This window comes from Trueperaceae bacterium, from assembly GCA_002707365.1.
Lineage (GTDB): Bacteria > Deinococcota > Deinococci > Deinococcales > Trueperaceae > UBA6957.
The window spans coordinates 1-101,542 of record PAMQ01000018.1 but is presented as its reverse complement, the minus strand read 5'-3'; the positions used below and the strand labels follow the sequence as shown (position 1 = coordinate 101,542).

At 48.5% G+C, this 101,542-nt stretch carries 81 protein-coding genes and 1 tRNA gene; 37 read left to right on the top strand and 45 right to left on the bottom strand.

The window, feature by feature from the left end; genetic code table 11:
* Window positions 1-924: fatty acid desaturase (locus tag CMO31_09200; GenBank protein ID MAZ54169.1), on the bottom strand; the 924-nt coding region annotated here is incomplete at its 3' end.
* A gap of 128 nt (window positions 925-1,052) precedes the next feature.
* On the opposite strand from CMO31_09200, the gene CMO31_09195 reads away from it, so the two are divergent.
* Complete coding sequence (locus tag CMO31_09195) at window positions 1,053-1,616, top strand: hypothetical protein (GenBank protein MAZ54168.1); 564 nt, start codon at window positions 1,053-1,055, stop codon at window positions 1,614-1,616.
* Between the two features lie 402 nt (window positions 1,617-2,018).
* Here the strand turns inward: CMO31_09195 and CMO31_09190 are convergent, their stop codons facing one another.
* From CMO31_09190 to CMO31_09155, 8 genes are all read right to left on the bottom strand, one after another.
* Entirely contained in the window at window positions 2,019-2,861 is an 843-nt protein-coding gene (locus CMO31_09190) for a Tagatose-bisphosphate aldolase (protein MAZ54167.1), read from the bottom strand.
* Between the two features lie 6 nt (window positions 2,862-2,867).
* Window positions 2,868-4,337: a hypothetical protein gene (locus CMO31_09185; GenBank protein ID MAZ54166.1), complete on the bottom strand. Its 1,470-nt coding sequence runs from the start codon at window positions 4,335-4,337 to the stop codon at window positions 2,868-2,870.
* A gap of 147 nt (window positions 4,338-4,484) precedes the next feature.
* Window positions 4,485-5,270: a 3-oxoacyl-ACP reductase gene (locus tag CMO31_09180; protein MAZ54165.1), complete on the bottom strand. Its 786-nt coding sequence runs from the start codon at window positions 5,268-5,270 to the stop codon at window positions 4,485-4,487.
* Entirely contained in the window at window positions 5,267-6,178 is a 912-nt protein-coding gene (locus CMO31_09175) for a dihydrodipicolinate synthase family protein (protein ID MAZ54164.1), read from the bottom strand. The genes CMO31_09180 and CMO31_09175 overlap by 4 nt, the downstream gene beginning before the upstream one ends.
* Before the next feature lie 61 nt (window positions 6,179-6,239).
* Window positions 6,240-7,625: a dihydroorotase gene (locus CMO31_09170; GenBank protein ID MAZ54163.1), complete on the bottom strand. Its 1,386-nt coding sequence runs from the start codon at window positions 7,623-7,625 to the stop codon at window positions 6,240-6,242.
* Window positions 7,626-7,635: 10 nt separating this feature from the next.
* The gene (locus tag CMO31_09165; protein ID MAZ54162.1) at window positions 7,636-8,640 is read right to left on the bottom strand and encodes a succinylglutamate desuccinylase; all 1,005 of its coding nucleotides are present in this window, start codon (window positions 8,638-8,640) and stop codon (window positions 7,636-7,638) included.
* Window positions 8,641-8,708: 68 nt separating this feature from the next.
* Window positions 8,709-9,917 carry a hypothetical protein gene (locus CMO31_09160; protein ID MAZ54161.1) on the bottom strand — a complete coding sequence of 403 codons (1,209 nt, stop codon included), beginning with the start codon at window positions 9,915-9,917 and terminating at the stop codon, window positions 8,709-8,711.
* On the bottom strand, window positions 9,874-10,413 hold the full coding sequence (locus tag CMO31_09155) for a hypothetical protein (protein MAZ54160.1): 540 nt from the start codon (window positions 10,411-10,413) through the stop codon (window positions 9,874-9,876). Before CMO31_09155 ends, CMO31_09160 begins: the two co-directional genes overlap by 44 nt.
* 523 nt (window positions 10,414-10,936) lie before the next feature.
* Here CMO31_09155 and CMO31_09150 point away from each other — a divergent pair.
* Both CMO31_09150 and CMO31_09145 read left to right on the top strand, forming a co-directional pair.
* Window positions 10,937-11,824: a 5-carboxymethyl-2-hydroxymuconate isomerase gene (locus CMO31_09150; GenBank protein MAZ54159.1), complete on the top strand. Its 888-nt coding sequence runs from the start codon at window positions 10,937-10,939 to the stop codon at window positions 11,822-11,824.
* Between the two features lie 2 nt (window positions 11,825-11,826).
* On the top strand, window positions 11,827-12,798 hold the full coding sequence (locus CMO31_09145) for an epimerase (GenBank protein MAZ54158.1): 972 nt from the start codon (window positions 11,827-11,829) through the stop codon (window positions 12,796-12,798).
* Between the two features lie 126 nt (window positions 12,799-12,924).
* Here CMO31_09145 and CMO31_09140 read toward each other — a convergent pair whose 3' ends face one another.
* A complete protein-coding gene (locus CMO31_09140) occupies window positions 12,925-14,193 on the bottom strand; it encodes a hypothetical protein (protein ID MAZ54157.1) in 1,269 nt (422 codons plus the stop codon).
* 186 nt (window positions 14,194-14,379) lie between these two features.
* On the opposite strand from CMO31_09140, the gene CMO31_09135 reads away from it, so the two are divergent.
* The 5 genes from CMO31_09135 to CMO31_09115 all read left to right on the top strand — a co-directional run bounded on the left by CMO31_09135 (window position 14,380) and on the right by CMO31_09115 (window position 20,621).
* Window positions 14,380-15,345, top strand: coding sequence for an aldo/keto reductase (locus CMO31_09135; GenBank protein ID MAZ54156.1), 966 nt, complete (start codon window positions 14,380-14,382; stop codon window positions 15,343-15,345).
* On the top strand, window positions 15,342-16,769 hold the full coding sequence (locus CMO31_09130) for a hypothetical protein (GenBank protein ID MAZ54155.1): 1,428 nt from the start codon (window positions 15,342-15,344) through the stop codon (window positions 16,767-16,769). Before CMO31_09135 ends, CMO31_09130 begins: the two co-directional genes overlap by 4 nt.
* 152 nt (window positions 16,770-16,921) lie before the next feature.
* Entirely contained in the window at window positions 16,922-18,334 is a 1,413-nt protein-coding gene (locus tag CMO31_09125; protein ID MAZ54154.1) for a glucuronate isomerase, read from the top strand.
* A gap of 204 nt (window positions 18,335-18,538) precedes the next feature.
* Complete coding sequence (locus CMO31_09120) at window positions 18,539-19,579, top strand: dipeptide/oligopeptide/nickel ABC transporter ATP-binding protein (protein MAZ54153.1); 1,041 nt, start codon at window positions 18,539-18,541, stop codon at window positions 19,577-19,579.
* The gene (locus CMO31_09115) at window positions 19,572-20,621 is read left to right on the top strand and encodes a peptide ABC transporter ATP-binding protein (GenBank protein MAZ54152.1); all 1,050 of its coding nucleotides are present in this window, start codon (window positions 19,572-19,574) and stop codon (window positions 20,619-20,621) included. The genes CMO31_09120 and CMO31_09115 overlap by 8 nt, the downstream gene beginning before the upstream one ends.
* 17 nt (window positions 20,622-20,638) lie before the next feature.
* Here CMO31_09115 and CMO31_09110 read toward each other — a convergent pair whose 3' ends face one another.
* The 6 genes from CMO31_09110 to CMO31_09085 all read right to left on the bottom strand — a co-directional run bounded on the left by CMO31_09110 (window position 20,639) and on the right by CMO31_09085 (window position 27,883).
* Window positions 20,639-21,430: a citryl-CoA lyase gene (locus CMO31_09110; GenBank protein ID MAZ54151.1), complete on the bottom strand. Its 792-nt coding sequence runs from the start codon at window positions 21,428-21,430 to the stop codon at window positions 20,639-20,641.
* A gap of 31 nt (window positions 21,431-21,461) precedes the next feature.
* Window positions 21,462-22,367 carry a succinate--CoA ligase subunit alpha gene (locus CMO31_09105; GenBank protein MAZ54150.1) on the bottom strand — a complete coding sequence of 302 codons (906 nt, stop codon included), beginning with the start codon at window positions 22,365-22,367 and terminating at the stop codon, window positions 21,462-21,464.
* A gap of 10 nt (window positions 22,368-22,377) precedes the next feature.
* The gene (locus CMO31_09100) at window positions 22,378-23,901 is read right to left on the bottom strand and encodes a succinyl-CoA synthetase subunit beta (GenBank protein ID MAZ54149.1); all 1,524 of its coding nucleotides are present in this window, start codon (window positions 23,899-23,901) and stop codon (window positions 22,378-22,380) included.
* Window positions 23,902-24,136: 235 nt separating this feature from the next.
* The gene (locus CMO31_09095; protein ID MAZ54148.1) at window positions 24,137-25,114 is read right to left on the bottom strand and encodes a D-glycerate dehydrogenase; all 978 of its coding nucleotides are present in this window, start codon (window positions 25,112-25,114) and stop codon (window positions 24,137-24,139) included.
* A 3-nt stretch (window positions 25,115-25,117) separates the two neighbouring features.
* Window positions 25,118-26,209 carry a malate dehydrogenase gene (locus CMO31_09090; GenBank protein MAZ54147.1) on the bottom strand — a complete coding sequence of 364 codons (1,092 nt, stop codon included), beginning with the start codon at window positions 26,207-26,209 and terminating at the stop codon, window positions 25,118-25,120.
* A 42-nt stretch (window positions 26,210-26,251) separates the two neighbouring features.
* Window positions 26,252-27,883: a hypothetical protein gene (locus CMO31_09085; protein MAZ54146.1), complete on the bottom strand. Its 1,632-nt coding sequence runs from the start codon at window positions 27,881-27,883 to the stop codon at window positions 26,252-26,254.
* A gap of 359 nt (window positions 27,884-28,242) precedes the next feature.
* Here CMO31_09085 and CMO31_09080 point away from each other — a divergent pair, with 359 nt between their 5' ends.
* The gene (locus CMO31_09080) at window positions 28,243-29,835 is read left to right on the top strand and encodes a hypothetical protein (protein ID MAZ54145.1); all 1,593 of its coding nucleotides are present in this window, start codon (window positions 28,243-28,245) and stop codon (window positions 29,833-29,835) included.
* 180 nt (window positions 29,836-30,015) lie between these two features.
* Here CMO31_09080 and CMO31_09075 read toward each other — a convergent pair whose 3' ends face one another.
* From CMO31_09075 to CMO31_09060, 4 genes are all read right to left on the bottom strand, one after another.
* Window positions 30,016-31,260: a hypothetical protein gene (locus CMO31_09075; protein ID MAZ54144.1), complete on the bottom strand. Its 1,245-nt coding sequence runs from the start codon at window positions 31,258-31,260 to the stop codon at window positions 30,016-30,018.
* A 164-nt stretch (window positions 31,261-31,424) separates the two neighbouring features.
* On the bottom strand, window positions 31,425-32,279 hold the full coding sequence (locus CMO31_09070) for a sugar phosphate isomerase (protein MAZ54143.1): 855 nt from the start codon (window positions 32,277-32,279) through the stop codon (window positions 31,425-31,427).
* 32 nt (window positions 32,280-32,311) lie between these two features.
* Complete coding sequence (locus tag CMO31_09065; GenBank protein MAZ54142.1) at window positions 32,312-33,325, bottom strand: hypothetical protein; 1,014 nt, start codon at window positions 33,323-33,325, stop codon at window positions 32,312-32,314.
* Window positions 33,326-33,327: 2 nt separating this feature from the next.
* Complete coding sequence (locus tag CMO31_09060) at window positions 33,328-34,083, bottom strand: isochorismatase (protein ID MAZ54141.1); 756 nt, start codon at window positions 34,081-34,083, stop codon at window positions 33,328-33,330.
* Window positions 34,084-34,450: 367 nt separating this feature from the next.
* Between CMO31_09060 and CMO31_09055 the strand changes: the two genes are divergently transcribed.
* The 9 genes from CMO31_09055 (at window position 34,451) to CMO31_09015 (ending at window position 46,171) form a co-directional block, all read left to right on the top strand.
* The gene (locus CMO31_09055) at window positions 34,451-36,058 is read left to right on the top strand and encodes an arylsulfatase (protein MAZ54140.1); all 1,608 of its coding nucleotides are present in this window, start codon (window positions 34,451-34,453) and stop codon (window positions 36,056-36,058) included.
* Between the two features lie 4 nt (window positions 36,059-36,062).
* Window positions 36,063-37,481 carry a sulfatase gene (locus CMO31_09050; GenBank protein ID MAZ54139.1) on the top strand — a complete coding sequence of 473 codons (1,419 nt, stop codon included), beginning with the start codon at window positions 36,063-36,065 and terminating at the stop codon, window positions 37,479-37,481.
* 200 nt (window positions 37,482-37,681) lie between these two features.
* Complete coding sequence (locus CMO31_09045) at window positions 37,682-38,428, top strand: ABC transporter (GenBank protein MAZ54138.1); 747 nt, start codon at window positions 37,682-37,684, stop codon at window positions 38,426-38,428.
* On the top strand, window positions 38,425-39,879 hold the full coding sequence (locus CMO31_09040; protein ID MAZ54137.1) for a hypothetical protein: 1,455 nt from the start codon (window positions 38,425-38,427) through the stop codon (window positions 39,877-39,879). The genes CMO31_09045 and CMO31_09040 overlap by 4 nt, the downstream gene beginning before the upstream one ends.
* A gap of 11 nt (window positions 39,880-39,890) precedes the next feature.
* On the top strand, window positions 39,891-41,216 hold the full coding sequence (locus CMO31_09035; GenBank protein ID MAZ54136.1) for a hypothetical protein: 1,326 nt from the start codon (window positions 39,891-39,893) through the stop codon (window positions 41,214-41,216).
* Window positions 41,203-42,075, top strand: a complete 873-nt coding sequence (locus CMO31_09030) for an outer membrane lipoprotein-sorting protein (protein MAZ54135.1) — start codon at window positions 41,203-41,205, stop codon at window positions 42,073-42,075. Before CMO31_09035 ends, CMO31_09030 begins: the two co-directional genes overlap by 14 nt.
* Window positions 42,076-42,082: 7 nt before the next feature.
* A complete protein-coding gene (locus CMO31_09025; GenBank protein ID MAZ54134.1) occupies window positions 42,083-43,363 on the top strand; it encodes a hypothetical protein in 1,281 nt (426 codons plus the stop codon).
* 303 nt (window positions 43,364-43,666) lie between these two features.
* The gene (locus CMO31_09020; protein ID MAZ54133.1) at window positions 43,667-44,689 is read left to right on the top strand and encodes a hypothetical protein; all 1,023 of its coding nucleotides are present in this window, start codon (window positions 43,667-43,669) and stop codon (window positions 44,687-44,689) included.
* A 57-nt stretch (window positions 44,690-44,746) separates the two neighbouring features.
* Window positions 44,747-46,171 (top strand): amidase, encoded by a 1,425-nt coding sequence (locus tag CMO31_09015; protein ID MAZ54132.1) that lies wholly within the window; start codon window positions 44,747-44,749, stop codon window positions 46,169-46,171.
* Window positions 46,172-46,215: 44 nt separating this feature from the next.
* On the opposite strand, the gene CMO31_09010 is transcribed toward CMO31_09015, so the two are convergent.
* Window positions 46,216-47,004, bottom strand: coding sequence for a short-chain dehydrogenase (locus tag CMO31_09010; GenBank protein MAZ54131.1), 789 nt, complete (start codon window positions 47,002-47,004; stop codon window positions 46,216-46,218).
* A 234-nt stretch (window positions 47,005-47,238) separates the two neighbouring features.
* Between CMO31_09010 and CMO31_09005 the strand changes: the two genes are divergently transcribed.
* Window positions 47,239-48,207 (top strand): hypothetical protein, encoded by a 969-nt coding sequence (locus tag CMO31_09005; protein MAZ54130.1) that lies wholly within the window; start codon window positions 47,239-47,241, stop codon window positions 48,205-48,207.
* Between the two features lie 147 nt (window positions 48,208-48,354).
* Here the strand turns inward: CMO31_09005 and CMO31_09000 are convergent, their stop codons facing one another.
* Window positions 48,355-49,293: a hypothetical protein gene (locus tag CMO31_09000; protein MAZ54129.1), complete on the bottom strand. Its 939-nt coding sequence runs from the start codon at window positions 49,291-49,293 to the stop codon at window positions 48,355-48,357.
* 278 nt (window positions 49,294-49,571) lie between these two features.
* Here CMO31_09000 and CMO31_08995 point away from each other — a divergent pair, with 278 nt between their 5' ends.
* Together CMO31_08995 and CMO31_08990 are read left to right on the top strand one after the other, a co-directional pair.
* Window positions 49,572-50,783, top strand: coding sequence for a hypothetical protein (locus CMO31_08995; GenBank protein ID MAZ54128.1), 1,212 nt, complete (start codon window positions 49,572-49,574; stop codon window positions 50,781-50,783).
* Window positions 50,784-50,934: 151 nt separating this feature from the next.
* The gene (locus tag CMO31_08990) at window positions 50,935-52,293 is read left to right on the top strand and encodes a hypothetical protein (GenBank protein ID MAZ54127.1); all 1,359 of its coding nucleotides are present in this window, start codon (window positions 50,935-50,937) and stop codon (window positions 52,291-52,293) included.
* 72 nt (window positions 52,294-52,365) lie between these two features.
* On the opposite strand, the gene gltD is transcribed toward CMO31_08990, so the two are convergent.
* Both gltD and CMO31_08980 read right to left on the bottom strand, forming a co-directional pair.
* A complete protein-coding gene (gltD, locus tag CMO31_08985) occupies window positions 52,366-53,829 on the bottom strand; it encodes a glutamate synthase (protein ID MAZ54126.1) in 1,464 nt (487 codons plus the stop codon).
* A gap of 1 nt (window position 53,830) precedes the next feature.
* Entirely contained in the window at window positions 53,831-58,405 is a 4,575-nt protein-coding gene (locus CMO31_08980) for a glutamate synthase large subunit (GenBank protein MAZ54125.1), read from the bottom strand.
* Between the two features lie 175 nt (window positions 58,406-58,580).
* Here CMO31_08980 and CMO31_08975 point away from each other — a divergent pair, with 175 nt between their 5' ends.
* From CMO31_08975 to CMO31_08935, 9 genes are all read left to right on the top strand, one after another.
* Window positions 58,581-59,522, top strand: coding sequence for a transcriptional regulator (locus CMO31_08975; protein ID MAZ54124.1), 942 nt, complete (start codon window positions 58,581-58,583; stop codon window positions 59,520-59,522).
* Window positions 59,523-59,697: 175 nt separating this feature from the next.
* Entirely contained in the window at window positions 59,698-60,993 is a 1,296-nt protein-coding gene (locus CMO31_08970) for a hypothetical protein (GenBank protein ID MAZ54123.1), read from the top strand.
* Window positions 60,994-61,086: 93 nt separating this feature from the next.
* Window positions 61,087-62,064 (top strand): sugar ABC transporter permease, encoded by a 978-nt coding sequence (locus CMO31_08965; protein MAZ54122.1) that lies wholly within the window; start codon window positions 61,087-61,089, stop codon window positions 62,062-62,064.
* A complete protein-coding gene (locus CMO31_08960; GenBank protein ID MAZ54121.1) occupies window positions 62,057-62,899 on the top strand; it encodes a hypothetical protein in 843 nt (280 codons plus the stop codon). The genes CMO31_08965 and CMO31_08960 overlap by 8 nt, the downstream gene beginning before the upstream one ends.
* A 12-nt stretch (window positions 62,900-62,911) precedes the next feature.
* The gene (locus CMO31_08955) at window positions 62,912-64,516 is read left to right on the top strand and encodes a hypothetical protein (GenBank protein ID MAZ54120.1); all 1,605 of its coding nucleotides are present in this window, start codon (window positions 62,912-62,914) and stop codon (window positions 64,514-64,516) included.
* 212 nt (window positions 64,517-64,728) lie between these two features.
* Window positions 64,729-66,543 carry a multidrug ABC transporter ATP-binding protein gene (locus tag CMO31_08950; GenBank protein ID MAZ54119.1) on the top strand — a complete coding sequence of 605 codons (1,815 nt, stop codon included), beginning with the start codon at window positions 64,729-64,731 and terminating at the stop codon, window positions 66,541-66,543.
* Window positions 66,540-68,378 carry a hypothetical protein gene (locus CMO31_08945; GenBank protein ID MAZ54118.1) on the top strand — a complete coding sequence of 613 codons (1,839 nt, stop codon included), beginning with the start codon at window positions 66,540-66,542 and terminating at the stop codon, window positions 68,376-68,378. The genes CMO31_08950 and CMO31_08945 overlap by 4 nt, the downstream gene beginning before the upstream one ends.
* Before the next feature lie 130 nt (window positions 68,379-68,508).
* Window positions 68,509-69,423 carry a hypothetical protein gene (locus CMO31_08940; GenBank protein MAZ54117.1) on the top strand — a complete coding sequence of 305 codons (915 nt, stop codon included), beginning with the start codon at window positions 68,509-68,511 and terminating at the stop codon, window positions 69,421-69,423.
* Window positions 69,420-70,415 (top strand): phytanoyl-CoA dioxygenase, encoded by a 996-nt coding sequence (locus CMO31_08935; GenBank protein ID MAZ54116.1) that lies wholly within the window; start codon window positions 69,420-69,422, stop codon window positions 70,413-70,415. Before CMO31_08940 ends, CMO31_08935 begins: the two co-directional genes overlap by 4 nt.
* Before the next feature lie 82 nt (window positions 70,416-70,497).
* On the opposite strand, the gene CMO31_08930 is transcribed toward CMO31_08935, so the two are convergent.
* Window positions 70,498-70,719, bottom strand: coding sequence for a DNA-binding protein (locus CMO31_08930; protein MAZ54115.1), 222 nt, complete (start codon window positions 70,717-70,719; stop codon window positions 70,498-70,500).
* 331 nt (window positions 70,720-71,050) lie between these two features.
* On the opposite strand from CMO31_08930, the gene CMO31_08925 reads away from it, so the two are divergent.
* The gene (locus CMO31_08925) at window positions 71,051-71,560 is read left to right on the top strand and encodes a fasciclin (GenBank protein ID MAZ54114.1); all 510 of its coding nucleotides are present in this window, start codon (window positions 71,051-71,053) and stop codon (window positions 71,558-71,560) included.
* A gap of 124 nt (window positions 71,561-71,684) precedes the next feature.
* Here CMO31_08925 and CMO31_08920 read toward each other — a convergent pair whose 3' ends face one another.
* On the bottom strand, window positions 71,685-72,563 hold the full coding sequence (locus tag CMO31_08920; GenBank protein ID MAZ54113.1) for a hypothetical protein: 879 nt from the start codon (window positions 72,561-72,563) through the stop codon (window positions 71,685-71,687).
* Between the two features lie 9 nt (window positions 72,564-72,572).
* On the bottom strand, window positions 72,573-75,233 hold the full coding sequence (locus CMO31_08915; protein MAZ54112.1) for a hypothetical protein: 2,661 nt from the start codon (window positions 75,231-75,233) through the stop codon (window positions 72,573-72,575).
* Between the two features lie 268 nt (window positions 75,234-75,501).
* Between CMO31_08915 and CMO31_08910 the strand changes: the two genes are divergently transcribed.
* Together CMO31_08910 and CMO31_08905 are read left to right on the top strand one after the other, a co-directional pair.
* Window positions 75,502-76,110, top strand: a complete 609-nt coding sequence (locus CMO31_08910) for a serine/threonine protein phosphatase (GenBank protein MAZ54111.1) — start codon at window positions 75,502-75,504, stop codon at window positions 76,108-76,110.
* Between the two features lie 36 nt (window positions 76,111-76,146).
* Entirely contained in the window at window positions 76,147-77,304 is a 1,158-nt protein-coding gene (locus CMO31_08905) for a hypothetical protein (protein ID MAZ54110.1), read from the top strand.
* A 94-nt stretch (window positions 77,305-77,398) separates the two neighbouring features.
* On the opposite strand, the gene CMO31_08900 is transcribed toward CMO31_08905, so the two are convergent.
* Together CMO31_08900 and CMO31_08895 are read right to left on the bottom strand one after the other, a co-directional pair.
* Window positions 77,399-77,869 (bottom strand): hypothetical protein, encoded by a 471-nt coding sequence (locus CMO31_08900; GenBank protein MAZ54109.1) that lies wholly within the window; start codon window positions 77,867-77,869, stop codon window positions 77,399-77,401.
* Between the two features lie 72 nt (window positions 77,870-77,941).
* Window positions 77,942-78,130, bottom strand: coding sequence for a hypothetical protein (locus CMO31_08895; protein MAZ54108.1), 189 nt, complete (start codon window positions 78,128-78,130; stop codon window positions 77,942-77,944).
* Between the two features lie 225 nt (window positions 78,131-78,355).
* Between CMO31_08895 and CMO31_08890 the strand changes: the two genes are divergently transcribed.
* Entirely contained in the window at window positions 78,356-80,380 is a 2,025-nt protein-coding gene (locus CMO31_08890) for a hypothetical protein (protein ID MAZ54107.1), read from the top strand.
* A 31-nt stretch (window positions 80,381-80,411) separates the two neighbouring features.
* Here the strand turns inward: CMO31_08890 and CMO31_08885 are convergent, their stop codons facing one another.
* The 7 genes from CMO31_08885 to CMO31_08855 form a co-directional block, all read right to left on the bottom strand.
* Window positions 80,412-81,404: a D-glycerate dehydrogenase gene (locus tag CMO31_08885; GenBank protein ID MAZ54106.1), complete on the bottom strand. Its 993-nt coding sequence runs from the start codon at window positions 81,402-81,404 to the stop codon at window positions 80,412-80,414.
* A gap of 183 nt (window positions 81,405-81,587) precedes the next feature.
* The gene (locus tag CMO31_08880) at window positions 81,588-83,012 is read right to left on the bottom strand and encodes a hypothetical protein (protein MAZ54105.1); all 1,425 of its coding nucleotides are present in this window, start codon (window positions 83,010-83,012) and stop codon (window positions 81,588-81,590) included.
* 159 nt (window positions 83,013-83,171) lie between these two features.
* Window positions 83,172-83,246 (bottom strand) — tRNA-Val (locus CMO31_08875).
* 126 nt (window positions 83,247-83,372) lie between these two features.
* The gene (locus CMO31_08870) at window positions 83,373-84,881 is read right to left on the bottom strand and encodes an L-arabinose isomerase (protein MAZ54104.1); all 1,509 of its coding nucleotides are present in this window, start codon (window positions 84,879-84,881) and stop codon (window positions 83,373-83,375) included.
* 80 nt (window positions 84,882-84,961) lie between these two features.
* On the bottom strand, window positions 84,962-85,150 hold the full coding sequence (locus CMO31_08865) for a hypothetical protein (GenBank protein MAZ54103.1): 189 nt from the start codon (window positions 85,148-85,150) through the stop codon (window positions 84,962-84,964).
* 1 nt (window position 85,151) lies between these two features.
* Complete coding sequence (locus tag CMO31_08860) at window positions 85,152-88,283, bottom strand: isoleucine--tRNA ligase (GenBank protein ID MAZ54102.1); 3,132 nt, start codon at window positions 88,281-88,283, stop codon at window positions 85,152-85,154.
* A gap of 192 nt (window positions 88,284-88,475) precedes the next feature.
* A complete protein-coding gene (locus tag CMO31_08855) occupies window positions 88,476-88,955 on the bottom strand; it encodes a hypothetical protein (GenBank protein MAZ54101.1) in 480 nt (159 codons plus the stop codon).
* Between the two features lie 113 nt (window positions 88,956-89,068).
* Here CMO31_08855 and CMO31_08850 point away from each other — a divergent pair, with 113 nt between their 5' ends.
* Complete coding sequence (locus CMO31_08850) at window positions 89,069-89,341, top strand: hypothetical protein (GenBank protein ID MAZ54100.1); 273 nt, start codon at window positions 89,069-89,071, stop codon at window positions 89,339-89,341.
* On the top strand, window positions 89,338-90,768 hold the full coding sequence (locus CMO31_08845) for a hypothetical protein (protein ID MAZ54099.1): 1,431 nt from the start codon (window positions 89,338-89,340) through the stop codon (window positions 90,766-90,768). Before CMO31_08850 ends, CMO31_08845 begins: the two co-directional genes overlap by 4 nt.
* A gap of 28 nt (window positions 90,769-90,796) precedes the next feature.
* Here the strand turns inward: CMO31_08845 and CMO31_08840 are convergent, their stop codons facing one another.
* The 9 genes from CMO31_08840 to CMO31_08800 all read right to left on the bottom strand — a co-directional run bounded on the left by CMO31_08840 (window position 90,797) and on the right by CMO31_08800 (window position 100,780).
* Window positions 90,797-91,063, bottom strand: a complete 267-nt coding sequence (locus tag CMO31_08840; protein MAZ54098.1) for a hypothetical protein — start codon at window positions 91,061-91,063, stop codon at window positions 90,797-90,799.
* Between the two features lie 18 nt (window positions 91,064-91,081).
* On the bottom strand, window positions 91,082-93,334 hold the full coding sequence (locus CMO31_08835; protein MAZ54097.1) for an oxidoreductase: 2,253 nt from the start codon (window positions 93,332-93,334) through the stop codon (window positions 91,082-91,084).
* A 31-nt stretch (window positions 93,335-93,365) separates the two neighbouring features.
* On the bottom strand, window positions 93,366-93,851 hold the full coding sequence (locus CMO31_08830) for a ferredoxin (protein ID MAZ54096.1): 486 nt from the start codon (window positions 93,849-93,851) through the stop codon (window positions 93,366-93,368).
* 8 nt (window positions 93,852-93,859) lie between these two features.
* A complete protein-coding gene (locus tag CMO31_08825) occupies window positions 93,860-94,732 on the bottom strand; it encodes a carbon monoxide dehydrogenase (protein MAZ54095.1) in 873 nt (290 codons plus the stop codon).
* A gap of 561 nt (window positions 94,733-95,293) precedes the next feature.
* A complete protein-coding gene (locus CMO31_08820) occupies window positions 95,294-96,088 on the bottom strand; it encodes a hypothetical protein (protein ID MAZ54094.1) in 795 nt (264 codons plus the stop codon).
* A 58-nt stretch (window positions 96,089-96,146) separates the two neighbouring features.
* Window positions 96,147-97,361 (bottom strand): hypothetical protein, encoded by a 1,215-nt coding sequence (locus CMO31_08815; GenBank protein ID MAZ54093.1) that lies wholly within the window; start codon window positions 97,359-97,361, stop codon window positions 96,147-96,149.
* Window positions 97,362-97,437: 76 nt separating this feature from the next.
* Complete coding sequence (locus CMO31_08810; protein ID MAZ54092.1) at window positions 97,438-98,247, bottom strand: oxidoreductase; 810 nt, start codon at window positions 98,245-98,247, stop codon at window positions 97,438-97,440.
* A gap of 49 nt (window positions 98,248-98,296) precedes the next feature.
* Window positions 98,297-99,763 carry a sulfatase gene (locus tag CMO31_08805; GenBank protein ID MAZ54091.1) on the bottom strand — a complete coding sequence of 489 codons (1,467 nt, stop codon included), beginning with the start codon at window positions 99,761-99,763 and terminating at the stop codon, window positions 98,297-98,299.
* Between the two features lie 129 nt (window positions 99,764-99,892).
* Window positions 99,893-100,780, bottom strand: coding sequence for a phytanoyl-CoA dioxygenase (locus CMO31_08800; protein MAZ54090.1), 888 nt, complete (start codon window positions 100,778-100,780; stop codon window positions 99,893-99,895).
* A 207-nt stretch (window positions 100,781-100,987) separates the two neighbouring features.
* Here CMO31_08800 and CMO31_08795 point away from each other — a divergent pair.
* On the top strand, window positions 100,988-101,542 hold a 555-nt coding region (locus tag CMO31_08795; GenBank protein ID MAZ54089.1), incomplete at its 3' end, for a hypothetical protein.

Below are 101,542 nucleotides of genomic sequence, written 5' to 3'. Positions count from 1 at the left end.
ATAACAAGGAACCCCCGCATACATATGATGCTCCGTATGCCAATTCATCCGCCAATACAAGAACTCCGAAAAAGGATCCAAACGAATAGAACGGACGGACTTACGAAAATCATTAGTGTTCTCCTTGAGACCACAATGCTGAGTCATGCCAAAAAAGTAAGCTAGCCAGTTTGCCGTAAATGCAGCAGACGTAACTAATAAAGGCAAGACCCACCAGCCAGTTAAGATAGCTACGACTACCACTAATCCGTGAAAAAGTAATAGAGCTCTCGACCACCACATTGAACTACGTGCCTGGTCAGGTTGATCGGTATGTAACGCTTTTATCCATTCGTTTTGGGGAACTTTTGAGGAACCCACTATGCCGAAAGCAGACAAGAAAGTAATGGTAATTGTTGACAACAAACCACCCTTACTAAATACACGGCCCCGTTTAGTGAACAGATTAATAGTAAAAAGCTGCCACATGAAAGGTGAAACTAGCGTCGGTTCGAGAGGCAAAAGATTCTCGCGATCGCCTTCCGGATGCAACGTGTAACGATGATGATAAGTGTGACTACTCGCGTAATCATACGGATCCCACCAACTAATCAAACTAAATAAATGAAGATAAAACTTGTTCAACCACTTAGTACGAAATACCGTGCCGTGCCCAAGCTCGTGTGGGGCTATACCGTTTATAGAGCTTGCGACCGTCCCATGTGCGAACAAAGACAACGCAAACAACACCCACATCTGCTCAGACCAAAACACCCAAGTTACAACGCCCGTTAGAAGGAGCAAACCAAAATGACCACCCGCCTGAAACCAACCCTGAGCATCACTAGGCTTCGAAAGCTCAAGAAGCTTCTCACGAGCAACCGGAACCCGATACCACTTAACCTTGAGTGACTTCCGAACCTCATCCAAAGGCGCGTAACCCATAACCAATTCCCCCCCCAAACACCAGTACTCTACCAACACCCGCCAACCTATTTTCAAACTAAAACCTAGATCCCAGGTTTTTGCTTATTGACAATTCTACGGTAGTACTTAAATGATGTTATGAGATTGTGCGTGTCTTTGTTTTAGCAACCGTATTGTTTTGGGGAATTGCAAGCACTTACGCCCAAGTCTTGGACTTTGACAAGCTTAGCGACTTTGAAGAAAAAGATGGCCTCTTTGTCTGGTCAGTGTATAATGAAACTAATCCGGTTGAGGGTTGGGTCAATTGTTTTCAAATGGTAGTTTGGCTTGACCTGGAATCACCTGGAACTTTTTCCGGGGTCGCTTTTTTCTATAGCACCTATCCAGCACTATCCAGGTTCGGGGATAATTTGCTAACGGGTATTTGGCGTGACAGCCGGGCTTGGGAGGAAGGACCAATCGACTTTCCTGATGGCACAATTACATTCCAGTTTCCTGATGGCGCAATACAAAGATTCCATCCAGATTCAGCAGATGGAACTTCGGGTTTCATGTTAATTGCTGATAGTGGGCTCGTTTACGATTTACTAGGAATATCTGGTGATTTGCTAGTCAGTATCGATGGCCCGAAAGATCAAGAAGCCTTCAATATTCCTCATAGGGCTTTTAGGGAACTCGCAACTGGATTCGGGACAACTTGCTTAGGTTAACCCTTCATACATAGTGGTTGAAAGTAAGTGACAGCCATTTCACGATCCCTAAACCCGGCGTCCTTTACGACTTCTTTAGGTTATCGCCCGGAAATGCTTGTGCAATTCGAAATCATAAAGAAACACATGGTGTAGTGCATCAACAACATTGTACAAGTCGTGCCCACTATGGTCAGACCTAGCTGGTGATAACCCAATCTCTGATAGAAACAAACTCATCAAACTTTCTGAGTTCCAGTATGTTGACCTGTGTTGATTCTGTAAATACGTGGTGATGAAAGCATTGCCTTTGAACGTAATTTTGTTATCAGGGCCTTGTGATCCGCAATCTCAGTAAAGAAGGAAGCGCGAGTCCACTACCCTGTTTGGTTTAGCTAAAATATTGCTTCACCGGTGGTTTCTTTAGGCTTGCCCTGACCCATTCATAATCCGGATCTTATCCCTAGCAACCTCTATTAGGTCGGCCAATACCCTATCAGTAGTCCCAAAAACGCCTTTGTGGGGGGACGCAACATTTTCCGTTGCATCTTGCCAGCGCTTAACGATCGGCCGTGCCAACCCAGCCCCTATATTGACTTTCACAACCCCTAAGGTGGTGGCTACGGCGAGATCTGAAGCAGGTATGCCGGTTCCACCATGCAGCACTAATGGTCCTTCTGCAAGCTTGGCAATGGCCTCTAAGCGCCCCAGGTCAAGCTTACTAGTCTGACCATGAACTGAACCGACGGAGCAAGCAACCATATCAGCACAACCGTCTTTAAGCAGTCGACGAGCAACATCGGGATTTGTAAGGTTCACACCACTATCAGTACCTTCTTCTCCACCGCCAAAACTCCCAGCTGCTGCCTCTAGCGAAACACCTAAGGCATGGGCCCATTCGGCATAGTTCTGAGTCGCCGTTACGTTCTCTTCGAGGGTGAGGCTATCTCCATCAAACATCACTGAGCTATAACCCGCGTTAATGCAAGCGGCTATACGATCTAAACCGTCACCGTGGTCTAAGTGGAGCATTATTGGTACGTCAGCCTTATTAGCTAGAGCCCGAATCATTGCGGAAAAGACGTCCGGCGTAGTCTGCGTTAACTCACCTGGGCTAGTTTGCAGAATTATTGGTGCTTGCTCAGCCTCTGCAGCTTCAATGCAGGCTCGAGCCATAACCAGGCTTCCGATATTGAAGGCCGGCATAGCATAATTTCCTTCAAAAGCACGGTGGATCATTTTACGACCATCAGAAACAAACGGCATGAGTTGTTATGCTCCTTTTCTGCTTTCCCTAAGTGCAGATACTAGTGTACGTTGACGCTCATACATATCCCGGTATTGGACATGTAGATTCTCCTCGGGCTCAAATACGCAACGAACCTGGTACGTTTTATCAACAGCGTCCAACGCATCCTTATACACGCCTAGACCAATACCAGCGATCAACGCATTACCCATCGTAACCATATCTGAATAACGGGCAACTTCAACCGGTCGATCAAGAACTGAAGCTCGTACTCTAGGCGATAGATCATCATCGTCGGCAGCTCCAACGAGCCTGGTTACCGTAATTGGCAATCCAGTAACTTGCTCCATTTTCTCTATCCCGGCAGATATTTCAAAAGCTAGACCATCAACTACTGCCCTAGCCAAATGTTCGGGGCCGTGATCGGGCTCTAAATTAACGAAAGCACCACTAGAAGCAGGATCGTTAAACGGGGGGCCCGAACCTAAAAAGTGGGCGACGAACAAAGGTGCTTGGGTCGGTTCAACGCTTTGCGCAAGATGTCGCAGCTCTTCGAAACTGGATAGCCCAAGAAGTTGCTTAAGCCATTGGATAGTACCCCCTGAGCTGTAGAGACCGCCTAGCAAATAACTGTGGTTCTCAATCACGTGTATACCAACACTGAATCCATTTGCAGTCGCTGGATCTGGGGGAGCTTTCCATCCCAACGTCAAAGCTTCAGAGGTTCCTAGGGAATCAAAAGCTACCTCGGGTGTTACAACCCCACAAGCCAACGCGGCACAAAAGTGGTCATGGCCACCCGCAAAAACAGGGGTACCTACAACTAGTCCCGTCTCGGAAGAAGCCTTAGATGTTACCTCCCCAACCTTGTGGGTAGCGCTCACAACTGGTGGTAGAAATGTGGATTCCAACTCTGCAAAGGAAAGCAAATCCTCGGCCCAGGTCCGAGCTCGTATGTCGAAAGCCATAGTTCGGCATGCTTGAGAGGATTCCATAACGGCCTCTCCGGTTAATCGATAACTCAAGTAGTTACAGACGCTCAGCCACAAACTGGTCTTATCCCAAGCTTCTGGCTCTGTTTCACGGATCCACATCCACTTAGCGATACTAAATATTGGGCTGGGGAACAATCCTGTCACAGCGCTCCAACGATCTGGTGGCAATCGTTCTATAAGCCTTTCCATTTGTGATACGGCTCGGGTATCATTCCATGGGATAATCGGAAACGTGGCCTCGCCCTTACTGTCTAAGGGAACGCCCGCCTCTCCCATACTGCTTACCGCTAGACCAGCTACTGGCTCTTCCAAGTTTTGAACAACCCGTTTGATCAGTGCAGCACTATCCTGCCACAAGATATCGGGAGAACGGTAGGCAAGCGCCTTGGACTTGTTAACCCGATTTGTTGGAATCCGTTCATGAACAACCAATCTTCCTTCACAGTCATAAATACCTGCTTTGGTATGTGTGGTTCCAACATCAACACCTAGTAGCATCGAGATCAATGGTATATCACGCACCCGATTACTTGTGCACCTTTATCGTAATAAAACACAAACTAGCGGTACTAGCAGCACTGATCTAGCGAAGTGCGAGTAACTGGTACGGCATCCCTAATCCATCAAAAGATTAGTGAAAAAAACTTACAGACTCCTTACCGACCCGCCGTCGACAATAATAGTGCTACCAGTAATGTAAATTGCGGCCTCTGAACATAGGAAAGCTGCCACCCGGCCAAATTCTTCAGGCTGCCCTAGGCGACCCATTGGTATGGCCTGAAGTGACTTCTCACGAACTTCATCAAAAGTACTGCCAAGTCGGTCAGCTAAAGCTTGGTCCAATTGGTTAACGCGACCTGTTTCAATTCTCCCTGGCGCTAGACAGTTTACCTGGACATTGTCCTCGGCTAATTCGATTGAAAGTGTCTTAGAGAGGCCCTGCACCGCAGGCCGAAAAACGTTAGACAGCAGCAGGTTAGGTAGCGGCTGGCGAACACTTGAACTAACAATTGTTAAGACACGTCCCCCACCTGCATTACGAAAATGCGGTAGCGCGTAACGCACACTTCTAACTACACTCTGAAGAGTAAGGGCATAAGCTGTGTCCCAGTGATCCTCAGATACCGCTTCAAAAGTACCGGGTGGTGGGCCACCGGCGTTACTTACGAGGATATCGAGGCCACCTAAGTCACTACTGGCCTGTTCAAAAAGCGTCTTGAGGTCATCATCCTTGCTCACGTCTGCCTGGTAAGCTCGCGCTTCCCCTCCTACTGCAGAAATACGTTCAACTGCTTCGTCTGCTCTCTCAATATCCCGACTGCATATGGCGACTTGAGCTCCTTCTTTAGCGAGCTCAGCAGCGGTTGCAAAACCAAGCCCTCCACTCGCCGCCGTAACGATAGCTCTTTTACCTTCTAGTCCAAGTTTCATGACGTCACCATACCAAGGTCAGAAGCTTCGAGCGCAGAATTAAGCTCACTTATGAGCTGCTCATCGATCTGCGGACCAGGATGTCGAACGAAAGCCGAAGTTATAGCTCCACGCTGTCTGTAAACCTCCTTGCGAAGAGCAAGTCCAACGCCTGGCTGGAACTCGTATCTAAGGATAGGGCAAGCCTGGTAAAAAATCCTGGCAGCCTCGCTACGGTCACCGCGTTTAAATGCGCGTTGGATCGAAACTAATACCTCAGGGTAGGAAAACCCAGTCATCATCCCATCTGCACCACGGAGTAACTCTTCGAGGTAAAACATCCCACCTAAACCGCCTACTATTCCGATGTCGCTACCGAGCTTCCGGATAGCACTTATTTTAGGACCAGTGGGCGGCTCTTCTAACTTGATAACCTCGACGTGTTCTAGATCCCGGTGCAGTTCTACAACAAGTTCTGCACTTAGTTTAATACCGGTTGTAGCAGGATAATCATGGAGAATGATTGGGACATCGACAGCCTCATCAAGTCTACGATATGCCTCAGCTATAACTGCATCACTTTGAACTCCTGGTGGCGCCACGAGCAATCCTGCAGCACCCAACTCAAGCGCAGTGTGACTCTTAGCTATGGTGAGGTCCGTTCCACCAGAACTAGTCCCAGCGAAGACAGGTATACGCCCTGCCGCTGCTTTGACAGTAGTCCGTATCACAGCCTGTTCTTCGTCGGTTGAAAGTTTAGGCGCCTCTCCCATAACACCGAGTACTACTACCCCATCAACCTCAAGGTCTATTAGAAAGCGGGTTAATCGGTCAAGGCTGTCGGTATCTAGGGATCCGTCATCAGAAAACGGTGTTGGCATAATGGTGAAAACACCCTTGAACCAATTAGGTTGAAAATTGTGGGGCATGCGGAAAATCCTCCTCCTATTTGTGTTCCAGTCGTATGTCTCGTGATCCTAAGCTTTATTTTTACGATGGTGGCAGGAATTTGCCCTGACCTGGCTGTCCGACGATCTTGCCATCGAAGATGGTACGGCCAGCTAGGATAGTCCGATCGATTTTACCTTGGAAGGTCATTCCATCATATAGATGGTCACCGAGGCGAGCCTGTGTGTATAACTCTTCCTTCCGTATGACTGTTTCTGAGTTGAGGTCTACAACAGCAAAATCGGCGTCGGCTCCGACTGCTATGACACCTTTGCGCGGGTAGAGACCAAATCTCTTAGCCCCGTTAGTGCTCATTAAAGCTACGGCCTGCTGGATACTTAAGCGACCATTTGCGACTGCGTTGAGCATGCCAGGCACTAACTCTTCTATGCCAGGGGCCCCTGGGGGAGCAGCCCAAATGTCGGTCCGGGCCTTTTCTTTCTCTTCAACGGTGAAGGGTGAGTGGTCAGTAGCAACTGAACTCAACGTTCCATCCTTCAGGGCGTCCCATAAGGCCTCTTGGTCATCCATTGTGCGAAGGGGAGGGTTGATCTTGGCGTAAGAACCAAATTTTGCGAGTTCTGCCTCCGTGAATAGAAGATATTGAGGGCAGGTTTCAGCGGTTACGTTCATGCCTTGCTCTTGAAACATTCGGATGGTATCAACTGCCATTCTGGATGTCACATGAGCTACGTGTAACGATGCACCAGCTTGCTGATTGAGAGTTAACAGCTTGGCTATCGCGAGAGCCTCGACCACCGGTGGTCGGGATTCGCCGTGAGTCGAGGGGTCATTACGACCAGTCTTTAGGAGTTTATCAGTGAAATACTGAAGTAGGGGGCTACTTTCGGCGTGTACTGAGGTAACGAGTCCAGAATCCGCAACAAGGTGTAGCGCTTCAAGAAGAGGGCCCTCCTGGGGTAGGCAGAGTCCAATGAATTCATCATCTCGACCCTTTGGTGCTTCTGTCATAAAGATCTTGAAACCTATAGCACCCTCTTCCACCATACCGGCAACGTTAATTGGATCGAGAGTGCCAGGAGCACCGTAAAGAGCAAAATCAACGTAAGCTTGGTCAGCGAACAGGTCACGACGATTGCGAAACACTTCAGGTGTTGCGCAACATGGTTTCGAAATAGGCATTTCGAATAGGGTTGTGACTCCTCCTGCTGCTGCGGCCTTGGTTTCGGAACTGACCGTTCCTCGTTCTGGGTAAGCTGGTGCCCGAACGTGAAAGTGAATATCCACGGCACCAGGGAGCACGTGTAATCCGCTGGCCTCAATTACTTCAGATGCTGCTGTTTCGGTACCGGGTGTGAGCAAAGCTGCAATCCGGCCAGATGTAACAGCAACATCTGCAAGTTGTACGCCGTCTTCAGTTACAACCGTCCCTCCGCGAATCACTACGTCGTAAACGTCATTAGTCATTTGTGAAGTCTCAACGACCTGGAATCAGATCTTCCGAAGTATTCTCTACAATCCCGAAGAAGCAACACCAGTGACCCTCGATTACGGAAGCACGAGAACGGAGACCAAAAATTACGCCTTCCTGGGGCGCCTTAACTTCACCAGCGACATCACCATAAAGATCGAAAATCTGGCCTATAACCGTTCCTGCTGGAATCGGAGTCTCAAACTCAATATCAGGGTTACCTACAAACATACCCGTTGCCGGCGCTAGGAGTGGGATTTGGTAACCTTGCCGCCAGCTGGCTGCATAATCAGCTTCCCCCTCAATCATTCCGTAATGTCGCATAGCGTTCAGATAGCTTCCAGCGAGATCTTGAGCAATTTCGTGAAAGTCGTTGGTTAGAAGGCGACAGTTTCCTCCCAACTCAACTGTAACTCCTCCTTTATCAAGTCCGCCTATCATTGAACTGGGATTACCACTTCCGGTGCCACTACGAAACACAAGTGTCCATTGCGGACCTAATGCAGCAGCAAGCTCCCAGCTAGCCGGATTGTCAGCTGCAAAAATCATGTGCGCAAGATACGAATGCTCCCCACCAGAGTGAATTGCGATCTGCAGATCGCAATTATCCTTCATTGCTTGCCAATGAGCCCAAGCGATTCGCTCCGTCGGGAAGCCATCAGCGCTACCCGGGTAAGCACGATTCATATCGTATGCGAATGAATCTAGAGGATCACCTCGTGTCCCAGCAGCAAAAGCACCAACATTCAACACTGGAACAGAAACAACCGTACCCTTCAAAGTAGCTACGTCCAAAGTTTTTGTTGCAAGGAAGATGGAGAACGGACCTTCAGGTTCATCACCATGCGTTGCGCCATTAAGCCACATGATGGGCCCCTCTTGTGCACCGCGAAACACGGTAATGGGGATGATACGTTCGTTACCGTACATATCCCGACCAATGGGAATGCCTCCTCGACCAATTTCTCCGGGATTTACGGTGACATTTCCTATCGTAAGTGGTTTAGTCATTATTTTCTCCTTAAAAAATATTTTAGTGTGCCACGATGATTCATTTATCGATATCCTACTTTCTAAGACTAACCAAGCATATTCTCAGCAAGAAAAGCCGAAAGAATGGTCTCGCAATTGTGCAAGGCAGAAAGCTCAACATGCTCATCAAAAGCATGAGCCACCTCGTAACTCCCGGGACCAAAGATAATCATATCGCCCCGGACTCGATCCATTAGGTGTTTAGCGTCACTTCCTGGCAGGTAACCGATTGGCCCAGGATCCCCGAACATCCTCGCAGCATTTAAGAACCTTTGACCCAAGTGTGTTGTCAGATCTGATTCGAACCAGCTGGAAAATAAGAAGTCGCTTACGGTGACTTCGGCTGGGGCAATATGGATCGCGTTAATAACTTCTTCTATCTCTTGTTGAACTACTTCGGGATCTTCTCGCGGAATCATCCGCCGGTCTAGTTTTATTATGCATTGATCGGGAACAGCATTTGCGGTGCTGCCTCCCTGGATAGTGCCAACATTACAGGTTGGTGAACCAACCAAGGTGTGGCTACGCTTAGCGAGTTGCTCATGGTACGCCTTTAGGGCAAGCACGATTTGGGCCATAGCTGTGACAGCGTTTACACCGCGATCTGGGTTAGTTGCATGGACAGAACGACCCCTGACCGTAACTGTGGCACGCATCACCCCCTTATGTGCTAGGGCAACTTGATTGTTCGTTTGTTCACCAACAACAATGAAATCGGAGTCTGGTAAGTGTCCAGAATCGGAAAGCCAACGGGTTCCTAACTGCCCCCCGGTCTCCTCCTCAGCAGCAGCAACCAGAACCAGTGTCCCATGGTAATCATTAGATGCTGCGATCTTTTCAAAAGCTAGTAACATCGCTGCGAGTGGTGCCTTGTCGTCGATGCTGCCCTTTCCGTATAGTCGCCCCTCGGCTACGCGTGGCTCAAAAGGGTCGCTTGCCCAACGCTGTTCTTCATCACTTGCGACAGGGACCGTATCAATGTGTGCATGGAGCATTATTACGGGGGCTTCACCAGTACCGAGGGTAGCTACAACGCTCGGGGCTTCAGGCTTTTCTGGTGACGCTAAGATTTTAATGTTAGCTCCTGTATTTGCAAGCCGTTCAGCGATGTATTTTGCAATGGCAACACAATCTCCCGGCGGATTCGGGGATGGAATTTGAATTAACTCAGATAAGAGACGCTCAAGATCATTCACAAATGGCTCACCATTTTTAGAGGTCAAGTGGTCCTTCTCGATATTCCTCAGGTATTTCATCTGGTTTATAAACTTGCATAAATTCTACGCCTGGACCGGGGACCCCATCATCTTCGAGGAAAGCGACCCAACCCTCCGGGTGCTCGTAACGACCAACAATCCCACAATTGAGACAAACGGTGTCTTCGCAAGTCTCTGTATCCCATCTCTTGTAATCCTCAGGATCGTTAGAAATTCTGCAGCTCTGCTCGCGCATCCGACCACCTTCGCTGAGAGCTTGCTGCATGGTTTCCTTAAGATTGTCAACCGTATAACAAATGTGATGGATACTCTCACCAAATTCGGCAACATGCCGGGCATAACGACCGTCAGCATCCAAGGACTGTACAAGTTGATATTGTATGTCACCAATGTCGAATACAGCGGTACGTTGGCGAGTGACCTCTGAGTCTTTCACTACTGCATCTGCACCTGCCCCTAGCCGCCTACGGTAACGCTCCAAAGCCTCGTTAGCATCAGCAACCGCAACGGCAATATGCTTGATCCCTGTAACCATATCTTGTCTCCTCTTCTATCCGCCAAGCGTCCAAATTTTACCGAAACCTTTACTAGGGAGGTACACCAGTTTCCGTTAGGTACAAGCCCAGAGCTTTCCGCATCCCTAAAAGCCTGATGTCTCAGGTAAAACGACGGAGCGAACTGCACAAAGATAAGGAAGTAACAAGCTAACTGTCAAGGCCCAAGAGTAATAGAAATTTATTTCGTCCATCGTGCGGATTGTATTTTGGGTTCTCAATCCTCCCTCTTGTAAAAGTTTTTAGGAAGGAGGAATTCATATCTGGGACTACCCGAATCATTAAATGCCTAAGGTTGGCAGTCATGACTTGACAACCAGTCCCCTAGATTTCCCAGGTATGAATTGAAGTATTTATTAATCACTCTGCCACGTCAGCTTAATTTAAAAACACGCAACCTAAAATAGGGCCACGTCCCTTTGCTATGGCGTCCTGGCTAGTAGAGTGAATTTTCTAGTATTCAAATATGCAAGCTTTGACTACCGAGCAGGCTAGTCTATGGACATGATCCTGCTAACATTCAAAACCCCTAATGGCTTACAGTTAGGAATTAAGACCGACCAAGGCATCCTCGATGTTGCTGTCGCAGCGTCTGCCCTTGATCTTAGCAATATTGCACTAACGCCCGATGATTTATATTCGGGTGGTAATTTAGGGATATCTCCCCTGAAGTCCTTATTGGAGTCAGCTCAAAATCAGGGTGATGCAACTTGGTTTCGTGACGAGTCCTCGCTGGAACTTGGCCCGTGCGTACCGTCACCTGGAAAGATTCTTTGTGTCGGTCTCAATTATCTCCGTCATGCCGAAGAATCGGGTATGGCGAAACCGTCAACTCCGGTTCTATTTTCAAAGTTTAGCAATTCCATCGCTGGACCAGGTGAGGCCATTCCGTTACCAAATCACGCAAAGGAATTTGATTATGAGGCGGAACTGGTAGTGGTAATCGGAAAGCGAGCAAAAAACGTCTCAGAGAACGCAGCACTGGATCATGTCCTTGGGTACTGCAATGGGAACGACATTAGTGAGCGTAATCTGCAAATGCTTACTGGCCAGTGGCTTCTTGGAAAAACCCTCGATAAGTTTATGCCTCTTGGCCCCTACGCTGTAACGGCAGACGAAGCAGGAGATCCGAACGATATGTCGGTCCGTTTGTGGTTCAACGGTGACCTTAGGCAAGACTCCAACACTTCAGATTTGATTTTCTCAGTACCTGAGGTGATTAGTTATGCAAGTCGGTATATGACCCTAGAACCAGGAGATGTCATTTCGACCGGAACTCCAGAGGGTGTCATTTTAGGGATGGATGAGAAGGTGTGGATGAAGCCGGGTGATGAGACAATAGTTGAAGTTGGAAGGCTCGGTAGGCTTTTTAACCGGATGACAGTTGGTTAGGGATGACAGATGAACCTATTTATCTAGTAACTGGGGCGTTGGGGTGCATAGGCGCTTGGACGCTCCATCACCTAGTCAAAGACGGAAAGAGAGTAGTTAGTTTTGACTTGAGTGAAAACCGATCCCGGTTGGATCTGCTCCTCAATTCAACGGAACAAGCGAGAATCACGTTTCTAAAAGGAAACCTAACGGATTTTGGTGATGTTCTTCGGGCGATAGAGGGCCACAAGATCAATCGTATTGTGCATTTAGCTGCCCTGCAAGTACCGTTCTGCCGCAGTGATCCAGTACTCGGTGCGCAGGTGAATGTTGTTGGTACCGTTAATCTTTTTGAAGCAGCTCGCCAAGCGAACCTGAAGCATATTACCTACGCTTCTTCGATTGCAGTTTATGGACCAACCGATACTTACTCGTGTGGACAAATAGCAGCAGATTCGTCGTTCGATCCACGAACTCTGTATGGGGTTTACAAGCAAGCGAATGAAGGCACCGCACAGATTTTCTGGCAGGACCATGGGGTGAGTAGTATTGCGCTTCGTCCGTACACTGTTTATGGGGTAACTCGTGATCAAGGCATTACTAGCGAGCCAACTAAGGCGATGCTTTACGCTGCTGCTGGTCGAGATTCAACAATTGGCTTTGGGGGTACCATGCAATTCGATTATGCCTCTGATGTTGCAAGGCGATTCATCGAGGCGGCCGACACGCCAATAGATGGTGCTTATGGTTTCGCACTAGGTGCTGCCCCAGTTAGCGTTGCAGAATTGGGAAGACTTATCGAAAAGGAGCGACCTGGCGTAACTGTTCATATTGACAATACCCCGTTGCCCTTCCCCCATGGGGTTAGTTCTGGCAACCTCAGTGAGGTCTTACCCCTCACAAAAGATACCCCTTTGGAAGAGGGTGTCCGGCAGACTATCGATCATTTCGATACTCTCTTGGCACGGGGGCGTCTAGATATTGATCTAATCTAAACTTTAGGCAAGGTCTCACAAACAAATTATTAACTAGAGGAACCACGCTAAGACCGATGAGATCCAAATATCTAGTCCTTATCACTCACTAATAACTGAACTCTTTGGTCTTAATCCTAAGTTATTTTAAGGATTCTCAGGTAGTTTTGGGAGACGTACGAGTGGAGCTGCTACCAACACAGCCAGTGGAAAGAAAGCAGTAATTATTAGTACTGGCACATAACTACCCATCAAATCGTATCCTAGAGAGAACACCAGGGGACCTAATGCTGAGGCAGCTACACCAATTGTTGAAGTCGTGCCTTTTATCGTACCCAAGTGCTTTCGCCCAAAAAATTTCGCGTAAACACTTGCTGATACCGGCATGAAAGAACCCAGCATGACTCCAGTGACAATGCCATATAGAATCACACCACTAATTTCGGTCACAGTCCCCATAAGGAACATTGACACTATCATCATTACCATTTGGATACCGAGGAACAAACGATACGGTAGGCGGTCCAGTAGAGCACCTGTAATAAGATTGGCACTTGCAGCTACAATCCCTAGGGCCCCGAAGGCGGTAGTAGCGACAGAACGAGTAACACCATTTTGGGTGAGAATATCGTAGTGATGAAAACCCATTGCAGTGCCAATCATCGCCAAACAGAAACCAGCCGCTACGTAGAGCCAAAAAATGCCAGTACGACTAGCTTGGTTCAATGTGAAATTTTGTTCGGATGCGGAAGCAGATGTTTGCCCAGGACGGTGACCGCCATCTGGTTCCAATCCGAAACGTTCAGGTCTAGTTCGGAAGAAAATAGCGCCAAGTGGCAGGATAGTAATGGCTACTAGCCCACCAAGCACTACGTAAGCATTTCGCCAGCCAAGATTCTGAATAAGGTAATCGATTACAGGTGGCAACACGGTGAAAGACAACATGAAACCCACACCTGCTAATCCGACTGCTAACCCACGACGACGAATGAACCATAAATTAACGCCGTGCATGCTCACCATAGGCAGCGAACCCTGACCTAACCACCTGAGAAGGACGAAGCCGACAAAAAGTAATACAGGGCCGACAACAAGACCCATAAATCCACACGCTAGGGCAAAAAGCCCGGAAATAACGACCACAGCGATTCGTGGCCCCCAGGAATCAATAGCGCGGCCCACAAACGGAAGTCCTAACGACGCAACTAGGGTGGCTAACGTGTAGAGAAGCGAGGCTGTAGTTCGAGTTATACCGAGGTCAGCAATGATGCTGTCAAGAAAGACGGAGATGCCAACTGTTTGACCCGGTACAGTCATAAACGTACCGAGTGCGCCGACTAAGAGGATTACCCAGCCATAAAAGAAAGGGAAACGTTGCACAATAGAACTGCGAATTACTTCTGGAGGAGATGACACTTCGATACTCTATTCTAAATACCTATGGCAGAAACGCTTAATAATCTACATATTTTTTCGAAAGAGCTCCTCATTTTGTTAAAAGCGATTTAGATAAACATGTGTTTAGTGTTGTCTAGGACTTGATTAAGACCCCATCAGCGTCAGTTACGCTCCACTCGACGATAGAATACGGGGATGTCCACAATTACGAAAGTCCGCATCCCCCATACAGAACTAGATGTTTCACGCCTTTCTTACGGAACTGCTTCGCTTGCCTCCTGGGACCTGTCACCGGTGACGCCTGAAGAAATTCGCAAAGGAATACAGATCGTTGAAGCAGCCCTGGAAAACGGGATTACCTTCTTCGATCACGCAGATATTTACGCTTACGGCAAATGCGAAGAGGTCTTCTCGGCTGTTTGGGAAGCCATTCCCGATGCTCGGGAGCGAATGGTACTGCAAAGCAAATGTGGCATACGATTTTTAGAGGGAGGCGAGGAAACTCGCTACGATTTCAGCTACGAACGAATTGTAAGTTCAGTCGAAGGCAGCCTCAGGCGACTCAAGGTCGAACAGCTAGATCTGTTACTCCTGCACCGGCCGGATCCACTTGTGGAGCCAGACGAAGTAGCCCGGGCCTTCGCACTACTGAAGTCAAGAGGTATGGTCCGCCACTTTGGGGTTAGTAATCAGAGTGCAAGTCAAATAGCTCTTCTACAAGGATCCCTTGATGAGCCCTTAGTTGCTAACCAACTCAAACTAAGCCTCTTGCACCACGGCCTCATTTCTGATGGTCTATCTGTAAATCAAACCGGCATTGCGGAGGCCACTGGAGTCTCAGGTCTACTAGACTATTGTCGTCTCCATGGTCTTCAGATCCAAGCTTGGTCACCCGCAGCCCAGGGCCACATCGTTAACCCCCCTGATGACGCACCCGATACAACTCTTGAAACTAACCGACTCGTTAAAGACATAGCTGCAAAGAAAGGCTGTCCAGAAGAGGCCATTGTTTTGGCCTGGCTCCTTCATCACCCTGCAGAAATAATGCCAATCATTGGGACTTCCCGTCCTACTCGATTAGAATCCTCGGTAGCTGCCGATGAAGTCGTACTTACCAACGATGAATGGTCTCGTATGCTTAGTGCAGCCCGGGGGCAAAAGTTTTTGTGAAGAGTGATGTTCTAATCCGGAAGGTAGAAACCTTACTTGTTAGTACCCAATGCCGCACTCCACTTAAGTTCGGTGCTGTGGTTGTCGAAAAACTCCCAATTGCTTACGCTAAGGTCACAGTCGAGAACCAGGCAGGCAGAGTGGCATCTGGGTGGGGCGCAATGTTCCTTATGGACTTGTGGGCTTGGCCAACATCGAGGGTTAATCACGAAGTTAAAAACCGGGTTATGTGTGACCTTTTTGAAGACTACGGGAAGCTCCTTGCAAATTTCAATCGCTTCGCCCATCCGATTGAGATCTTCATGGAAACCAAAAGTGATTTAAGTCGGCTTGCTTTAGAGATCAGTGAACTTCACGCGCCTGGTGAGGAAGTACCATTCCTTGGTGCCCTAGTTTCGGCTAGCCCTCTTGATCATGCCATTCACGATGCTTTTGGTCGAGTTAATGAAATTGATAGTTTCCACGGTTACGGTCCAGAACATCTGGACTTTGATTTGTCACGGTATCTTGGGCCAAACTATAAGGGCAAATACCCTTCTCAATTTATCCGAGACAAATACGTTCCAGAAATTCCAGTCGTTCATTTAGTGGGTGGACTCGATCTCCTGCACCGTGGAGAAGTGGGAGAAGATCTCCCGCGCGATGGCATCCCTAATTCTCTTGATGATTGGGTAAAACGAGACGGGGTTTATTGCCTTAAAATTAAGCTTCGTGGCGATGACCTCGCCTGGGATGTAGAACGTACCATAGCTGTCTCACACATTTATCGTGAGGTACAAGCCGTTAGTAGATCAGATCTTCCCTCCCATCCGTATCTCACGGTGGACACCAACGAACAATGTGAATCTCCGGAATACATCATGAATTACCTCGATGCGATTAACGTTCGTGAACCTCGAATTTTCAACGAGATAACTTACGTTGAGCAACCTACAGATCGTGACCTTGATCTAAACCGATGGGACATGAAGGAAATCTCGAAACTAAAACCTGTATTGATTGACGAGAGTCTGACATCGCTTTCTGACTTCGATCTGGCCCAAGAACTGGGATGGTCAGGAATAGCCATTAAAAGCTGCAAGTGCCTTTCGTCTAATCTCCTGTTTGTCCCGCTAGCTATTAATTCTGGCTTGCCTTACTCAGTGCAGGATCTAACCAACCCATCAATAGCCTTGCTCCAGTCGGTAGGTCTAGCGGCCCGCACGTACCCCATCCTTGGCGTAGAGGCCAACTCACGACAGTTCTTCCCTGCCGCCAATGATGACGTGGCTACAATCCACCCGGATCTGTGCCAAATCCGTAACGGCGTGGCAAAGACTAAATCGTTAAGTGGAACAGGCTTTGGACTGCGGGTAGAAGATATAGCTGACTTCACAGAGGCAATTCAACGCAAGGATGTCTTCTTTCGACAAAATGTCAGATGACTTGCTCCGTGGAAATTCTCTTGTAGAACCTTTTCGTCAAAATCAACCTCGTCACGTTAAACATATGAAACGATAAGCTAGGCACTATTTGGCCTCTCGGCTTCTGCTAGGCCCTTGTAACTCTTGGAGGTGCACGCGTGGGTAGTTCAAACATATCTACTTGGGATCTTGATCCCGAACGTTGCTTTGCACCCGATCCCACACAACGTCAACTCGCTGGTGATGTGTTCACCCACGTGAGAAACTTACCGTTGATTTGCCCTCACGGTCACGTCATACCTAGCTGCATTGCTAATGATTCAGGATTGGGGTCGCCAAGTGATTTATTCGTAATTTCAGACCATTACGTTTTTCGCATGTTGCACAGCCAAGGTATTGCTCTTGAAGATTTGGGTATCCCTTCTAACGATGGACGTCTTGTCGAGGTAGACCATCGTCAGATTTGGAAAAAATTTTCTGAGAATTTCCATCTGTTCAGAGGAACGCCCACAGCTCTTTGGCTTAAGGACGAACTAATAAACGTTTTCGGTATTAGCAGCCAACTGAATGGGGATTCTGGTCAAGACATCTACGATGAGCTCGAGGATAAGCTTAGGCAACCTGCTTTCAGGCCTCGAGCCCTCTTTGACCGCTTCGACATCGAAGTTTTGTGCACTACCGATGCTGCTACTGATTCGCTTGAGCACCACAGTTCGCTTCATGAGGAGGGGTGGGGCCGGTTACGACCAACCTTCAGGCCTGATGGCTTACTTAATCTCGATACCCCTGACTGGCACAATAATATTCAGTTGTTGAGTAGTCGGGCTGGAATCGATATCTGTGACTATAGGAGTTTTGTCGAGGCCTTAAAAGAACGCCGAGTTTTCTTCAAAAACTTGGGTGCAACCGCGACAGATCATGGTGCTCACCATGCTCACACTAACTTCCTTAGCGAAAACGAGGTGCAGCAAATCTTCGATCGTGCTCTTAGGCTTCAGGATAATGGTCACGACGATACCTCTCGTTTCACTGCCCACATGCTGCTTGAGATGGCTCGCATGAGTTGTGATGATGGTTTAGTCATGCAGCTCCATGTAGGTAGTTTCCGCAATCACAGCGCTAGAGTTTTCGATGATTTCGGTCCCGATATGGGTGCTGACATTCCTGTTAGTACAGAGTGGACCCAGTCACTCCAAACCCTGTTAAACACTTTCGGTACTGATCCCAACTTTAGGGTTATTATTTTTACGCTTGATGAAACAACATATTCTCGCGAATTAGCTCCTCTTGCGGGTTTTTACCCGAGCTTAAGGCTGGGTCCACCATGGTGGTTTTTTGATAGCGTTCTTGGCATTGAGCGTTACCTTGATTCTGTCATTGAAACTGCTGGCATTTACAACACAGTGGGCTTTAACGACGACACAAGAGCTTTCGCTTCAATCCCCGCTAGGCATGACGTGTGGCGAAGAGTTACTTCTAACTGGATCGCTGGTAGGGTAGTTCGAGGACTAATCGATGAAGACCAAGCCGCTGACATTGCATGGGAATTAGCATATGGTCTAGCGAAGAGAGCATATCGATTATAGAAAGATTTCTTGTTCTGAACAGTTAAACTGTGGCATCATCCAGTGTCATTCCAGCCCGCTAGGCGTACTAACATTAAAGCATCTAAAAAACCTAAAACAGGAATCCTTATCGGTTTTAGGGGTTCACAAGACGAACATAATTCGATAACCTTAACGCCGGATACCACCTTGACTAAGCAAAATAGGCTATTCTGATTGGATATTATGGTGCAAACGAGTATCAAAAATAACGAATCGGCCACTACTCTTCTCGACGTTCAGGATGTCAGAACATACTTTCATCTTGACGAGGGGGTCCTTAAGGCAGTCGACGGCGTTAGTTTCGATATAGGTCGAAAAGAAACGTTGGGTGTAATTGGTGAGTCAGGTAGCGGGAAAAGTGTCACCGCTCAATCAATTATGAGAATTGTTCCAAAGCCAGGACAAATTCACTCAGGCGAAATTCTATTTCATGGAGAAACCGGCACCACGAATATAACAGAGCTGAAAGCAGCTGGACCCGAAATTCGTGGTATCAGGGGCAAGGACATGGCTATGATCTTCCAAGAGCCGATGACTAGCCTTTCACCGGTCCACACCGTAGGTAATCAGATCCGCGAAGCAATATATCTCCATCGGACTACTAACCAAAAAGAAGCTAATGAAATTACACTCGACATGTTAAACCGTGTTGGGATCTCGAACCCTAAACAGAGAATTGACGAATACCCCCACCAACTATCTGGCGGTATGCGCCAGCGCGCAATGATCGCCATGGCACTGTCTTGTAACCCCTCTCTGTTAATTGCTGACGAACCCACTACGGCCCTAGATGTCACCGTTCAAGCACAAATATTGGAACTCATTAAGGAGCTACAGGAGCAGTTTGAAATGTCTGTGCTCTACATCACTCACGATCTTGGGGTAATAGCTGAAGTATGCGACAAGGTCGCAGTCATGTACCTCGGCAAGGTCGTAGAATATGGATCTGCACGAGATATTTTCTACAACCCGCAACACCCTTATACTCGGCGTTTGTTAAATTCGATGCCGAAAATGGGACACAAGCGTGATCGTCTTGATGCTATTGAGGGCACAGTACCTATCCCACTTGATCCCCCTGCACGTTGCGGATTCACAGATCGGTGTCCGGAAGCTATTAGTGGTAAGTGTGAGATTAGTATTCCTGCCCTAGTTGAAGTCAGCGACTCTCATTGGGTACGCTGTTTCCTCCACAACGAAGATACGGAGCCCGCCTATGAGTGACCTGCCCAAACCAACCAGCGGAACAAGCGAAAGCTTGCCCCTTCTTAACGTTGAACGATTAAAGAAGTGGTTCCCGATCGAAAAGGGCTTCCTCAGAAGGGTTGCTGGTCACGTAAAAGCCGTTGATGACGTTAGTTTTTACATTGGCGAAGGTGAAACCCTTGGTCTTGTAGGTGAATCAGGTAGTGGAAAGACTACGGTAGGACGTTGCGTATTGCGTGCTATCGAACCAACTGCAGGGAAGATAGAGGTGACCCTGGAGGACAACCGTGTTGACATAATGGAACTCAGCAAAAAAGAATTACGACCATTGCGACGCGATGCCCAAATGATTTTCCAGGATCCGTACTCAAGTCTCGATCCTCGAATGAGCGTACTCGATATAATCAGCGAGCCTATCAAAGTGCATAATTTGGCTTCAGGCAAAGAGCTAGAGGAACGAGTCAAGTACCTCATGTCTGTTGTAGGTCTTGAGGTCAAGTACCTCCGGCGTTACCCCCATGCTTTCTCTGGAGGCCAGAGGCAACGCATTGGTATTGCACGTGCGCTCGCTACTAATCCGAAGTTAATTGTTGCTGATGAAGCTGTATCGGCGTTGGATGTCTCCATCCAAGCACAAATATTGAATTTGCTGCAAGATCTTCAAAATGAGTTCGCCTTGACCTACCTGTTCATTGCTCATGACCTCGGCGTGGTCGAACATATTGCTGACCGAGTGTGCGTCATGTACGTCGGTAAGGTAGTTGAAATGGCTACTACGGAAGAACTGTACGCCAACCCACAACACCCTTATACCGAGGCATTGCTTTCGTCAGTTCCGAAAAGCGAACCTGACGAGGTAAGAGAACGAATTGTCTTGAAGGGTGAGATCGCTAATCCTGCTAATCCTCCCTCAGGCTGCTACTTCCATCCTCGTTGTAATTATGCTCAGGATCGTTGCCGAGAAGAAACCCCTGCATGGCGAGAGGTTGCTCCGGGTCACTACACTGCCTGCCACTTCAGCGAGGAGCTTTCTTTGCGGGGTGTAGTACAGTCCAGCTAATCCCCGTATCTCGGTAACTAACTGGCGTCAGAAGATAAGCTCCGAGCTTCTGGACCGTCATAAAGGTGCTTATCTGGATCTATTTTTCTTACAGGTTTGTTCCGTCTAGATTCCTCTGAAACATGTGCTACCAGACCCCCTACCCTTGCGATTATGAACAGGCCATTAGCTAAATCCGAAGGCAAATCCATGTCAACGAGGAGAGCTGCAATTGCTCCGTCAACATTAATGGGTATATCGCGCCCAAACCGGGCCCCCAGGTTAGATTCAATAGCCTGTAACATTGTCACCCCGTTTCCGGAAACACCTAGATCTTGAGCCAAGTCGAACAGTTGTATCACTCGGGGATCAGCCGTATGAATACGGTGCCCAAGCCCAGGTAAACGCCTTTTCGCAAGCCGCCACCGATCAATAATGGTACAAGCAACTCCTTCCAAATCTTCTGGTAACTCGGAATAATCCCGTAAGGCTTCCCTTAGAAGCTCCATACAGCCTTCAATGGCTCCACCATGAGACTGATTGATACTTAATATTCCTGCAGAAACCGCCCCATTTAGTGGTGCTCCTGTGCTTGCTGCTGTACGTGCAGCTAAGGTCGACGGGGGTGTCACGCCGTGGTCGATCGAGGCAACTAGAATCGCATCTAAAATCTTGCCCACCTCTGGCGAGGGTAATTCTCCAATTAAGGTTAAATAGATTGCATCAGTAAATGAAACTTGGCCCATGAGCTCTTCAAGAGGGTAGCCCCTTAGCCTGAGTCGATTTGGTTTTACCTCGGTAATGGCAGTTGACCAACTATTCATGATCATGGCCTAGCTCACCTCGAAATTGGGTCTCGTGTCAAGGGGAAAGGTCTTGAAGTACCTCTCGAGTCACGTCCGAGATATCGGCTAAAACATCTACAACATGTGCTCCTACTTCCTTCAAACGAGCTACCTTCTTCCCATATGTCCCTCGCCCACGTTCAATGATTGCCCCTGCATGGCTGAATCGAATACCTCGCCTAGCCGCTCTACCCCCTATGTAGGCAATAAGAGGCTTGGTAAAGGTCCCTGCCTCAATGTAATCAGCCACTCGCTCTTCTTGAGAAGACCCGATCTCGCCATAGAGCACCACGGCCTTAGTAGTTGAATCTTGCTCGAAATGGGAAAGCACTTCAGGATGAGGCAACCCAACAATGGCATCGCCACCAACATTAACCATAGTACTGATACCGATTCCGGCTTGAGTGAGATAGTAAGCGATACTAGTAGTGATACCCCCACTACGGCTAGTCACCCCTACGGGACCAGGTTTAAACCACTCCTTAGCACTAGCTACCCGACCCCCAATCATTCCTAACAAGTCTTGGCCTGGACTAAGCACACCGAGGGTATTCGGCCCAACTACTGTGGTGCCTGTTTCATCTGCGATTGATAGGATCTCGATCACGTCGTAGACCGGTACTCGATCAGGAATTAGGATTAGCAACCTGACACCAGATTCAATAGCCTCTAATGCAGCAGTCCGAACTCTCGGCGCCGGAACAAACAGGACAGAAATGTCCATAGCACCAACTTCCAATACTGCCTCTTGGACGGTGTTAAAAACCGGAATTTCGTCAACCAATTGACCGCCCCTGCCAGGCGTAACGCCAGCGACGATGTTGGTCCCATAACCCCGCATTAGATGGGCTCTAGTTCTACCTTCACGCCCGGTAATACCTTGGACGAGAACTCTTTCGCTTCCGGTGGTCAGAATAGACATGCCGAACCGCTCAAATCATTGTCTCCTCAAAACCCTGGATAGGCAAATTAACGTATCCACCTTGATTTCCCTCTAAGTAACAAGTCACATCACAGGCTAAACACTCGGTACATCCGCCGCTTTTAGCCTCCTCGAAAGTAATGTTGAGAATTGGTACTCCCTCTTCAAGCTGAAGAATCTTTGGTGAGCACGTTTCGATGCAAATCTTGGTCTCACACTCAACACATGCAGAGTGATCTAGTGTTACAGTCCCACCACTTACAGTTTCGAAACTGTAAGGCTGGCCTGCTGGCTTCATCTCCCTCTGGGGCAGAGGATCCGATGGAGTTTCCCAGGTGTCTATAAGGAATCGCATTCTCTCCGCGCAGAACTCTGCCGAGTCCTCTTTTCCATAACTTTCTAAAGGAGCACGCAGTAATTGCGACGCCTTGTTTAGGATCTCTCTGGCATATTCTTCTTGGTTCCCACCCAATCGTAGTACAGCAGGCACCAAGAGCGGCTCCTCGAGGAAGGCTTTGACGACTCCGCGAGCTGAGTGGAATTGTTCTTGACTAGCAACCCCGCCACCACTCATGAAATACCCTGATATCCCATCTTGACTTAAGATGATTCGGGCGGCTCTGTAGACCTTGCTAGCGGGTGGATTTCCGCTTGTATCCGTAAAATTGGCAACGTGAAGGTCCTGCCCAAGAAGGGCATCCATGCTTAACATGCTACCGCCTCCACCCGATCCATGAAATCCAATTACACGGCTCCCCTGAATAAGACGTGGAATTTCCACAAAGTAAAACGTACCGCGATAGTCATCCTTCTCTACTCCCCAAGCGATTGTTTCTAAACGAGTAGGCGGGTGGTCGAATTCGCGGGCTACTTGAATACCCAGATCTGGGTGACGAAAGATGGCATTGTCATCTACGGTGATACGGCAATCCGCTGCGATGAGTTCGCTGGTGGAAGTAACGACCAGGGGATTTATCTCGAGGGTAAGAGCATCATAACGGCGAGCTAACTGAAACAAACTTATTAGCGTCTTAGAAAGATCCTTGTGTATTATCCCCGGTACGTTGGCCTTCTGGGCTAGAGCAATGGCTTGGGAACATCGCAAGCCATCACGGATATCAATAATTTCTCGTGTAACACCACCCTCTACCTCCTCCACCCCAGTTCCACCTTTAGTGCTTAGCAAAACAGTTGGTGCCTGAGCTTCGTCATCAACGAGAATGGCAACATATAACTCCTGGGCTACTTCTAGCTTCTCTTCAACTAACACTTTGTCGACTGTGAAGTGACCGATTGTGGTACCGAGCATCTCAGCGGCGACATCTCGGGTTTCTGCTGGTCCTTTAGCAAACCGTATGCCTCCTACCTCAGCTCGACCTGTCATCCAAATTTGGGCCTTCACTACGACTTGACAATCGATCCCTTCGGCAATATTTTGAGCTTCATCTGGAGTAGAAGCTGGTTCGCCAACTGGAGTCCGTATTCCGACCTCTCGCAGAAGCGCCTTCCCTTGATATTCATGGAGACGACTCATCTTAAGGGGTTACTCGAAGCCTCGTTAAATGGGTATTTGTACTTCATTATCCCCATGGTAACCCCCCTAGACCAGTGAGGCGTCTATGTACCGATAGTTCCAAATCGTCCTGTAATACCCTAATTTAATGTTCAGTTTTTCGGTAGGGGGGTCTAGATGCTTATCTAAACCCATCTTTATTGAGTATAGTACCCACATAAATAGTAAAGCTAATTAACCAGCCGAAACCTTAGCCTTAGGGCTTTTGGTTGATTACATCTTGGTTCACTGCCGCTGGCAGTAGCTCTCCCGACAAACCGGCAAGTAAATTGTCCACTGCCAGCTCCCGCATCGCCCTTCGTGTTTCGTTAGTAGCTGAGCCAATATGCGGAAAACAAATCACATTTGGGAGAGATGTAATCGTCTCATTCTCATCAGGAGGTTCTTCCTTAAGAACATCGAGAGCGGCGCCGGCAATGCTGCCAGATTGTAATGCTTTGGTAAGAGCCGACTGATCAACTAGACCCCCCCGAGCAGTATTAACTAGGTAAGCAGTAGGTTTCATCCTACCTAGTTCTGCTGCACCAATTAGATGGCGAGATTTGTCGTCTAAATTCGTGTGTAGGCTAACGAAATCCGACTCAGACAGAAGTTCATTTAAGGTTCGACGCTCACTAGGGGGGCTGTCCGGATGCGGCGAGTCAAACAGGTCATACCAGAGGGTGCGCATACCCAAGCTCTGCATACGATGCGTTACTTGTTGGCCAATACGCCCGTAACCTATTACCCCAAGGATCTTGCCACGAATGTCTGAACCAAGTGGGGGGCCTTGTTCCCCTCGCGCCCAACCACCATGACGCACATACTTCTCGGCTGTGAATAGGTTTAGAGCAAGCGCAAAAATCATTGACATTGTGAGGTCAGTTACCGCGTTGGTTAGAACACCAGGCGTGTGGCCAACTACTACTTTGCGGCGAGTAGCCTCATCAATATCAAACGGGTCGTAACCAACACTCGCAGTCGATAGTACTCTGAGTTTTGGAGCAGCGTCGAAGAACTCCACATCAGCTCTCACTCGCGGGCTTAGTAAGATGCCCTCGACATCTTGCATAGCGACTAGGAGTTCTTCACGGGAAGCCCGAATATCTAGTTCAATGATGTCACAGAAGCTACTAATACGTGCTTCAAGATCATCTTCAATGGCTACGTAGATGCAAACTTTCGGCTTAGCCATTGTCTAGTCCTTTAGGGGGTGTTCGACCCCGAGTTCTGAGGAAATCGTACTAAACCATTCGATTACCTCAGGGTGATACGGTATGCCCTTATTACGACGTTGAATTTCAGTCTCGTGTTCAGGAAGTCCAGCGTAATAAACCTGCTCGTACCCTTCAGCTGGCGGTGTTTCTCTTAGACTCTTCATGTAAAAGTCCATGTCTACCTTGAATGCCTCGAGGTCCGTAAAAGCATCTATGCGATAAGCAATGAAGTGATGGCTGACGTCTATACGGTTACTACTCTGACGCTGAAATGAGGCTGGTTCCCCGCCAAGCAAACCACTCAAGATATATACCATTACTCCTAGGCCATACCCTTTGTGAGACCCACCCTCGCGAGTTCCTCCTGTTGGAAGGACTAGGAATTTGTCCGGGACAAGCCCAGATTCCATAATGGGTGTTCCATCTGGACGAGCTATCCATCCCCCAGGTATTTCGGTTCCGAGACGTCGGTTGATCACAATCCGGTTAGCAGCTACGGAGGTGGTCGCCGCATCGAACACGAACGGTGGCTCGGTTTTGGTGGGAGCTGCACACGCTATAGGGTTGCTGCCAATCATGGCTTTCGCGCCGAAGGTAGGCGGCATCATGACTCCACCGACAGTCATTGCTATACCAATCATGTCCCTCTCAAGGGCCATGTGGGCGTAGTAAGCAGTAGCCCCACAGTGGCGACTGTTGTTAACTACCACCGATCCGATGCCAGTATCTTCTGCCTTGTCAAGAGCCATTTCCATAGCCATTTTTCCAGCAGAAAACCCTAGTCCCTCGTCACCATCTATGGTGGCGGTAGCGGCTGCCTGACGCACCACCTTTAGGTTCGGCTGTGAGTTTAGGGAGCCGTTTTTTATCCACTTAACGTAGTGAGGCAACATGTTGCTCACACCGTGAGAATCTATTCCTCGGATATCTGCATAAAGAAGAGCATCAGCACTAATCTGGGCGTCTCCATTGGGTAACCCGAGAGCAGCCAAAATGCTCACCACTAAACTATGAATGTCCTCGTAAGGCACCCGGATAGCGATATCTTCTGGGATTTGATTATGGTGAATCATGGTAGTCGATTCATAATCACGAATAAGTAGTGGCGCTCTAAATTAGAAGGTAGAATAACGAATCTCCTTTGCTGTTATGAACTCGAGGAGGGCTGGGGTACCCTCACGAGTTTTCTCAATACCTCGCTTAATAGCTGGAATGATTTCGTTTGGATCAGTTATTCGCTCACCATAGCCGCCAAAAGACCGAGCCATAGCAGCATAATCACCTGAAATATCTGTACTTCGGTACTTCTCGGTTGCTACTTCCATGATGGGCAACTCGATTGCCATGGAGAAGTTGTTGAGGAGGATAGATAGGATCGGGATGCGCTCTCGGACCGCCGTCTCGAAATCCATGCCAGTAAAGCCGATAGCTGCATCACCCCATACGTTTATCGCAAGCTTGTCAGGCCGAGCCAGTTTTGCGCCCATAGCCAATCCCAAACCGTATCCTAGTTGGGTAGTTTTACCCCATCCGATGAAACTGAGAGGCTCTCGGCTTTTCCAGAATGGCGCTAGTTGATCACGCGGGCTACCTGCATCGTGGGTGATAATGGTTTCATCCGGATCGACAGTATGAAGAAGATCCCAAATTACCCTGTAGGGCGATAAGGGTGTCTCGTCTGAAGTTAATTGTGGCATCCAGCTTTCTAACCAAGGTTCGTTAATCTCCGCAATTCTTTTTGGAACATCCCTCCTCTGTTCAGCGAAGGACAGGCTTTTACCCTGAAGAGCATCAAGTAGGGCCTGAAGGGTAAGTTTCGCGTCGCCAACTAAGCCTAGGTGAGCTGGTAGATCTTTGTTAAGATCACTCGGGTCGAGAGTGGCATGAATGACCTTTTTATTTAAGGGCATTTTTGTCCCAAAAGTAGTTGTGGTGAAGCTACAACCAATACCGAAAATAACGTCAGATTCATCCAAGAAATTGCGTACTGCCTTGGAGTGGGAACGGTTGCCGGAGCCTAAGTATAGGGGATGATCCTCGGGGAAAGAACTCTTTCCAGCAATGCTAGTGGTAACTGGTGAATTTAGTAGCTCAGCTAATTTTCTCAACTCGTCCCAAGCCCTGGCATAGTGAACACCTTGGCCGGCATAAATAACAGGTCGTTCCGCTGAAGATAGGACGTCTGCTACCTCTGCGACCGTGACCGGATCTGGCCCGCTTCGTGTCGAAAAGCTAGGAAGGTAATCGATCGGTTCAGAAACCTCTTCTTTGAAAACATCTACGGGTATTTCTACTAGGACGGGTCCTGGGCGACCAGTGCGAAGCTGTGAGAAGGCTCGCCTCATTACTTCCGGAACTGCCTCAGCTACAGAGATTTGTTCCGACCACTTTGTGACATGACGGAAGTTAGTTACCGAACTGAAGTTAGGAGGTACCTGCGCAAGGCGCCGGGGATAACCTGCAGGGATAACTAGTATAGGGACGGATTCGCCGTAGGCTTGAGCGACACCACCAAAAGCATTTTCAGCACCCGGACCATGCTGCATAGCAAATACACCAATACGATCCCCTGAATTCAATCTACTGTAGGCGTCCGCCATGTGTAACCCGGTTCGCTCTTGACGAACCACAATGGTGCGAATGTCAACCTCAGCACAAGCCTCGATTATCGCATTAACGGGATAGCAGACGAGGAACTCGACTCCTTCACGCTTTAAGATTTCCGCAACTGCTCGAGCAACTTTCATAAGCACGACCTCTCCGAAATTTTAAGATTGAACCACCCTATTCATTATGACATCGTAAACCAAGTACAAGAACCCATTAAAGACCTGATTGAGAGGGATCAAGCCTTATAGGAGAAGTATTACAGTGAGCCCAGTAATGCTATGGTTGTCGACGATGGTGTATATAATCCCGCCAATCTGGCTTGGGTAAATTGTTGGGTAGTAAAATTTGTTTAACCCTCCCCCAAACACCAAGAGCTAACAGTTGGATTTGAGATGGTGCCTGTCCTTGAGAGAAGATGTCCATTATGTGGCACGAGAAAGGTAATCATATGGGCTTTGAGCCTAAATTATCCTTGAGAGTTTCATTCCATTAACTAATGACCGTAACTAATCTCGTAAGCCGCTATCTTCCCACTTTCCGCCAGGTCTGGCGGCTAGCACTTCCAATCATATTTACCAACCTGCTCATGACGCTTTTGCACGTTGTGGACATATTCATGGTCGGCCGACTTGGACCACTTGAGATCGCTGCTGTGGGCATGAGCGTGGCAATCCGGATGTTGGTCAACACATTCATTCTGGCTGTAGTCACTGGCGCGATGGCTTTAGCTGCTCAGGCAAAAGGAGCTCGTAATCCACAGCGACTGAGTGACGTGTTTCGCCAATCAATGTCGTTAGCAGTGATCGTTTCAGTGATCTTGAGTAGCGTGGGTTACTTAGTTGCTGAACCCCTACTCAGCTTTCTCAACGGCGGCGGTGATCCTCTGGCTGTGGCTATAGGAAGAGAGTATCTCGAGCTATTGTTCTTAGGGACATTTTTTCTTGTTGGTAGCTTTTTGGTTAACAGTATTATGCAGGGAGCGGGCGATACCTTAACCCCTCTTTACGTGACAGGGGTAGTTAATGTCATAAACATTGTCCTAAATTACCTTTTTATTTTCGGACCAGGTCCCTTCCCAGCCATGGGGGTAACGGGAGCAGCTGTTTCTACTTTAGCCTCCCGAGTAATAGGGATGACCATATGCCTGACGCTTATTTACTCTGGAAGAAATGTCGTTCGCCTCCTGCCGGGTACTTACCTCCCGAACTGGCAAACTTTCTGGGACATCTTGTCGATAGGCCTGCCAGCTGGCATTCAGTCAGTACTACGTCAATCAAATCAACTCATGGTCATGAGAATTGTTACAGCTACCGCAGCTGGTACCTACGGAGCGGCTGCACTAGCAATTGGACTGCAGGTCATGTCACTCTCTTGGATGCCAGGCTTCGCTATTCACATTGCAGCCACTAGTCTAGTAGGACAGGCTTTAGGGGCTTGGCAGCTCGAGGACGCCCGTCGACGAGGCAACGCTGCTATTGCTCTAGGGGTCTTGGTTATGTCTGTAATTACTTTGCCACTATTTTTCCTTGCACCCGCTCTAATAAGACTATTCGATCCTAGTGCACATCCAACTGTAATAGAGGCGGGATCGTCATTCCTAAGGATTAATGCCTTAGGTCAACCTCTAATCGCAGTTGGAATGGTAGCGGACGGAGCTCTACGTGGCGCAGGGGATACTAAACCGTCACTATTCGCCACCATCATTGGCGGTTGGATCCTTGCTATTCCCCTGGCCTACCTTCTAGCCATACCCTTTGACCTGGGAATCTGGAGTATTTGGTTTGCATTGGTAATGGGCACTGGTGTGAGCGCCTTTTATCTGTTTATTCGTTGGCGTAACCATCGATGGATTGATGTAGCCCTGCATCGGACTGCTCTTTACAGAATACACTTGCGTCGCCTCCCTCAAAACCTTCAATCCCGCTTTTTATCGAATATCAGGACTCCGCTCATGGCAGGTCCAGAGACCATAGAAGAAATTGATGAGCATGGTGTCCAGTACAGTAACAGCGAAGGCCTGCTACGTGTTGTCTTCGAAAATGATAACTACTGGGTAGAAGAGAACCAAGGGCTCCTTAAAACCAAGTAAGGTAAACGATAGATTTTTTCAGACAAAGAAACACCAGAATTAACCTAGCCTAGGTAAGCTCTCGACACAAGGTCCGTTGGAATGCACCTGGAAATTATCAATGCTTAATACCGGACCGCGATCTCCGATTGGTATTAAGCATTAGCGCCCGAGCTTTTGAACTTTTTGTCTTTCGGGAGGTCATTGTATGCCAGTTAGAGCATCCGTAATGGCATCCACAAATTCAGGCACATCATCAGGGACGCGAGCTGTGACCATGTTTCCGTCAATCACTGCGGGCCAGGAAGGGTCATAGTTAGCACCCATTGTTTTGAGATCATCCGAACATGCAGCGTAAGCAGCAACGTTCTTACCACGAACCAAATCTGCCGCAGCAAATACTAACGGTCCGTGACAGATTGCCGCTACAACCTTCCCTGCATGATAAGACCGTTTAACGAGATCAACAGGGTACTCGTCTTCGATGCAATGCCAGGGGCAAAACGCGCCAGGGATCATGATGGCATCGAACTCGGTAAGGGAAAGTTCTCGAAGTGGCCTGACAACATAGCTTTCATCCTTTAACTCTTGAAAAGGAACGGACATTCCGAAATTACCCATTACTACATCAAGACCTAGCATAGGGGGTCGAGATACTACCGGTGCGGGGAAGGTTCCGAGAATAACCTCTGCCCCGCGCCAGCTGAACTCCATAGCTGGAACACAAAGTTCGACGTCTTCAAAGTCCTGACCAGCGATAATCACAATTCTTTTACCTTTTAGGACGTCCTGGTTATAAAGTGGAAAATGGGGATCGAATGCTCGGCATAGCTCTCTAGTGAATTCAGCCGTAGCATCACTATCACGGGCTGTAATAAGATTTCCGTCACGAACCACTGGGACATCATGGTAGGTTCCTAGTTCTCCTAGAAACGTTTTGATTACCTTGTACCCTGTAACGTTCTGTCCATGCACTATCCCGGCACTCATCAAGACCATAGGTCCGCATTCAAGACCTGCAACGACAGCACCATTATCAAAAGCTTCCTTAACAAATTGAGTCACCGGCGTCTCAGTTCGTATTACGTCAGCAGAATGCCCACCCAATACCACGACGGCATCATACTCACGAGCTTTGGATGGCTGTAGTTCATCTCTCGAAGTGAACGTCTTATAGTTGTAGCGCTCCCCAGGGGCCATAGTCGGAACAGGATTCAAAGGAAGTCCGAAGGTCCCGCGGGTACCATCGTTCATATGTGGCCTAGACCATTTCCATGAAGCTTCAGGCCAAGAGATCACGAGGCATTCTGGTTCGCCACCAAATTCGCTGAGATACTCAAGTAGGTAATAAGCCTGGAAATCACTAAACTCACTTCCAGCTATCAGGGCAATCTTTTTCCCATTAAGGGGGCCACTCTTAGCTCTAGCGATGGAAGGGTTCATCATCGATTCCTCCAATAAAGTAGTCAGCCTTCTTCGGCGCTCGATCCCACTCTATCTTGTCCGCCAACGGGAGATTACAGAAAACAAAAACAGGTAACACTTAGGCGCTTAGTTAATGGGGCACCAATTAGCTTGCGAATTACCGCTCCTTGGCAGTACGTCGCCTTTCATTGCTGAGTTAATTTTTCGACCCCAGCCTCTGAAGCCCACCGCAAGTATTCTAAGTCCTGATGCGTCTGCGCAAGTAGATCTGTAAGGGTCAAGTCGCGCCAAGAGTGACCGCCCTGATATTCACTGTGAACTGAAAACCAGCCATTAAAGCCTGCCTGATTCAAACAACTAAACACCTCTGGCCAGGGCACTACCCCCCGGTTTAAAGGAACTAATTTGGTAACCCAACGAGACTTGCCTAACGTCTGATCCTCTATCTGTTCCCAAGCCATGTCCTTTACGGCGACCATTGTCGTGCGATGGGATAGTAGGTCAAGACCCATGCGCCAACCTTCGACGCCACCCTCTACGGCCATGTGGCCTGGATCCACGTAAGCACCCACGGCCGCAGGATCTCGGTCCCTAATTAATTCCCAAACGAAAGGGGCAAGTGCCGAGATAACGGTGTTAGAGTGGATGTGAACGTTAGCCCGGACCCCCGTAGTAGTTGCCAGAGCCTCGATACCATCCAGCTTCTTCGAAACTTCCTTGAGTGTTGCATGAATAGTACCAAATCCAGGGTATGGCCAATATCCTAGTTTTAACTCGTTTATACCTAGAGTGGCCGCCGTATCAAACACGTCAGTTGCGTACTGTTCATCAGCTGCGGTCACGTTGGTCGTAATTAAGGGTACCTCTAGACCCAGTTCTTTTAGTGAGTCGACCGCTAGTGGAAGCTCTGAGATTACTTTTTCTGGGTTGACATGACCACCCGGTCGGACGGTGAGGTCAACACCTTCGAATCCTAAATTCTTAATTTCTAATCCAGCATCGGCGACCGAGAGTGATCCCAAGTGCTTTGAAAACATCATCAACTTCACTGTTTCACGCTCCCCCTTAAAGATTACGCCATGGTTACTAGGTTTTCTTGTTTCACCTCGTATAGAAGGGATTCTCCTGCCAAATATCGTTGAATCTCAGCAATCATGTGGGCGCCCTGGCGACGCCGCGCCTCAACTGTATGGGCCGCCATATGAGGTGTCAAAAGAACATTTTCTTTAGAAAGATCTCGAAAGGGATTATCTCCAGGCAAGGGCTCGTTGTCGAATACGTCGAGAGCAGCATTGATGCGCCCTGATTGGAGTTCAGCAATTAATGCTAGTTCATCTACAAGCCAGGATCGAGCTGTGTTTACGAACAGCGCGCCATCCTCCAGTAGCGCGAGTTCTCGCTTCCCAATCATCTTGTGGGTTTCAGGTGTTATCGGCGCATGTAGAGATACTATTCGACACTCAGAAAACAATTGATCTAATCCGACTTTCTGCACACCGAGATCTAAAGCCTCAGTGTTTTCAAGGTACGGGTCAGCAATCCAAACCTCGGTACCGATACCGCGAAGCAACTTCGCTAAGGAACGCCCTGTGTAACTGGCGGCCACCAAGCCAACGCGTTGGCCCACCAATTCTCGCCTTACAGGTGGAGCACCTTTATCCCAGACCCCGTCCCGAATGTTGCGATCGTGAAGATGAGGTCGTTGGAGCATTGTGAGAATAAGTAATAATGCCCATTCGGCTACGGCACCTGCAATCGCTGGGGCGGCGTGAGTAATCTTAATGCCACGCTCGAACAAAACTGGCGGAAACATGTATTTGATGGACCCAGCAGTATGGGTGAGTAACTTCAGATCGGTTGCAGCTTTCACAACTTCGTCTGTGAATATCGGACTGCCCCAACCTGTCACCACGATGTCAAAACCACCAATATTGGCAGCTAATTCTTCGGCGGATGGACCAGACTCAGACTCGTGGAGAACTACCTCGCCAAGGGAACGAAGAAGGCGATCATCGTCAGGCCCGAATAGCTCCTGGTAAAGCTTAGGGCGCGGTAGAACCAAGATTCTTGACTGCGACTGGCTCATTATCAACCACCTAACTTAAGCACTTCGGCACTGGAAATAGAAGGGCACCAAAATGCCTCGATATATTCCACTACCAACCTAGTGCCTTCTTCATGACTGACGTAGGGAGGCATGGAGGGATTGTACAGGGAATCTGTTAGGTCGCGTATAAGTGCCACCTCGAATCCCCAGCGCACTAGCTGTTTGATGGCAAAGGAGCGGTTAAGGACACACATATTAGTGTGAACACCCATCACAATCACACGCTCGATACTACGAGGACGTAGAAAGGAAAAGATTTCGCGGCCGTCGTCAGATATACCGTCGCGTTCTTGATCTATCTTTATGCCTGCGTGCTGGCGATTCCAGGGACTTACCAGACGACCATCTGCGCTCCTCTTTCTCTCAGGATCATCTGTATCAGAACCATGATCAGAATCGTCTATGGGAAGAGGAGGGTCAGCGCGCTCTATATCAGGTGGCACTTCGATTGTCGGTGTATCAAGTACCCGCTGGCGGGCAGGCATACCCGCATAAAACGACATGGTATCGGATGGAGCATGGATGATCTGGACACCAGCTTCTCTGGCTACCTGTACCACCTCGTCCATTAAAGGAATTAGGTCGTCAAGCCTTTCGCGCGCACCCTGACTCCAGTGACTGTCCCAAACATCACATAAGAGGAGAGCCGTCTTGCTGGGCACAAGTTTCGCATCTTGAGTTTCGGCCTGCCAAATCCTACGTCCATCCTTATCCTTAACTAACACCCTTCGTCGCATAGACCAGCCCTCCGTCGCAAGTCACACACATATCCGTTCATGTGGACAATTCGGCCTGTTCGGTTGTTACTTGCTCAGTAAGTGCAGCCATGACGACCCCCCGTATGGTGCTGCAGCCCAAACTAATGAGCTACCCTGACTCTACTAAACAATAGTTGTCGCTTGGTAATTAGGTTTCAGTAAGCCGCCTGAAAGGAGAAGGTTATTTCCCCCCCAGGTGCCCACTCAACCCCGAGTGGCTTACTTCGAAATAATTTAGAAAAAAACACGACAGGTCGAACTTTTCAGACTCGTAGGAATATAAAGTCTGAGTTAGTCTTCCAATGATTTGGCTACGAAGATGCGAGAAGTGTGCGACTATTAGCGAATGGGACCTTACTCTGATAAAGATACTTCACCATCATTAGGGGATGGCTCTCGGCCCAACATCATCGTGATCCTGAATGACGACATGGGCTTCTCCGACCTTGGTTGTTACGGAGGCGAGATCAACACCCCAAACTTAGACCGTTTGGCTTCTGGCGGACTACGCTTTAGCCAGTTCTATAACACGGCCCGATGTTGTCCCTCACGGGCGTCTCTCCTGACGGGACTCCATCCTCATCAGGCTGATGTTGGACACATGACTGATGACGATGGCATAGATGGTTATTTAGGAGACTTAAATCCAAACACAGTAACGATCGCTGAGGCCTTGGGTGCCGGGGGGTACCGGACATACATGTCAGGAAAGTGGCACGTGACCCGTCACATTTCTCCAGACGGACCCAATCACAACTGGCCTTGTCAGCGAGGCTTCGACTCTTACTACGGTATTCTTACGGGAGCTTCAAGTTATTTCCACCCCAAAACGCTAACGCGAAACAATAAACGTATCGATACGCCACCTGGCGAGTACTTCCTCACTGATGCCATCAGTGAGGAAGCTGTTATCCAAGTAGAGCAACACGCCTTAGATTACTCCGGAAAACCGTTCTTTCAGTACGTTGCTTATACGGCGCCCCACTGGCCTTTGCATGCTCATCCAGAAGACATTGAAAACTACCGAGGTCGCTTTGATCGGGGTTGGGACAAGCTCCGGGAAGAGCGCATGGAACGACTTGTTAGCGAAGGAATTATTCAATCCGATTGGCAACTCTCTCCGCGCGATCAAAGTCAGACTTCTTGGGGAGATGCTGAGGATAAAGCCTGGCAGGTCAGAAGAATGGAGGTCTATGCGGCTCAGATCGAATGCATGGACCGCGGTATCGGCAGAATTATCGAGGGGCTAGAGGTAACTGGACAGTTGGAGAACACCCTAATTATGTTCCTTGCCGACAACGGTGGTTGCGCTGAAGAGTTACCAACTATGAGAACTACAGAAGCTGTAACCCCGGATGGAAGAGTTGTACAGATGGGTAATGACCGAAAGGTAATGCCGGGAAGTGAACTTACGTATCAAACTTATGGGGTGCCATGGGCCAACGTTAGCAACACCCCTTTCCGGGAGTATAAACACTGGGTCCACGAGGGAGGAATCGCTACGCCATTTATCGCTCATTGGCCTCAAGGCATTAGTGATTCTGGTAGTTTGCGCCACGAACCAGCTCAACTTCCCGACATTATGGCCACCTGTTTGGATATCGCAAAGGTCAATTACCCGGAAACGTTTCGGGGCCAAGTTATACAGCCGCACGAGGGTTACAGCCTGGCATCGGTCTTTACGGGTGGCGAATTTGAACGTGAAGTTCTAACTTGGGAGCACGAGGGTAACAGGGCAGTCCGAAAGGGACGATGGAAGCTAGTCACAAAATACCCGGGTGGTTGGGAGCTCTACGATATCGAGCGTGACCGCACGGAATTGAAAGATCTTTCTTCAGAACATCCTGAAGTGGTTAAGGAATTATCAGGCCTGTATCAACACTGGGCTGACCGGTGTGGAGTAAAACCGTGGGACGAAATCTTGGAACTCCGAAAGGAACAGGGTCGGGCTTAAAGGGATGAAACAGCCCAACGTCGTATTCATTACGGCTGACGACCACACGCCCTCTGCCCTGAATTGCTATGGACCCACTCTTGTTCCAACGCCCAACCTAGACCGAATAGCAGACGAGGGAATGCGTCTTGACAATTGCTTTTGCACCAATGCAATTTGCACCCCAGCTCGAGCGACCATGCTCACTGGTATGTACAGTCACACCAACGGAATCAAGACCCTTGATGACACCATCAACCACAGTCAACAGTGGACCCTCGCGAACTCCTTCCACCAAGCGTGCTATCAAACGGCCATGATAGGCAAGTGGCACCTTGGACATGGTGGGCAAAGCAATCCTATCGACTTTGATGAATGGAATGTTTTAGCTTCAAACTCAGGACAGGGAAAATATTTTGAGCCTACGACCTTGACCTCACGAGGAATGCAGCATCACTCAGGTTATGTAACGGATGTCCTGACTGATTTATCCCTAGATTGGCTCGAAAGACGTGATCCTAGTCAACCCTTTCTTTTGTGGTTGGGGCACAAGGCGCCTCACGATCCCTTCCAATATCACCCTCGTCATTCGGATATCCTGACCAACGTTGATGTTCCGGAGCCTTGCACCCTTCACGATAATCTTGCTGGACGACCAGCCGCAGCCCTATCTACACAACGTGTTGAGAGAATGCTTGGCTTTGATAAACAACACCTACCAGAATCAATTCCTGATGGTCTTAACGAAGAACAACGCTATTCCTGGTTGTACCAGACCTTCATTAAGAGCTATCTCCGGTGTGTAGCTGCCATTGACGAAAACGTCGGACGCCTGCTTGGCTACCTTGATGAACACAACCTCAGCGACAACACTATCGTCATTTACACGTCGGATCACGGTTTCTTCCTTGGTGAGCACGGTTTTTATGATAAAAGGTACATGTACGAACCTTCGATCCGCATTCCCTTCCTCATTCGTTACCCCCGTGAAATCCCAGCAGGTACATCCTCTAGAAAAATGGCACTGAACGTTGACTTCGCACCGACGCTGCTCGATCTCGCCCATCTCGAGATCCCAAACGAAGTTCAGGGCCAATCACTTCGATCAATCGTCAGTGGAGACAACCCACTTACCTGGCGTAAGTCAATGTACTACCGGTATTGGATGCACGGCGCTCACTTCAACGTGCCAGCTCATTACGGTATACGTACAGAAAACCACAAACTCATTTACTACTATGGAGATCCACTCAACGCTACCGGAGCTACTGGTGACCATACCAATCCAACGTGGGAGTTATTTGATCTCAAACGCGACCCTGAGGAACTGCAAAACCTTTATTCAGACCCCACCTATGCCCATCTCAGAGAACAACTACGCACAGAATTAAGGCATTTGCAAGTCGAGCTTGGTGATGAACCTTACCCACAGCAGACCCCCTAAAAGTAGTAATTTAATTTTGACTCGTTAACCAACAACCTGAGACTTGAGGAATGGATAAGTTAAATTCGGGGACAGGATACTGTTACATCACTTTGAAAATCGCATAATGTCCTTTGATACTCGCCCATTAACACCACATTAGATCTTCTGGGAGGCGAGTCTAAGATGTATGATTTCTAATTCACGCAAGGGGACTTACCATGGCCATCGTCCAGCTAACCGACGTTAACAAAATCTATCCTCTGGGAAAGACTGAGGTCCATGCACTCAAGGATATTACCTTTAACATCGAGAAAGGTGACTTCGCTTCCATCTCCGGACCTTCGGGGTCCGGCAAGTCAACTATCCTTAATCTTATTGGTTGCATAGACACCGCTACGTCAGGCAACGTCTTTATTGACAACGTAGAGACTTCCACACTTAAAGACAAACAGATTACCAAGCTTCGTCACGACGTACTCGGTTTTATTTTTCAGAGCTTCAACTTAATTCCGGTCTTAAATGTGTTTGAAAACGTCGAGTTTCCACTACTTCTTGGAAAACGTACTTCTACTAAAGAAGAACGAGCTAGTTGGGTGAACCACCTTATTGATGAGGTTGGACTTAGTGATTGGCGAACCCACAAATCCAACGAACTGTCTGGCGGCCAGCGTCAACGGGTAGCCATAGCTCGAGCTCTGGCTACAAAGCCGAGCATCGTTATGGCAGATGAACCAACCGCAAATCTGGACACTGAAACGAGCGAGGGAATAATTGAACTCATGAAGAAGATGAATAGGGAACTAGATACCACCTTCATCTTCAGTACTCATGACCCAGACATCGTGAAGATCGCGGATCACGTGATCCGACTACGAGACGGTGAGATAGTTGAAGATTACAAATCTTCTACTGATAACCATAAAGCGACAGAACCAGTCGCTCAAACTGACCCAACACAACCATGATTCTCCTAAAGATTGCTTTTCGTAACCTTCGAGAACACAAAATAAAGACTCTCATAATCGGTACTCTTATAGCTATTGGAATAGCTTTCTTGGTTCTGGGTAACTCGGTAATGGGAACCATTACCCAGGGCATGGAGTCCAGCTTCAAGCATAACTTTACTGGCGATCTGATCCTCCGCACCACGAATGAGGAAGATATTGCTTTCATAGGGGGTTTCGGCGGGGTGCCTAAACCCCTAGAGGACTACAAAAATCTCGTTACCTATCTGCAAACTATGGAGGGGATAACAAAGTTCACACCGATCCTTTCAAGTGCTGCAGGAATAAGTAAAGATGACAGGTCACTCTCCTTTGCGTTGCTTTGGGGAATTGAACCAAGTAGTTACTTCGAGATGTTTCCAGACCGGTTTATCCTCACTGCAGGTAGTTTTCTCAAAGATGGGCAAGAGGGCGTACTTTTATCACAAACTATTATTGACGACGTCCTTGAAGAAAATGGGGTTGAACTAGTGGTGGGTGATACAATCCTGCTTTCCGGACGCAACAATGTAACAGGAACTAAGATCCGCGAAGTCACAATTGAAGGTATCGGCTATTACGAGAACGCTGCTGGTTTACTTGACCGGATTTCATTCGTCGATGCTAATACCTTACGGACATTAACTGGCCTTACAGCTATTCGAAATAGTGCTGAGCTTGACTCCTCAACAACAATTGAACCTATATCTGAAAACTCGTTGTTTGGTGGTGGCTCCGACACATTGTTTAGCGAATCTTTATCTGCTGAATCCAGTTCTGACGATAGCGGCACACTCGACTTTGATAACATCCTTGGTGACACCTCAGTCCGCGAAAAATTTCTCGCCGTTGACAATAACGCCTGGCATTTTTTGCTACTTGATGTTGCCGACGGAGTTTCGCTGGTCTCGCTCCGAGAACAACTAGCCGATCGCTTAAATAACACGATAGTTATAGAAAACTGGCGTTGGGCTGCCGGGTTTATCGCTAATATTGCCTTCGGCATCAGAACTATTCTCAACGTCATCATCATTGTAATTTCTGTCGTCGCGATCATTATCATTATGAATACCCTTGTAATTTCCGTTACTGAAAGGATCGCTGAGATCGGTACGGTCCGAGCAATTGGCGGTCAGAAATCATTTGTGCGTGGCATGATAACGATAGAAGTTCTTATGATTACCGTGGTTTTTGGTGTGGTCGGAATGGGATTGGGAACAGCCATAGTAGCAGTCTTCAATGCCGTAGGAATACAGACTAGCAGTCTGTTCCTAAAAATCCTTTTTGGTGGCGACACCCTAAACCCAGTACTTTCAATTACGTCGCTGTTCACATCGTTGGGTGTTGTAGCTGTCATAGGAGTTATCGCTAGCCTCTATCCTGCCTCAGTCGCGCTTGGTATCGCGCCTGTCCAGGCAATGCAGAGAAAGTAGGGGGGTCCGCCATGCAAATCATGCTTATTGCCTTTCGGAACGTAGTACGACAACTCAAACGCTCTCTGTTGCTCGGTGGGGCTGTAGCATTTGGGTTTTTCATCTTTACGCTCATTAATGGCTTTACCGGCGGCCTAATCAACACTGTTGAGGTTAACGTTGCTGATGCCGCGGGTGGGCATATTTACGTTGAAGGCAGCGAGGTGAGTGATCTAGGAAGTGAAATTACAGTAATCCGTGATACCACCGTAGTTGAAGAAGCTGTTGCGGTTCTTGGGAACAAAGTTGAAACACTAAGCTATCGATCTCAAGCTAATGGCACATTAATTTTCGGTGGTAATGAAGAGACCGAATGGCTTGTCGGTGTTGACATAACCCAGGAAGAAAGTTTGTTGGATAGTCTCGCTTTTGTTGAAGGTGCTCCCAGTGATTTTCTGGCAATTGAGACGGGTCTTCTACTTCCGCAGGAAACAGTAACCAAATTAGGTCTTGAGGTTGGTGAAAGTGTCATCGTTAAGGCAACTACTGTCAATGGTCAAATTAACGTTGGCGATTTCATAGTTACCGGAGCTATCCAAGGTAATGAGGACTTTGGTTTCTCTTATGGATACGCCCGCATCGAGGGCCTAAACAACCTTCTGGACATGGCCCCCGACCAATACCAGACGCTTAGTCTCTATCTAAATGATTTAACAGAAATAGATTCCTTAACAGAAACTCTTTTCAATGAAATTGGGAAAACAGCGCCTACCGTAGCACGTGGTCAACAAGAAAGGGGACCTGATTTTGCGGAATGGTTTGAAATAGGAGGCCTCACGACAATTGATGAGGAAGAGCGTTGGGGGGGTACTAAGTTCGAAATCACTAACGTTAATGAAGCGCTCGAAGGTCTAAACGATCTCGTACGCACCATGAATACCATCGCCCTGGTAATTTTTCTAGTGATCATTGTGATAATTATGGTCGGTGTCATAAACTCCTATCGGATGGGGATGATCGAGCGTACTTCGGAAATAGGAACTATGCGTGCAATGGGAGTCCATCGTGCTGGAATCCGGAACATCTTTATCTGGGAAGCTTTCTTCATCGCCTTCAGCGGCGCGATTGTTGGTTTGGTATTTGCGCTGCTTGCCATGGTCGGTATTAGCCTCGTAAATTTTGGCCCAAACGACTTTAGCTTCTTTTTAAGACAAGGTAGTATTAATTTCTCCATCACTCCCTCTAGTACAGTGTTTAACCTTTTACTTATCTGCTTTATGAGCGTAGCTTCGGTACTAATTCCTGCTACTGCTGCAGCTCGACTCAAACCTGCGGAGGCTCTCCGTGCGACCCACTGAACATAGGCAAAGCAGGCAATGCTTTATTACTCACATGACCAGGCTTCAACTAATTAATCGTGTTAGGCCATTAAAGAAGGAGACTCCGTTGTTACCTAAGATCCGTCTCAATTTTGCCTTCACCGCCATAATTATCACGGGGCTTTTGGTTTTAATTCCCCTTGTTTATGCACAGACACCAGATTTCGAAGAACTACTGGTAGAAATCGATAATCGTAGTAATTTCACTGGCGATTTCTCAGCAACGTTCACTCTTGAATCCAAGGATCCTGACGAGGGTACTGAGACCAATCAGGTGCGGTTCTTCCGGCGTGACGATGAAGACAAATTTCTACTTTTAATCCTAAAACCGGAGACTCAACTTGGACAGGGTTACCTAAACATCGAGGATGGTCTTTGGTTCTACGATCCAGAGAGCCGCCAATTTACTTACACCTCCCTAAGTGAGAGTTTCGAAGGTAGTGACGCTAATAACGACGACTTTGGTGCCTCAAATTTAGCCCCCGATTACGACGTAGCCCTAGCGACTGAAGATACCCTCGGCAACTTTGACGTTTGGATCCTAGAGCTCGAAGCTATTAACGATGAAGTAACCTACCCATTCCTCACGATTTGGGTTACCAGGGAACAGGGTTTAGTGCTGAAAAGCGAGGAATATAGCTTAACCAAACGGTTATTAAGAACTTCGTTTTACCCGAGCTACGCAAAGGTTGGTGAGAGCTTTATTGCAGACCGAATGATCTTTGTTGATGCTCTGCTAGAAGGCAAAATGACTGAGGTGAACATTACCGAAATCACCACCGCCGAAATCCCCAACAACGTTTTCACCAAAGCGTACGTTGAACGTGTCAATAGGTAACAGGACCGTGATCAAGATTGCTTCCGTCGCTTTCATGTGTCTATTTGGGGCGACGGCGCTCGGACAGGTCACATTTGGTGATGATCTCTTTAGCGATTCCGGGCTCGTAACTGAAGTTGATGAAAATGAGGATGCCACTCCTTTTGATGACATTCTGAAAAGCGAAACTATCTCTATTGGGGGACGCTTTTCCGTTTCTAGCACCATTAATCTTGACCTTGATGCGGGTGATGAAAGAGTTGTTAGTAGCGGCCTTGCAAATCTAAGCACCCGGCTGTTTCTAGACGCTAGACCAACCAGTGATTTCCGAGCTTTCCTTAAATTCGATGGTAACTACAATACGGAAACAGGACTCAGTGTGAGCTTACGAGAAATGTTTGCAGACATAACTGTTTTTGACACCATTTTCTTAAGGGCAGGCAAACAAGCTATTAACTGGGGAGTTGGCCTCTTTTTTAGTCCGGCTAACCTCATCAATATTGAGAGGATTGACCCTGAGAACACGGATGAGGAGCTTGCTGGCCCAGTCTCTCTTAAAGGTCAGTTACCCATCGGCACTAGTAACCTAACTAGTTATCTCCTCATGGAGGACCTTGAGGACGGAAGGAATTTTACTGCTGCCGCACGTTATGAATTCTTGTTCCGCCGGTCAGAGATCACCACCGGTCTGATCTACCAGATTGACGGACCCTGGGCGGTGATGACGACAATCACCGGAGCCGTCAAAGATATCACAGTATTCGCTGAGGCAGTTGCACAGGGAAATATTGACCGAATATTTGTAATTGAGGATGACGCCGGTGGATACCTAACCTCCACGTCAGACGGTTTGTTTGCCTCTGGAACAGTAGGTGGTCGTTTTTCGTACAACACCGATAACGATCGCTTCAATATCAATGCTGCGGCCCAGTACCTATTTAATGGCCTCGGTTATGACAACCCACGATTATTTTCAGAAGATCCTAGTGCATTATCGTTTCTCCTTGGCCAGGTTGCTTTAGGGAATATGAACCCAAGTGATCTTTTGGATCGTGGTCATCACAATGCTGCTCTCAGTCTCAGTTCCCGGGACATAGGCGGTACTGATGTAACCCCGTCGTTTTTTTGGTTATCTAACTTGAGTGATGGCTCAGGCCTGATAACGGCTGGATTGGCATACTCTGGAATCGAATTCATCACGGTTAATCTTGACTATCGAAACTTTTACGGCCCGACAGGTGCCGAGTACAGCGTTATTGGTCCAAGCAACTCTCTAGGCCTCAGCATTAAAATCAGTCAATCATTTTGATAGATTGGACCTAGACATTTTAGAACAACGTTTCGTAGGTGAAGGACAAAAAACCAACCCTTGGGCTTGAATCTTGGACTGCTAGGACAGTCTGTTCAGTACCATGGAAATTACTCAATGTCTTCTACGCTCGTTAAGCCATGAATTTTTGAGGCCAGAGTTAACTCTCACCAACTTCCAGAATCACAAACGTCAACCTATTCGTGGCGCTCTTACATTCTACCGGGCGCATACCTGCACACCCAGTGGTATCGTTTAAGGCAAAGAAAAACCTTGCCCTACATTCCAGGAGGTACCTAGCTCATGGAAACTATGAAGATCGCAGCCATTCACGGGAAACAGCAAGCCAGGCTCGTTGACGTACCAATCCCGGAACCTAAAGAGGATTGGGTGTTGGTTAAGATCCAAGCGATTCCCATGTGCACTGAATATAAAAACTGGCTTTCTGGTCGCCAGATTCAAGGCATGGGCCACGAAGCGGCTGGTGAAATAGTTGCTGTTGGACAACCAGGTGTCGTTCAAGTTGGTGACAGGGTAGTGGTCCAACCAAAGCTATCTTGTGGTCGTTGCAATCTCTGTATTGCTGGAGATTATGTTTACTGTGAAAACGATTACAACTACCAGGCGGTCACTGGCAATGAGGATGGTAATGGCACCATGGCTCAATACATTCTCAAACCTGCTCGTCTGCTCTCTCAAATCCCCCAGGACGTCTCCTTCGATCATGCTTCTCTGGCTCTTTGTGCCCTAGGTCCAACCTTCGGAGCGATGACGTCTATTGGCCTTGATACTTTTGATACGTTGCTTGTCACTGGCCTCGGACCAGTTGGCTTAGGGGGAGTGCTGAACGCTTCATTTCGTGGTGCTCGAGTTATAGCGGTTGACCTAGTTCCGTGGCGACGGGATAAAGCAATAGAACTTGGTGCCGAGCTTGTCCTAGATGGGACCTCAGGTACCCTGCTTGATGACATCCTTGATTGGTCGGAAGGCGGGGTTGATGCTGCAATCGATTGCTCTGGTAATAATGTAGCTCAGCGACTCTGTTTAGAGGCTGTGCGGAGACGGGGAAAGGTTGCTTATGTAGGTCAAACGCCCACTCCGATAGAGGTGCACCCGAGTCGTGATCTACTTCAGAATGGTCTTACCGTTATGGGTTCATGGCACTACAATCTAAATTTGTATCCCGAACTCATGCAAGTTATAAGACGTTCAAAGCGTCTTGATGCACTTGTCAGCCACACATTCCCTCTTAATGAGATCCAAAGGGCATTCGAGACCATAGCCACCCAAGAGACAGGCAAAGTGATCTTACATCCTTGGGAATGACCTTGCTACACCTAATTTGCTGGGAATAAATTCAGGCGGGTGGTAAACTCCACAGCCATGCGCGATAACCTCGTCAGTTCTAGTGCAGTCGATCTGGCTAGCTTGATACGTCGCCGTAAGGTATCAGTTGAGGAAGTTATGTTAGCCCACCTTGATTTGATCGAAAAGGTGAATCCGGTAGTGAATGCTATCGTGACACTGCTTCCTGATCAAGCTCTTAAGGAAGCCCGAGAGGCTGATAGGATTTTGGCTCAGAGAAGAAATCCTGGACCATTGTTTGGACTCCCGATTGCTCACAAGGATCTAGTTGAAACTAAGGGTATCCGAACGACGAAAGGGTCGCCAATCTTTCGTGATTGGATCCCGAATCGTGACGAACTCATTGTCGAAAGGATGAAGAAAGCCGGTGGAATCTCTATCGGTAAAACCAACACACCGGAGTTCGGAGCAGGTTCGCAAACTTTCAACAAGGTATTTGGAGCGACTCTCAATCCTTATGATTTGACCAAGACTTGTGGTGGCAGTAGCGGGGGCGCAGCGGTAGCCTTAGCCTGTGGCATGCTTCCGCTTGCAGATGGTAGCGATACCGGTGGTAGCCTCCGTAACCCTGCAAGTTTTTGTAACGTTGTTGGTTTTCGTACCTCGCCTGGTAGAGTTCCTGTGTGGCCTAACAAATTTCCGTGGTCGACTCTTTCTGTTCAGGGACCGATGGCCCGAAACGTTGCCGATGTTGCCCTACTTCTTAGCGTCCTGTCTGGCCCGGATGATAGATCACCTATTGCAATAAGGGAGGGTGGAGAGGTTTTTGCCCAGCCTCTCGATAAAGATTTTTCGGGTGTCAGGGTAGCCTGGAGCCCTAACTTAGGCAATTTACCTGTTGATTGTCGTGTTACTGCAGTACTGGAAGCCCAACGAACTGTGTTCGAAGAGTTAGGGTGCGTCGTGGAGGAAGTCGATTTCGACTTCTCGGATGCCGATGAGATCTTCAAAGTCCAGAGGGCGTGGATTTTTCATCATTCTTACGGTGACCTCGTAAAACAACATCGCGACCAAATCAAGGAAACGATTATCTGGAACGTTGAGGAAGGGGCAAAAATAACAGGCTCTCAAGTTGCTGATTCTCTAGAAAAGCAAGCTGAGTTATATCACCGGCTCCGTAAGTTTATGAAGCCTTACTCTTTCTTGCTTCTACCTGTAGCTCAGGTCCCACCATTCAATGTGACTGAACAATACGTGAGGGAAATAAATGGTGTTCCGATGCAAACATACATCGATTGGATGAAATCGTGTTACTACGTGTCTGTTACGGGTAATCCTGCAATTTCGGTGCCTGCCGGTTTCACGCCTCAAGGCCTGCCGATTGGCCTACAAATCGTCGGTCGTCACCAGGATGATCTGGGAGTACTTCAAATTGCTCATGCTTTTGAACAAGCTAAGGGCCAGCGTAACTGGCCGAAATTGAGTAAAGAAACTAATCCTTAATTACCAGTTAGATCGCCTTAATCATAATCTCAATAGATTACAATTCAGTGCATTCCTTTAGTAGCACCCCCATCTACCGCGATAGCAGCACCGTGAACATGACGAGCTTCAGGGGAACATAAGAAGGCAACGAGATTCGCAACGTCCTCAGTCATACCGAGCCGGCGAATCCCGGCTCGATCCGTCGCTGCCTGCATCTCCTCCGCTACTGTGGTCCCGTTCAACTTTGCTTGGGAATCAATCCGTTTCGTCAATCGTTTGGTTACAGTAAGACCAGGATGGACAGCGTTTACGTTAACGTTATCCTCGATTCCCAACTCTGCTAATGCCTTACTAAAGTTAGTCAGGGCCGCGTTAACGGAGCCAGGGATCATGGCTTGGGAGGTTGGCGTCCGGGCATATCCACCGATAATATTGATTACAACCCCGTGACTGTCTTTAAGCATGGGCCACAATAATCTCGTGACTCGCACAGCTCCAAAAAATTTAAGGGCGAACCCGTCTTGCCAAACATCGTCACTAAGTTCGAGAAAATTTCCCACCTGGGTAGCACCTGCACTGTTTACTAATATGTCGACCTTATGAAAATTCGTCTTTACTGCCTCTAGAACACAACAACTACCTTCAGAAGTACGGAGGTCTGTCGGGCAAATTTCGACACGCTGACCAGTCTGTCTTGAGATTTCCTCAGCAGCATCCTGAAGTTGGCTGGTGGTCCTGGCAACTAGCATACAATCAGCCCCTTCTGTGGCTAGCCGGGACGCTATCTCACGACCAATGCCACGACCTCCACCAGTTACTATTGCCAACTTGTTCTGCAAAGGACCCGCCATATTGATACCTCCCTGAATTTATTTGTCAGCCCACCGTATTAACGAATTGTATTAAATCAGTAAACATCAGGGAGCTTATTATCAAAACCTCACTATAATCCTTCGACTCAATTCAGATTCAGTGTATATCCTATGGCGGAAGGTATAGGATCAAGGGAACGTTTTGGGACTACAAGTCAATTAGGCTACTGTTCTTATGAAGAGTGTCGTTAGACTTACTGAGCAAGGAGGGACATGAAGGCAGTTCATATCACCGCACCGGGAGTGTCAACCATCATTGAGACTCCTATACCAGATCTGAAACCAGGGAAAGCGTTAATACGAACGAGAATGTTGTCACTTTGTGGGAGCGATCTGCGTCACCTTCATAATCTTCCTGCTGAGAAATACCCAATCGCACCTGGGGCAACTGGTCACGAGATGATAGGTATCGTTGAGGCGGTAGCTAATCCTAATGCACCCATCAAAGTAGGTGACGTTGCTCTTACTCTCGCACCAGACCATTACGCGATGGCTGAGTACTACTCCGCACCATACGAACACGTGCTGGTACTCCCCAAAAACCGAACCCCAGAGGAATTTCTACAGGCCCAACAACTTGGCACCGTTATCTACGCATGCAGAGCATTACCAAACTTACTAGGCAAAAACGTAGTAGTAATTGGCCAAGGGTCAGCGGGCCTATGGTTCAACTTCATGACTCGCCGACTCGGAGCCAACCGAGTTATAGCTATTGACCTTGAACCAAATCGTCTCGAACTAAGCCGCCAGTACGGAGCTACTCACACGATATTAGGGCCAACTACCGAACCTGCAGAAATAATTCGTGAAATCACAGGTGGCTCGATAGCGGATGTAGTTATTGAGGCCGCCGGAGAGGATGAAACTGTTAATCTGGGTATCGACCTGCTCAGGGATTACGGATTCCTTTTGTTCTTCGGTGTACCCCGTTCGGAAACACTTAGCTTTCGGTACAGCAACTTCTTCATGAAGTGCCTTACAGCTAAGGCAATCGTACATGCCTCCAGAGAACAAGACCAGCGCTCAACAAAAATCGCCCTCTCTTACATCGAAAATGGAATCGTCGATGTAAAACCTATCCTCACTCACCGGTTCCCTTTTAACCGCGTTAGTGAAGCCTATAACCTAGCTCATACACGTGAGGATGGCGCCGTAAAGATCATAGTTGACATGCCAGCATAATTCGCAACGGTCAACCAGAGTCCGATATGACTGCTGTCTGAAACGCGAAACTTGCGTTCATCATGCACGTAAAAACAACTAGTTATTAATGTTTTAAAAATCGATATGCTTAACGAGGCAAGTAAACTAATTATGATGTTAATTGACTCATAACTTCACGACCCCTTTTAGGTAGCCTTTTTCGCCGGCTAAGATCTTGGACATCAAGGCAGGGTAATCCGATACGGGAACAACATGAGTCACCAACTGACTAAGATCAAAAACACCCTTTTGAAGCAACCGGATGGCAGCGGGGAACGGATCACGGATCTGGCTCGCTGGTGCACTGTTAATTACTGTAAATCCACCCAAGTGCCACCGGCTAGGATCAAAGCTTGCGCGTTCTCCCTTTATCCACCCGAAGAGATTGATAACTCCACCTCTTCGCACGATATCGGTTGCTAGATCGAGGCCTTGCTGGCTACCAGTAGTATCGATCACCACATCAACACCGCGATCTTTTAACTCGCCGGCCAAACTTGAAGAGTCATGTTCAGTTAGGTCAAATACCTCTGTAGCGCCAAGGGCCCGGGCCTGATCAACTCGAGTTGAATCCACGTCTAAAGCAACAACCTGTTCAGCAGATGTATGTTGGAGACCCTGGAGAAAAAGCTGACCCATGAAACCACAACCAATGAGAACAAGGCGGTCGCCAGGTTTAATATGACAATGATCAATCCCAGTAACTACGCACGAGACAGGCTCAACTAACCAGTGCTCATCAAGGATTTTGGATTCAGGAATTTTGTGGACTCTAGAAGCCGCAGCGTTTCGGAGTTTAGCGAAACCTCCGAAGGCAACTCGGTCCCCTTCAAGGAAACCAGTTACGCCAGGACCGATCTTAGACACATAACCGACGCCTTCATGACCCGCTGGTGCCGGAAAGGCAAAATCATCACCGAGTTTACATGTAGCAATATCCCAGGAACAGATTCCACAGACAGCAGCTGTAACCTGGAGCTCGCCTTCACCTGGATCAGCAACTTCAATATCCACAAGCCGAATTAGCCCATTTTCATAGCTCAGGCTAGGAACAGTAGTAGTCATGGATAGCCTCCCTTAATTAGTTTCGGTCTTTCCCATAAATGTCCATTTGAACCTTTTTGGGAAATCCAAAATATCTTTGGCTTTGGTCCAACAACCTTGCAAGAGACTACCAGTACCGTTGAGTCTTACTCAAGAACTTTTCCCCAACACGTGAGCTGCTCGCAGGAATACTGGAAACTAAGCTGCTAACTCCCTGTCAGCATGGGTGCAACTTAACTCATCCAGATACAACGTGAGAGCACCGTGTATCAACAAACAGTTACACTCTTAACGGACTTATGGATAGCTCTAAACCAAAGTTTGCTTTCGTTGCACTCATCGGTTCAATGATGATGCTAGCTGCACTTTCGACCGACATGGTCCTCCCAGCTTTTCCTAGCATCGCAAATCGTTTCGGAATCAGTATATCTGAGGTGCAGCTGATTCTCATTGCATTCATGTTTGGTCATGCCCTTCCACATTTAGTCATAGGTTCAGTTGCTGACCGTTTCGGTCGTCGGCCGGTTTTGATAGGTGGCTTGGTCATCTTTGGTCTAGGTGGTGCAATTTGCTTAGCGGCTCCGAACTTTAGTTGGGTACTAATTGGTCGCTTTGTTCAGGGTTTAGGATCTGCCACGGGCCCTATCCTAGCTCGAGCTATATTACGAGACCTGTTTCAAGGAGCTAAACTTGGGCAATACCTTTCATTCAGTATGGTGGTGTTCACTGTTGGGCCACTACTAGCTCCTGGGATCGGCACTTTACTGCTTACCCAAGTAAGCTGGCGGGCAATCTTTGTGCTTTTAGCATTAGTTGCTGTCGCTCTAACGTTGTGGGTGTTTTACGCTTTACCCGAAACCCTTGTTAAACCGAACTTGCGAGCACTAGATTTGAGGGTAACTCTTCAGAACGGGTGGCGTGTTTTACGAAACCCACAATCCAGCGTAATGGTTCTCATAATATCTCTTTTTCATGGCAGCCTTATCGCGTATTTGGTTTCTTCACCAGGAATTTATATGAATTATTTCGAGGTCAACGAGGTCCAGTTTTCACTAATCTTTGCTTCCATAGCCAGTTTGCTTCTTCCCGGAAATATTATTAATGCCTTACTTCTCAAAAAGTATTCTCCCGTTCGTATTTTAGGTTATGCCCTTGCCTTGAACTTTGTTGTTGGGGTAGTAATGTTTTTGCAGACTTCATTTGGTTGGGCTACGGTGTTTACGCTAACGATCAATCTTGCAAGCTTTTTCTTCTGTTTTGCCTTAGTTCTTACTAACGCCACGACTCTGGCCATAGATCCTCACAAAACCCGTGCCGGTGTTGCCTCAGGTCTTCTCGGATTTGTACAGATGATTGGCGGGACGCTTTTAGGATCGCTCGTTGGTAAATATGTTGCCATTGGACCTACTCCTCTGGGTTTAGGGATGGTGCTGATAGCCACGACGATATTAATTATTTTCCTAATCTCACAAAGATTAGCTCCAAGTTTTTGTCCCACAAACACCTCGTAAATATTGACTATCACAATCACCTAGCCTCATACTCTCGATTGTCGTGATAGTCTGCTCGGGTCGTGTTTGATTTTCACGAACTAGAACAGAGTAATAATCACCCCGTAATGAGTTTTGAATTAGGTAACCGCCCCAATCAAATTTAGGCTTAATGCCAGTTAGAGATATTAAAATTTCTGCCAAATTACCGCTTAACCAAAAACGTATTCTGAGCACCTGGTGGCCCCTTGCTGCGAGCTGGTTACTCATAACAGTCGAAGGTCCTCTACTAGCAGCTTTCATAGCCCGCACTGCTAATCCTGAGATTAATCTAGCGGCATGGGGGATCGCATTCCCTATAGTTTTACTTTTAGGTTCACCGGCGCTAGCTCTCTTGCCAACCTCTACATCTTTTAGTAAAGACGTACACTCTTTTCGGAAGCTCCTTAATTTCTCCTTAGTGCTGGTAGCAATCTTAACGAGCCTTCATGCTGCGATCGCTTTTACTCCTCTTTACGGGATTCTCGTTAAAGGGCTTCTTGGGATACCTGATGAGTTATTTGAACCCGCCCGCACTGGCCTTCGTATTCTTCTTCCATTCATTGCAGCAGTTGGCGTAAGACGGTTGATTCACGGTGTTCTTATCCGCTTTGGGTTCTCGCGATCTGTCACTATAAGCTCGGGGATCCGCTTGGGGATAGAAGCAGTAGTTCTGGTTATTTTCTTCCAGTTCTTTCCTGACGTTGAGGGTATCATCCTGGCGAGTGCGACTTTCACAGCAGGTGTCTTCGGCGAAGCAATCTATGCCGTCCTAAGAGTGAAACCTATCCTCCGCAATCAACTCAGTAATGCCCCTCCACCTGAAAGCCCATTAACAATAGCTCCTATACTAGATTTCTTCACTCCGCTCGTACTGACCATTCTTATTGGGGTAACGGTTCAACCTATGGTAGCTGCAGCTTTGAGTCGCATGCCTGACCCTGTCTCATCACTAGCGATATGGCCCATCATCATAGGTATGCTTACCGTCTTCACAAGTGCAGCCCATGCCTATGTAGAGGTTGTCGTAGTTCTTCTAGATGAACCTCGTTCCCTTCGTGTCTTTCACCGCTTCACAATGAAATTAGGATTGGCTCTAATTGTTTTTCTCTTTCTTTTCAATGTAACTCCCATCTCACTTTATTGGTTCCGAGATGTTCTTGCCCTTCCGGAATATCTTGTTGTTGAGGCACGTCGAAGCCTGTGGATAATGTCATTGATGCCGGGACTTGCGGTGTTTGACTCGTTATCATCTGGAACTTTAATGAATGGACGGCGAACACGCGGAATTACCTTGGCAATTCTACTTTCGCTGATATGTGCCTTCTTACTGATAATCGGTGGAATCGCGATAGGCTCCTGGTCTGGTATTACTGTTTGCTTATTAGCTTTAGCTATCGGTGGTTTTCTGAGGAGCGGGATGCTTTGGTACGCGGGAAGATCAGTTAGGCAAGAAATCTTACGTCGAGACGCAAACGTCACCCAAAATTAGTATCTAAAGCGACGGACTGAAACGCCAAGAATCGTGGTGTTTCAGTGGTATGACAGAATCTTCAAATATCAATCAGGGCAAATTCGTTGAACCCATAAGATAGTTGTCGACTGCTTTAGCTGCTCCCCGTCCTTCATTAATGGCCCAAACAACTAAAGATTGTCCTCTGCGGCAATCTCCAGCAGCAAAAACCCCATCGATACTCGTAGCATACGTACCGTAATCGGCTTTAAAATTACTACGAGCATCAGTTTCCATGCCTAACTTTTCAACAATTGTTTCCTCGGGACCGAGGAAACCCATGGCAAGGAGCACTAGGTCAGCTTTGAATTCCTTTTCGCTGCCGGGAACCTCACTCATCTGGAAACGTCCCGAATCATCTTTGTTCCACTCAACTTGGACGGTTCGTATACCCTTCACGTTTCCTTTTCCATCAGCTATGAACTCTTTACTCAAAATGCAGTACTCTCTCGGGTCGTTACCAAATTTTGCTTCCACTTCAGCATGACCGTAGTCGACTCTGAAGATCCTCGGCCATTCTGGCCAGGGGTTGTCGGAACCACGGTTATCTGGTGGTTTGGGTAGAAGTTCAAAATTCACCAGACTAGAACAACCATGCCGCATTGAAGTGCCGATACAGTCTGTCCCTGTATCACCACCACCAATGACGATCACATTCTTATTCCGGGCGCTAATGAAGTTACCATCTTGCAGATTAGAATTAAGCAAACTATTTGTATTAAGGGTCAGGAATTCAACAGCGAAATGAACGCCAGAAAGATCCCGTCCTGGTATGGGCAGGTCCCGGGGTGAGGTAGCTCCACAACAAAGAGCAATGGCGTCATTAGTGTCACGTAGTTCCTGAATATCGACGTTAACACCGACATGTGCGTCGGTAACAAACTCTATTCCCTCGTCACGGAGGAGATTCACTCGGCGGTCAACTGTACTCTTGTCTAGCTTCATGTTAGGAATGCCGTACATGAGGAGACCACCGATTCGGTTCGCCCTCTCATAGACTGTCACTATATGTCCGGCCTTGTTCAGTTGAGCAGCACAGGCAAGTCCAGCTGGTCCCGAGCCTATAACTGCAACTTTTTTTCCTGATCTTTCCGCAGGTGGTTCAGCAGTTATCCAACCCTCAGCAAAACCACGATCAACGATTGCGTTCTCAATGTTCTTAATGGTGACAGGAGGGTCAGTAATGCCCAGGACGCAGGAGCCTTCGCAGGGGGCGGGGCATACTCTTCCCGTAAATTCAGGAAAATTATTAGTTTTGTGGAGCCGCTCAAGCGCCTCCCGCCAACGGCCTTGGTAAACCAGGTGATTCCATTCTGGAATGAGATTGTCAACTGGGCAACCAGTATCCGATTGACAAAAAGGAACGCCACAATCCATGCACCGAGCTCCTTGGGTTTTTAAGTGTGACTCGGGAACGTTAGCTAGGAACTCGTCATAATTTTTGAGGCGTTCCATCGGATCCGTGTAAGGCACAGGCTGGCGAGCGAATTCTTTAAATCCTGTTACTTTTCCCATTTCAGATTTCCATTCCGGCTAAAGGTTGTTCTTCAGCACAAGCTGCGTTGATCTGTCTGGCTTCCAGCACCCGTTTGTAATCAATGGGCATTACCTTGACGAAACTTGGCAGAGTATCTTCCCAAGTTTCGAGGATTTGTGAAGCGATTGAGGACCGCGTAAACTGCCAGTGTTTAGTAATTAGGTTCTTCAATTCAATGATTTCTTCAGGACCTTCAACCTTTTCCAGGGCGACCGTCTCTAGGTTGCAGTTCTTCTCGAGATTACCTTCGTGGTCTAGAACATAGGCGACTCCGCCACTCATTCCGGCAGCAAAGTTTCTTCCAGTTGAACCTAGGATGACTACCCGACCACCAGTCATGTATTCACAACCGTGATCTCCAACTCCCTCTATTACCGCGTTGGCACCTGAGTTTCGTACGCAGAATCTTTCTGCGGCACGGCCTCTGAAGAAAGCATCACCTCCTGTGGCTCCGTAGAGCACTACATTACCTACGATGATGTTTTCTTCAGCAACAAAGGTTGAGTTTCGTGGGGGGTAGGTAACAATCCGACCTCCCGATAGGCCCTTACCAACATAGTCGTTAGCATCGCCTTCTAGTTCTAGAGTGACTCCCCTAGCGAGGAAAGCTCCGAAGCTCTGCCCTGCTGAGCCGTTAAACCGTATGTTGATAGTGCCGTCCGGTAGGCAATTCTCGCCATGTGCTTTGGCTATTTCATTGCTTAGAATTGTTCCCACCGTTCGGTTTGTATTCACAATTGGAAGTTCTAAATTGACCTTCTCGCCCCTTTCAATCGCCGGGCTGCATAGGGTGAGTAGTTGCTGGTCAAGAGCAGCTTCGAGTCCGTGGTCTTGTTCAGTTGTGCAGTAAACATCTACCGCCTCGTGGGGTTTTTGTGCTGGTGTAAGCAACGGAGTGAGATCTAAACCATCGGCTTTCCAATGTTCTATTGCGGCGTCGGATCGCAAGCATTCGACGTGACCTACCATTTCGTTAATAGTCCTAAAGCCTAGAGAAGCCATATGTTGCCTAGCATCTTCGGCGACCATAAAGAGGTAGTTCACCACGTGTTCTGGAAGCCCAGTGAATTTCTTTCTCAGTTCAGGATCCTGAGTAGCAATTCCGACTGGACATGTGTTCAGGTGACACTTTCTCATCATGATGCAGCCGAGTGTAATCAGTGGGGCAGTAGCGAAACCAAATTCCTCGGCACCAAGAAGGGCAGCTATCGTAACATCGCGGCCAGTCTTTAGTTGGCCATCAGTTTGAAGAACCACACGTGATCTTAGGTCGTTAAGTACAAGCGTTTGGTGAGTCTCTGCTAGACCAAGTTCCCAAGGAAGTCCTGCATGTTTGATGCTGGTGAGTGGCGATGCACCCGTACCGCCATCATGCCCGCTGATGAGTATGTGGTCAGAGTATGCTTTAGCGACCCCAGCAGCAACAGTTCCGACTCCCACTTCTGAAACGAGCTTTACACTTATTCGAGCAGCTCGGTTAGCGTTCTTGAGGTCATGGATGAGTTGTTTGAGGTCCTCGATAGAATAAATGTCGTGGTGAGGAGGCGGGCTAATTAGGCCAACGCCTGGTGTCGAGTATCGGGTCTTGGCTATAACTTCATCTACCTTGTGGCCAGGTAACTCGCCGCCCTCGCCGGGTTTAGCTCCCTGAGCAATCTTTATTTGTAGTTCGTCTGCGTTCGTCAGGTACCAAATGGTAACGCCGAACCTTCCGGAGGCAACCTGTTTGATGGCTGACCGTCGTGAGTCACCATTTGGCATGGTAATAAAGCGTTTGGGGTCTTCGCCTCCTTCGCCAGTATTTGACTTTCCTCCTAGCCTATTCATTGCAACAGCTAGGGTCTCGTGCGCCTCCGCAGAAATAGATCCAAAACTCATTGCTCCTGTGCAGAAGCGCTTAACAATCTCACTAGCAGGTTCTACTTCCTCAAGGGGAATCGGGTCACCCGACGCCTCGAAGTTGAATTCGAGTAGACCACGTAGTGTGCAGCGACTCCGGTCACTGTCGTTCACTAGTTTGGCAAACTTCGTGTAGGCATCAGTGCTGTTTTCTCGAGCAGCGACCTGGATGGCAGCTATGCTATCAGGGTTCCACATGTGCCTCTCGCCCTGGGAACGCCAGTGGTATTCACCGGGGTTATCAAGGACAAGGGTTTGGGTTTGATTGTTAGGGGGAAAGCCGACACTGTGCCTCCGCAGGGCTTCGGTAGCGAGGACGTCAAAACCAACGCCTTGTATCCTGCTGGCCGTGCCTTCAAAACACCGGTTAATAACCTCGTCACGTATGCCTACAGCTTCGAAAATTTGTGCACCCTTGTAGCTCTGCAGGGTAGAGATACCCATTTTGGCCATTACCTTAAGTAATCCTTTGGCAACGCCCTTTCGGTACCCTTCTACGATTTCTTTGTCGCTCATATCGTCAGTTAAGACGTTGTCGTCCCTGCATTTCCTTAAGGCGTCGAAAGCCAGGTATGGGTTGATGCCGTCGGCCCCGTAGCCTATAAGAAGGCAGTGATGGTGGACTTCGCGAGCCTCGGCAGTTTCGAGAATAATGCCTATCCTGGTGCGCTTTGCTTGTTTAATTAAGTGGTGATGCACTGCGCCGCAGGCAAGTAAAGTGCTTATAGGTACGCGTTCTTGATTGGCAGTGCGGTCCGAAAGTACAACTAGGCTGAAACCTGCATCAATTGCTTCTTCAGCCTCCTTAGATATTTTTTCTAGTGTCGAGGATAGACCGGCTTTACCATCTGTTAATGGGTAGGTTATGTCGATGGTTTTAGTCTGCCAGCTACTTTTGTTTTCTGCCTGTAGAGCAGCGAGCTCTTCATTAGTGAGTATAGGGTGGGGCATTCTGAGGCGGGCTGCTTGCAATTCGGTGGTCTCTAGGAGGTTGCCCTCGGGTCCTATGAAACATTCTAGTGACATGACCGATTCTTCGCGAATAGAATCGATTGCAGGGTTGGTTACTTGGGCAAAGAGTTGTTTGAAGTAGTCGTAAATCATTCTCGGTTGGTCCGATAGGCAAGCTAGTGCCGAGTCGTTACCCATGGAGCCAACTGGGTCGCGTTTTTCCGTTACGAGTGGGGCAAGCATGAAAGAAAGGGTCTCAACCGTATATCCGAAGGCCTGCATGAGGCTTATGAGCTCAGGGCCTTCAAGGTGCTCTGGTACTTCTACTATGGGGAAGTTCTTAAGCTCGAGGGTTTGATTCTTTAGCCAACCTCCGTAAGGCCTGCGGTCAGAGAGATCTCGTTTTAATTCGTGATCGTCAATTATTTTGCCTTGCTCGAAATCTACGAGAAACATTCGACCGGGTTGTAGTCTGCCTTTAAGCTTGATGTTTTCTGGCGGGATATTAAGGACGCCAACCTCAGAAGCCATTACAACTTTGTCGTCATGCGTTACGTAGTATCGGCTTGGCCTGAGTCCATTGCGATCTAGAACTGCACCTATGTAGTGACCGTCAGTGAATGCTATTGATGCGGGTCCGTCCCAGCGTTCCATTAGGGCGGAGTGGTATTCGTAGAAATCGCGTTTTGCCTGGTACATTTCCTGATGACCCTGCCACGCTTCAGGGATCATCATCATGATGGCCTCAGGTAGTGTCCTTCCGGCCATGAGGAGAAATTCTAGGACATTGTCGAAAGTTCCTGAGTCGGAACAATCAGGCTCGCAAATCGGGAAGCATTTTTCGAGGTCTTCACCAAAAAACTCTGACTGGGCTACTCCCTCACGTGCGGCCATCCAATTCATGTTTCCTCGTAAGGTATTGATCTCTCCATTGTGAGACATGAAACGATTGGGTTGAGCTCGGTCCCAAGAGGGGAAGGTATTGGTTGAGAAACGTGAATGAACCATTGCCAGGTGACTGGTGTAGGCAGGGTCCTCGAGGTCTGCAAAATATGGAACCACCTGTTCGCTCATGAGCTGGCCCTTGTAAATAATTACGTTAGTAGAAAGACTACAAACGTAAAAATCTTTTGCTTCGTCGTGGTCTAAGGTACGTAATTGACGGCTGATAAGTTTTCTTATTATGTACAGCTGTCGTTCGAAAGAATCGCCTTCAAGGTCAGCTGAAGAACCTACGAATAGTTGTTCGATCACGGGTTCGCTATTTCGCGCTGCTGGCCCAATATCAGCTTTGTCGGGTCTTGTGGGTACCGTACGCCAACCGATCAATTCTTGGCCCTGAGCTTCGATGATGTCGGCTACCTTGTTTTTGCATTGTTGTCTAAATTCGTTGTTGCGAGGCAAAAAGATGTTGCCGGCAGCAAACTTACCTGGGGAGGGTAGTGTAGTTCCTAGGTCCTTGATTGCTACTTTGGAAAGGAACTCGTGGGGTAGTGCTGTAAGGAATCCTGCCCCGTCTCCGGTGTTGGGTTCGCAGCCACAGGCCCCTCTGTGGCTCATATTGTCAAGCATTTCTCTAGCGTCGAGAAGTATTTGGTGACTCCGGCGGCCCTTGATGTCCGCTACGAATCCTACGCCACAACTTTCTTTTTCGTTGCTAGGGTCGTAGAGCCCTATTTTTTGTGGGAATCTCTGATGAGTCATAGTAGGTTAGTTGGTTCCATTTCAATTTAGGATAGAAGCTGCCAAGGTACCCTGGGTTCGGGTAGTTATCTGTAACTCTTTTGGCGGCTCAGGTAACAGCACAGCTTGGCACACAGCAATATAATAAGTCAAGTTAATTTGAAATTAACACAATATTAGTTTATCTTATATTAAGATGGAAAACGCGCAAAATTACCGGATACCTAACGTGAGCTTGCAAGCTATCGAGGTTTTTTGTGAGGTTGCAAAGTTCAGAAGTTTTTCTAAAGGCGCTGACAGGCTTTCTATCTCACAATCTGCTGCTAGCCAACAAGTTGCCCACTTAGAAGAAGTCTTAGGAGTGAAGCTATTTGATCGGAGTTATCGACCCCTAAAAATTACTGACGAGGGTGACCTCTATCATAAGGAATGCCTGCAAATTCTTAACTTACACGAGAGGACTCTTGATCAGATTCGAAGTAACCGCAATTTAGTCGGAGGCCAGGTGGGAGTCGTGTCCATATATTCGGTTGGTTTACACACTATTAACGACCTGGTTAGGAAATACATGCAGGAGCGCAGTGGATCGACTGTCCGGTTAGAATATTACCACCCATTGAAAGTCTATGAAGCCGTACTGAACGATGAGGCAGAAGTAGGCGTAATCTCGTACCCGAAGGGAGATAGGCACATTGAGGTAATCCCTTGGATCGACGAAGAGATGGTGCTAGCCTGCTCATCCAATCACCCGTTAAGCACCGAAGTTGAAATTGGGATCGATAGCCTTGCTGGCATTAATTTTGTTGCATTTGATCAAGATCTGACCATCAGGAAAGAGATCGACCGGTATTTCAGGGAAAGTCGAATAGAAGTGAATATTATGAGTCAGTTTGACAACATCGAGACCATCAAGCAAGCTTTGGATATTTCTTCGGCTGTCAGTATTTTGCCACGACCAAGCATACTCCGAGAGATTGAACGTGGCCTTATTACCGAGATACGGCTAACTAATTTCAATCTGATGCGCCCCGTAGGCTTAATATGTCGTAGAAAAAGGAATCTCAGTGCCACAGCAAGGGAATTTTTGGATTTCCTTATCAACGCACCAAATGCTCAAACTACCCTCAAAAATCCGTAGATAATCGCTCATTTGAACCCGTTGAATGACTTATGCCATAATGAGGCACAAAAAAAATTTGCCTTAGGGGGTCGCAACTACTGGTCGATGCAGTATACGAATAGGTGTCGTTAGAACTGCATTTAGAGTTTTGTTATTCTCAGAAAGTTTGTACTGAAAGGACGTAGCGAAACCAATGAAAACACGGTTACTTATATTAATAGCCCTGGCTTCAGTAATTTTCGTGTCCTCATTTGCGGGGGCGCAAGAAAAGCGTGATGTCACATTGAGCCTGTGGACCCATGATGGCCTTTACGTGGAGTTCTTTACTAACCGCCAAGAAGAATTTGCAGCCATGCACCCTGACATCAATTTCACGTTTGATTTCCAGATAATTCCGGATTTACCCACGGTAGTGCTAGCTAACCTAGCTGCCGGTGAACCAATTGGCGATATGATCGGAATCGAGCAGGGTTGGTTTCCGAGATTTATGCAAGACGACATAATTCACGATACGATGGTCGATCTCACGCCCCTTATTGGCGATAAGTACGACATGGTGACCGAGGGTCGTCATACGCCCTTCTCCTCCAAAGGCAAAGTCTTTGGCGTTGACAGCAGCATCTCCGCTTTTGTCTATTTCTACCAACCCGCGGTTTTCGACTTATTAGGCGAGACCGTACCAACAACTTGGGATGAGGCGTTGGCTACCGGCGCGAAAATGTTTGCGGATTACGGTGTGAATATGTTTCTGATCCCTAATTCTGGGGATCACATGATGTCGTACTTCAACCAACGTGGTGCGCACATCTTTGATGTAAACGGCAATTTCGTTCTCGGCGAAGAGGAGAACTACCAGCGTGCACTCGAGGTTTTGAACCTCTTCAGAGAAGGCATCGATAATGGGACGTTCAAGACCTTCGCTGGGGGTGATTTCTGGGGCGCTTCACCAATTACGGACTTCCGTGAGGGAACCGGGGCAGGATCCATTATGCCTGACTGGTACGGTGATTACGTCCTTAAGCTGCAAGCAGAAGACATGGCGGGAGACTGGCGTATTGCTCAGATGCCCTCCTGGGATGACGGTGCTGGTGGACCCACTGCAACGTGGGGCGGCACAGGCTTCGGTGCTTGGGCTGGTAGCGAAAACGCAGAACTAGCCACGGAATTCATCTTGAATGGTTACTACACGATAGAGAATCAACTCAAGCGGTTTGAGGAGATCGGTTACTTCCCAACCATGCCAGCTGCTTTCGACGACCCACGTGTCGCAGAGTTGTCTGATCCTTACTTTGGCGGCCAGAAAATCGGTGCGGTGTTCCGCGATATATCACCGGACGTTCCCATCTGGTACCAGAGTGTATTCCGACCAGCCTATCAAGATAAGTCTGCAGCGGATATGCCGCTTTTCTACGACGGTACCCTTAGTGCCGAAGAATTCCTCGACGGGATAATTGAGTACGTCGAAGAAGAGATTGAGTTCAGCCAGTAAGTTAAACACGCTAAGTCCTAAGGCTTAATAAGCACAGGACTTTTACGAGCAGGGGAGAATGAGGCGACAGAGCACCTCAACCTCCCCTGCCTCGTGGGGCAAAAGCCGAGAGGTACTACTAAAGTGAAAAAAGCGAATGACAAAAACCTGAAGGGTGCCGGTGGGGGTTTAAAGCGCCGCCGCTTTCGCTTGAATCAACAGAAGGTTGCACCATATTTTTTCATTTCGCCGTTCTATCTTCTTTTTGGTCTCTTTTTTCTTTGGCCTAGCTTTTATGCCATATTCATCAGTTTCTACCGCTGGAACGGTATAGGTGAACCGCGTTACTTTGGTTGGCGAAATTACGAGCGCATGTTTGGCGATAGGGTCTTTTGGCAAGCAGTAGAGAACACCGCGACCTACGCCCTCGCTAGCCTCTTCATTGTCATACCACTAGCCTTAGTAATAGCTGTGCTCCTAAACGCCAAAACACTCCGCCTTGCTCCCATTTGGCGAACGATGTACATCACGCCTATTGTCACTTCCACAATAGCTATAACTCTCGTCTTCCAAATTCTTTTCAACAGAGACGCTGGCCTCATTAACGCCCCCTTGATCGCCCTAGGATTAGAACCAATCTACTGGCTCGGGGATAGGTTCTGGGTTAAAATTTCCGTCATTATCTTGATTGTTTGGCGATCTACTGGATTGCTCACAGTGTATTTCCTTGCAGGCTTGCAAAGTATTTCCCCGACCCTTTACGAAGCGGCTTCTATTGACGGCGCTACCCCCTTTCAGCAGTTCCGACATATTACTATCCCGATGCTCCGGCCGGTCATTCTGTTCGTGAGTGTCATTGTTTTGCTTGGTTCTATACAAACTTTCGATGAAATATATATTCTCTTCCGAGGTACAGGTGGGCCCGCTAATGAGGCGCTCAGCCTTGTGCAGTACCTCTACCAAAAAGGCTTCACCCGCCTAAAGCTCGGTTTCGCCTCAGCCGTAGGCACCATATTGTTCATAGCAACCTTAGTTATTTCTTTAGTTCAACTCCGACGTTTTGGGGTTTTCCAAAGTGATACGAATGACTAAGAAGAACTCATTACTCGGCGTCATAGTCCTGCACATAGTTGTGATCACAGGTGCGTTAATCACAATGGTGCCCATCGCCTTTATGATCTATGCGTCATTCAAAAAAACTACCGAAATCTTTACTTATCCGGCCTGGCGTCCACCTGCTAATTGGAACTTCGATAGTTACGTGTCCTTGATTCAGGGTTGGGCGTTCGAGTGGTGGTACCTCAACAGCGTAGGATACGCAGCTATAGTGACGGTGTTCGTGCTGTTTTTCTGTTCCCTCGCTGGTTTTGCCTTCTCCAAGTACAAGTTTGTGGGTAAGAACTTCCTGTTCGTTACTCTCATTGCCTCCACGATGATCCCTTTCCAACTTATCCTTATTCCTCTTTTTGTCCAAATGTCTCAATACGGTTGGCACAATTCTATTTACTCGATGGTTGTTCCTTGGGTAGCTCCGGCCTTAGGAATCTTCTTAATGCGACAGTTCATTCTGGCGGTGCCCACTGAATTGGTCGAGGCAGCCCGAATGGAGGGCGCTTCAGAATTCCGTATTTATTGGCAAATTGTGCTGCCCCTCATACGGCCGGGACTTCTCACGCTCGGAATCTTGACTTTTCTCGGCTCCTGGAACAGCTTCATTTGGCCCTTGTTGGTCTTGCGTGGCGAAAAGGTCATCACTCTGCCAATTGGTCTTGCCCAAATGTCGTCTTCTGTGGCGGGTGCCAAAGCAGTTCCATATAGTGAAATGATGGCAGCAGCAACGCTCATATCTATTCCAATTATCGTCCTGTTTCTGCTGCTACAACGCTATTTTATAGCCGGACTGACAATCGGATCCGTGAAGGACTAAACGGATACCCAAATGGCAATAGTGGGACTCATGATTTTGTTTCTCCTAGTTATGCCTGGGGTTTCCTTCGGGCAGCATAACGAAAATGGGGGCTTCAGCGAAGTTAGTGAATGTGCGGGGATTAACGCTAACCATGAGGGTAGTTGGAACGAGTACAAAGCGAAAGACTTTAGTCGCGGTTATCTTGCGATGGGGCAGGCGTGGGGGGATTTCGATAATGACGGCTGGGTCGACCTTTACGTTACGGGTGGTCTTACCAAGAGCGTTCTTTACCAGAATCAGGGTGACGGCACCTTCGATGTTTCCGAGTTTTCTGCTTCAGTTGGCCTTCATGAAGTGTGGACTGGCGGAGCTGTCTGGGCGGACTACGATAACGACGGCTGGATAGATCTTTATGTTCTTGCCAATGGCTCGAACGTACTCTTTCACAACGAAGGTGGGAACGGATTTCGTGACGTAACCTCCGTTGCAGGTGTTGGTTCTCTGGGCAAGAGTTCTGGTGCAGCGTGGGGCGACTACAATGGTGATAGTTTTCTGGATTTATATGTGACTAACTGGTCGTGCTTCCCGGATTGCGATCCGGTGAGTCATGAATTAGCTAGTGACAATCTGTATCGCAACAATGGTAACGGTACTTTTACCGAGGTTTCATACCTACTGGACCGTGAAATGTTGCAGGGTGCTGGTTTCGCAACGAGCTTCGCTGATATAGATGAAGATGGTGACCTGGATATCTATGTCGTCAACGATAAGCTCAAGAATCCCATAGGGAATGTTTTGTGGCGTAATGATGGCGCGGGTTGCAAGGGCTGGTGCTGGACTAATGCCTCCAGGCAAACGAAAAGCAACATTCTGAAGCACGGTATGGGTTTAGCTGTTGGCGATTACGACAATGATTTAGATTTGGACCTCTATTTTTCGGACATGGTTGAATCGATGGTGCTACTTGAAAATCAGGGTGGTAGTTTTCGAGATGTAGCTGACGTGGCTGGTGTTGCTTCAGCTACCGGCAGTACAACTGGCTGGGGCACTGCTTTCTTTGACTTCAACAATGACGGCTGGCTCGATATCTTTCTTGCCACTACCGAATTCAAAAAGGTTTACACGATACCTGTTGGCATGTTGTTCCCTTACCCGAATTTTCTCTTTGAGAATTTGGGGGACGGTACCTTCGTAGACAGTAGTCCAATTGACTGGCGCCAAAACCCTGAAGCGTCACTAGGTACCGCCTACGCCGATTACGATAACGACGGCTATGTCGACATGGTGATTGGCAACTGGAACGAATCCTACGTGCTCTACCGAAATCTAGGCCTATCAGGAACTGATAACCATTGGATCACTATCAAACTTGCTGGTTCCGGAAACGTCAATAGGGATGCTGTAGGCTCCAGAGTCTACGTACATCTGGACGATGGATCTACCCTCATGCAAGAGGTAAAAATCGGGTCGAGTTTGGGTGCAGGCAACGACACAGCACTACACTTTGGCCTGGGCGAACGAGCCATAATGCGAGTGGAAATAGTGTGGCCCGATGGAGCTCGTCAAACGCACCATAACGTCACTTCAAATCAGAAGTGGTTAGTGACTTACATGAGTGATACCGGTCGGGATTGAAGGTATCATGCTTTTCCGAGCTCCTAGTTCGTAGCTAGTCATTTTAATGGGGTTGGCAAAATTTAGGGGGTGACTTACGTTCCAGAAGAAGCAAATAAACTAATCTTCGAACTTCAACTTCAGAAGTTGATAAACCTACATCTTCTCCGTGACATTCAGCATTTACTATCAAGAGTCTTCTCGGCTTCAGTACCTGTCTCGATAATCAATCCATGAACGAATTATTCAGAATGGGCCCTTACTTACAGCCCTATCGCTGGTACTTATTTTTCGGCTTCTTCACCGTGGTTCTACCTGTCGCTATGGAACTAGTAGTCCCCCGTATGTTACAGCTCATCATAGACAAAGGCATTCTTACTGAAGACCTATCTACAGTCTGGCGCGGCTCGTTGATCATGCTGGGGGCAGCTTTCGTCGGGGCGCTAATGACAATAGCTCAGGGAGTTTGCCGGGCACAGATATCACAGGGCTTGGCGTTCGATCTGCGCCGAGACCTTTTTGCCCACATACAATCACTATCGTTTTTCAATTTCGATAGCATCCGCACAGGCGAACTAATGACTCGCATCTCTAGCGACGTGTCCACAATCCACGGTTTCTTTGGTGGTGGTCTCGCCGTCACAATCCGCATGATCCTAATGATCATCGGTAGCGTCATAATGCTGTTCGTCACAGATGCTCAATTGACCATGATTGTTCTTGTTGCATTAGCTACAGCAGCGCTTGTGATCCGGGTATTACTCCGAATTACCCAGCCAATATTTCGTGTTGTACAAAAAAAGCTGGGGCTACTAAACACCCAGCTTCAGGAGAATCTCGCTGGAGTAAGGGTAATCAAGGCCTTTGTGAGGGAACGCTTCGAAAATAATCGTTTTGAAATTCGAAACCGGGACTACATGGCAGAGAACATTCGCGTGGGACGTTTATTGGCGTTAGCGCTACCTGCTTTAGCTCTGGTTACGAACATTACTCTAGTCATTGTGCTCTGGCGCGGTGGCCTAGACACGGTTAGTGGGCGATTAACTGCCGGTGAGCTCATAGCATTTACTAACTACCTACTCATCGGCATGGCGCCAGTACTAATGCTAAGCAACGTCCTCACAATGGTCACGCGTGCCAGCGTTTCGGTAATCAGAGTCCATGAGATCCTAGCCACTAAACCAAGCCTGATTCTCTCAAAGCATCCCAAGATTGGGAACGAGAGGCGTCAGGGTGAAATCTCATTTAAGGATGTAGTTTTTAGTTACGGTGACCCACAGGGCTGGGAAGAAGAAGCCAGCAAACCAGGATGCGATGAGGAGGCGACTTCGGAAGGCATTCAGGTGGACCATGGGAATGTCTTACGCGGGGTCAGTTTTGAAGTTGCAGCTGGGCAGCAGATTGCTTTAATGGGTTCTACCGGATCAGGTAAATCAACCCTAGTTCACCTAATTTCAAGATTCTACGATGTAGCTGAGGGAAGCGTAACTGTAGGCGGAATCGATGTGCGCAATTGGAATATAGAAGCACTTCGAAAAGAGATTGGTGTCGTCATGCAGCACCCTACTCTGTTCGAGGGAACTGTTCAGGAGAATATCTCGTACGGCCGACCTGAAGCACCTCTTGAGGAAGTCATCGCAGCAGCTAAAGCCGCACAGGCTCATGGATTCATTTCTGACCTACCTTTAGGTTATGACAGTCGCGTGGAAGCGCGCGGAGCTAATCTTTCGGGAGGCCAAAAGCAAAGGATTGCTATTGCTCGGGCGTTACTTGCCTCGCCTTCGATCCTCATTTTGGACGACAGCACCAGCGCTGTGGATTACGAAACTGAAGAGCGAATCCAGGAAGCCCTATCGGTTTGGATGGCAAAACGCACAACATTTATTGTCGCTCAGCGAATAAGTAGTGTCCTGAAAGCAGATCAGATCTATCTCTTGGATGCTGGACGAATTGCTGCTAGAGGAACTCACAATGAACTGTTAACTTCGAGCCCGCTTTACCAGGAGATCTACGCTTCGCAACTCGGATCCGTCGAGGGTAAAGCATGACTCAGAAATCCACTGGCGCCACTGCACCACGATTGGGAATCGGTGGCGCTAGAGGCCAAACAGGTGAAGAAGCTAGAGATAGTGGGTCGGTAGTTAAAAGACTGCTGAGGTACCTGACGCCTTACCGACCGAAACTGGTAGTAGTCGCAGTATTTGTTGTTCTCAGCACCTTACTCACGCTCCTAGGACCAGTGCTCTTTGGTCGAGCAATCGATAGCCACATAATTCCTGGGGACCTCACTGGCCTAAAAAAACTACTCCTCTCAATGCTAGCTGTTTATGTTGGCGCGGGCATTATCGGAATTGTACAGAGCGTACTGATGGTTGGGATTGGTCAGCAACTAGTAAAGGACGTACGCTCAGAGTTGTTTGGTCACCTACAAAAACTGTCCCTGGATTTCCATGATCACCACAGCACAGGTGATCTGATGAGTCGCGTCTCGAACGACACGGAGGCGATCAATCAAACGCTGTCCAATGGGCTGATTGACTTCACTTCCAACATCTTGCTTTTTGGCGGCATCATGATAGCCATGTTCGTCCTTAGCTGGCCACTTGCGTTGGGCACGGTAACTGTACTACCAATAATGGTTTTTCTCACCACCCGGGTTACTAACATGACCCGCTCAGCGTTCCGAGGAGTCCAACGCCACCTTGGGAGGCTCAATGGCGCAATGGAGGAAGACATAAGCGGAATAAGGACCCTACAAGCTTTCGCTGCAGAAAAAGCCAGCCAAGCCCGATTTGAAGCGACAGCCATGGATTATCGGCGCGTGGGCGTACGTGCAGACATCATCACCGCTGCTCTGGGCCCAATGTTCACCACTATGATGACAATCACCATTGCCCTCACAGCCCTGCTGGGGGGCTGGCTCGCATTACGTGGGGAGGTCCAGGTTGGTGTAATTGCTACCTTCGTTATCTACATCATGCTTTTCTTTCGACCCATGCGGTCCATTGCGATGCTCTACAACCAGCTACAGTCCGCCCTGGCGGGTGCCGAACGAATATTTGAAGTCATTGACACACCCCCAACAATTCAGGACTCCCCGGATGCGGAACCCCTACCAGACATTGATGGCACTGTTGTATTCGCAAACGTGAGTTTTGCTTACGAGCCGGGAGAGGCCGTCTTAAGCAACGTCTCCCTAGAAGCTAAACCTGGGGAAACTATAGCCTTGGTTGGTCCTACTGGAGCAGGAAAAACAACCATCATTAGTCTCCTTAGCCGCTTCTACGACGTAACAGACGGCCAGATACTTATTGACGGACACGACATCCGTTCTGTCACTCAGTATTCTATTAGGCGTCAGCTTGGAATCGTCCTACAAGACACCTTTCTGTTTTCAAATAGCGTGCTCGATAACATTCGCTACGGCCGATTAGACGCCACGGATGAAGAAGTAATTGAAGCGGCGAAGCTGGCAAACGCGGACCGCTTTATCCGCCTACTTCCGGAAGGCTATAGGACCCTCGTTTCAGAGCAAGGTCACAATTTCAGTCAGGGTCAACGTCAGTTGCTCGCTATAGCTCGCGCTTTGCTCGCTAACCCCCGTATTCTCATCTTGGATGAAGCAACAAGCAGTGTTGACACCCGCACCGAAATACAGCTCCAGGAGGCTCTCCTAAGACTAATGAAGGGGCGCACCTCATTCGTCATTGCTCACCGCCTCGGAACAATTCTTAAGGCTGATCAAGTGCTAGTAGTGAACGACCGCAAAATCATTGAAAGAGGTACTCACGAAGTGCTCCTCGCTAAAGACGGTTTCTATGCAGACTTGTTCTACAGCCAGTATCAGCGGGAACCTGGCCAGCTACTCGAAGGACCTAATTAAGACTAAGCGAGGGTCAAAATGTCGCACTAATATCAACTGGCCATTTACTACTCAATATTGTACTTTAAGAGTCACAAGCTAAGAAGTTTATCGAGTAACGACTTGACATAATCGAGGAGGCTGGGAAACCATGTCACACCCCGAACGTCAGAAGAATCAAATTAACAACCAGTTGCTCAATGACGGCTTCCTAGTAGTCAAACGTGTGCTGAATCAGGACATGATTAATCGCCTTCGAGCTGCCACTGACCCGCTTTTAGACTCGTACACCGAAGAAGAGCAGTCAAGAAGCGGTAACCAAGGTCAGATCATAACCATGGCCTATCAAGAGACCGTCTTCCAGCAACTTATTGCTTGGCCTGGAAGCCTCAGTGCCTTAAGGAATCTTGGTTTCGAAGACTCCCGGTTTTGGAGCGCTTACATCATCTCTAGGGAACCCCGGACAGAGAAATCGTATTGGCACCAGGATTGGCCTTTTTGGGGGGAATCAGTAAGTTACAATCCACAACCACATCAGCTGTTCTTAATGTTCTACCTTACGGACACAACTCCAGCTAACGGTTGCCTCCGGGTTTTACCTAAGTCGCACCGTGCCCTTGATCTACACGAAAAGCACGCCCATCTTGCTGGGGAAGGCCACGCCGGCGATGTTCGACACCAGAATCCTGCGGAATCTAGGGCTTATAGTACTGACCCAGAGGAGATTGACGTACCAGTCCAGGCTGGTGATCTTGTCATTGGTGATGCTCGATTACTTCATGCAACCCAAGCTAACGTGACCAATGAACGTCGAACAGTAATCACAATGTGGTATCTACCGCGTTACCAAGACCTACCTGAGAACCTTAAGGCCGCGTACCAGATGCCAAAGGTAGATGGGGGGGCCCCAGGCCTCTATGTTGCGCCACCCAGTGACCTGCCAGCATCCGAACGCGACATGATTCAAGCATTGCTTCCTAATTATGAAGGCACCACCAAACCAGCACGCTGGAATAGAGTTCCCAACTATTTGATCGCAAACAAAGAAAGGACAGGCAGGTCTTGAAACGCTCACCGCAAGCCAAAACATTCAGTTTGAATGAAAATCAGTTAAATCGGTTCAAGCGCGAAGGCTATCTCCTTGTCAAGAACGTACTGGACCCAACAAAAGTGATAGAACCGCTGTTCGCCGAGTACGAGGTCGTGCTTGACCGCCTGGCAAACGAACTCTTTGATCGTGGTGAGATTTCATCCATTTACAGTAATCTAGATTTCGGCGATCGGATGATTCGAATCTACCAGGAATCCGGTCGGGATCACTCAAGATATTTTGATCCGAGCCTCCCAACCGGTGGCGTAACGACCGAAACACCTTTTTGGGCGGGCCCAGCTGCATTCCGAATAATCACCGATAAGAATGTTCTGGACGTAGTCGAATCCCTCATAGGACCCGAGATTACGTCCAACCCTACACAGCACGTGCGCATCAAGCCACCCGAAATTTTGTTGCCAGAAGGCCGGGACGTTTTAGCCCGAGCAAACCCTTGGCACCAGGACAACGGTGTTGTGCATCCTGACGCCGACAATACGAACATGATCACAGTGTGGATATCTCTCTCCGAAGCGACAGTAGACCGCGGATGTCTTCATTTGATTCCAGGAAGTCATAAGAAGGCACTACGAACCCACTGCATCCACCCGGAATTCGCTATCCCAGATGAACTACTTGAGCTTGATCGCATGACAGCTGTACCAACGAAACCCGGTGACGTAATAATTATGGACAAACACACGTGCCACTGCTCTCTACCTAACGTCAGCAAGCATTTGAGGTGGAGCTTAGACTTGCGCTATAACCCGACTGGCCAGCCAACTGGGCGGGCAGGGTTCCCGGATTTCGTGGCACGTAGTCGCCGTAACCCCAAGAGCGAACTCCGTGACCCAATGGCGTGGGCCCACTTGTGGCACGAGGCAAGAGCACGATTGGCCGTTGAACCCAATCCCGCTGGTCACCATCATGGTGTGCGCTGGAAAGGTGCAGAATCCGTTTGTGCTTAGGAGCCAATACAGGAACAAAAGGAACAGCAACTAATGTGGCTTTTCCTAAGGTCGTAAGTCACGGTATCCCCTTCATGCGAACTTAAGAGTCGATTACAGCATCGAGGACATTACGCCAACCTGCACCTTTTTCTGCCACTCGAAATAAATCTGTGTAGCCGCATTTAACGCAAGAAATGTATTCGAACTTGTGGGTCTGAACATTAAGGAAGCGGGAGAGGCCTCCCCCGGTGGTGCGGATGACCCCAGTTTTTACTGATTGGCCTTGGCATTTGGTACAAGTCCATTGCTCTTGATCTGTCATACTTCATCCTCCCTGAAAGAAAGGCTCTTTCTTCCTAGAATCAAATTTTAGCAGAGGCTAACACCAAGACTTTGTATCGGTCGGTTAGGTTTTCTCGGCTCTCGCTCAAGTGAGCCAGAGCGAAGCAGATGTTTGTGCGATGTGCAGGCCCAGCGCTACCAAAGGGTCTATAGCTTATTTGTTGAGCCTCTCTGAACAATGTCTGTACAGGGTCTGTAGAAAGTTTGTATCATGCGCTCAAATCTCCACCGAAACTTCAAGCTAGACTTTTTTTAAGCGACGGCCGCCGCTATGCAAAACCCGCAGAAAAATAGATATTGGAGGCAACACAATGAAACAATTAGCCCTTTCTACCTTCGCCCTCTTCGCACTCTTCGGGAGTGCAGCTTTCGCCCAAACCCCTGCCACCGTGGTGGAAGTCGCGATCAGCAACGAGAACTTCTCAACACTTGTTGCTGCCGTATTAGAAGCTGAACTAGCTGAAACCCTCTCCGGGGAAGGTCCTTTCACTGTCTTTGCACCAACAAACGACGCGTTTGCGGCCGCACTTGAGGCACTGGGAATCACTGCTGAAGACCTACTAGCCAGCCCTGACCTAGGTGGAATCCTCACCTACCATGTTGTCGCTGGAAAATTAATGGCGGCCGATGTTATCTCAGCAATCGAAGCTGGTTACGGAACAGCCTTAGTTGAGACCGTTAACGGAGCCTCCATTACAGTCGAAGTGGTAGACGGCAACGTGGTCATCGATGGTGCTGCCACAGTAATTTCAACCGACCTAGAAGCTGGTAACGGGGTGGTTCATGTGATCGACGCGGTCATTCTACCCCCATCAAACTAGGTTCTTTCACTTATTGAGGTGGGAAATGACTATAGTCATTTCCCACCTCAATTTTTGGGGTTTGGTCCTTCACGCGATACGGCGTTAATGGTCCTGAGAGGCCCGTCCTATCCAACGCTTGTCACTACTTTAGATTGGACCCTGGTGTCCACTCAGTGGGAATCGGCTCAGCGTCACCGTTGTACACTATTCTCAACGGATTTAGTAAGGCTCTCACCTGCTCATTTCTTTCCTTCACTGTTCCTGCCTTTTTCTCAAGCAGAGCTACGGTTGCCTGACTCCGTTCAGGTAAGTTCACAAAGTCTGGGTAGTACCACATTGTCAGTACAGTTCTGCTGGCGTCACTCTGGTTCGCATGGGCAGCATGGAAGGTTGAGGCATAACCCATAACCACATCTCCAGCCTTCACAGGGACGTCAATTTCGCCATCCGCAGTTTGAAATCCAATTGCTTCTGGCGTCGCGTAGGTCCTTAGTTCCTCCTGGTGCCTCTCAGGAACCTGGTCATGTAGATAATGTCGCTTGAGATGAGAACCAGGGATGACTCGCAGGCAACCATTCTCAGGAGTAGTGTCAGTAAGATAAATCATGAGGAAGCTCTGTATAGGCTGAGGGGTATAACTAACGGGATCGTTCCAGAACCGACCGTCCTCGTGCCAAAACAATGGTGGGCTGTGTCGTGGTTTGCTAATGATTCGTCCATGCCCGAATTTCGGCTCTGTAAACCCGAGCTCAAGGAAGGCATTTAGGATTTTCGGGTGCGCAATAAGCTCGGCAATAACCCTGTATCTATAAGCCATTTCCCAATCGATCAGTACCATGCTTCCGGTCGCCTTCTGCTGTTCAAAATGCTCTAAGTCCTGCTGGCTTAGTACTTCTTCGCTGAAGCCAGTAAGTCGGCTAATGAGTTCCTTATCTAGTAGTTGCTTGAAAAGGAAAAACCCTTGGCTTTCGAACTTCTCTCTACTGATCGAATTCAAAGACCCTACCTCCTGATGGCAGATATTCCTTAGCTATTTATCGAATTCCAGCCTTAGCTTTTTACCAGCTTGTATATCAATCATGTTATCAAAGAGCACAGCATTACTACATACAGCAAACGTGATGCCTCGATCATCTAGGGTCGCCCCTTGGACTCCTCGCTCAGCAATCAGTTTTGAATGGTACTCACGGAGAACCAGCGAGCCATGAAGAACTGAAAGATTGATGTTGTTGTCGTTAATCTCCACAATGCCCCAACCTTCGTTAATAGACCAAAAATACTGGTGGGACTGAAGATCTTGTTTCGGGTCAAAACCAATCACACCTTTGGTCATGTCAAACTTGAAACCACTTAGAGCGGGCAACAGAGCATAGGAAGCCATCGAACGAGCATAGTTGCTACCGCATTCGAACTCATTCCACGGGTTTCGTTTTTCACCATCGTGCCTCTTCCTAATCGCACTCACAATCTCTAGCCCTTCGCTCATCATGCCCTCCTGAACCATGTGACAAGCCACCTGATACTCAAATCCGCTCATTGTCTCTGCAGCAAAAGATAGGGGCACCTCAGGCTCGTGACGAGGGTAGGAACAAGTAAGGACTCCTGCTTCATCATTGATGCTGAAGACTCGCCGATTGCGATTGTTAACCTTCCGTAATTCCCTCACAAAATTGTGGTTATAGATTGACCTGAGGGCGACCAAGGTCTGTGTCTTATCAAAAACCTCTCCCAATCCACAAAGGTTAGCGTGCCACTGAGCCACAACCTGATCAATACCGCAACCCTCCGCCACCTGGTACCTAATCTGCTGGTGTTCCTCGTCCCAGTACTCATCCCAAAAGATGTCGGCTTCACTGCGACCATCGAGTTTAGTGCTCGACCGAGGGCCCATGAACTCTTCAAGTATGTCTTTATTGGTCAGGTCTATATCTTGGTGGTAATACTCTCCATTAAATAGATGTTCGTCGACCCATAGCTTCCCTGATTCAAAAAGGGCATTGTATTCGTTAGCAGCAACATCTTTATTGAGATGGTTAGCCATTTCACTAGCGGCTTTCAACGCAGCTAGATAAAAACCATTTAACCAGGAGCTTGGACCAAAAAGCTCCACATCGAGGGTGTGATGTTGCAATCCCTCTAATACTCCATCTCGATTTCTGTCCCACTGATCCGCATTATCGGGTGACCAAGCAAAGGATAAGCTTTTTTCGACTGATGGCCAGAGCCTGAGAAGCCAATCCGTATCGCCAGAAATTTTCCAGTCTCTGTAGGTTTGTATAACACCACCGAATTGGCCGTCAACACAGGGTCGGAATTCCCATCTCGGCCTTCCGAGAGGTAATTGCAGACGGAAGCTCATGCTTCCGTCTGGACCCATGTTGTGTCGGTAATCTACCTCCCGCATCCCACGTTCTAGCTTTGGGAATAAAAATGGCAGGGCGTATGCATAGTTCCAAACGTGTGTACAACTGCCCTCGCAACAACCTTCATCCGGATGGCAACCCTCCCATCCATAAAGTGTCCCGTCTTCTAACCGTTGCACGGTCGGACTTTTCAGAACAGAAAGGTTTGCGGAAACAGCGTCGATAACGACAGGAGGCAAAGTAGATGAGAAAAGAGCATTCCGAAAAGTGTTAGTCATGCTGTGAAGCGCATCCCAACACTCGAAAGCGTAACGGGCTGATTCCGTCGAGTCGCCCCACAAAGTGGCGTAATAATTCTTCCAGGTGTTAGCCACTCGGTCTTCAATCCCATCATCCATCAATACCGGATTCCAATAGTTAGTACATAAGGGGAAGTTCCAAGTAATCAGAAACCGGATCGTCCTTGTTTCTCGTGGCTTCACTTCTATGTGGGCAGCTAGACTAGCATGATGACTTTTGCTAGCCCCTGTGTTCCGCGCGCACTTTTTGACAGGAGCTTGATTAAACCTTCCGGGTGCTGCTAATTTTTTCCAATAGCCATTCACGTCATCAGCCCAACCACCTTTGTACGCAGTCATGTCCCAATATTCTAAGTGGCTTACATCTTCCGCGTCGGTAGAAATAGTAATGTCACCATATCTAGGGTCATCGGGTTGCAGGTCACATGAGGACATTTGGATCGTTGAGAGTTGGGGATCGTAACGGAAATGGTTTTTCGGTTTTCCCGGAAGTGGGTTCTTAGCAGAAAAGCAAATGGTGTACGCAATAGGGGTCTCAGTAGTATTACGAACTTCAATCTCAAAAAAGGCTCCGGGAATTCCGGAATCTTTATCCTCTTGCGGTATGAAGGGGTTGAATGCAGTTAACTCTATCGACCCAGGGAACGCCTGGTCTTCCAAAGAAATCGTTGCCTTAGGAAATTCACCACGAAATGTCGACGTGCGGAAGTGGGGAAGGCCAGCCAAGTAACCTCGGTTAGGGCCCGAGCCAAACTGTTGACCCTCACCGCTATAGGGGGGCAATAGATCGCCGTGTAAAAGGCGCGTATCAAGTACTATGCCCGAATTCTCAGCCTTTATGGCAAAGTGGGAATAACCGTTAATACCGCCTTTATTTGGCTTGTTAAAGATCTCCCAATCAACAAGACGTCCATCTCCCGACAGCCCAATGCAACCCGTTCCAAGGCCTCCTAGGGGAAAGGAGATTTCTCGGGTCTTTGCACCTTGGTAGAGGAATTCCGGCCGGCGCGATATTGATCGTTTATCCATCTTGTTCACCGCCATAACCGCATTTTTACCAAATAGAGGTTCAGATATCTACGTCACAGCGATTGAGTATCAATGTCACGATTCAATTCACCACCTCAACGACCAAAAAACTTCCTCTAAAGCAGGAAGATCAAAAGGTAAACATCAAGATTTGAAGAAGCATTGAACTCAAACAATCCGGTTTAAATTACAGACTCAATATTCTTATTAGCCAGCACAGGATTACCATTTTCACCATAAGACAACATCAATCTACTATCATTTTAGGATGAAACTCCTAGTTTTCAGCGACATCCATAACGACAGCGAGGCTGCCCGGCACATTGTTGAACAATCTTCGAATTACGATGTCCTTATTGGTGCCGGAGATTTTGGAGTTATGCGCCGTAACCTTCAAACGTGCATCGAAACGCTTAGGGAAATAACAACTCCGACAGTGGTGGTTCCAGGTAACAACGAATCAATAGGTGAACTCACTAAAGCTTGTGAAGATTGGTCAGCCGTACGTGTGATCCATGGATCGGGCATCCACCTCCTGGGGAGAGACTTCTATGGTGTCGTGGGAGGTATTCCAGTAACTCCCTTCGGTTCTTGGAGTTATGATTTTTCTGAACAGGAAGCAAGGAAGCTCCTACGTGCGTGCCCAAATGGAGCTGTATTAGTGTCTCATTCTCCCCCACTCGGTGCAGGTGATATTTCTGAAACAGGAGCTCATCTCGGGAGCGTGGCTCTGCTTGAAACCGTCGAACGTACCTGCCCAGCCCTCGTAGTATGCGGTCACATTCACCCTAGCTCTGGAACACGGTCATCACTAGACAAAGTGCCCGTCATAAATGCAGGTCCAGGGGGACTAGAGATCGAATTGCCTGATGATTGATGTTACGGTCTTATTTTCTAGGTCCACAATAAGGCATTGGATAACAACTCCTTGAATCTGAGAATTATTTCCTTCATCGTCCTGCTAGCTGCAGCATTCGGGCAGGAACTAGAAGTCCATTTCATCGATGTTGGTCAAGGTGACAGTGTGCTCATCCAGGTTCCGAGTGGAGAAACCGTAATTTATGACGGAGGAGTACATACGCACGATGCTTTCGAGTACTTAAACAAAATTGGCGTTACTGACATCACACTAGTTATCGCAAGTCATATGCATGCTGACCACATAGGTGGACTCATTCAGATCGTTGAAGAACTCGAACCACGTTTCTTCATGGGAAATAGCTTCCCTCACGACACACGTGTTTATGAGGACCTGGAACGTGCTGTCACAGCGTTCGGCATTCATAATGTCAAACCTAATAATCAGGTTATCAACCTGGGTGCTGTGGATTTACAGGTTCTTCCCGTCCCTGGATTCGAAAGTTGGGGACAGAACAACAACAGTGTTGGAATAATAATCTCTTACGGCGATTTCCAAGTGAGTCTTACAGGAGATGCAGAACAAGAACAATTCGACTGGTGGCTACACAACCACCCAGACCTGTTGGTAGATGTAGAAGTTCATAAAGCAAGTCATCACGGCAGTTCCAACGGTGATACAACCGCGGGACTAATTAAGCTCATGCCAGAAACAGTTGTTATTGGAGTTGGTAAAGGCAATAGCTATGGTCATCCTAAACAGGCAAGCCTGAGGTTATACGACTCTGTTGACGCAGAAGTATTCCGTACCGATCTTCATGGTCATATTGTAGTCAAGGCGAAACTCGATGGTTCCTACACAGTCACAACTGAGAAAACCTTTTTTCTGAACTCTTCACCTATGACCAATTCCATAGACTTGCGGGTGGAATGCGTCTTGTACAATCCAGCGGGTCAAGACGCGGGAAATGAGGTAATCACATTAAGATCTAAAGCTCGATTGAACACCGCTCTTTGGTATATCGAAGACGAGGCAGGACATCGGGTATACCTTCCGAACTCTACTCTTACCGAAAATCAGGAATTGAAAGTAATTTTCCCAAAGCAAGCAGTATGGAACAACTCTGGGGACACAGTTTTCCTGTTTGATGATTCGGGACAACAGATTGATCATTTCACATATTCAGGCGGAAATACTCAGGAATGCAGATGATCAGAAACGTTGATATCAACTTGCCGATCCGATTTAGGAGCAGGAAAAACTAGATCTACGTGTAATAGATATTGGAACTAGCCTTGATTCGACTCTACTGGTCATTTCCGTCGTAAACTCGTTCTCCACGAACTAAAACCCTCTTTTGTTCATCGGGTTCTGCAAATTCGTCTACGCTGTGATACCCAAGCGTCATGCTTAGGCGTGTACCTTCGGTCCGATTCACACCTGCAGCATGGAGAACCATGCTATCAATCGCTAATAACCCACCGGCAGGCATAGGGAGTGGAATCGCCTGCCTTACAGCTACCTGGTCCTGTGCAGCTTCAATATCATTCGGCAAAGACGTTAAGAGATGCGAACCTGGGATAATGCGGGTGCAGCCGTTCTCCAAATGAGTATCTTCGAGATAAATCAAAATCGTAACTATTGTACGTGACCACTGCCTTACATCGCGGTGCAATTTTAAGGAAGCCGTTGAGTCTTGATCACGCAAATACACGTGATTGTGTCGATTAAGAAGAAATTCAATATTGGGCCCTAAAAGTGACTCCAGGGGTGTCATGATCTCATTACATTGGATGGTTTCTCGAAAAATTCCACCACGACCCCAAACATTCGAAATACGAATTGCCCTTCAGTCTTTTCTAACCAGGGGTTCAATTTCTTCCTTCATGTCACTCAGGGATTGTGCTTTTAGGCTGTCCACATGCTCTTTAGTTAGCCTGGTGGGGAATTTAATGAATCCATTATGACGGAACAATTGGGTTTCTTGTGGCGTGAGTTTCATTGTCACTTCGTTATACCTCAGGCCCCTATTAGACATAACGTGACGTCAGTACACATGGCATTAATTTTCCTGAATAAATATAGGATTTACTGGTCACCCTACCCCCCCCCAAGAGGACAAATTGTGCAAAACAAAGGTCAGGCATTTCGAATCTCGGGACCTTTTATCACAGTATTTGTAAGTCACTAGATTTATAGTGATTCCTGTGGAACACAAATCCCCTATGGTTGAAACGCCTGGAGATACGTTTAAGTCCGACCTATGAAATTTACTAATCTCCGACATATCGCTGTCGTAGTGGGCTTAGTCATCCTCTCTTTAAGCATTACGGCGACCGGGCAGACGGTCCAGGTGCCAGTCACTTGGTGCGCCGTGCAAGGCAGTCCTACTGAACAGAGTTTTGATGGTAATAGAGTAGGTATAGAGCTTCGAGAAAGGCTCCGGCGTTCTACAGAGGTTGTGTTCATTCCTCAAGCTGATGTGACACTCCGTAGCGCATACAGCAGTCAGCTACAGAACGAGTTGAAACTACCTATAATTCTAGATCCTGACCCCAGTGTGGGCACGGCGGGTGACGTGGTAGGTGATGGTACCGATCAGGGAAGAGAATTTCACACCCTAATACAACATTGTGATGCTGTTCACGCTGCTAGTGGCTATTCCAGTACGGGCCTCACCCTCATAAATATAAGACGGTTTGTCGAAGAATCTGGCGAGAAAACACCCGTGATTAGTTGGGCAGGTTGCTGGAGGTTCCGCGGCAATTGCGTTCGGCCTTATGACGGTCGCATTGCTGTTGTAGACAAATATGCTGATTTGCCTCTAGGCCAACTTGCTTACCTCGATCCATCAGAGGTTCTTTTGGCTCACGCCGTAGGTCGGGCTCTATCTCTCCCTCTCCGCAATGCTGAAGGGGCACTCATGAGGTGGCAGGCACAGCAGATGGGAGTCGATGCGGAATGGGGAAATATTGAACTGGTTGATCAGGAGGTTGAACTCCTGCGTACTGGAGCCGCAATTGTCCCAGGTGCCTCAATCCAGGGGCCACGAGCCAACCTACCGTCGGCTCTCCTGGCAAAACGAATACATGATCCTATACAGGAGACTCGCTCTCTAAAGCCGCATAACGACTTAGGTGAAGTTACCTTGGCCTTTTCCACGATTAGCGGAAGTTACCACCCTGACCTACCCTGGTCGCCTATCGATCTTCGCATAGAACTCAACGGGGTTTTGCAACCAGAGGAGTCAACTACCGTATGGGGCTTCTTAGATTATCGGGAAGGTTTAGGGGTGAGTGATCAGGAGCTCTTAGCAATCGGTGCACCGAGAACCGGGCTCGAAGGAATTGACTTGGTGTTCTCTGCTAAAGCAACACAGAACGATTCGTTTCCCCATTTAATCGTGTTCGAAACGGATGACACTCAAGAGCTTGTCGAAATCGTCGGACCCTTCGCTTTCCAAGTGTCATTCGAGGCTGATCTGTACAGTCTCCCCGACCCGAACCCAAAAGCAAACGAGTCGGCATTCCCCAATCACAAAATCGCGATTTCACAAGGAATTCAACTGGGTTTTACTAGCAACACGAGGTTCGCTCGCTCAATAAAGGACAATGTCCCTAATAAAATACGACTTCAGCTTATGACTGTCGACGATCAACTTAGTGTCCTTGACCATCTAGGCGACCTGTCTAGCGGAGTAGACTTCACGGTCTCGAGATCCGAGTTAGGGTACTGCCGGGCTTATGGGGTACTGAGGCCAGGAGGACCTGTAAGTTTGCGAGCAGAGGGACTGAACGTCGATGGCGCGGTTACGGTCGCTTTGGGGGGTACCGCAATGGCTGTAGAGAATTCTGTAATCGGCGATGGATTAGCGTTAGTTAGTTTCTCCATCCCAGAGGAGACTCCCACAGGACCGGGGTATTTTTCTATAGGCGTTGAAGGTTCAAACAAAACAGTCGAATGCGTAATCGATATTGAACCCGTCAAATTACCAGAAACCGTGGTGTTCGTACCGGGCTTCGGGCCGATTACCATCGACATCAACACTGAAGACCCAAAAGAATCCAAAGAAGAGGCTTTAAAGGAGGTAATGGGAAGAGAGCTGATTCCAGAAGCTGCGATAGGCACGGAGGTAGCAGGTGTACCAAAAGCGCCTGAACAAATGCAGGAAGTTATTGTCCTCCGTCGTCCACCTCGCTGGTTAAAACCGGTATTGCACATTACTTTGGCACTAGCTATCGTCGGTGGTCTACTTTGGTTTATAGAGCAAGTGTTTAGGCGCTGGTAAACCTTAGCTCAAAAGATACTTTGGGGTGGAATCAGGTTGTTCTGGACACTACATCTGGATTGATTATGTGCGGTACTGTTCTTCCTTGCAAAACCGCGGCTACTGCTTCGCCACAAAGCCTAGCCATGGCTGACCTTGCCTCTTGAGTGGAAGAACCAAGGTGTGGCGCTAACACCACATTATCAAGCTCTAACAGCCCCGGATGAACTTCCGGTTCCCGTTCAAACACATCGAGGCCAGCTCCCCAGATCTTGCCATTACTCAAAGCAGTAACTAAAGCCTCCTCATCAACCAAGGGACCTCTGGCAGTATTAATCAACATAGAAGTCGACTTCATTTGCTCGAGTTCTTCAGCACCAATTAAATGGTGTGTTTCAATGGTCAGTGGGGCGTTAATGGTGATTATGTCTGCGCGCCTGAGTAACTCAGGTAATTCGGCACAATACGTCACACCTAGATTTCGGTCGGACTCTTCATCACGCTTTCGGTTGTGGTAGATAACTTCCATGCCAAAGCCTAGAGCCCGTTTCGCTATAGCTCGGCCAATTCGCCCCATACCAACCACACCTAGCACTTTGCCACGCAGCTCTACGCCCAGAAGAACTAGTGGTTTCCAGCCCTCCCAGTCGCCGCTAGTGACCAAACGATGACCTTCTGGGATGCGGCGAGCTAGGGACATTAGGAGTGCCCATGTTAGATCAGCCGTTGCATCTGTTAGCACTCCTGGGGTGTTGGCGACTGCTACGCCACGGCTGGTGCAAGCATCAACGTCTATATGGTCGTACCCGACTCCATAATTGGCAACCACGCGTAATCCTGGGCCGGCAGCATCTAGCAGTTCGTCATTAACCTGATCGGAATGAAACACGATCAAGGCGGTACACCCTGACACCTGTTCGATTAGTTCCTGACGAGGTATGTCGTCATCACCTTGACGAACTTTCCAATCAACATCTAGATTCTCGAGCGGAGTGAATGCCGCATCAAGTAACCGCCGAGAGGAGAAAATACGAGGTGCTTCCATAACCAATATTACCGGATGTAGAGGCAGAAGCAGCCTAACAACAGAAAATCATAAGCAACCTGACGGAATCTTGCTGGGGGCTAAGCATCTTGGACCGTTCTCCAGTGAGGGTTATAAACGTGGCTTAGTTAGACCTGATTGTTCTGCAGCCTAAAGCATTTTAGCTCTGGCTATGAGACTACTTCAAAAGTGACTATGTCCCGACGATTGGTCGTCCCACGATGGATCGTAGTCAACAATCGCTCCTTGTGACCTCAACCTAGTACGGAGCGCTTCCAAGTCAACATCGGCAAACCCGCCATCTGCTGGTATTAGGACCGTTGCTGCACCGGCAGCTTGTCCCATTGCCATGCACGGCGCCTGCACCCGTAGGGGGCCGAGCAGTGCTCGTTCGGTACTTACTGCCCGCCCCGGACAAATCAGATTACCAATTGGCTGGGGCAGCATCATGCGGTACGGCATTGATGTTACCGGCCGCTTACGCCGAATCTTCTTGGTTTTCATCGGGTCGTGACTGGGACGAATAGGATCGGGCAGATCCCACCCGTAGGAGGTAAAGCCAATGGTATCGGGGAGCTCCTGTCCCACAATCACATCCTCTACCGTGTATCGGTATTTACCGACAATACGACGGGTTTCCCGCACTCCAAGCATAGATGCTACCGACCGCAACCGTGCATTCTTGCAGCCCGGAAAGTGCTTCCTCATCACGCCCAACAGCTGCATGATCTCCCGTCGACCTTGGATTACACCCTGTGTTATTGATGCGCCGTCAGTGCCGTCAATACCAGTGATCCTGGGAGTGTTTATCATCATGGTGCCCTTCTCAGTAAGTTGCACGCTAATAAAACGATCGTACGAGAATGGCCATTCTCCTTGTTCGCGGAGCTGTTCTATTTCTCGGAGGAACCGGGGCGAATCATGCTCGTCGATGTAGTCAGTAAGGGCGTCCTGGTCAATACCGTCCATGTGCACTTGTAGGGTCACCGGGGTCATCAATCGATCCTCGTCACGCCCAATGTTGGTTTCACAACCCGATAGGTGAGCAACATCTGCATCCCCAGTTGCATCAATTACTAATTGAGCTGGTACCGCCGAAAACCCACTCTTATTGTGGATGATCAGGTGAGTGATGCGATGATCGGACTGCATTACATCCACAATCCGGCTGAAGTATAGGAGGTCCACTTTGGCTGCTAACAACTTCTCATCAAGTAATGCAGCCATGGCGAACGGTTCGAACGGCACCCCGGATATAAGACCACCGCGCCTTTTGTCCCAGCCGAAGGGCGAGTGTTTCTCACGCTTATCTGGCTTAGGTAGCAGGGCAATACCTCGATCTGTAGCTTCAGTCGCGAGCTCACGGAAAACACCGCCAATCACCCAGTGCGAGCAGTTATGTGTTCGGCCTCCAAGCCAATGGGACACCATGCCGGAGGTTCCGACTCCCCCAAGCTGTCCTTGAGCCTCGATCAACAGCGTTTTCATTCCTTCTCTCGCTGCAGTTAGGGCAGCTGCTAAACCTGCAGGCCCACCACCGCAAACGACAACGTCGTATCTGTCCATAATCGGAATATCTGCAGGGACATACCGGATCTGCTTAAGCACTTTTCCATTAATATCTATAGACTCATTCTAAACTAACGTTATTTGGGCCAAAAGTAAAAACACAAAATTGGTTCCTTAATGATTGTTGTTCAAGGCCTAATCTAACCTTCGTACAACGTTATCCTTCGATTCACTTTAGAGTCTGTTGGGGTATCGATTTGGTGGGCGGTACTGGGTTTGAACCAGCGACCTCTCGCGTGTGAAGCGAGCGCTCTTCCGCTGAGCTAACCGCCCAAAAGAACCGTAGTCTACCGAACGGCATCCTAGCGGTGCCACAACCTCAAATGGTTCCTATTCCGTGAAAAATTAAAGCCTTTTGACGGTACTCGATCTCCTCTGCCAAAAAATCCGTTAGTAACTTTATAAGCGCAGACCTTGATTAAGGGCGAACGTTAGGTCGTTTTGTCGTAATTCGTTCTTAAGCTCTCGGAGTTTTGTGTCGTTGTCGATCACCACAAGTTCAACACCCGCCAAATTAGCGAAATCCTCAAGAAATTCGGTTTTTAAGGAATAACTATATACAGTGTGATGAGCGCCACCTGAATAGATCCACGCAGCAATTGCTGTTTTGAAGTCAGGCTTACAGCGCCATACTGCCCGAGCAACAGGAAGTTTCGGTAGGTCTGGGAAATCTACTGCCTCCACTTCACTTACTATCAAACGGAAGCGATTACCGAGATGCACGAGCGAAACGTGAATCGCTTCGCCTGCTGGGGCATCAAATACCAATCGCACTGGATCCTCCTTACCTCCGATGCCCAGAGGATGGATCTCCACCGAAGGTACGCCTGAAGCGATACTTGGGCACACTTCGAGCATGTGTGAACCTAAAACCTTATGGTCCCCGGGAGCTAGGTGGTACGTGTAGTCTTCCATGAATGAGGTGCCACCCTTCAAACCTTGAGACATTACTTTTAGTGCCCTGAGTAGTACCGCAGTCTTCCAATCTCCCTCACCGCCAAACCCGTAACCATCAGCCATCAATCTTTGTGTCGCCAAGCCAGGGAGTTGCCTGAGGCCATGAAGATCTTCAAAAGTGTCCGTAAAGCCCTTGTAATTACCGGCCTCAAGGAACGAACGCATACCCAACTCCAGCCTAGCGCCGTAACGCAACTCTTCATGCCTCTCTCCGCCAGGTCGGAGGTCTTTGCTAATTTCGTAGATATCCTCGTACTCTGAAATTAGGGATGAAACGCGGGATTCTTCAGTCGCTTGAACGTGCTCCACAAGATCCCCAACTCCATGGGTGTTAACCTCAAAACCGAATCGCAGTTCACTAGCTACTTTGTCACCCTCAGTAACAGCGACGTACCGCATGTTGTCTCCGAAGCGAACAAATTTTGCGCCTTGTAGATCGTGCCAAGCGTGTGCGGCCCTTGCCCAAACGCCAAGTCTTTCTTGTACCTCTGGGTCGGACCAGTGGCCCACAACAACCTTGCGTTCCAACCGCATTCTTGTGTGGAGAAAACCAGCCTCTCGATCCCCATGGGCAGCCTGGTTAAGGTTCATGAAGTCCATGTCAATATCGGCCCAAGGCAATTCACGATTAAATTGTGTGTGCAGATGACAAAATGGCTTATTTAGTGCGGATAAACCCCGGATCCACATTTTGGCGGGTGAAAAAGTATGCATCCATAAAATAAGGCCAGCGCATGCCTCATCACCACTAGCTTCTTGCATTAGTTTCGTGACTTCAGCAGGCGTTGTAACTAGAGCTTTATAGCGAACCGGCAGAGCAACGTGTTCAGATTCATCTAGTGCTGCAGCAACCTTTTCAGCATTAGAAGCTACCTCTTGGAGCGGACCTGGGCCATACAGGTGTTGCGATCCGCACACAAACCATATTTCTGGAATCGATAAAGTATTCATGATTGTTAGACTTCCACCCCCTACGCAAGCCAAAGTTTAACCGAGAAAGCACACCAATGCAGCCGGATCTTTACGCTCAGCTACCAATCTAGACCTGTGAGTATCTTTTCGAGTTGATCTTGGGGCTTGTAATAATCGGTTGGCGAGTAACCTGCGCCCATGTCACCCATGAGTCGTCGCTGTCGTGTCGTCATTCCCTTTAAAGCTACGAGAGAAATTTTCTCGTAATCGTATGGGCGGCACCACATTTGGCCGTACCTGAACGTCACGCTACGCCGTACGTCTTATGGCCAACCGAATCTCCGCCTCGTCAATAACGAAGGATTTCCGCTGATCCCATTCCACTGATGGATTCAATTTGTCCGTGTCAAGCGTTTCGGCAAGAACCTCAGCTTGAATGATGCTACCGAAAGCGTTAAGAGCTGCTTTGATGCGCTCATCCTTGGTAACGACACCCACGTTAATGCGGTCATCTAGCTGGTAGTCCGCTTCTTTACGGAGGGTCTGCAGGTGGCGAATAATCTCTCGGGCTAGTCCTTCTAGCTTCAGTTCCTCGGTCAGCTCGAGATCTAGAATTACAACCAGGTCAGCTTTCGTTTCGCAAGCGAAACCCTCTCGGGCGTCATAGTGAACGTCTATCATCTGTGGATCCAGTATCCATTCAGCATCACCAGACACAACGTATCTACCTTCTGGGGTAATCTCGAAATCTCCCTTCTTAATGGCCTTAATGATTTGTGAGGTGGCCTTGCCGAAACTCGAGCCAATCAGATGTCCCTGGGGTCGGTAAACTTCCTCAGCGTAGTTTGAGACATCACTTAAAAGCTCAATGTTATGGACGTTCAATTCATCTTTGAGTAGGTCGATGTCGGTTTCTTCTAACGATTGCGAAGTCCTAATACTCACCTGAGCGAGTGGCTGACGTACCCGTACACCAGTGCGGGCTCTTGCTGCTAAACCAAGCGAGGCTATGTCACGAACTGCAGCCATTCGGTGATTAAGTTCGGTATCAACGTGTAGCTGCTCTGCGGCAGGCCAGTCAGCAAGGTGTATTGATTGGCTCCCAGTGAGATTGCGGTACATAACTTCAGTTAGAAAAGGTACTAGTGGTGCAGCAACTCCTGACAGTGTCACTAGCACCTCGTAAAGCGTGTCGTACGCCGCGAGTTTATCAGCATCGCGACCGGACCGCCAGAAACGATCACGGGACCGTCTGATGTACCAGTTGTTCAGTTCGTCAACGTAGTCAAGGAGAAGCTGGACGGCGTTGCGCAACTGGTAACTAGCCAGCGCTTCATCCACTCGGTGAGATAGTTCAGCGGTACGCGAACGTATCCAACGATCCAGATTAGTAGGAGTAAAGTCACTGGAGTTATCACCCGGATGCCAGTTGTCAATGGCTGCGTATCTAGTGAAGAAACTAAAAGCGTTCCAGACTGGTAGTACGAACCGACGTAGCATTTCGGCAATACCGTCCTCCGTGACGCTGCTATCTACCCCGTCTATACTGGGGTGGCCAGCTAAGTAAAGTCGGAGGGCATCAGCACCATATTTGTCTAGCATTTCGTTCACATCAGGGTAGTTCCTCAACCGCTTGCTCATTTTGCGGCCGTCATCACCAAGGAGGATGCCGTGCGCAACAGAGTTCAAGGCGACAGGCTTGTCAAAAAGAGCTGCACTGAGCACCAATAGGGTGTAGAACCAACCTCTAGTTTGTCCGATGTACTCAACAATGAAGTCGGCTGGGAAGTTGGTGTCGAACCATTCGTCATTGTTGAAGGGGTAGTGAACTTGGGCGTACGGCATGCTGCCCGATTCGAACCAGCAGTCGAGTACTTCAGGTATGCGGTTCATTGTGGATCCGCATTCATCACAGGGAATGGTGATGGCGTCAATATGGTGACTATGAAGGTCGGTTATCTCTTGAATTCCTGAGCGTTCTTTGAGTTCAGCAATACTACCTATGACGTGATGTCGTTTACACTTCTCGCATTCCCAAAGGGGGATTGGCGCGCCCCAAAAACGGTTACGTGAGATGGCCCAATCCCGAATGTTGTCGAGCCAGTTTCCGAAAGCACCATCCTTGACGTGTCCCGGGTACCAGTTCATCTTCTGATTATTTGAAAGGATTTTTTCTTTGATTTCAGTTGTTCGTACAAACCACGAGGGAATCGCCCGGTATATGAGAGGAGTATCAGTACGCCAATCGTGTGGGTAACTGTGTGTCACAGTTGATTGGGTAAATAAGCTGCCATGGTGCTTAAGATGCCGGATGATGTTTGGGTTAGCTTCAAACACATTCTGCCCAACGAAATCTGGCACTTCTGAAGTAAAGTTTCCCTCGTCGTCAACCGGGTTAACCAGAGGAACGCCATCACGGCGAGCTACGTCAAAATCATCCTCTCCGAAAGCTGGTGCCAGGTGCACTATGCCAGTGCCATCCTCAGCTGAAACGAAATCAGCTCCAAGCACTTTGAACGCTCCTTCTGACGCCTTATCTGCAAAATACGGAAGTATCGGTTGGTAACGCCGACCTATTAGGGTTGACCCTAGTGCCTCTTTAATTATAGTTACGTTGTCTTGATCGAAGTGATTTTCAAGTTGATCGCGAGCGAGGATAAAAGTACCTCTCTCATCAGCTACCTTGACATACGTAAGATCTGGGTTTACAGCTAGCGCCATGTTCGAAGGTAGTGTCCATGGTGTGGTCGTCCAAGCAAGTAGATGGGCATCCTCACCCTCGAGTTCGAAACTAATTACTACCGAGGGATCCTGCCGCTCGCGATAAGCATCATCGAGGGTTGCTTCGAAATTTGAGTAAGGCGTCGATAATCTCCAAGAGTAATGGACGACTTTATGGTCTCGGTAAATAAGATCCTGGTCCCAGAGGCGTTTGAATACCCACCATACTGACTCCATGTACGCGGGTTCCATGGTTTTGTAGTCGTTAGCGAAGTCGACCCATCTCCCAACGCGACGAATCACGGTTTCCCACTCACGGGTATAGCGTAGGACTATGCTACGGCACGCCTCATTGAAATTAGCGACTCCCATTTCCTCTATGTCTACTCGACCATTCAGGCCAAGTTCTTTCTCCATCTCGTACTCAACTGGAACACCATGACAATCCCAACCGAAACGACGTTCAACACGGCGCCCTTTCATTGTCTGGTAACGCGGGACAACATCCTTGATGATGCTAGTCATGATGTGACCGTAGTGCGGTAGGCCTGTAGCAAAAGGGGGGCCGTCGTAAAAGACGTAACTGTTCTCTTCCGGACGGTTGTCAACACTCTGCTGGAAAGTGTTTTCTAATTCCCATAGGTCATTTACTGTGGAGTCGAGAGACGCAAAATCAATCTTTGGATCGACAGGGTGAAGAAAAGAGAGTAGATCCTTCATGGGTATTTAGTGTGACCGATTTTCCGTTGCAAGAATGAGAATGATTTGGTACACGATGTTTTTTCAGTCCTGATCAGGGACCCTACGGTGTGCTCAAAGAACTCTATTATTGGTGATTCAGAAGCGCGATTGTTCATGATAGTGGTTATTCTAAAGACCTTCCTAAAGAGTGCTTTTAGGTACCGTGGCACATTACGATTGACGTTGATCTCCCGCAATTAAGTTACCTAGTTGGAACTCGTGTCGAATTGGATGCATGACAGCGTGCTCGAGCATAGAATCAATGGAGAACTCAATGCCCCAAGTCGAAGTATATATCTCTCGAAAGCGTTGTGGTTCAGTATCAGCAAGGGGGAGACGCCAGCGTTCGAGGATATGTTCAACGTAGGCTTTGCCTTCATTGCCGATAGATTCTGAATCTGGTGCCTCGTTGATCTGCGGGTCAGGTAACTGAAGATTCTCGCAAATCCAATTCATGTAACCTCGAGCTGAAGCCAGAACGTGGTGGTGCAGCGTCTCTAATGAAGCGTAGTTACTGTTGTTAGTTTCTGGGAGAGTAACCCCAGCAGCGTTTGCTTGTTGCCAAATAACCAGGTAGGAGCGTAAGTGGTGATCATGAAGTAGCACCAGGGCTCGTGCGCCGCCATAGCGGTAATGTTCTAGTAACGACATAACGGTACCTCCTCATAGTAGGTCTGGGCCGCACAAGTAGGTTACCCTAGGTTCTGCTGGGTCATCGTTAATACGTAAACGAAAAGAGAATCATCAAAACACGTTTCTACCCGATGCGCCCTTACCATGTAGTTCGTGATGTAGTTTTTGTCGTTGGCGTTAAGGCTTTAATCTGGTTGCTAGGAGGAAAGTACATGAAGGATTTAAGTAAAGATCAGGTCAGCATCATACTGGACGCTCAGGGTTATGCCGTCCCAGACGAGGACCTTATAGAGATTACTGCGCGGCTTAACGCTGAACTCGAGAGCGCACCTGCGCTTGACCGCTTAGCTACCAACGACAGTGAATCTTGGCCCACATTATTTCCGTTCAACAAACAAAAATGACTGCTAACGATCTTGCTTTCCTCTCCTTGAACGAGCAAGCAGAGCTTATCCACAGAGGTGAACTGTCACCTGTTACGTTAGTGGAGGCGTATTTAGGAAGAATTGAGCGTCACGATGATTCCCTTAAGGCATTCATAACTATTGAGGCGGAAGCAGCCCTGGCAGCAGCGAAGGCGGCTGAAGATGAAATTCAGGCTGGTAACTACCGTTCTGCTCTGCATGGGATTCCGTTTGCGGTGAAGGATCAGATTCTGATTAAAGGTGTTCGCGTGACTGGTGGCTCTAAGGTTTTAAGCGACCACATTGGCCAGCGTGATGCGACTTTAATAGCGCGCCTTAAAAAAGCTGGTGCTATCCTGCTTGGTACGCTCAACACGCACGAGTTTCACATGGGTCCCACTAGGGACTTCCCGTTCGGTACACCCAGAAACCCATGGAATTTGGAACGGGCAACTGGGGGTTCCTCGAGCGGTTCGGCTGCTGCTGTCGCGGCTGGTCTTTGTACGTTTTCGTTGGGGGGCGATACGTCCGGATCAATCAGAGGACCGGCAGCCTATTGCGGTACGGTGGGCCTCAAGGCGACTTGGTCAAGAGTGAGTCGGGATGGGGTTTTCCCACTCGCATGGACTCTGGATTGCGTGGGTCCATTAACCCGTACTTCTCAGGACGCTGCTCTTGTTTTGCAGGTCCTTGCAGGACACGACCCATTAGACCCAACATCGAGCAGTGTGCCAGTTGCAGATTATGCTGATGGCCTGACGAACAATCTTGAGGGCATCCGGGTTGGGGTAGTTAAAGAATTAATGAATGAACCGGAAACCAACGTTGGTGTGCGAGTCATCGTTGATGATGCTATTGAGGTATTGCGTGATTTAGGTGCCGAGATTCGGAAAGTTCAGTTACCACAAATGGCGGATTCGAAGTACGTTACTTCGCCCTTGGTGCTGCCTGATGCCGTCCAGTATCACCGCCCGTTGCTTCTTGAGAATTACGAAGATTATGACGTGAACACGCGCGTCCGTCTGATGATTGGTGCTGCCTTACCTGCCGGCATAATTGGGCAGGCTGATCGCGCGAGGATTGGGTTTACTCGTGCCGCCCTTAAAGCATTCGAAGATGTCGATGTGTTCGTTGGGGCGGCTGCGGGTGAGGGTGCTCCGCCATTAACTTATAGTAAGCGAGTCACTACTAAAGAGGAGGCTGTTTATGGGACGTTTGGGGCTGGGGCTGTAGCTGGTCATCATAGTCGCCTTGCTAGCCTGGCTGGCCTACCTGCTCTTTCAGTACCTTGCGGTTTTGATTCTAATGGCATGCCCTTGGGTCTGCATGTTGGTGGGAAGTATTTTGATGAGGCTACTGTCCTTAAGGTGGCTCATGCTTATGAAATAGCGAGCGGCGGCCTTCAGAAGCGCCCGCCGCTCGTTTAAATCTTGATCTAAGTCAGTACAGCTGCATCTAACCGCCGGTGATGGCGGGTAGGAAGTGAATCTCGCTATTAACGTCGATGGGAAGAGTTTGTCCTTCGTTATTAACGATTCCATCAACAGACATGGCTATGCCGGGTTGAAGTCGACGGCGGTCACGAAACAAACGTGCCGTGACACCCGGGTAGGTGTTCTCAAGGTTTTCCATTACCTCTTGGATGGTGTCCCCAGGTGATTCAATCACGGCCGTTCCGTCGGTTAGTGCTTGCACCAGGTGGGGAATCCAGACTGTTGCCATTGATTAATTACCTTCCTTTTAGTTCCCCTCTTTGTCCCATATTGCCTTGAGGATCTTTCCGGGCGACATTGGTAGGGACCTCATGCGTATACCTATTGCGTCGTAAATTGCGTTCGCTATGGCTGCTACGGGAGGAACGATGGGGACCTCTCCGACGCCACGTACTCCGTAGGGGTGACCTGGGTTGGCCACTTCAACTAGGACGGTGTCGAGCATTGGTAGGTCAAGGGCCGTGGGAGTCCGGTAATCAAGGAAACTTGCGTTTAATAGACGACCGTCATCGTCGTAAACGTACTCCTCATTTAGTGCCCAGCCGACACCTTGGGCTGCACCCCCGTGCATCTGGCCTTCGACGTAACTCGGGTGGATGGCCTTACCCACGTCCTGAACGGCGGTGTAACGAAGGATCTCTACTTTGCCGGTTTCTGTATCTACCTCAACATCAACAATATGAGTGCCGAAAGCCCCACCGAATCCCTGCGGGTGGACGGAAGCAGAGGCCACCACTGGACTGCCAGTCTCATCCAGGCGGCCAGCCAGCTCATTGAAGCTCACTCGGTTGCCGTTACTAGCGAAGAATCCATCTTCGTAAATAACGTCGTCAGGATCTTTCTCTAGGAGTGTGGCTGCCCGGCGAGTAAGCTCATCAATTAATTTCAGGCCAACTTCGTACGCTGCCCAGCCTGTAGCGAAGGTAACGCGGCTGCCGCCAGTACTGTCGTTATACCCAACTGAGTCCGTGTCGACGACTTGCGGCCGGACGGATTCGTAGGGGATGTCCATGGTTTCAGCTAGCTGCATGGCGATCGATGCGCGGGAACCACCAATGTCTGTTGAACCCTCAACAAGGTTTACAGACCCATCATCGTTGATGCTTGCCGAGACGCTGGACTTGCCACCCCAGTTCTGCCAGTAGCCATTCGCGACACCCCGGCCCCTGTTGCGTCCTTCTAGTGGCGCGGTGTAGTGCGGATGTTCTGCTGCGGCCGTTAGTGTCTCTTTATTCCCAATGCGAGCGAATACCGGTCCGTCAGCTCGACGGTCGCCCTCTTGTGTGGCATTTTGTTGACGGAAATCTAGCGGATCGACACCCAGTTTCTCTGCTAATTCATCAACGACGCTTTCTGCAGCGTAGGCAGCTACGGTAGCTCCGGGAGCCCTGTAAGCAGCTGCTTTAGGTTTGTTAACAATGACGTCGTAACCATTTATGAGCAAATTATCAAGCAGATAAGGAGCAAGGATGGTGACAGCGCCAGCACCTACTGGAGAACCTGGGAAAGCTCCGGCTTCGTAGGCCATGTACACCTCAGCAGCGGTGAGATTTCCGTCTTTAGTGGCCCCCATTTTGACCCGGATGTACGTACCGGATGTCGGTCCGGTACCACGCAAGACTTCAGTGCGACTCATGGTCATCTGTACTGGTCGGGAACCAGCTTTCTTAGAAAGTAAGGCTGCTACTGGCTCGAGGTATGGATCTAGCTTGCCGCCAAACCCACCACCAATTTCAGTAGGAATTACTGTGACACTGGAAACTGGAATGTCCAGTAAGCCCGCTACTTGATTACGAACTCCGAACGCAGATTGGGTGCTGCACCAAATGGTGAGGTGATCGTCACCGTTGTACAGCACAACGGTACTGTGAGGCTCTATGTAACCTTGGTGAACAGTGCTGGTTCGGAATTCTCGTTCTATAACTTCATCGGCAGCTGCGAAACCAGCGTTAATATCACCACGGCTGTGCTGAAGGTGGCTCGCTACGTTCGTACGTCCTTCGAGTTTAGCGCCCATCTCAGTGGTACGTAGGTCTTCAAGAACGATTATGGGATCGTCGGCCATTGCGTCTAGAACATCGAGTACTGGTGGAAGTACTTCGTATTCGATCTGGATTTGGTCGGCTGCTTCTTGAGCTATAGCAAGGCTCGTGGCGGCAACTGCGGCGATAGCATGACCGTCGTATAGAACTTTGTTGCGCGCCAGGATCTTCCAGCTGCTCCACAACAAGCCGTCCTCGACGTTAGGCAGGTCAGCTGCTGTGACAACTGACTTCACGCCATCAATTGCTTCGGCTTTACTGGTGTCAATCGAGATGATGCGGGCGTGTGCGTGGGGACTGCGCACCATTGCGCCGTAAAGGCGGTTTGCTACTCGTACGTCAGCAGCATAAATTGCTTTACCCGTGACCTTATCAACCCCGTCGGGTCTTATTGGTCGAGAACCAATAATCTTGTAGGTTTGATCACTAGCGGGTGGTTTTTTCTCCTTTACTGCCATGGGGTTTCCCCTCTCATTCTGCTAGCGCCCTTCACGCGGAAGCCATGCTCTCAGCGGTGTCGAGAACAGCGCGGATGATCTTGTCGTAACCGGTGCAGCGGCACAAGTTGCCGGACAAATGAAAGCGGACTTCCTCTTCGGTGGGTTTAGGGTTTTTCTCTAATAGTGCTATGGCGGAAACAATGAATCCTGGTGTGCAAATTCCGCATTGTAAAGCCGCATGCTCAAGGAATTTCTGTTGCAGTGGGTGTAGCCCTTCGGTCGGTGCAACACCCTCGATAGTGGTGACTGAACGACCTTCTATTTCTGGTGCTAGGACTAAGCAGGAATTCACTAGTACGCCATCGAGGAGAATGTTGCATGCGCCGCAATTGCCGTTGCTGCAGCCTTCCTTGGTGCCGGTCATACCGAGGTTTTCACGTAGGACCTGAAGTAGTGTCTGGCGGGGTTCACAAAGGAATGTCTTCTCTTCGCCGTTAATGGTTGTGTTAACAATTGCGTGATTCGACAAGGTCATTGGTCCTTTCAGCCTCTGGCCCGCTCGATTGCCTTGTTTAGGGCACGGCGGGTTAGTACGGCAGCGAGGTGTTTGCGTTGCTCTACAGTGCCACGCATGTCACTGATGGGTTTTGCTGCTTCTTGAGCTAGTTGGGCAGCTTCGTTGATAGTGGCATCTGAAACTTGCTTGCCGATTAATGAAGCACCTGCTTCCTCAACTAGTAATGGTGTGGGAGCTACGGCACCAAGCGCAATGCGGGCTTGTTCTATTGTTTGGCCCGTCTCGTCTAGTGAAACTGATGCGCCTGCACCAACAACAGCAATATCCATTTCGTTACGTGGGATGAAGCGGAGGTAATGAGCTCCGAAATGTGCGGTGGGGGCTGGGAATTTTATGGAGACTAGGAATTCGCCAGTCTTCAGAATGTTTTTTCCGGGAGCAACGCAGAATTCTTCGACGGGAACTTCGCGTTGTCCGTCTGGCCCAGCAATAACGCAGATTGCGTTATGAACGATCATTGCGGGGATGGAATCCCCGGCGGGTCCTGAATTGCAGAGGTTACCGCCGAATGATGCTCTACCTTGGATGCCTCTTCCACCGATCAGGTCGGCACTATCGATAAGTCCTGGGTAGGCACTCGTGATTTCTGGGTTCGAGTAGAGGCGGTAGCATGGTGTGGCAGCGCCGAGCTCGAGACCGGTTTGGAGTGAGTAGTTTAGGTCGGTCAGCTGAGGAATACGTTTCACGTCAATAACGAGTTCAGTTTTGATCCGACCTTCATCCAGCTGGGCAATCAGGTCGGTGCCGCCACCGAGTACGCGAGCGTTACCTGCGCTTTCGGTTAAGAGCGCGACAGCCTCATCCACGGTTTTTGGTGATGCAAATCCGAAGGCCTGCAAAGGGTTACCTCCTAAGAAAAACTCGGGATGTGAAGTAGCCTTGAAAAAGCTGAATCAAAGAACGGCATTGTACATCCCAATAGTCCTATTTAATCTATTGTATCGCGGTGCTGTGGGCGACGTGAAGACCAAGTAACAAAATCACCGTGCTGCTGAGTAACTTCTAGTGCTCATCATGACTCCTGGATTTCGGTTTATGTCTCTGGTTTTCAGCGTTAGTGCCCATCAATTATAACGGCCCCACCGCCAACTTTATTAGTGCGGTGGGGGTTGTATTTACAGGAGTTAATGCTCAGTCAATGTAGACAAAAGCAATGTGGTGAAAATCGTCACCTTGGAGTGTAGCTACCCTAGCGTCATTAAAATCAGTGACACTTAGATAAGAAATAACAGCGGTTCCATAGGAGTGAGTCTGCACGTAAAATGTATCGGTTTTTCCGCCGACACTAGCGGTTTCCATGAGGATAGAACCATGCGGTCAAATGGCTACTTCTTTTTCTAATCAACACTTGTTTTTTTGCGATGCCAACCGCATTATTTCTTGGGCCTTAGTGAGTGAAATTAGTTTTTCAGGTACTTCCCAGGAATGCGTGAAGCGTCGTATTCGGCGTTAGGATCACGATTAGCTATTACGTCGGGCACGTCACCATCCCAATAGTCCGGGATGGTGTTAACAGGTCGGCTGTGCCAGGCAAGAACGAGTGTCCTGCGTTGGTCAGTTTTATTTCGTCTTGCGGCGTGTAGGATCCGTGCGTCTGCAAGCACTAACGAGCCGGCTTTCGCAGGAACATCAATCTGACCTGGAACATCACTGAACATAACGGGATCATCTTCCTCTATGAACCTAGCGCCCTGTTCATGCGCTGGCACGAGCTTATCGTGCAGAGGCATTCGCTTGCGATGCGAACCAGGAATGAGCATCAAGCACCCATTATCAACCGTCGTGTCAGTAAGGTAGTAATTCAAAAAAATGGTTTGCGGCCAAGGGGAGGCACTCATAGGATCATCCCATTTCATCCAATCCTGATGCCAGTAAAGCGGTGGTCCTTTAGGTTCTTTCGTTAGGATAATTACGCTACCGGCATTAGTCTCGAAATCCCCGAAACCCAACTCCTTAAGAGCCGCGTAGGAGGGCGCCCAACTCAGGAGCTTCGCAATGACGGAATTATCATCTCGCTTCACACCAATATGCTGACCCTGATACACGTGCTCTGGAAGCTCCACATGATTCTCAATAAGTCGTTCCGTCTCACTGCGCAACTCAACAAGAAAATCTTCAGGCACCACATTATCAATCACGCAGTAACCATCACGCAGCATCTGTTCACGCTTTTCAACTGCCTGCTCAGACGTCATTAAGTCCCCTCCTGTGTAAATAGCATTCTACTGTACTCAACCAACATTAACGACTTAATTAAGGTTGATCTGGCAACAAAGAAATGAGGAACAACTGCCTTGTATGATCATCCCGTGCTGACAAACCAGGCACCAGTATTTTGCTTCCACTTCGATTCCAACATGGGGATGGATCCTGACGCAGATCACCCGAAACCCACGAACCAATGTCGAAACCCGGTGATCGTACGTGCGTGCCGTCCGATCGGCGGTAGAAAGTAAAATAATTCTGAGCCTCCTGAGAGTCCTTATGGCCATTAACTAGCCAGTCGCCCTCAGGGGAGAGTGCAACGTCGCCCTGAGCGTCAGGAAAAATTTTGGTGTCACCAAGCTGCCCAACTACTAACTGACGATCAACATCGAACACCACTTGCCTGCCGCTTAACGCTCCAATCATACGGCCACCAAAATCCCATTCAGGATGACCACCAATGTGAGTGCCCAGCCGGGTTAATTCTCTCCCGTCGGGACGCATCACAAAAGCAGCATTAATTGATTTTCTGGCTCCCTCTTGCCAGCCTCCCCTAACGAAAAAGAAGATACGAGTGTCATCACGACTCCAGAGGGTGTGATTAATGAATAAATCAAGCTCATCAACTTGAGGGTCAGCCGGCCGGATAGCCTCTGCTAATTCGTTGAACGAAACGAGTAAATCGCATTCCCCCGTCCCGACATTAACTTTGAACACCCCATCATCCTTGGGGTGCTTAATCCCTTCAGTCCAATCAGCTGCGCCATGGTAACCAGTTACGGCTCGTAACCGCCCAAGACGACCGTAATTAATCCCTAAGAACCAACCACCCTGCTGCGCAACACCGGAATTACCAATCGGTCGTCCCTGAAAGCGGTACTCCCTGACGCGTTCACCATCAGGACCTAAAGACCGGTCAAACAGCACGCAAAAAACCTCGTTCGTTACTGCATCCCGATCATTAAAAAAAAACTGGTTCTCCTGAGCCTCAGGATTCCAGTAGAACATTGTGCCCTGCTGCGGATTCCACCCGCGTGACTGATCAACCAAACTAACTGAGTAATTATCATGGGTGTCGATCAGTACAACACCAGCTGGTTCATGCCCACTGGGAAGATGATCATGGAAGTTACTCTCGAGCGCCAAAATGTAACGTTCAGACAAATTCCAAGGAATATTCTGAACATGCCCAATGTAACCAAAGAAATGATGATTTGGGCCCCACGTGACCTGCTGAACTTTTAACTTGTGTTCACTCGTCATAAGAACCCACCTTTAATTAACAATCCTTAGTCGTGAACAAAGCATTTCTGATTCTTACCTGACCCTACTAATTCCATTACGGCCGTTCGAGTGGGGTGAGGAGTTCACCCTGCATTACCGTTACTGCTTGGCCAATCAGCAGAACCCGATCCCTTTTCATACGAATTCCGATTTGTCCACCTCTCGCAGAAACCTGGAAAGCCATCAGGTCGGATTTACCTAGTTTTTCAGCCCAGTACGGCCCCAAAGCACAATGCGCTGATCCCGTAACTGGATCCTCAACTATGCCCACTCCTGAGCCAAAGAAGCGCGACACAAAATCAAATGAGTCACTATCACTAGAAGCAGTCACAATGATTCCACGTGAATCGAGTTGGGTAAGCACAGCAAAATCATGAGCGTCGAGATTACGAACATCATTTTCGGAAGGTACTTCCACGAGGTAATCAAAAGAGCTCCTCCCAACGTAATTCACGTCAGCATTAATAACCTCGAGTAACTCTGTTGGTGGGTCGCTCAACACTGGGGGAGTAGCGGGGAAATTCATGACCATCGTGTCGGCCTCACGTTCAACGGTCAATAGTCCACTAGCGGTGTGGAACTGAGCAGTATCATCGACTGACAGGTGACCAACTTCCCACAAGTGATGCGCACTAGCTAAAGTAGCGTGACCACACAAATCAACCTCTACAGATGGAGTGAACCAACGCAAGTCATAACCATCGTGATGAGCCACAAGGAAAGCAGTTTCGGAGAGATTCATCTCTTTCGCTACTGCTTGCATCCAACTTTCAGATGCGGGTTCGGGAAGCAAACACACGGCAGCTGGATTACCACTAAACGGTTTGTTAGTAAACGCATTAATCTGAACAATAGTTAATGTCATGCCAACCTAATTCCGGTGGTGTAACCGAACTTGGTGTTACCCCAACTCATTAGTAAGGCCCAACTCTGGGGGTGCTTCTGGGGAGTGCGTCGATAGTGGCGTCAAAACTACGGCGTACCAAGTCCCACTTTATGGCCTGATAATTAGGGTCGCCCGACAGGTCATTATGTTCCCAAGGGTCGCTCTCTAAATCAAAAAGCTCAAACATGTTTTTCGCATGGTACGTAATGAGTTTCCATTTACGATCGCGGTACATCGTGGCATGAGTCTGGTCCGGCAGGGCAAGTGCTCCTAAAAACTCAGAACGAACAAAATCACGGTGTTCGACTGATTTCCCAGTTAAAACAGGTAGTAGCGACTTGCCCTGAACATCGTACGGCGGTTCGATATTGAGAAGGTCATAAAAGGTAGGTGTTAAGTCACTAAGTTCCACCAGAGCGTCGCTCGTAATTCCCTCTCGAAAATGCCCAGGCCAAGAGATCATTAACGGTACACGCACTGACCCCTCGTAAAACCGGCAGCCCTTTTGACTTAGACCATGATCTCCAAGAGCTTCACCATGGTCACTAGTGAAAATAATTATGGTGTTGTCGCGTTGCCCTATCTCTTCAAGGTGATCAAGTAACCGACCAAACTGGTGGTCGAGTTGCGTAATCATAGCGTAGTAAGCTGCTTGCATGGCCTGGTGACCGAATTCCTCTGGGTGTTGTGTCTCAGACTGGAAATCAACACCCGCGTTAGCTAGTTTCTTTTGTTGCGCAATGTCACTGTCCTTGAAGTGAGCACCAGGCAAACTTTCAGGATCATAACGACGGTAGTACTCCCAAGGCGGATCGAACGGGGGGTGCGGATCGAATGGGTTGATACTCAGAAGCCAAGGCTGTTCATTACTTTCGTTAGCCTCCAAAAAATCCACAGCCATCTCAGTACACCAGAAACTTTGGTGTAAGTGAGGTGGGACATTATCTGATTCTTCTGTTGGGAGGTACAAACCCGCCTTCTGCAGCTGTTTCGGAATACCAGCGGCATTAACTAATGGGTTCTCAGTCCGATTTTTGAGGTGAACTTCGGGATTCTCGCCTTGCTGGCGGATCCAATCGAAATAGTCATGTCCGTCTTTCCGATTACCGTGGCTGTAATGAAAGGTCCGATAACCATCATCAACACGATTTTCAATTCCGTTGTATGCCGAGGCAATATGAAGCTTACCTATCAAGCCACAGTCGTACCCCTCTCTCGCCAAACGATTAGTCACAAGGTGATCCTCAAGCGCAACTGGGAAATCTGCACTTCCATTACCGTTCACGTGTAATGCACTGGGGTACATTCCCGTGAGAAAGCTGGCTCTACTTGGCGTGCATACTGGGCTCTGGCAGTAAGTATGCGTGAAAGTGACTGCCTCTCGCATGAAGCTATCAAGGCGTGGGGTTTGAACATGCGGGTTGTTGAGCGCCCCGATAGTGTCAAAACGCTGTTGGTCGGTGCAGTACCACAGGATATTCGGGCGTGTACTCATAAAATGGTTCCGTTTCCTCTACCGGGTAATTAAGTGAACCATATCAAAAAAATGAAGCGAAAAAGTTTTTTATCAAAGGTATTTGTACGTTAGTTTAAGCGTCCTGAAAAACTTTTTTTCGGTGGTTATTTAGACACCCCAACGCTTTCGTGCTTCTTCCATCGGTACTGTTTCGCCCTTTAGCCAGGCATAGTGTGCCTTCGGATTTTCCCCTATCCAACGTTCGTCCACCGGGTCGCTAGCTCGTTGGTATCGAGTGTCTGCACTTAACCTGAAGCGGTTAGTCATGTTCCTGATAGAACCATGCATGGTGTACATACCAAAAATCAGTGCGTCGCCCGCCTTGAACTCAGTTGTTTGCCATTGACCGCCGTAAGAATCAACTAGTTCGACGGGATCATTTGAAAACCAACCATCTACCTTGTCTCGGTCAACATCCATCTTGCCGTAAGTTTGCCGGATCCGGTCAAACTGGTGCGAACCAACCAACATAGCTAGCGGACCATCTTCGTACCTAACGTCACCTAATGGAGTCCAAACAGTGTAAACCTCTTCGGTACCCCGCCCCATATAAACAATGTCGTAATGAGCGCCCGTGAAGCCACGATGACCAACAACACGAAGCCATTTGAAATCGTAAGTGAGGGCTGGCTCGCCCAAAAACTCACTGAAGAACTGCATGAGCTCTGGGGATTCAACCAGATTGAGGAATTCGGGAGAGTGGGTTATTTTTTTTGAATCACCGTCAAATCTACCGCGTTTCCCCTCAGCAATAACACCGTCAGCGAGCGGATGCCCAGAATCCAGTTGCCCTGCAGCGGCAAGGTTTTCGAGAAACACTCGGCGTGCTTCCTTGACTTTACTTGGGTCGTGCAGTTGCCGAATAAGCAAATACCCATCTTCGACTAAACGTTCCCGAAGTGCCGGCAAGTCCGACATTAAATGTGTAGCGTCTCTTAAGGAACCCAAGTACTTGCCGCCGAGTTCTAACTCCCGAGTACCTATACTTAGATTCACATCTATCAGAGCTCCCGCCTTACGGCTGATTGGAATTAATCTTAAACGCTACTTTGACTACGCTAACTTAGGCAACTTGAACAAAGATTTTAACACTTCCAAAACCGCTGCTAGTCCTGTTCGGGGCTGTGATTTTACGAACAAACAGGTCACAATAGGGCGCGTGCTTGCCCTCTTCAGGTCAGCAAGCCAGAAGGGGGCTTGATTTTGTTGGCAACCACCAAGCTTCGCGTGTGGCTCAAAAATCTGTTCCCCGGCTGGTGGGTTTTAGGCGCAGCCATTGCTGTGCAAATCCTTCCCGCTGGCCTGTTATTTAATGCTTACAGCGCTTACGCGGTTGTTATGCAAACCGAATTTGGATGGAGTGCCACGATTTTTGCGGCTGCCTTCGCAGCTAATCAAGCTACTGGTTTTCTCGGGCCGTTACAAGGTTGGCTTTTACAGCGGTTTGGTCCCCAAAGAATAATCCGAATTGGTCTCGTTGTATTCGCCATTGGGCTGGTTATGCTCAGTCAAGTTAACAGCCTCCCTCTTTTCTTTGCTGCTGTTGTAATTGCGTCTTTCGGTGCCAGTCTAGGTGGTTTCCTTGCGCCCACCACCGCAGTAGTAAATTGGTTCATCAGACACCGCTCAATGGCACTGGCATTACTCCAAGTTGCACTCAGTGCGGGTGGACTCATTGCGCCAGTAATAGCGTGGTCATTAACCATGTACGGGTGGCGCTTCACTGCAATGGCTAGTGCCGTGCTAGTACTAGCTATT

Excerpts from the sequence above, each read along its gene's own strand:
- CMO31_08860 (MAZ54102.1), bottom strand. The coding sequence starts at position 88,283 with ATGAAGGATCTACTCTCTTTTCTTCACCCTGTCGATCCAAAGATTGAT.
- gltD (MAZ54126.1), bottom strand. The coding sequence starts at position 53,829 with ATGGGAAAAGTAACAGGATTTAAAGAATTCGCTCGCCAGCCTGTGCCT.
- CMO31_08915 (MAZ54112.1), bottom strand. The coding sequence starts at position 75,233 with ATGGATAAACGATCAATATCGCGCCGGCCGGAATTCCTCTACCAAGGT.
- CMO31_09150 (MAZ54159.1), top strand. The coding sequence starts at position 10,937 with ATGATCCTGCTAACATTCAAAACCCCTAATGGCTTACAGTTAGGAATT.
- CMO31_09170 (MAZ54163.1), bottom strand. The coding sequence starts at position 7,625 with ATGACTAATGACGTTTACGACGTAGTGATTCGCGGAGGGACGGTTGTA.
- CMO31_09000 (MAZ54129.1), bottom strand. The coding sequence starts at position 49,293 with ATGACTACTACTGTTCCTAGCCTGAGCTATGAAAATGGGCTAATTCGG.
- CMO31_08890 (MAZ54107.1), top strand. The coding sequence starts at position 78,356 with ATGAAATTTACTAATCTCCGACATATCGCTGTCGTAGTGGGCTTAGTC.
- CMO31_08995 (MAZ54128.1), top strand. The coding sequence starts at position 49,572 with ATGGATAGCTCTAAACCAAAGTTTGCTTTCGTTGCACTCATCGGTTCA.
- CMO31_08805 (MAZ54091.1), bottom strand. The coding sequence starts at position 99,763 with ATGAGTACACGCCCGAATATCCTGTGGTACTGCACCGACCAACAGCGT.
- CMO31_08925 (MAZ54114.1), top strand. The coding sequence starts at position 71,051 with ATGAAACAATTAGCCCTTTCTACCTTCGCCCTCTTCGCACTCTTCGGG.
- CMO31_08945 (MAZ54118.1), top strand. The coding sequence starts at position 66,540 with ATGACTCAGAAATCCACTGGCGCCACTGCACCACGATTGGGAATCGGT.
- CMO31_09185 (MAZ54166.1), bottom strand. The coding sequence starts at position 4,337 with ATGCTACTAGGTGTTGATGTTGGAACCACACATACCAAAGCAGGTATT.
- CMO31_09120 (MAZ54153.1), top strand. The coding sequence starts at position 18,539 with ATGGTGCAAACGAGTATCAAAAATAACGAATCGGCCACTACTCTTCTC.
- CMO31_09100 (MAZ54149.1), bottom strand. The coding sequence starts at position 23,901 with ATGAGTCGTCTCCATGAATATCAAGGGAAGGCGCTTCTGCGAGAGGTC.
- CMO31_08960 (MAZ54121.1), top strand. The coding sequence starts at position 62,057 with ATGACTAAGAAGAACTCATTACTCGGCGTCATAGTCCTGCACATAGTT.
- CMO31_09070 (MAZ54143.1), bottom strand. The coding sequence starts at position 32,279 with ATGATGTTTTCAAAGCACTTGGGATCACTCTCGGTCGCCGATGCTGGA.
- CMO31_08990 (MAZ54127.1), top strand. The coding sequence starts at position 50,935 with ATGCCAGTTAGAGATATTAAAATTTCTGCCAAATTACCGCTTAACCAA.
- CMO31_08810 (MAZ54092.1), bottom strand. The coding sequence starts at position 98,247 with ATGACATTAACTATTGTTCAGATTAATGCGTTTACTAACAAACCGTTT.
- CMO31_08820 (MAZ54094.1), bottom strand. The coding sequence starts at position 96,088 with ATGACGTCTGAGCAGGCAGTTGAAAAGCGTGAACAGATGCTGCGTGAT.
- CMO31_08980 (MAZ54125.1), bottom strand. The coding sequence starts at position 58,405 with ATGACTCATCAGAGATTCCCACAAAAAATAGGGCTCTACGACCCTAGC.
- CMO31_09180 (MAZ54165.1), bottom strand. The coding sequence starts at position 5,270 with ATGAAACTTGGACTAGAAGGTAAAAGAGCTATCGTTACGGCGGCGAGT.
- CMO31_09090 (MAZ54147.1), bottom strand. The coding sequence starts at position 26,209 with ATGATTCACCATAATCAAATCCCAGAAGATATCGCTATCCGGGTGCCT.
- CMO31_09105 (MAZ54150.1), bottom strand. The coding sequence starts at position 22,367 with ATGTCTATTCTGACCACCGGAAGCGAAAGAGTTCTCGTCCAAGGTATT.
- CMO31_09110 (MAZ54151.1), bottom strand. The coding sequence starts at position 21,430 with ATGATCATGAATAGTTGGTCAACTGCCATTACCGAGGTAAAACCAAAT.
- CMO31_09160 (MAZ54161.1), bottom strand. The coding sequence starts at position 9,917 with ATGAAATACCTGAGGAATATCGAGAAGGACCACTTGACCTCTAAAAAT.
- CMO31_09050 (MAZ54139.1), top strand. The coding sequence starts at position 36,063 with ATGAAACAGCCCAACGTCGTATTCATTACGGCTGACGACCACACGCCC.
- CMO31_08855 (MAZ54101.1), bottom strand. The coding sequence starts at position 88,955 with ATGTCGTTACTAGAACATTACCGCTATGGCGGCGCACGAGCCCTGGTG.
- CMO31_08910 (MAZ54111.1), top strand. The coding sequence starts at position 75,502 with ATGAAACTCCTAGTTTTCAGCGACATCCATAACGACAGCGAGGCTGCC.
- CMO31_08940 (MAZ54117.1), top strand. The coding sequence starts at position 68,509 with ATGTCACACCCCGAACGTCAGAAGAATCAAATTAACAACCAGTTGCTC.
- CMO31_08885 (MAZ54106.1), bottom strand. The coding sequence starts at position 81,404 with ATGGAAGCACCTCGTATTTTCTCCTCTCGGCGGTTACTTGATGCGGCA.
- CMO31_09035 (MAZ54136.1), top strand. The coding sequence starts at position 39,891 with ATGCAAATCATGCTTATTGCCTTTCGGAACGTAGTACGACAACTCAAA.
- CMO31_08970 (MAZ54123.1), top strand. The coding sequence starts at position 59,698 with ATGAAAACACGGTTACTTATATTAATAGCCCTGGCTTCAGTAATTTTC.
- CMO31_08835 (MAZ54097.1), bottom strand. The coding sequence starts at position 93,334 with ATGGCAGTAAAGGAGAAAAAACCACCCGCTAGTGATCAAACCTACAAG.
- CMO31_09165 (MAZ54162.1), bottom strand. The coding sequence starts at position 8,640 with ATGACTAAACCACTTACGATAGGAAATGTCACCGTAAATCCCGGAGAA.
- CMO31_09190 (MAZ54167.1), bottom strand. The coding sequence starts at position 2,861 with ATGCCGTTTGTTTCTGATGGTCGTAAAATGATCCACCGTGCTTTTGAA.
- CMO31_08895 (MAZ54108.1), bottom strand. The coding sequence starts at position 78,130 with ATGTCTAATAGGGGCCTGAGGTATAACGAAGTGACAATGAAACTCACG.
- CMO31_09065 (MAZ54142.1), bottom strand. The coding sequence starts at position 33,325 with ATGAGCCAGTCGCAGTCAAGAATCTTGGTTCTACCGCGCCCTAAGCTT.
- CMO31_08830 (MAZ54096.1), bottom strand. The coding sequence starts at position 93,851 with ATGACCTTGTCGAATCACGCAATTGTTAACACAACCATTAACGGCGAA.
- CMO31_09145 (MAZ54158.1), top strand. The coding sequence starts at position 11,827 with ATGACAGATGAACCTATTTATCTAGTAACTGGGGCGTTGGGGTGCATA.
- CMO31_09115 (MAZ54152.1), top strand. The coding sequence starts at position 19,572 with ATGAGTGACCTGCCCAAACCAACCAGCGGAACAAGCGAAAGCTTGCCC.
- CMO31_09075 (MAZ54144.1), bottom strand. The coding sequence starts at position 31,260 with ATGATGAACCCTTCCATCGCTAGAGCTAAGAGTGGCCCCCTTAATGGG.
- CMO31_08840 (MAZ54098.1), bottom strand. The coding sequence starts at position 91,063 with ATGGCAACAGTCTGGATTCCCCACCTGGTGCAAGCACTAACCGACGGA.
- CMO31_09045 (MAZ54138.1), top strand. The coding sequence starts at position 37,682 with ATGGCCATCGTCCAGCTAACCGACGTTAACAAAATCTATCCTCTGGGA.
- CMO31_09080 (MAZ54145.1), top strand. The coding sequence starts at position 28,243 with ATGACCGTAACTAATCTCGTAAGCCGCTATCTTCCCACTTTCCGCCAG.
- CMO31_09020 (MAZ54133.1), top strand. The coding sequence starts at position 43,667 with ATGGAAACTATGAAGATCGCAGCCATTCACGGGAAACAGCAAGCCAGG.
- CMO31_09010 (MAZ54131.1), bottom strand. The coding sequence starts at position 47,004 with ATGGCGGGTCCTTTGCAGAACAAGTTGGCAATAGTAACTGGTGGAGGT.
- CMO31_09060 (MAZ54141.1), bottom strand. The coding sequence starts at position 34,083 with ATGCGACGAAGGGTGTTAGTTAAGGATAAGGATGGACGTAGGATTTGG.
- CMO31_08850 (MAZ54100.1), top strand. The coding sequence starts at position 89,069 with ATGCGCCCTTACCATGTAGTTCGTGATGTAGTTTTTGTCGTTGGCGTT.
- CMO31_09085 (MAZ54146.1), bottom strand. The coding sequence starts at position 27,883 with ATGAAAGTTGCTCGAGCAGTTGCGGAAATCTTAAAGCGTGAAGGAGTC.
- CMO31_08975 (MAZ54124.1), top strand. The coding sequence starts at position 58,581 with ATGGAAAACGCGCAAAATTACCGGATACCTAACGTGAGCTTGCAAGCT.
- CMO31_09155 (MAZ54160.1), bottom strand. The coding sequence starts at position 10,413 with ATGGTTACAGGGATCAAGCATATTGCCGTTGCGGTTGCTGATGCTAAC.
- CMO31_09005 (MAZ54130.1), top strand. The coding sequence starts at position 47,239 with ATGAAGGCAGTTCATATCACCGCACCGGGAGTGTCAACCATCATTGAG.
- CMO31_08930 (MAZ54115.1), bottom strand. The coding sequence starts at position 70,719 with ATGACAGATCAAGAGCAATGGACTTGTACCAAATGCCAAGGCCAATCA.
- CMO31_09055 (MAZ54140.1), top strand. The coding sequence starts at position 34,451 with ATGGGACCTTACTCTGATAAAGATACTTCACCATCATTAGGGGATGGC.
- CMO31_08900 (MAZ54109.1), bottom strand. The coding sequence starts at position 77,869 with ATGACACCCCTGGAGTCACTTTTAGGGCCCAATATTGAATTTCTTCTT.
- CMO31_08845 (MAZ54099.1), top strand. The coding sequence starts at position 89,338 with ATGACTGCTAACGATCTTGCTTTCCTCTCCTTGAACGAGCAAGCAGAG.
- CMO31_09095 (MAZ54148.1), bottom strand. The coding sequence starts at position 25,114 with ATGGCTAAGCCGAAAGTTTGCATCTACGTAGCCATTGAAGATGATCTT.
- CMO31_08950 (MAZ54119.1), top strand. The coding sequence starts at position 64,729 with ATGAACGAATTATTCAGAATGGGCCCTTACTTACAGCCCTATCGCTGG.
- CMO31_08815 (MAZ54093.1), bottom strand. The coding sequence starts at position 97,361 with ATGACGAGTGAACACAAGTTAAAAGTTCAGCAGGTCACGTGGGGCCCA.
- CMO31_08870 (MAZ54104.1), bottom strand. The coding sequence starts at position 84,881 with ATGAATACTTTATCGATTCCAGAAATATGGTTTGTGTGCGGATCGCAA.
- CMO31_08955 (MAZ54120.1), top strand. The coding sequence starts at position 62,912 with ATGGCAATAGTGGGACTCATGATTTTGTTTCTCCTAGTTATGCCTGGG.
- CMO31_09175 (MAZ54164.1), bottom strand. The coding sequence starts at position 6,178 with ATGCCCCACAATTTTCAACCTAATTGGTTCAAGGGTGTTTTCACCATT.
- CMO31_09015 (MAZ54132.1), top strand. The coding sequence starts at position 44,747 with ATGCGCGATAACCTCGTCAGTTCTAGTGCAGTCGATCTGGCTAGCTTG.
- CMO31_09040 (MAZ54137.1), top strand. The coding sequence starts at position 38,425 with ATGATTCTCCTAAAGATTGCTTTTCGTAACCTTCGAGAACACAAAATA.